Below are 87323 nucleotides of genomic sequence, written 5' to 3' on the forward strand. Positions count from 1 at the left end.
ACCCGCGGCACGACGCGCGCACGTTCAAAAGCAGCATTGAGCGTCGCGCGCAACCCGTGGCCGGCACTGGGCATGATCAATGGAAGATCGGCGAGTTGCGCCAGTCGCACCCGGGTACCCGATGGCCGCTGCGTGAGTTGGTCGGCGGCCAGGACGAACAGGCTTTCATCGAGCAAGGGTTCGATGCTCCAGCGACGTGTTGTGCTGGTCTCGAATAGCACGGCCAGATCCAGTTGGCGCGCCTGCAGCATGGCGGCCAGGTTGCCAGACAGCGACTCCACCAGATGCAGTCGTACGTCAGGATAGCGTGCGCGCATTGCCTGCATCAGCGGCAAGCCAAGCACGGAAGCGGTTGTTGGCGCCAGACCCACGCTCACATGGCCGGACAGGCGCGCCTGCTGCGCCGCCCTGACGGCCTCGTCGGCGTGGCGCAGCGTGAGTTGGGCCTGCTGCAAGAAGGCCACACCGGCGTCTGTAGGAACGACACCGGTGCTGCTGCGCCGAAGTAGTCTCGTACTGAGTTCGCTCTCGAGCTTGCTTATCTGTTGACTCAGAGCCGACGTCACCAAGCCGAGCTCGATCGCGGCGCGGCCCATGCTGCGAACTTCACAGACGCGCACGAAGTAGCGGAGTTGACGGAGTTCCATCGGTAGTACCGCAGTTCGCGGCGGGGCGTGGCATTATGCTGCCCGAGCAGGTCCTGCGCCGCGCTCGATCGAGCTTGATACCGGGGGCGCGGATGACGCCCCCCCCCCCAGCTTCACGGCGTCATCCTTGATCGTGTGGCCGAATTGCTCGGGGGTGCTGGCGATGTCCTCCATTCCCATCGAGCCCAGCGTTGGGCGTGCTGGCGCATACCACGAGGGCGGTCAGGCGCTTGACGTCGTCTTCCAGGCCGATGCGCACCCGGTGTGCCTCGAGGGCGTGTTCCTTGAGTTGTTGATCCAGGGTCTCTCGGGCTTGCTGTGACGACGCCAGCGCCGAGTCCAGGCTCACCCGCGCATCGGCAAAGGCTTCCTCCGCTGCGCGAGCGCTGACTGCGCCTCGACCAGCGCGTTCCCGCGCTCTTGGAGCTCCGAGCGCACCGACTCCAGCTCGCCGCGCTGAACCTCCTCGGCCTCACGGCGCGCCGTCTCCCACAGCAGCCGTGTGGCGTTGCGAACGCTCACCGGCACACCATCGGCATCATTGCCCGCCGCGAGATTTGGCGATGGATTCGCGCCGCCGCCAGCCGTTGTCCGAGCGACGCGAACCAGCGCTCGAGCATCGGGCTGACGGTATTGGGCGAGCCGCGGCCGATCTTCTGGCGCACGCGCTCGATCGTCGGGCGCGGGCCCTCGTGAAGCAGCACATCGGCGGCAGGTGCTTGATGAGCCGCTAGACCCGACCGCCGTGCGCAAGATCGTAAAGAGCCGATGCCTGCAGGCAGGCCTTCCCGGCGACTTCTCGGCCCAGTCGCTGCGATCGGGCTTCGTGACCGAAGCGGGCCGGCGCAAGATGGATCCGGCAGACGCCATGGCAATGACTGGGCATCGACACTACGAAACCTTCATGGGTTACTACCGCGCGGAAGATCCTCTCGACCGCAAGGCAAGCCGCATGCTCGACGGGGACGACGCAGCCGTTGAGTGATGGCGGGCTGCAGCGAACCTGCCGGACAACTCGAACGCTAGGTTTGTCTGCTAACCCGCGGCTAGGTTTTGCTGCGAGCAGCGGACCTTTGAACGCTTGTAGTCCGCCGTCAACATTCCACCAAAGCCCCCAACTCCGCGACAACTTTTGCGCATCGCCGCGACTTCCTGAAATGTCTCAACGAACGAACGAAGATGTCCTTCTGGACGGCAGCAAGGGCTGGCGCGAGCGGGTATTGCAGGGCCATTTGCTGAAACGCTTGCGCCTCGAGCATTCTTGCCGATGGATAACAGCTAGGACATGTATGGCAAACCTTGCCATACGGGGTACACTGAACCAAATGACGACGATGAATATTTCCCTTCCAGCCGAGATGAAGGCGTTTGTCGATGCGCAGGTCGCAGATCATCGCTATGGCAATGCCAGCGAATACATGCGTGACCTCATCCGCCGTGAACTGGCGCGTGAGCGATTTCGTGCCGCCATCCTTGCTGGTCTTGAATCTGGCCCGGCTGTGGAATGGACGTCCGCGCAATTCGATGACTTGCGCGCTGAGATCGCCCGAGCCGAGGTGGCGAACGCGAACCCGGAGGACAACCTGGCTGCTGATCGCAAAACGCGGCGTGCACCCGTCAAGGCCACCAGGAAAAGAGCGGCCTAGGCGTGAAGGGCGTCAAGCGGTTTCTTGTCCGCCCCCGGGCTAGTGCGCAGATCAACGCCGCGATCCAATACTACGCCGTAACCATGCAAGCTCCAAGCGCGGCCAAGGGTCTTGTGGATGAACTGCAGCGAGCTTACCAACTCATCAAACGAAACCCCGATGCGGGCTCGCCGCGCCTTGAGGCTGAACTGGGCATGCCTAGCCTGCGCTCGTGGGCGCTGTCGAAGTATCCTTACTTGATCATCTACTTCCGACACCCGGATTGCGTGGATGTGGTGGATGTGCCGCACACGCGTACCAACTACGTCGCAGAGCTGACCAACTATCTTTGAGTAGAGTCTACGCGGTACTCGAACACGAAGAGTGCGCACGCCTGCTCGTCATTGAAGGCTTGCCGCTGCGATCGGGCGTGCCAACATGGTGGAAGGCGGAAAGAGCCCGATCCAGAGCGCCGGCGAGCTGGGGCACCGCGTTTTCGGATCGTCATCTTTCCGGGTGGCACGGTGCGTTTTCTGGCCGCGCAGCTGCAACGCTATTTCGGCAGCCTGCAGGCCCACGGCAGCACGCTGCCGCTGCGCGACGAGGTGCTGGATTTCGACCAGCTCAATGGCGTGATCGGCCCCCCCGAGCTGATGGCCCTGGGCGCACGTAGGAGCCTGACGGCCGGCGTCCCGGAATGTGGCGACCATCCAATTCTTGGGGGGTGTGCAGTGCAGCATCCTTCCTCCGTGGCCACGCTGCGAGCGGCGCCTGAGCCTGAGCGCCGAAGCGCGGATGCCACTCTCGAAGGACGCACGTCGCTCGTCATCCAGGACCTGGGTGCGGACCTGAAGTAGCAGGTGGGCTCCGCGCGTCGTTGCGATGCTGCGCCATGAGCGAGGCGCTACACGGAGGCTGTACTCGTTTTCATCGAACCTGATTGGTTTGACCCTAGCATTGCATCGAGAACACGCGCCCTGGAGCGCTCGATGTGCTCGCTGATGGATTGGATTGCCTTGTCTTCATCGCGCGCCCTCAGCGCGGCGATGAAAGCCAGGTGTTCCTCCATGGCGGGAACGATGCGCATCGGGCGAACCAGGCCGGCGTCGAGGCGTATGAGCCTCACATGCAAACTGTTCACCCGGTAGATCTCGGACAGGATCTCGTTGCCGATACTGTCGACCATCGTGTCGTGCAGGCCCCAATCCACCGTCTGCGCATCTGCGTCAAGCGTCGGGTCGGGCTGGGCCGAACGGGCGCGCTCGAGGATCGCCAGGTGTTGCTCTTCGATGCGAGCCAGCTCCTCGTCCGATGCCGAACGCAGGAAGTGGCGTACTGCCTCCCGCTCCACCATGCTGCGCACCTGAAATGCGTTGCGGATCAGCTTCAGGTCCACCGGCGCGATCTGCAAGCCCCGCTTTGGCACGGTCACGATCAGCCGGGCGGCCTCCAGCCGGGGAATCATCTCGCGGATGGCGCCCAGAGGCAGGTCGAGCAGGCGGGTGAGTTCGCGCTGCGACACGAACTGCCCCGGGCGAATATTTGCGCTCAGGATCTGCCGCCGGAAGCTCTCGTAGGCCAGGGTGCGCTGCGACACGGCAGGTGGCGCAGGCGCGGGCTTTTTCTTTGTCGCATTCATCAAGATCCTTCCCGGCGAATGGGTCGCTCGGATGAGGCACGACTTTACGCCAGGACGAACGGTGTGGCAGCTGACAGATCAGAAGAACCACGCTGAACGCTTCCGAATAGTCACACTGCTTGCACTGACATGTCAGTCGGAATATAGTGTGCTCCACGGCGCGATTGTTGGTTGCGCTCTTCCCCCCACAAGCTGCAAAACGGAGCACTTTCATGAGTCTTGAACTGACCGGCGTCATCCCTCCCCTTGTCACTCCTTTCACCGCTAACGGCGACATCGACGAAGCGGCCTATCGCAGGGTCATCCGATTCAACCTGGACAAGAAGGTGCATGGCGTCTGCCCCGGCGGCAGCAGCGGCGAGGGCCACACGCTGACTATCGATGAATTCAAGCGCCTGCTGGAGATCACCGCGGAAGAGGTGGCGGGCGCCGTCCCGATCGTTGCCGGCATCATTTCGAACAGCACGCGCGATGCCATCAACCGTGCCAAGGCGATCTCCCACCTTCCCATTGCCGGGCTGCAGGTCACCCCGGTTCACTACCTCTTCAGGCCCGATGAAGACGCCACCTACCGCCACTTCAAGGCGCTGACCGAGGCGGTCGACATCCCCGTCATCATCTACAACGTCGTGCCGTGGAACTACCTGAACCCGGCGCAGATGATCCGCCTCATGCAGGATCTGCCCGGCGTGCAGGGCATCAAGCAGAGCCAGGGCGACCTCAAGCTGATGGCCGATCTGCTGCTCGGCGTGCCCGCAGGCTGCAAGGTCTATTCGGCCGTGGATGCGTTGCTGTATTCGTCGTTCGCCCTGGGCGCGCACGGCACGATCGCCGCAACACCGGCGGCACTGCCGGGTGTGTGCGTGAACCTATGGAACACGGTGCAGGCCAGCGACCATGTGAAGGCGCTGGAAATGCACAAGTCCATGCTGGCCTTCTGGAACGCCATCGTCGCGGACAACCTGCCTGCGAACCTGAAGACCTCCATCACGCTGCAAGGCTGCAACGCCGGGCTGCCCCGCGCACCCATGCCGCCCACCAGCGACGCCCAGCTAGCCAGGATCAAGGCCGCGCTCGACGACGTGCTGCGCTTTGACATCTGACACCTTGCTTCACACGGAGACATACGAACCATGAATATCCGACGTCGCGAGCTGCTGAAGCTCGGAACGCTTGCCGCTGCGGGCAGCGCATTGACAGCCCCCGCATGGGCCCAGGAGTTTCCCAGCAAGCCGGTGACGATCGTCGTCCCCTTCGCGCCGGGCGGCAACACCGACATCGTGGCGCGAACCGTGGCGGTTGCCCTGGGCAAGGTGCTGGGGCAGTCGGTGATCGTCGACAACCGAGCGGGCGCCGGCGGCTCGATCGGCGCCATGCAGGTCGCTCGCGCCGCCCCGGACGGATACACCCTGCTGCTTTGCGGAGCCGGCGTGGTGGTCACGGTTCCGGAAATGGTCAAGACAAGCTACAGCCGGTCGAACTTTGCGCCACTCGGCCTGGTGAACAAGGGCTCGATGGTGTTGCTCGCGCGCAAGAACGAAACCAGGTTCAAGAACTTCAAGGAACTCGCCGCCTACGCGCGTTCCGGCGAGGGCAAGCTGATCGCTGCGCACTCCGGGCCGGGTACGCCCAACCACCTCGCATTGCTGCAACTCGAGACCCTGCTCAAGACCAAGTTCACGATCGTCAGCTACAAGGGCTCGGGTCCGGCACTGATCGACCTGATCGGCGGGCAGGTCGATGTCCACTTCGACCAGGTCAGCAGTTCGCTGCAGCACATCAAGGGCGGCGCGCTTCAGCCGCTCGCGGTGCTGGGGCCGACGCAAGATCCATCGCTGCCCAGCGTCCAGACCGTCGCGGAGCTCGGCTTCGGCGAAATCGATGGCACAACCTACGTCGGGGTGCTTGCGCCCAGCGGGACGCCCAAGGCGGTGCAGGACAAGCTCGCCGCCGCGCTTGCGCAAGCCGTCAAGGACCCACAGACGGTGAACAGCGCCCGAGAACTCGGCAGCGTCGCCTACTCCAGCACGCCGCAGGAGTTCGCACGCTTGCTCGACGCCGAGTACGCACTGGCCTCGCAAGCCACCAAGGATGGCCGCCTGAAGGCCGACTGATCCGGCCCAAGCGCACGGGCGCCGAGCACAAGCCGGCGCTGGCACGGCCGTCGCCGGCCGGCGCGCGATCTCAAACGCAATGGACAAAGCATCGTGAATAAGATCCTGAACGACCCGAACGCCTACGTCGACGAAATGCTCGACGGCCTGTGCCTGGCCCACCCCGAGTTGCAGCGCCGCGGAGAAGGCGGCCGCGTGGTGGCGCGCAGCAGCGGCGCCGTGCCCGGCAAAGTGGGCATCGTCACCGGCGGCGGCTCGGGCCATCTGCCGGTCTTCCTCGGCTACATCGGCGACGGCCTGCTCGACAGCTGCGCCGTGGGCAACGTCTTCGCCGGCCCGCGCATGGACGACTGCATCGAGGCGATGCGCGCGGCCGACGGCGGCGCCGGCGTGCTGCAACTCTACGGCAACTACGGCGGCGACCGCATGAACTTCGACATGGCAGCCGAGATGCTCGAACTCGACGGCATGTCGGTCGCATCGGTCCGTGTCGCCGACGACGTGGCGAGTGCACCCGCCGCACAGCGCGAGAATCGCCGCGGGGTGGCCGGGCTCGTGCTCGTCTACAAGGTCGTGGGCGCCAAGGCAGCGGGTGGCGCGAACCTGGAGGCGGTGGCGGCGCTGGCGCGCAAGGCCAACGACGCGTGCCGTTCCATCGGCGTGGCGCTCTCGCCCTGCGTGGTGCCGGAATCCGGCAAGCCTTCCTTTGCCATCGGCGAAGGGGAAGTCGAATTCGGCATGGGCATCCATGGCGAGCCGGGCATCTGGCGCGGGGCTCTCAAATCGGCCGATGCGCTGGCCGACGAGATGCTTGCGCACGTGCTGCCGGAACTTGGTCTGGCGCGCGGCGATCGTGTTGCGGTGCTGGTTAACAGTCTCGGGGCGACACCCGCGGAAGAGCTCTACATCCTTTTCCGCCGCGTGGCGGCCGCTCTCGCGGGCCACGGCGTGACAATTGTGCGCCCCCTGGTCGGCCGCTACGCCACCTCGATGGAGATGGCCGGCGCGTCGCTCAGCGTGATGAAGCTCGACGCCGAACTGGAGGCTCTGCTGGCGGCCCCGGCGGACTGCCCCTTCTGGAGCGTGCGCTGATGCTGGACGCTGCCACCCTCTCGGCCGCGCTGCCCCGCTGGTGCGCGGGCGTACACGCCGCAGCGCCTGAGCTCAACGAGCTCGACGGCCGCCTTGGCGACGCCGACCTCGGCGCCACGCTCGACAAGTGCGCCACGCTGGTCGAACAGGCCCTGCCCGAGCTGCCCGACACCCTGGAAGGCATCTTCAAGCGCTGCGCGCAGGCTTCGGCCAAAGCGTCGGGATCAAGCTTCGGCACGTTGCTGACCGTGGCCCTCATGACCAGCGCAAAGCGCTGCGCCGGCGTGACATTGCTCGACCATCGGCAGCTCGCGGCGCTGCTGGCCGAAGTGGTGACGACGCTCTCGGCGCGCGGCGGCGCAAACCTGGGAGACAAGACGGTGCTCGACGGCCTGCATGCCATCCACACGGCGCTCGCCGCATCGCCGCAAGGCGCCGAAGCCCGCCGCGTGGCCAGCGACGCGGCGCGTAGCGCGCTCGACGCCTTCCGCGACAAGCCCAACCGCATCGGCCGCGCCCGCATGTTTGCGGACAAGACGATCGGCATGGACGACCCCGGCATGGTGGCGCTGCTGCGCATGGTTGACGCACTCTAGTTCCGCGTTCCCAGCCACGACGACCACCTGCGACAGATCCAACCGGCCTAAGCAATGAATTTCCCGAAGTCACGCGATGAGGTCGCCCGCGATGTGCTGGCCTTGTTGCCGCGATTGCGCGAGCGCTTTGGCGATCGCCTCAGCACGTCCGGCGCGGTGCGCGAGCAGCATGGCCACGGCGAAGGGGTGCCAGACTCTGCGCCGCCCGATGCGGTGGTCTTTGCGCTCAGCAACGAGGACGTCGCTTTCGTGGCGCGCGCCTGCTTCGACGCGCAGGTACCGATGATTCCGTTCGGCACCGGTACCTCGCTTGAGGGCCACGTTGTCGCCGTGCACGGGGGAGTCTGCGTGGATCTGTCCAGAATGAACGCGATCCTCGAGGTCGACGCGGATGCGCTTGATTGCCGGGTGCAGGCCGGCGTGACGCGCGAAGAGCTCAATGCGTACGTGCGCGCACAAGGGCTGTTCTTCCCCATCGACCCTGGCGCGAATGCGTCCCTCGGCGGCATGGCATCGACACGCGCATCGGGCACGGCAGCGGTGCGCTACGGCACGATGGGCGACGCCGTGCTAGGCCTGACGGTCGTCACGGCCGACGGCCGTACCGTGCGCACCGGTACCCGCGCCCGCAAGAGCGCTGCCGGTCTGGACCTGACACGCCTGTTCGTCGGAAGCGAAGGCATCTTGGGCTTCATCACCGAAGTGCAGTTGCGCCTGTGGGGCCTGCCGGAAATGGTGCAGGCAGCGGTGTGCCAGTTCCCGGACCTGGAATCTGCCATCTCAGTGGTCATCGGCGCACTTCAGTTCGGCGTGCCGGTGGCGCGCATCGAACTGCTCGACGAAGTGCAGATGGACGCCTGCAAGCGCTACTCCAAGCTCGACGAGTTCGAGGCTTTGCCGACCCTGTTCATCGAGTTTCATGGATCGCCAGCGGCCGTTCGCGAGCAGGTCGCCACGATGCAATCGCTCGCCGAGGAGACCGGCGGCAACGGCTTCGCGTGGGCCGAGCGTCCGGAAGATCGCACGCGACTTTGGAAGGCACGCCATGAGTGTTACCACGCCAATCTGGCGCTGAGGCCCGGTTCCGCCCTGATTGGCACGGATGCTTGCGTTCCGATCTCGAACTTCGTCGCTTGTGTGATGGAAACGCGCGAGGATGTGCGTGCCAGCGGCCTGACGGCGCCATTGGTCGGACACGCCGGCGACGGCAATTTCCATCTCGGCATCGTGTTCGATCCCGCCAACCCCGATGAGCGCGCGCGTGCCGACGGCCTGGCTGAGCGGGTGTCGATGCGGGCGATTCGGTATGGCGGCACATGCACCGGCGAACATGGCATTGGCTTGCACCGCATTCATCAGCTCGCGGCCGAGCACGCCGAAGGCGTGGCGCTCATGCGCGCGCTGAAGAATGCGCTCGACCCGCGCGGAATCATGAACCCGGGAAAGATGCTGCCGGAAGTGCACTGATGGACCGCATGCTGATCTCAACTGACCGAAGCCGACGACGGTCTTCTAGCGGACGAGTCGTGCGCCACCTGCGCACGGCAAGTCTGCGTCTCAACGCAAACCGGTTGGTCGTCCAAGCTGCTCAATGAACGCTGACGGGTAGCAAATGCTGATGGAGGAAATTCGGCGAACTAGACACATACACACACACCGCATGGGACTCGCGGTACTGCACGAGCCCTGCTACATCCGACGCGTTGAGCTTCAGGGCTTGTTGCTGCTCGCTAGCCCGAAGAGACAGTCACGGAGTTGGTGGGCTCCATGCAATTGCTGCCTGGAGCCCCTTGGCTGCCAAGACATTGAATATTCAAAGGAGATACAAAATGCTGATGAAAAGATACCGGTGTCAACTGGCCCTCATGGTTGGCCTAGCTGCTGCACAGCTCACGTTCGGCTTGGGTGGCGCTGTCGCCCAGAGCTTCCCGAGTCGTCCGATCGAAATCGTGGTTCCCTACGCAGCCGGCGGCTCGACCGACGCTCTGGGAAGGGCTTTCGCGGATGCCAGTCGCAACCACTCGTCGCAACCACTCGTCGTCGTAAACAAACCGGGCGCCGGGGGGTCGATCGCTGCCAACGATATCATCAACTCCAAGCCGGACGGACACAAGCTAGGTCTCTTCACCAACGACATCTTGACAACGCCATTGCTTGGTCTTGCCAAGCTTTCGTACCTGGATATCGAACCGATTGCACAGCTGAACTTCGATCCTGTTTCAATTATTGTTAGAGCGGACGCGACGTGGAAAACAGTTGGCGAGTTTCTCGCCGCGGCGAAAAGCGCGCCCGATGGGCTACGCATCGGCACTACCGGGAACGGAACGCTGAGCCATTTGGCCGCTGCGGCGCTCGTCGACAAGACTGGTGCGAAACTTGCGCCGATTCCGTATCAGGGCGCTTCCCCGGCAATTCAGTCGTTGCTCGGAGGCCACATCGAGGCAGTCACGGCAACTCCCCCGGAAGTAATCTCGCATGTTCGGGCTGGGACGCTTCGCATCATCCTCGTTCTGGCCGACCAACGAAGCAAGGCTGCTCTGGACGCGCCTACGGGCAAAGAGTCGGGGATCGACTTGTCCGTCGTCAGTTGGCGTTACCTGGGAGTGTCAAAAAAGACTCCTCTGGACGTCGTCGCCAAACTGCGCCAGATCGCCGCAAACACAGCCAAGGACCCTGCCATGATTGCTGCATTGGAGAAGCAAAACATTGGCTATAAGTTCACCGACGGACGAGAGTTCCAGGCGGTGCTTGACAAAGAGCACGACGTCATGAAAGACCTCATTGCCAAGGTCAACATGCAACAGCAGAGCCGCTAGACATCATGGTCGCGCGATAGGCGAAGGAAGGCTCGTCTCCGGTATCGTGGGTTGCGCACCTGAGTGTGCCGAGCCACATGCGGCAGGTTTCCCCAGCCGCAATCCGTATGGAGACGAGCCATGGACGAGAGTATCAAGTTCTTCGTGGGTTTGGAAGCGCACAAGGAGAGCATTGCTGTTGCCGTTTGTGAAGCTGGGCGCGAGCCGAGCCGGTTCGTGGGCATCCTCGCGCCTGAAGTGCAGGGGGTGCTCAAGACGCTGCGCAAGTACGGCCCCGCGCTGCTGGTAAGCGTGGTCTATGAAGTCGGGGCCGACCGGCTACGGACTGCATCGGGGAGCTGACCCGGCGCGGCTATCGCTGCGAGATCATTGCACCGTCGTTGATACCACGGCGCTAGCGCCACGTTCCGGGCCGCGCGCGCGATGGGCCAGAAGGAGGCGGCGATGCGCATGGCGCACAACCTGAAGAGCGTCAGCGGTGCCCTCGCCGTACGCGCCGTTCATCCCGCGGCGGCGGAGCTCGAACGGGCCTGCAGCGACGGCACCGACGATGCGAATGTCGAGACCCTGGTTCGAAGAGTGGCCCAGCTGCTCGGTCCGGTGATTTCCGAACTGCAGGCGCTCGGGCGACCCACACATCCTTTTCGAGCAGGCCTGCCCGTCTTCTCGCGAGCCTGTTCGAGGACTTCGCCCTGGTCTTCCTTGCTGAGGGCGAAGTAGTGCTCAGCCACGAATCGCTTCTTCGCCGATGGCCCGCGCCATCCAGGAGGGTAGGGCCGCGCGTGCAGAGGCCAACGCTCGCCACTCGGAAGGAGGAAGCGTGCGCCGCAGGGTAGCCAAAGACTCGCGGACGTGGCTGGGCCCCATCCATGCCAAAGCCCGCACCGCCGCCCCGGCTTGGCCAGAACCCAGGCCGAGCATCCAGCGCGGGGCATGCTTGACCATCACCTCGGAGCGCCCCAGCTTGAGCTTTCGGGTGCGACCCGAGGTCAGGTAGACCTCGCGGATGGGTACCTGCTGGGTCAGGCCCAGCGCGTTGGCGGCGTTGGCGCCGTGAGGAGTTACCACCTCGCCGTTCTGCGCGGCCAGGGCATGCACGACCTTTTCGGGGGCGGGAGCGCGCGTCCCGAAGCGGCTCGAGACCGGCCCTGGAGAAAACGCAGGAGGCAGGCATTGACCGCTATCAGCTGGTCCTGCTCGACGACATTGCCCGCATCCACCTGGAAGCCGGCCACGCGCACGAGGCCTCCGAGCGCTATCGAACACTGGTCGAGCGCGCTCGAAGTTCGCAGGCAGGGTTGACTCTGTCGAACGCCCTTTCCGGCCTCATCGCCGCACTGACGGCGGAGGAGCAACTGGAAGAGGCGGAACTGGTCGCCAGCAGCGCCTTGCCAGTGCTCGCCGGCAGCGCGATCCTGATCGCGCGGGCTGACATCCTGGCGTGGCTGATGGCGCGGCTCGGCCGCTTCGAAGTAGCGGCGCGCCTCATCGGCGCTTCGGACAACTTCAGGGCGGGCTGCGAAACCGCGCGCGACCTGGTGGAACAGCGCTGCCGCCAGGAAGCACTCGCCATCTTGTCGGCCTCGGTGCGCGAGCCGACGCAGCTCGCCTGGGTCCATGCCGGCGCCTGCGCCAGCGAAGAAGAGCTCGTGGCATCGCCATCGGCAAGCCTGCGGCCCGGCGCCGCCAAGGAAGCCAGAGGTGTGGCCCGATTGAGCGCGGTGGCCGACGCATCCGTGAAGAAGAGTTCCTGAGCCACCTCACCGACGGCTTACGCTCAAGTCAAAGGACGCAGCGGATCCATGCCGGTCGCCGCCGGCGGCACGACCGCGACCGGCTCTCCGAGTCCCAGCATGGTGTTGGGACGCGCGTCCGACTTCGCGACCTTCCAATGCGTCAGGGTTCTGATCGCGACCGCGCGTCGAATATACCGATGCCAGACGAAAGTCAGGTCGAAGAGCAGGATGCCCAGCCACCAGGCATAGAGGAATACGCCTCCGGCCAGCAGAACGGGCCACACGTCGGCGTCCGACGTTCCATCCCGCAAGCGCCACACGACGATGAAGGCGACCACCACCGTTCCGATGCTGATCAGCACGCGGCGGCCGAGCTTCGGGCGTCGCGGCAGGAACCAGCCGCTGCCCGCAATAACGAATGCCGCCATGATCAAGGCCAGCCTTTCGGCCGTGTCCGGATGGAGATCCAGCCAGTTCGCAAAACCCGCCAGCGGTCCGCCCAGATAGCCCGAGACGGAATGCGGCAGCAGCCAGACGCACGGCACCACGCCCACCAGCAACACCAGCAGCGACGCCAGCTGCCATCGGAATCCGCTGGCCTTGACCAAACGGGGCAGGCGCGCCGCCACCGTGATGCAGGTCAGTAGCACGCTCAGCAGGGCCACGTCCATCGGCAGGTCCCGCATCTGGGTTTGCGCGACGGTCTTGTAGAGGACGAATACCGCCACCAGGTGCAGCAGGAACACGAGGGCGTACGGAATCGCCAGGCTGACCTTGTCGACCAGGCGGTAGCTCGCGGGGCGCTTCGCCGGCTCTTTCGTTGGCGACACCACATCGTCGATGAAGTGCCCGAACACCTGCGCGTCCTGCCAGTAGTCGTTGTGAGCCTTGCCCGGCAGCCAATAGCGGCTGAACCCGATGTCGTGCCTCTTGGTGTCGAACTCGAAGGCCTTGCAACCTTGGAAGATCGTGGCGGCGGTGTCGAGTTGGAATCCGATCGGATCGCCATGGTCGTAGTAGTTGCGCCACTTGATCGGCTGATTCAGCGTGAGGCCCTGCGGATGATGGTCGAAGACGACGGCGCCATTCGCGTCCAGGTGGCTGGTGAGCTCGAGCCCACGCCATAGCTGCGGCCACAACACCAGGTGCTTGTCGATCGGCGAGCCGATCGTCATGAAGCCGCGCACATACCGGATCCAGCGGCTGTCGACCGGAACAGGCGCTGCCGCGGTACTGTCCGGGTCCACCACCTCGAGTCCGGACAGCGCCTGCAGCAAGCCAAGAAAGCTGATGACCGAGCCTTCGCTGTGGGCCACGATGTAGATCTCTGGAGCGCCTTGCGGATAGAGCTGGAAGTAGGCCGAGAGGATGTCCGACAGCGCCTTGTGGAACCGGTAGGTGATCCTCTCGCGGTAGTAGGGAAAGTCAGTCACCAGCTGAACGTCGCCGACGTAGTCGCGCAGCAAGGACTGCAGCTCGAACTTGAATAGGCCCGCGCTGGCGGTGACGTAGAACAGCTTTTCAAGCACGTCAATGGTCTCGACAATTTCTTCGACCACGCCAATGCCCAGTTGGAAGTCTTCGGGGGTCAGCACCCCGTTGTCAACGTTGTCGCGGTACTCGGCCTCGGCGCGGCTCACCACGGTACGTCCCCACGCCTTGGTTTCTTCCAGCGTGTCGTTCGCCTTGACAACCTGCGCCGGAATGTCGGCCCAGAAGACTTCCGCAAAACCGATGCGGGCCAGCGAATTCTTTGGATCGACGTTCAGCCGGCTGACCCGCACATTGGCATCGTTGCCGAGGTTGAAGTAGCCGATCGGCATGACGGGCAAAGGGGGAGAGTTTCGATCGCCAAAGCGCTGGGCGACCGAGCGGATGGTGTCGCTGCGCACCTGGCTGCCGATGCCGTGGATTGCGACGATGATCTTTTCGATCGGCGTGTTCGCCAGGGGATCGTTCCTGCGCTGCGCTCGGATGGCGCCCACGGAACTCGAAACGGCTGCGGCGTCTGACATATTCATATTCGGCCTCCGGTTCGTGATGAACGGTAACCCGTGCCGACCTCAGTGCGGGGGGGCGAGATCGATCCCGTCCAGCGCGGGCAGGAACTTCTGCTCGACCAAGCGCTTGAATCCCCTGGACGTCGGATGAAGTTCGTTGGCCCAGCCTTTTCCGTCCAGGGTGCCGGCCGTCTTGACCGCCAGGACGCGGCCCAGCGCGGGGTCACCGGCCATGCGCTCCTGCAAAAGGCCGAGCCGGTCGACCAGATCAGCGAACAGGTCGGCTCGCAGCTCCTGTGGAACCTGGCATCCATCCATGGGCACCTTGAGCCAATCAGCGGGCCCGAAGACGCCGTCGCCGGTGGGCCAGGCCTTGTCATAGTTGTGGAGCACGACGACTGAGCCTGGGTTGTAGCCGCGAAAGCGCGCAATCAAGGTGCGATAGTGGCCCTCGATGCCGGCCAGCGCGGCATCGGGCTGTCCGGCGGCGTAGCAATCGGCCAGCTGGTTGCAGGCCGAACAGTTGGCTTTCAGCAGCCTGGGAAAGTTCTGTGTGCCCACGATGTCGTTGCCACCGCCGCTCAGCAGCAGAGCTCTGACGAGGGGACCGCGCGCAAAGAAATCGAAGGTGACCTTGATGGACTGCGCGAACTTCGTGCTCCATTCGCCGGCCTCGGCGCCGTTGTATCCGGCCACCACGATGCTCTGCTGAGGCCGCCGCCGGGCAATCTCGCCCAATAGATTATTGAACGGGTACCAGAACCACGAATCGCCGACCGCCAGCATGGTTGGCGAGGCGCCGCGCGTCAACCCGTCCTGAGAACCATAGAAGAGATTGCTCATGGCCATGCACGCCTCCAGTCGCTCAAAGGCCACCATGGTGCGCCGAAGGGCGAACGCCTTCATCGCCAGATGAGAGGATGACTGACGGTGCGCATCCGACATGGCGGCCTGACGTACGGCCGGCTCCAACTCCAAGCGTCTTCTCGATCAGCGCCCCTTGGCGTGACAGCTCGGCAGGAGCTCCTGCCGGCTCACGCCAGCTCGATGATCTGTTCTGAAAATGCCGCCGGGTACGGCGGCCTAGTCTCGGCCCATTTCGGACTCCTTCTTCCGCAACGGTACGGCGTCCGTGAAGGAGGAAACTTCAGTCCCACTTCCATGTGGGCACAGTCGCTAGCTACGAGGACAGGATGCTCCGCGTGATCGACTTAGAGATCGAGGATGATGCGCAGGAGCAAAACTTCCGCGCTATTCAGGTTCGGCCTCGCAAACCAGGAAAGCGCATTCGAAATCGAGCCGATCGAGAGCGGGCTATGTCTATTTTTTCTCTGTAGGTGTCTGCTCTCTCTGCAACTCGGCATGAACTGCGCTGGCCACCACCTCGACAGCTTTCGCTCCAAGTGACGTAAGTTCCCAGGTAAAGCTTGGAATATCGGTCTTTGTAGGGACACGCTTGTGGAACACCCACCGAACCCGATTCTTCGTCTTTGTTTGGTATTCATCGGCGGGATGTGATTTGCGGAACTCTGTGAACGCTTTCGCAGCTTGATCGAGAGTCACCTCTTTGTCATCGACAAATCCACCTAGATCGATCAACTTGTTCCGCTGCAATTCCTCTAGCGCGGCGAAGCCGGCAAGGCTTGGGAGTTCGATGGAGTAGTAGCCCTCGCCCTTCTCGCGCTCGTACATGCCAATAAGCCCTGATGAATCTGCCCGAGCGTGCAAGAGCATGACGGTAGCGTCAGCTGACAAGCGCGGCACTGTATCGGCTAGGTTGGGGGTGCCGAGCTTAACCGCCTCATCCCTTATCGTGGACTTGAGTGAAATGGTCGCGACGCTGATGTCCTTAGCCTTCCGCACTTTGTCCGGAATCTCATTCAACGCATCTCGAAGTGGGACGTAGAAAAGTACGAGAAGGATCAAAGCGAAGGCAGGCCAACCGCCAAACAACACCTTCAGCACTTCGAGAAGTGCAGAGTTGGTTTTTGAAGCGGCTGACTGTTTGGTCGCCAGGGATTCTTCAATCGCCGCGAGGCGTCGACCGACTTCATTCATCGCGATCACAACGCCGACCGTGTTGGAAGGTGAATCTTGATCAGTCGCCATGTCACGCCCCTCGGAGTTTGTTTCCTATTCTCGTGGACAAACGGCATTTGAGGGGTGGTTCCTGGTGTGCGTTATGCCCTCTCTGTGGGGTGGACTCTCTGGTGTAGCTCAGCGCTCGGCGCAAGGACTGTACGTCCGAGCATCGCTGGTTAGATGCCCCCATCCTTCGGACGGAGGATTGCCGTTCTGGAGAGGGGTGGTACATAGCGCCTTAGAAAAACAAGGAGCCGAGGATGGAAAACATTTTTCGGACGCGAGTGCGCGCATGCGTGCTGACTTGTGTTGCGCTGTGGGCGGCCGCCTGTTCACCACTTTCGCCGCAGATTTTCTCAGATGACATGCTCTCGGCACCGAATCTGGGCGGCGGCGAGCATTCAGCGACGAAGACGAACGACGAGCCGCCGACAATGCAGCAGGCCAAGGCGAGCGCGCTCCAAGTCATGCGCCGCTACAACGACGCCGTGAAGGAGCATTCGGCGCTCACCCCGGGCATCGGTGCGGCATTGATCGGCCTATCGGCCCTGGCGCTGGTCAAGAGCATCAATCATCCCAATCGTTCCGACATAGTGGGTCTGGGCGTGGCCGGCTCGGCGGCTTATCTGTACGGCAGCACTTTCGCCTCGCGACCGCGGCAGACGGTCTACTTGGCGGGCGCCAAGGCGCTGTCCTGCGCCATTGCTGCGAGCGAGCCTTACGACGTACGCAAAGAGGAGCAGAACGATTGGCAAAAGCGGCAGGACGCAATGGAAGCGGACGCAGCCGCCTTGTCACTAACACTCGCCAAGCATGCCGGCCTGGCACGCGAGCGCAGTATCACCACGGGAGCGAACGTGCCGCCCGCTGGCTGCTCAATGGAGAACCGGCCTCAATGCACGCTGCGCGACGCCACCGCCGAAGAGCGCGCGACGCACGAGGCCATCTGCGCACGGGCGCGCGTCGAATGGGATCGGCGCTGCGTCGCACCAGTGGCGCGAACGCGCATCGAAGCGCCAAACCCCGCAGTCGCGGGTGCGGCAGCGCTAGCCAAGCAGGAGCTCACGGCGGCGGAAGGATTAAGCAAGCAGGTACCGCTTCTGCTCGCCAAACTGCGTTCGGCTCCGCGCGAGCTCAACGAAACCTCGCGGCGCATCCAGCTCAGCGTGAGCATGGAGGTGCTGAAGACCGAGCCCAGTTTGCAGACCATCCTCGCGTCGACGCGCGACCTGCGGGCGACAGGACTGACGCTGAGCGGTTCCGATGCCTTTAAGCCGGCGCTGGGTCAAGCCCAGGGTGCACCCATCAACGGCAAGGACGGCTCGGTCCGTTCACTCGACGCGGCGACGCAGACGGCCATCCAGGAGATCGAGCGCGACACGGCCGTGCTGCGAGCAAGCCGACGGGCGCTCGCCTCCCGCATCGACCCGGTTCTGGAAGACGTCCGCAACGTGCGTACGAGCCTGAAGGCCTGTGAATCCATCGCACCGCCCGCGGGGATAGCGCCCGCTCCGGGTTCAGACGAAGCCGGTACTGCGGAGCTCACGGCGGACGACTTGCGCCGGCTCGGGCTGGGCACCGATGCGACGCAGGACCAAGCGCGCAAGGCGATCGCCGCATGCCAGGCCCTGCTAGGTCGGCCGAAGCCGCCCACCGGCGACTTCGACGCGAGCACGCGTGACGCAGTACGCGATGGCACAGCGTGCGCCAACGTCGCCAGGCCCCGGCAGGGATGACGAAGCCATGGTCTCAGCACACACCCACTACCTGGCCTTGCACCGCGCGCTCAATCTCGTGCTGGCCGAGCGCGGTGCGCGGCTCGCATCTAGCGCCCGATTGGGCCTGTCGGGCGCTGCCGCGGCCAGCCTACGCTTGGTGAGGCGCAGGACCGACGGCCTCACGCTAGGCTTCGACGACCATTGCGGCGGCACCCTGCTACCGCGAAAGCTACGGTCGCCGATCGATGGGGCACCAATCCCAGTGCACGCGGTGCGCTGTGCTCGCCATGGCATCGCACATTCACCGCCCGAAGTGGTCAACCGGTCTTCTGGCATCTCGGCCGGCACACTCGGCGCGGTCCTGCGGGACCGGCGCTACTCGGAACAGCTTTTCGCGCTCACTTCCGGCCATGTGGTCGCAGCCCAGCCAGATGTGGCAGGCGGAGACGAGATCGCGTTTTCAGCACACGGCGGCGCGACGCTTTTTTCCGGCTCACTGCTCGACTGGTATCCGGACTTCGCGGCGCCCGGCGAAGGGACAAGCATCGATGCGGCCATCGCCTTTGTCGAGACCGAAGCGCTCGCAGACTTCGCATCGCGCAACACAGAATGGCCGGCTGGGGTGAACTTCTCGGTGCGCGAGTCCGACGCACTGCGCCTGCTGACTCGCGATCGCGGGGACGTGCGCGGCCAGGCGGCGGCGCGCGTGTCCTGCCACATGGGCATCGAAGGGACGGACATCGAGTATCAGCTCGTCGACGTACTGTCCTGGGATGCACCACAGGGCACGCTGCCTGGCGACAGCGGCGCGCCGGTTTGGGACGAGCGCGATTGGCTGGTTGGCATCCATGCCGGCACCGAACCGAACTCACCGGAGCGCCCCTTGTGCGTACCGATCTTTCGCATCCTCGAGTACTTCCGCGCCGACCTGGTCCTGCGCGACGAGTCGCTGCGCGTCGCGCCCCCGCCGCCCGCGCGCGAGGTGTTCGCCGGCTCCCTTCCTACGCCTGCCAGACCGTCCGTGGGTGCGGCCCCCTTGCCGGGCGATGCCGATGTGCTTGCGCGCACCATGTGGGGCGAGGCGCGAGGCGAAGGCACGGAAGGCATGCGCGCCGTGGCCCATGTCATCCTCAATCGCACGGCTCGCCAGACCTATTTCGGCAAGACTGTCGCCGAGGTCTGCCGCAAGCCCTGGCACTTCAGTTGCTGGAATCTCAACGATCCAAACTTGCGCAGGCTGGTCGCAGCCGACGTAAGCGACCCGCAGTTCCGTGAGGCACTGGACATCGCTGCTGCGCTCCTCTCCGACTCGCGCGGTCTCGTCCGACTCGATGAAGACCCAACCGAAGGCGCCACGCACTATCACGCGCGCTCGCTGTTCCCCCGGCCCGGCTGGGCGGTCGGCCACACACCGTGCGCAAGCGTCGGGAACCACGTCTTCTACAACGATATCCGCTGAGGAGCCGGCCATGGATACACGAATGATCGAAGTGGCACTCGGCCTGGCACTGGTGTTTGCACTCACGAGTCTGTTCGTCACCGCGGTGCGTGAGCTCTGGGCCTCGGCATGGGGCTCGCGGGCGAAGGTGCTGAATACAGCCCTAGTATCCTTCCTCGGCGACGACAAGGCCTTCGCCGAGAAAGTCATGAAGTTTCCCCTGCTCGTTTCGCTGTCGCAGGAAACGAGGGAAGGCGTACCGCGCCCGTCGTACATGGGGGCCGACATCGTGGTCACCTCGCTTGTCGCCTCGCTGATCAAGGATTCCACCGGCGGCATCAGGCCATCGACACCGCTGCAGTTCGTCGAAGCGCTCCGCCGCAAGGGACAGGTGGAAGGCGGCCCGAACGAGCAGTTCCTCGCCGGCCTGGGCAGCTTGATCCACGGCGTGGAGAACGACTGGCCCGGCTACGAGGCGCGGCTTTGCGCATGGTACGACTCCGTCACTGAGCGCTCCATCGGCTGGTTCAAGCGCAGCAACCAGAGGAGCCTGCTGATGTTCGGCTTCATGGTGGCCGCGGCGGCCAACATCAATCCGATTATTGTCGCCACCCACCTTTGGCAAGACGCTCCCATGCGCCAAGCGCTTGCAAGCGCGGCCGAAAAGGCGGGCAACGCGTACGGCGCGTCGATCGGAAAAGAAAATGCAAACGGCGACGCGCAAGCAGCCGCAACCACTGCAGCCGTGCGCGCTGCCACTGCTGCTGCGCGCGCCGAGCTCCGCGAGCGCCGCAGCAAGGAACAGGTCACCACCGAACGCGCACTGGACGAAGTCAAGGGTGCGCTCGAAGGCGCGAAGGAGCAGCTCGTCTCGCATCCGGCCAGCGGCGCGTGGCAAAGCGTGTCGCAGGCCTACGAGCAGGTCCTGTACCTGCGCTCGCGCCTCGACGCCGCGCGCAAGGCTGATGACGGTAGTCCCGAGTCCATGCGGCAGAAGCTTGGCTCGATGCGGGAGATGGACAGGGCAATGATGAAGCTCACGCAGCTCACGAACGGGACGGCGCCGGCACACCCGCTGCTGAACGAGCGCCTCGCGAGACTAAACCATGCGGTGAGCGATGAACGCACGCGCATCGCGGCCGGACTCGAGGGCGTAGGCCGGCATCTCGATTGCGCCAACTCAAAAACCGATCCCCAGGCGCGCGAGCTCTGCGAGCGCCTGGGCGATCTCAACACTCTCAAGAGCATGGGCCTGCCGGTGGGCTGGGCGCCGTTCCTCGCACCTGAAGTTTTCAGCTCGACATGCGTCGACGCCGCGGCGGCCAAGGTAGGCGATGCATGCTGGGACATCCATCGCGTCGGTAACCTGGTGCTGGTTGTCGTCGGCTGGTTGCTTACCGCCATCGCCACAAGCCTGGGCGCGCCCTTCTGGTTCGACACGCTCAGCAAGCTTGCGAAACTGCGCGCAGCTGGCGGCAAGCCGTCGGCGGTCGACAAGAGTGGCGCGATCACCACACCGCCCGGGGGTACGACTCTGTCGATGCCGGCGAGGAGCGGAAACGGAGGAGGGGGGGTGGTCGGCAGCATGCCCGGCGGCGTCCCGCCGGGCTCGCCGCCGCCAACGAGCGAAGCCCTGAGCACGCCAGAGAAGAGCTTGACGGAAAGCGAAATCCGGCGCCTGCAGCGTGAGCTGATGCATCGACTGAAAAGAACCGACCTGGTCGCAAACGGCGTGCTAGATGGCACCACGCGCGACGCAATCCGGCAGTGGCAGAGTGTGAGGCAGTACACGGCCGATGGAGTATTGACCGAGCGCCAGTTGTTCGAGCTGCTGAATCAAAGCGGTATGGGTATCGTGCCGCCAGGTACACCTACAGCGCCCCCTACCGCACCTGCGCCGCAACCGCCAACAGCACCACCGGCAGCCGCGCCGCCGCCGGGTCCTAGCCGCAGTGGCGCCCAGTGGGTCCAAGCATTTCTCGGCAGCAACGAAATCGCCGCATGCCAGCCCAGGTTTGCGCGCGCGCTGGAAGGCTTCGTCGGAGCGCTTCGCAATGCAGGTGCGAACATCAGAATTTCGGCCACATTCCGCCCGCCGGAGCGCGCCTACCTGATGCACTGGTGCTGGAGGATCGCGCACGAACAGTTCGATCCGCAGGATGTCCCGCCAAGGCCCGGCGTCAACATCGATTGGGTCCACACGGACCCGACGGGCGCGCCCGACTTGGCGCGAGCTCGAAGTGGAGCGCGCGAAATGGTCATCGGCTACAAGCTCGTCACCAAGCCAGCATTGGCGAGCCGTCATACCGATGGGCGCGCCGTCGACATGACCATCAGCTGGATTGGAGAACTGCAGATCCTCGATGCCGACGGAGCGGTGAGAACCATCCTCGATGGTCCGCGCAATGGTACCCATCCGCAGCTCAGGGCATGCGGCGCGACCTACGGCGTGATCAAGGACGTGTTCGGCAACGACCCGCCACATTGGTCTGACGACGGGCATTAAGGCGCATGCTCGAGCTGGCGATGACAAGGTGCTTCGCAGCGCGAGCCGCAGGATGCCGAGCTTCGTCGCACATCGACCCAAGACCAGACACAGGCGGGCGCTGGTCGCGGCCGTCGATCTGGAACAACTCGCCGATGCACGCCCGGCGGTTGTTGGATCTTTGTCGGGCGCTCTTTGCAAGGCGTCCACAGGCCCGTCACCATCACCAGCACCCGCACGGTCTCCTTCGCCCGGACTAATGCATGGCACTCACGAAGCTCCTCGCGCGCCAGCGTCGGACTCAAGTTGGTGCAACGTTGACAGATCAGCGCTGTGGCTCGTTCGGCAACACCTAAGCCCAATTGATGATTGCTCTGCCACTCGCGCGAGACCAGACCAGCAGCGCCTTCGTCCGTTTACCTTGACGAGCCGCTCAACCCGGGCCGATCCCCAGGATCTGGGACGGCAGACTTTGCAAAATTTCTACTTGGCGCCTACAAAACTTGTCGACTGCATGGCCTTGTTATGTTTATTTCATTCTCTCCCGCCCTGAAAGGCCGCCTGCGCAGGGGGAGAAGAGGGGAGAAGAGGGCGCCACCGCATCGCGACAAACTGACAGGGCGGCAGAGCCGGCACACCGCCGTCTCGCCGCTCGCAGGAGGTCCTCCATGCCATTCCTCGCGCCTTCGTTCGCCCGACTGCCGCGGCTGTCTTTCCTGCTTGCCGACCAGATCGAATCGCGCAAAAACATCGCCCGGCACCTGGGGGTGAGCCTGCGCACCCTGCAGCGCTACCAGGCCAGCGGCAACGCACCCCGCGCAGTCTACCTGGCCCTCTGGTTCGAAAGCAGATGGGGCATGGCCGCGCTGCATGCGCAGGCCTTCAACGAAGCGCAGCACGCCCGCGCCTGGGTCGCCTCGCTCGAGCGCGAGTGCGAGCGCCTGCGCGGCGTGATCCGGGCGCTCGAAAACGCTCAGGGGCAGCCGGCGGCCAACTCGGCGTTGTTCAATGCGGTCTAGGCCGGACGGGGCATCGAGCATCGGGCGACGCGGCAGCGGGCGCTCGGCTGGAAAGTGCGGGTGCAGGGGTCCAGGCGCCGCTGCCACGGCCACTACCGCCCGCACACATTGTGAGCATGCCCGGCGATTACGAAATGACCGGTGGTGCGGCTCTGCGGGTCGAGTTCAAAGCTGTAGTGCTCTGGCGCGTAGTGTGAACCGATACGCCGCAAGCAAGCGGCTGCTTCCTGCCCCCAGCATAGTCAAAACCCCCTGAGAGACGCTTGCGAGCGAGATCGGTGGATTCATGGTCCGGAGCCGAAGCCTGCGTCATTCACGACACCAAAAAAAAGAGCGGTCACTCCTTCCTTTTTCTACTGCACTCGAAGGCGCACCTTCTTAGCGGCACTTTTCCCACCTCCTAGCACCGATTCGATCCCTACGCGATATCGACCGCAACGTCAATTGTCAAGTTGGATGATCTCCGGCCCCTGCCGCGTGCGTTACATTTGGTTAACAAGTAAAAATGTTTGCGTTTCACAACTAACAAATGATTTCATCTGTACCGATGTACGGGGAACCTTCGGGAGGACCCAAGTTGCGCGTTCAAGCCTCACTTGCGCTGGCGGCTTCGCTGCTCGCTGCTCATTCGACCTGGGCAGCGACTGTCTTGGAACCCCCTACGCCGACAAGATTGGCTCAACTTCCGATTGAGTTCGAAGTCAATGAAGGCCAGCACCATGAAGCGATACGGTTCCTAGCGCGGGCCCAGGGATACCAGATGTATCTGACCGACGAAGGGGCGGTCATCAGCGTCGAGGGAAAGACCGACAAAGAGTTTGCGCAGTCACACATCCTTCTTCGCTTCGGTGGATCTGCTCGGGCTCCTGAGTTAGTCGCGCAGGGTAAATCCGGCCACCGAACCAACTACTTCACAGGCGACCCATCTAGTTTTCGGACCGACGTCCCCAACTACGAGAGGGTGCTGTATCGCCAGATCTATCCTGGCGTCGACGTCGTCTTCTATGGCAAGAATGGTGCGATCGAGTACGACCTCCTCTTGCAACCGGGCGCTAACCCGGACCCAATCGAGTTCGACTTTTCAGGTGCACGGGGCCTCGAAGTCAACGGGCAAGGCGATCTACTGATTCGCTCCGAAGCGGGCGTGCTGACCCAGCATCGCCCAATAGTCTTTCAAGACAAAGATGGCAAGCGTCAGTCAGTGTCAGCCGACTACACGATCGTCGACGGGACGAAGGTCCGTCTGCGCTTGGGGGCCTTTGATCCGTCAGAGACGCTCGTAATTGATCCGGTCTTGAGCTATTCGACCTTTGTCGGCAGCACCAGTGGTGCTGACAATGCTATTGGTCTCGCCGTCGATGCTTCAGGTAGCGCCTATATCGCTGGCTATTCGACGGCTACCAACTGGCCGACTGTTGGAGCCTATCAAACGACACGTCTTGGCAGTTCTTACGACGCCGTTATTGCTAAGCTTAATCCTCAGGGTACTGGCCTTGTCTATTCGACCTACCTGGGGGTTAGAAGAACCGACACCTTGGCCATGGGGATAGCGGTCGATGCCTCCGGAAATGCATATGTGCTGGGCTTTACGGGGGCGAGCGGCTTTCCAACCACAAGCGGCGCCTACCGTGCCACGGGTACGGGCGGACTCTTCGTCACCAAACTCAACCCTGCCGGCAATGCGCTGGTCTATTCGACGTACCTACAGGCGAGTTGGATCACAACTGACGCCGGATTTATTCGTGTGGACGGCGCTGGCAATGCGATCGTTGCGGGTGGACTGACCTCAGGAGGAGTGATTCCCACCACTACGGGAGTCGTCCAAGCCACGCCACCCGCCGACATCAACTCGACCAATGCATACATCCTGAAGCTCAACAGTGCTGGAAGCAATCTTGTTTTCGGAACGTACCTGGGGGGCTCGTCAGACAATGAGATTCACGATCTCACAACGGATTCTGCCGGGAACATCTACGTTACTGGCCGCACCTTATCGACCAACTTTCCCGTCACGCCCGGTGCCTACCAGACAATGTCCAACGGATCCTATGACGCATTCGTCTCCAAAATAAATCCCACTGGGACGACGTTACTGCTGTCGAGCTATATAGGGGGCAGCAGGAATGACTCCGGCAACGGCATCGCGGTGGATTCGAATGGACGCATGTATCTCACAGGGGAAACGGCATCCGCCAACTTTCCCATCGTGAATGCGTCCAGATGGGCATCTGGGAACTACGGCGTCGGCTTCATCACCGTCATGAACCCAGACGGAGCGAGTCTTCGTTGGTCATCGTATTTTGGCGGACGCGCATGTTTGAGCGACACCGTGTTCTCCTGCGTTCCAAGTGACCCCGTGGATGGCGGGACGGCGATCGCAGTGGATCCCACCGGCACGAATATGTTTGTGGCGGGCTACGTCTCGTCGATTCAGGTATACGACCTAGTCGACCCGATCCAGACGAGTCTCGGAGGCCGTATGGATGCCTATGTCGCGCAACTGGTGTCGAACCCGTTCACAGGCATCTTCAGCATTCGCTATGCGACGCGACTGGGAGGTGCGAGCCGAGGCTACGTTTCCAATGTGCTCGCTCCCAATCAATGGAACGAGCAAGTCAACAGACTCGCTATCGATCCGCAAGGTAATGCCTATGTTTCCGGTACGACAACGTCCGCTGACTTTCCGACGACAAAGGGTTCATTCAAGCTCACGACTGCCAGTACGCAGAGTGGTTTCGTGTCGAAGCTGAGTACTCTCAACGTTCCAGTCACACTGCAAGTTTTTCAATGCGGGGACCAGCTGTCCAATACGCAGCTAGTTGCCTTCACCGCGCTGAATGCAGCCGGCAACATGGTATTCATGGATGGGGCCACGACGCTTGCCACTGCACCTATTGTGGGCGGCATGGCGTCATGGTCGGGACAGCTCGCCGTGGGCGTTCACAAGTTCACCGCGACGCGGTCTAGCGATGGAGCCCTCTCGACTCCCATGTATTGCGCAGTTGACCAATGATCCAGCACTCGCGTATCCACAAGGACTTCAAATTATCACAATGGATTCAGACGATGCGGGACTTCCTCGTTTTGAGACTGGGCCTCGCGCTTTGCGTGCTCCTGGCATTCGTGCATGTGCCAGTTCATGCCGCCAACAAGGCTCCGACAGTGAGCTTGAATTCGCCTATTGCCGGAGCCAGCTACACAACTCAACAGACGATCCCTCTTTCGGCAACTGCAGCGGATTCAGATGGCGCGATCGCCAGTGTCGCGTTCTATGCGGGCGGACAGATCCTCGCTAGTGTTACTTCGGCCCCTTACACATACAGCTGGACTGGTGCGCTGGCCGGCAGCTACAGCATCACGGCCAAGGCTACGGACAATCTCGGCGCGGCAACAACGTCGTCGGCGGCTACCGTAACCGTGACAAAGGCACCAAGCGCGGCGGCGACCACCAGCCCAGCCGCTGGCTCGGATGTCTCCGGCAGCGCTGTGGACGTCATTGGCACATTCGGTGGTGATAGCCAATCGGTCATTTCGGTCTTCAACGGTGTCAATAGCACCGTGCTAGCCACGCAGACCAGCCCGACAACCTACAAGGCAGCCAACGTCCCCCTCGCTCCCGGTAGCAATACTCTGACCACGACTGTCCTGCAGCGCGACGGCACATTCTCGACCTCGTCGGTGACTGTGACGAATCCGGTTTTGCAGGTAGTAGTGACCTCGCCGCTCAAAACAGCCACGTACAACGGCGCTCCGACGAGCCTCACGCTGCAGTCCTCAGCTCAGACCGTCCCTGGTACCGTGCAGCGGGTTGAGTATCGGCTGCTCTCCACGGGCGCCCTGATCGGCACTGCGACATCGCCGCCGTACAGCTATGTATGGAACAACCCGCCGACCCAAACCTTCGGCGTGTTTGCGCGAGTGATCGACAACGCTGGTCGGCAAGCAGATTCCCGTTCAATCCCCGTAACCATCTTGCCACCCAATCAGCCTCCCGTTGTGAGTCTTACAGCTCCAACGAATGGGGCGGTCTTCCAAGCTCCTGCAAATCTGTCCTTGCAGGCCACAGCATCGGACCCTGATGGCTCGATCTCGTTGGTGGAGTTCCTAAGTAACGGAAATCTGCTCGGAGCTAGCAACACACCACCCTATGCCTTGGCGCTGTCAGCCCAACCAGCCGGCAGTTACTCTTTTTCCGCCAGAGCGACGGACGACAAAGGTGCGAAGACGACGTCGGCTCCGGTAGCTGTCACGGTCGATTCAAATGCTCCGCCTAGCGTGAGTCTGACGGGTCCAGCGGCCGGGACCTCGTACTTGGCGCCTGCGAATGTTCAGGTGAGCGCCAATGCCGCGGCTGCCGTGGGGTCGATCGCCAAAGTTGATTTCACTGCGACTCGTACCGGCGGTTCGACGGAAATGGCCACCGCCACGAGCGCGCCTTTCGGAGCGACGTTGGCACTCACGCAAAGCGGGACCTACACACTCACCGCCACCGCCTACGACAGCAATGGCGTGAGCGCGACCTCGAACCCGATCACGGTGTCCGTCTCCGACGGCGTTACGTACCTGCACAACGACTTCGCGGGCAGTCCGATCGCAGCGACGGATAGCACGGGAGCGGTGGTTTGGAAGGAGAACTACCAGCCCTATGGCAGCCGAAACGTCAACGCGGCCCCCGAAGCTGACAACAGGCTCTCATTCCACGGGAAGCCGCTGGACCAGGAGACGGGGCTGTCGTATTTCGGCGCTCGGTACTACGACTCGGCTATAGGCAGGTTCATGGGCGTGGACGCTGTGCGATACCAAGAGAGCAACATTCAAACGTTCAACCGGTATTCATACGCCAACAACAACCCATACAGGTATGTTGATCCCGATGGTCATCAGGCCATCGAGAATTTGTTAGGGAAAGAAGCCCCTATTGTGGTGATGGGGAATGCTTGGGGGGCCTTGGCTGCATATGTGGTCGGTGCGGCAAGCGGCAATGAGAGTTTAAAAAGCGTAGCCCTTCAGGGAATGGCCGAGAGTCGCGAAGCCAATATCCAGGCGGTCGGATTGTTGGCAACGATGGGAAGGGGAAGCACAAAACAGGGTGCAGATCTGGCAAAGCACCTCGAGTACAGTCAGAAGTACGGAAAAGGCGGGGTCAAAGAACTTGAGAATGGCCGGATTCGCTACTCCGGCGAGGTTCAGCCCGCCACCAAAGCCGGTGAAATGGCCGGGCGCAGATATGTGCATGAGTTCGATCCAGCGACAGGTCGATCGAGGGGCTGGCACGAGACTGTTGACCATACTGGTAACGTTCGTCAGGTGAGGCCGGAGTTGAACAATGGGATCAAGACCCACTACCAGTTCGACAGCAACGGCAAGTACACAGGGAGTTGGTAAGTGGAAATCAATCTTCAATCTGTTCGCCGCATATTCGAGGATATGTTGGCCGGCCGCATGACCCGCGAGCAAGCCGATCGCTGGGCCTACTCGATAGTGCAGCATGAAGAGGCGGGCAGCCTAGTGTATTTGCCATCTTCAGACAAGGAGCGCATTTGGGCTGGCGTGATGTACCTCTATGGGGTAGACATGATTAAAGCTCCGGGTGAGTATCTCCATACCGACGAAGACGTCAGGGTCGCAATGAAGGAAAAAGTCGGCGAGGCTTAGTGCTTTTCCAGTTCGTGGCCACCGGTCTCGTAATGAGTGGCGCAGAGGGCAATCCGCGGGGGAAGGTTGCCCGAAGAAGAGTGAGTAATCAGCTTGCTGACATCACACTCGCGAATATGAAGAAATACACTGATAGGCAATTGGTGCATCTCGCGCCGTGAGAAATTCGGAGAGAGGGAAAACAAGTTGAAATCAAAGCTCAATCTTGGGTTGGTTGCGCTGTGCATGCCTTGGGCCCAAGCGGTCGCCGATGGCACGAGTGACCCCATTCCCAGCTTCTATCAGGAGCCGGGAATCTCGCGCACCCGCGAGTACACCGATCATCACGCCCGTGAGCACATCGATCCTTTCACGGGCAAACTGCAGTGGCATGTCGTGGACCTGCTCATCCCCGGCAACGGCGGGATGGACCTCAAGGTCCAGCGCTCCTACAGCAGCCTGAACTACACCGCCACCGGCTCGCCCCCTGAACCCAGCCCCGTGGGGGTGGGTTGGACCATGCACTTCGGCCGCATCTTGCGCAACGCGACGGCAGGTCTTTGCGATCTGAACCAGTCCGAGTCGAAGAACCCGGTGCTCGAATTGCCCGATGGCAGTCGCCAGATGTTCCATCCCGCGTTGGACGGTCTTTCGTTCGTGTCCCGGGACCTTTGGAAGGCAGAGTGCAATCTCGCGACTAATGATCCGGGGCTCATCGTGCACTCCCCGGACGGTACGCAGTACGACATGCTCTTTGCTGGCGTCTCCTACGGTAATTACAACCCCTGGTACACCAGCCGCATTACCGACCGCAACGGCAACTGGATGTCGATCGGCTATTCGATGGTGGCCACCGGTGGCGCAGCAGTGACATCGGTGACCACCAGCGATGGTCGTAGCGCGACGTTCAACTACACCTCGGTCGGAGGAATCCCCGCGTTGAGCAGCGTCCAAAGTGCTGGTGTGACGTGGAACTACGAGATCACCGCCACGTCGGTGGCGTCGTTGAATGCACTCACCAAAGTCACCCGGCCGGATAGTACGACGTGGGAGTATGAATACCTCAACAACTTGGGCGTGGCTGGTGCCTTGTCCATGACGAAAGTGACCTACCCCTCGAAAGGCACTATCGACTACACGTATGGCACGGTGAACTTTGCGGGCGCGCTGTGGGCTAGCAGCACGGTCGTTACCCAAAAGCTCGCGAACCCCTGGGCGAATGGCGCGGCGACGACGCAAGTCGCTCCCTCGGGCGGTGGATATACCTGGACGTACGCCTACACACCAGCCACCGAGGCGATCCCCCTGTCGACGAATCCGGATGGATCGAAATACTTCAATTTCAATGTTCCGCCTTCGTCAGCGGAGGCTGCGCGTGTGGACCAGACGACGGTGACCGGGCCCGACGACAGCAAGACCTACTACCATTTCGGCTATGTCAGCGCGACACCTGGCGTCGTGTTTTACATCGGCAGTTTGCTCGGGATCGCAAGTCCTGTGCAGAACGAAAGCTGGGCCTACACGCCCATCCAGATCTCGGCGCAAGACAACAAGCGTCCTTACGGCGCGATCTCGGACGGCGCGACCTATGCGCTGCTGAAAAGTTACTACGGTATCGGCCGTGTCGGAGGTTCCTTCCAGACCTCGTTTGGCGCCTTCGATTCCTTCGGCAATCCTGGACAGATCACTGAAATCGGCAGCAACGGCGCAAGCAGCCCGCGCACCACAAACGTCACCTATTTCACCAATCCGGCCAAGTGGATCATTCGCGTGAAGGCGAACGAGACGACGAGCGATGACTCGGGCACCATCGCCACCACCCGTACGTTCGACAACAACGCCAACCTGCTCACCGAGTCCCGCGCAGGTGTGACGACGACCTACACCTACACCGCCACGGGTGACGTCGCCTCGCGCCAGGATGCCAAGGGCAACCTGACCAGCTATTCCAATCACAAACGCGGCATTGCCCAGACCGAGAATCAGCCGGAGGGCGTCAGCATAACTCGCGTGGTGAGCGACCAGGGTGACGTAAGCTCGCAGACAGACGGCGAGAACGCCACGACCGGCTTCAGCTTCGATGGCCTCCATCGCGTCACCGGCATCACGCACCCCGTGGGCAATCCAGTGAACGTCACCTGGGGCGCCTTCACGCGTACCGTCCAGCGCGGGGGTCTCCAGGAACTGACCACCTATGACGGCTTTGGCGTGCCTTGGGGCGTCAAGCATACAGGGGGGGCTGAGGCCATCACACGAAACTTCCAGAACGACTCTCTGGGACGGCGAATCTTCGCCTCGTATCCGAACACCACGATCGGCACGCGGTCCACGTTCGACATGCTGGGACGGCCGATCTATGTCTTCAATGCCTACGACCCGATGGGGGGTGCGTGGAGCAGTTACCGCACGCACGTGCACTACGCATACCAGACAGGCATGACCGACGAACGCAATTTCGAGACCATGTGGCGCTACCGCGTCTTCGGCGACCCCGGCAATCGGGAGCTCGTTGCGATCAAGGATCCGCTGTCCAACAGCGAAAACACGACCATCGTACGAAACGTCGCGGGCCAGTTGGCCTCGGTCACGCAGGACGGGGTCACACGCACCTATGGCTATGACAGCCATTTCTTCCTGACCTCTGTGATCGACCCCGAGACTGGCACCACGACCCTGGGGCGTGACGCTGTCGGCAACTTGACCTCGCGCCAGGTCGGCAGCTCCGCTCAGACCACCTACGGCTACGACGGCCGCAACCGGATGACGGCGATCACCTACCCGAGCGGCACGCCGAGCGTCATCAAGACCTACTTCAAGGATGACAAGGTCAAGACACTCGACAACGCAGTCGCGCAGCGGGCCTACACCTACGACGCAAACAAGAACATGTTGTCCGAGGCGCTCACGGTGTCGGTTTCTGGTCAGGGCACCAAGACCTTCCCGGTGCAGTACACCTACGACACCAATGACGCGCTCACCAATGTCACCTACGGGTCGGGGCTGTCGGTGAACTATTCACCGGATGCCTTCGGCCGGGCAACGCAGGCGGGTTCCTTTGTCACCGCTGTCAGCTACCACCCGACTGGCCAGCCAGCCAGCTACACCTATGGCAACGGCGTCCAGACCGCCGTCACACTGTCGCCGAGGACGTGGCCAGCCACCTTGAAGGCGAACAATGGAACGATGTTGAACTCCACCTTCGGGTACGACGAAACCGGCAATCTGACCTCGATCAGCGACACGGTCGACACGGCCTTCAATCGCACCATGTTCTACGACCCGTTGCAGCGCTTGACCGGCGTCAACGGCGGAAGCATCGGTTACGACCTTCGCGGCAACATCCTGTCGCAGAGCCTGGGTCCGGTCAACCTGACCTATGCCTATGACGCCAGCACGCAGAGGCTCACGGGGGTGAGCGGAAGCAGCAGCTACACACTGCAGTACGACGTCTACGGTAACGTCTCTTCAAATGGCACCACGGCGTTCAGTTACGACGACGCCTCCAATATGCGTTGTGCCAAGTGTGGGGAGGCTGACCAGATGCAGTACGACTACGACGGAGCCGGCCAGCGAGTGCGGGTGAAGAAGGCCTCCGGGGCCGAGACCTACTTCGTTCACGGCCACGATGGTCAGCTCCTGTGGGAAGAGTCGCCGGGCAGCTCCCTCAAAGAGTACGTTTACTTCCACGGCAAGGCCGTGGCCACCAAAGAGCAGGCGTTACATTGAACGGATTGAACGCTGAGAGGAGACCCCATATGAAACGACTGCTCGTCTTGCTGGCCTTCGCGCTCACCATGGGCTTCGCGTCTGCGAAACCGGATGAGCCGCCTGGCGCGAAAGGCATTCCACCAGCCAACGTGAAGGGCCCGCTGCCGAAGGTTCCCGGCGTGGACAAGGTGCCAGCCAGCGTGAAGGGTGGCGTTCACTCACGCGTGCACGGCCAGGCCAAATCGGGCGGCAGCGCCCCGGCGGAGGAGCTGAAATTCAATCCACCGAAGCGGTAGCGTCCCGGTTGGATGGCGCTGATTCTCGAAAAGGCATGGATGGACCTTCAGCCATCGCGAGCCTTCGCGGCGTGAGGCGCTGCCGGCTGGGAAGCCTCTGCGTAGCGTGGCTCGCCTGCAGTTGTGCGATGGCGGCGGACATCTACCAATCCGTGTCCCCCGACGGCGTGTTGCGCTTCGCAAGCCAGCCTCTGGACCGCAGCTACACCCTCGTCTTCAGTGAGACGCCGGCGGCATCGGGGACCGGCGCTCGATCGGTGGCCTCAAAGCAAGGCCTTCGTCCGGCGCAGATGCGCCCAATCCTCGAGCGCATCGCTGCCCGACACGGGGTTTCCGTCGCGCTCGTCGAAGCGGTCGCGGCCGTCGAGTCCGCACAAAACCCGCAGGCCGTCTCCCCACGCGGCGCGCGCGGTGTCATGCAGCTGATGCCGGGCACGGCGCGCGCCTACGGATTGACGGATCCTCAGGAGCTCAACGATCCCGAGCGCAACATCGACGCGGGGGTGCGTCACCTGAAGGACCTGCTGGCCCAACACCAGAACAACGTCGCGCTCGCGCTCGCCGCTTACAACGCGGGATCTGGGGCGATCGCCCGGCATGGCAAGCGCATCCCGCCCTACCGCGAAACCATGTTGTACGTCCCAGCGGTTCTCGGCCGGATGGGCGCTGCCGATTCCGCCATAACAACAGCCATTACCCCATAACCATGGTCCACGCCCGTCGACGTCGTTCGAATCTCGGATTCACGCTGCTGGAATTGCTTGTGGTGGTGGCCATCATTGGCCTGCTGGCCGCGTATGTTGGTCCCAAGTACTTCGGCCAGATCGGAAAATCAGAGCAGGCCCTCGCCAAGGCCCAGATAGAGAGTTTTCACAAGGCACTGGCGGCGTACCGTTTGGACGTAGGCGCCTTCCCCAGCACCGAAGAAGGGCTGGGCGGGCTCATGCAGAAGTCGGCTGGCGCGGCCGCGCCCAAATGGCAAGGCCCATATTTGACCAAAGCAGTTCCGGCGGATCCTTGGGGGCGTCCGTACATCTACAAGGCGCCTGGCGCCAAGAATGACTACGACCTGTTGTCCTACGGCAAGGATGGCCAGCCTGGTGGGACGGGCGACGCCGCCGACATCACTAGCGACTGAACACTCATCTTCCCATGCAGTTTCTCGTGCGCGCACTGGACGCCTCGCAGCAAATCCAGTCGCTACTGCTGGAGGCGGCCGATGAAGCCGACGCACGCTCACAAGCGCTGACGCAGCGGCTCGCGCCTCTGTCGATCCGACCCCGCAAGGGTATTCGCCGCGAGGCGACCTTCCCATTGTTGCTATTTGCCCAGGAGCTGAACGGGCTGCTGGCAGCGGGCCTGAGCATCGTCGAAGCGCTGGACGTACTGTGCGAGAAAGACGCGCAGCCGGGGCGCCGGGCGGTGATTGCGCGCTTGGCGCAGCAGTTGCGTGCGGGCGAGCGCCTGTCGACAGCCTTGCAGCAGCAATCCAGCGTGTTCCCCCCGCTCTTTGTGGGCCTTGTGCAGGCGGCCGAGGGAACGAGCGACCTGCCGCGCGCGCTGACGCGCTTTGCCGACTACCAGACCAGGATGCAGGCGGTGCGGCACAAGGTGATGAGCGCGGCGATCTATCCCACCATCTTGCTAGTGGTAGGCACGATCGTGAGCTTGTTCCTGCTGGGTTATGTGGTCCCCAAGTTCGCCGCCGTTTACCACGACAGTGGCCGGCCTCTGCCCTGGGCGTCTGCGCTGCTGATGCGCTGGGGCACATTGGCGAGCCAGCATGCGGCCCCACTACTCTGTGCTTTCGCGGGTGCACTGATCGCTGTCGCCTGGGCGTTCACGAGAAAGGGCGCCGCAGCGTTGGGCTGGCGCTTGATGCGGCTGCTGCCCGGCGCCGCGACGAAACTGGATCTGATGGAGCTCTCCCGTCTTTATATGACCCTGGGAATGCTCGTAGAAGGTGGAATCCCTCTGACCCAGGCGTTGCGCCTGTCCACAGCCGCGCTCCAGCCCGAAGGCGCCTTGGCGCTCGAGCGCGTGCGCGAGGCCGTGCAGGGTGGCGATTCGCTGTCCGACGCGCTGCAGCGCCAGAACCTGAGCACCCCCGTGGCCCTGCGACTGCTGCGTGTGGGTGAGCAATCAGGGCAACTGGGCGTCATGCTCGCGCGCGCCGCAGCCTTCCACGACGAGGAGACGACTCGCTGGATCGAGCGCTTCAGCAAGGCGTTCGAGCCGGTGCTGATGGCGCTCATTGGTCTGGTCATCGGCCTAATCGTCATCCTTCTGTACATGCCCATTTTCGATCTCGCCGGGAGCTTGCAATGAGTAGGAATGAGGCGGCGGCGAGCAACGCAGAGACCATCGACTGGGCCGATCTGCGGGCCGCTCGTGGTCGAGGCCAAGCGCCAGTCGAGCGACTCTCGCAGCAGCGAGCCTGCGCGCCGCGCGAGGCGGTGCGTGCGCTTGCTGCTGCCCTGGGTCTTCCTGCTTGGGAAATGGCCGAGATGGCGCATTGCACAGCAGCTTTCGATCGCCTGCCGCTGGCTCGGGCGCAGTCGCTACGTGCGGTGCTCATGCGCGATGCGGTGCAACAGGGTGACCGGCCGCTGGGCTTCATCGCGGTGGTGCCCGATCCGCTGGATGGTGACCTATGGACGCAGCTCGCGCATTTGGCCCAGGGACCACTGCGCTTCGTGCTGGCGATTCCCGACGACATCCACGCGTACTTGAACCAGCAGGAGGCACAGTCTCGTGCTATGGATACGCTTTCGACCGCGGGCACGGGTGATATGGCCACCAACGACGAATCCATTGTGGAGCTGTCGCTGGCCAGCGTCTCGGACGCGGCGAGCCCCGCGATTAAGCTCGTGAGCTCCACCCTGTATGACGCCTTGCGCGCAGGCGCCAGCGACGTGCACCTGGAAAGCACTCCAGGAGGGCTCGCGGTCAAGTATCGCGTGGACGGCGTCCTCGACGCGGTGACCGAGGTGCCCGGTGTGGCCTTGGCCGAGCAGACGATTTCGCGCCTGAAGGTGCTTGCGGACCTGGACATCGCCGAGCGCCGCATCCCGCAGGACGGCAGTTTCCGCGTGCGCGCCCAGCGCCGCGAGATTGACCTGCGCGTGTCCATCATTCCCGGCATCCACGGTGAGGACGCCGTGATCCGTATCCTGGACAAGCAGGCCATGGTCGCGGCGCATGGTTCGCTGCGACTGGACAGCCTCGGCTTCGATGTCACTTCCATTGCGACGCTGCGCGAACTGATGGGCTCCGCTTACGGCATGCTGCTGGTCACCGGTCCCACGGGCTCGGGCAAGACCACCACGCTCTATGCGGCGCTGTCGGAGACCCACACGGGACGCGACAAGATCATCACCATCGAGGACCCGGTGGAGTACCAGCTGCCCGGCGTGCTTCAAATCCCCGTGAACGAGAAGAAGGGACTGACCTTCGCGCGCGGCCTCCGCTCCATCTTGCGTCACGACCCGGACACCATCATGGTGGGCGAGATTCGCGACCGCGAAACGGCCGAGATAGCGGTGCAGTCCGCGCTGACCGGCCACCTGGTCTTGACCACCGTGCATGCGAACAACGTCTTCGACGTGTTCGGCCGCTTCACGCACATGGGACTGGACCCCTATGCGCTGGTGTCAGCCCTCAACGGGATCTGGGCGCAGCGCCTGCTGCGGCTGAACTGCCCGCACTGCAGCGCGGCCTACATGCCCTCGGCACAGGAATTGACGCGGTTGGGCCTGGGGACTGACGAACTGGCCGCGTTCGAGCTGCGTAAAGGTCTGGGTTGCGGCGATTGCCGCGGCACCGGCTACAAGGGCCGCTGGGCGGTGGCCGAGATCCTGCGGCTGGACGACGAGCTGCGCGAGTTGATCGTGGCCAAGCAGCCTGTGCGCGTGGTCAAGGAAGCGGCTTACCGAAAAGGCACACGCAGCCTGACCCAGGCCGCGCTCGATCTGGCACGCGCGGGACGCACAACGCTCGAGGAGGTGCGACGTGTCACTGTTGCGGCGTAGGTCCGACCAGCCTACGGGAGGCCGTCAAACCCTGGGGCTGGCGCGTGACGCGATCGCCTGGCGCGCACCGGACGGAACGATGGAAACGCAGACACCGGAACGCTTCCGTGCGGGTTGGGCGACCAGGATGCAATCTCCACCCCGAGCGATCGACATGGTGGTGGCCAGCGATCTTGCAGTGCACTGGCTGCAAGTCCCTCCTGTCGATGTGGCGTCGTTCCGGGAATTGAAGCTGGTGGCCGCGGCCCGCTGCGCCCATCTGCACGGTGGCTCGGCACAAGACTGGTGGGTGACGGGTGACTGGAGGGCAGGGCGGCCTTTCGTGTGCGCAGGACTGCCGCGCGATGCAGCCGAATCGATCGAGCTGCTGGCACGCGACGCCCGCATACCGGTGCGCTGGCAGACGGCCTGGAGCGCGGCGACGCGCGCCGCGTGGTGGCCTGCTGATGCTTGGAGAGCGCTGCGCACGCCGGGCTGCATGACACTCTGGCATTGCCGCGCAGGTTGGGTCGATTGCCTAGCCACCTGGGCGGTGCATCCGCAGGCTCCGGCGGCAGAACTTGCGGCCCAGTGTCTGGCTCAGCTGCAGATCGAGATGCTGCGCGACGCTCAGCTGCAGTTTGGGACGCTGCACTGGTGCGATGCAGGCGCGGCCGATTCGCTGACGGACCTGCCGACTGGGGTCGTGCGCGTTGACATCGACCCGATCGTTGCCGTGGACGAGGCGCAGGCGGCGCTCGCGCTATACACACAGACGGAGCGCGCCGCATGAGGCGGTCGATTCACCTGGAATTCGCGCAAGGGTCGACGCCCCTGCGCCGAAAGCTGCTCGGGCATGACGGGGGCCGCCTTTCATGGCTGGCTCTGCCAATTCTTGTCATGGCGCTCGCTGCGGGCGGTTCCGCATGGTGGCGGATTTGGACCCTCGACCGGGAGCTCGATGCCCTGATGGGTCAAATGCCCACCCCGAGCAGATCGACCCCGGCGGCCGCGGGCGTCGGAAGCCTTAGTGCGCAGCAGCGTGCTGAATGGGTTCAGCTCACGCGTCAGCTCAACACACCATGGTCCGCGCTGCTCGATGCCCTCGAGGCCGCGACACCGCAGGACGTGGCCCTGGTTTCCATCGAGCCGGACGCGCGCCAAGGGATCGTCCGTCTGCAGGCCGAGGCCAAGACCCTGCAGACCTTGCTGGACTATGGCCAGGTGTTGCGCACTTCCGGGCCTTTCGAGGACTTGATTCTCCGCAAGCACGACACGAACGATCAGGACGGCACGCGTCCGATTCGCTTGACGCTGGAACTGCGGTTCAAGCGCCCCGGAACTGTGAGTCTTGGTGCACCCAAGGAGCGCACATCATCATGATGCCCGCCGTTTACTGGCGCCAGCGGCGTGTGAGCGCGCAGATTGCGCTGTGGCGTCACGGGTGGGCATGGCCACTGGCCGCCGCGGCGGTGGCAAGCGCGGTGCTGCTGCATCTGGCGGTGCTCCTCCCGTTGCAACAGGCGCGTGCCTCGGTCGAGCTGGAGCTTGCGCGCGCACTCGCGGTTCCTCCTCGCCCCCTCCCCACACCGGAAAGCACCAATGCTGAACGGGTGGCCGCCTTGCGCGCCATGCTGCAAGAGGCCCCGGCTGGGACCGAGCTGTTGCAGCAGATGTCAGCCCTGGCCGCGGCCCAGCAGATTCAGCTGCCGCAGGGGGACTATCAGCAGCGCCTCCATTCTGCCAACGGCATCCTGCAATTGCAGGTCAGCCAGCCTGTGCGGGCCAGCTATCCGCGTCTGCGCCAATACATCGAATCGGTGCTGCGTGCCATGCCCAACGTATCGCTGGACCAAGTGGCCGCCCATCGCGAGAGCATCAGCCAGACTGAACTCGAAGTGCGTCTGCGCTGGTCGCTGTGGCTCACTCCTTCAATCTCTTCGGGCTCTTCACCGCAGCCTGCGTCCGCTGGCACCCGAGCCGAATGAGTGAGCGACCGATGGCCCTCCGAACTTCCTTTTCTCCCACAGGTACATCGCGCAATCGGCGCTGGTGGCTGTGGCTTCCGACGTTGGGCGCTGCGACCTGGCTGGCCGTCTTCGGGGACAAGACGCCAGCTAATGCCACGGCACCCAGCGAGCCGACCCGCTCGGCTCCGAGCATGCCAAGCTCCGCAACATCGCGACCATCCGCCACCGATGGCTTGCGGCCACCGAACATTTCGGCGTCCGTGGAAGCGCTGGACGCATTGGTGCCGCGCGATCAGTTGGTCCGCGCACACGACGAGGCCACACCACCCGAATCGCGCGACCTGTTTGGCATTCGCAACTGGAACCCACCACCCCCGCCGCCTCCATCCGTGCCGCCGGCGCCCCCTGCGGCACCTCCTCTGCCTTATGTCTACGTTGGCAAGAAACAGGAGGGACAGAGTTGGGAGGTGTACTTGGTGCGCGGCGACCAGACCTTTATCGCGCGCGACGGGCAGATTCTTGAAGGTCAGTACAAGGTCGAGCACATTGCCCCGCCCGTGCTGACCCTGAGCTACCTGCCTCTGCGCCAGCCGCAGAGCTTGGCGATCGGGGAGGGGCCTTGAGCGGAAACATGGAACGGAGAGAGGAACGTCGATTGACCTGGAGACGTCTTGGTTTGATTCTGGGCGCGGCCGCGTGCCTGGCCGGCTGCGCGGCGCAGCGTGCTTTTCAGGAGGGAGAGGAACTGGCAATCCAAGGTCAGCTCGCAGAGAGCCTGCCGAAGTTCGAAGAGGCCAATCGGCTCGAACCCGGCGCGATCCGGTACCGCTTGGCGTTGCTGCAGGTCCGTGAACGCTATTTCCGAAGGTTGATCGATCAGGCCGAAGCCCTGCGCCGACAAGGGAGGCTTGATGCGGCCGAGCAGGCCTACCGCCGCGTACTGGCCATGCAAGACACCAACGAGCGGGCGCTCAGCGGGCTGCACGTCCTCGAGCAACAGCGCCGCCTCGACCAGTGGATGCAGGAAGCCTTGGCGGCCTCGGAAAAGAAGGATCTCGATACCGCGCGCACGAAGCTCAAAGCAATCCTTCAAGAAGACCCCTACCGCGAGGACGCGCGCTCCGCCCTACGACAGCTCGAAGAAGCCACGGCCCGTCCGGCTACGAACGCGGCTCTGGCCGCCGCTTTCCGAAAGCCCATCACTATCGAATTCAAAGATGTGGCGCTCAAGACTTTGTTTGAAGTCCTGTCGCGCACGGCAGGCCTCAACTTCGTCTTCGACAAGGACGTCAACATCGACCAGAAGACCTCGATCTTCCTCAAGAATTCCACGGTCGAAAATGCCGTGAACCTGACGCTGCTGACGAACCAATTGGATCAACGCGTGATCGACGGCAACTCCGTGCTGATCTATCCCAACACGCAGGCCAAGCAGAAGGACTATCAGCCCATGGTGGTCAAGAGCTTCTATCTGGCCAACGCGGAAGCGAAGACGGTTGGCGCCACCCTGAAGGCAATGCTCAAGACCCGGGATGTGGTAGTTGACGACAAGCTCAACCTGGTCATCATGCGCGACAGTCCCGACGCAATTCGCCTGGCGGAGAAGCTCGTTGCGGTGCATGACGTGCCGGAGTCGGAAGTGATGCTGGAGGTCGAGATCCTTGAAGTCAAGCGCACGCGTTTGCTGGACCTTGGCGTCCGCTGGCCCGGACAACTCGCGCTCACGCCGTTGCCTGCCAACGGCGGCGCGACCCTCACGCTGGAGGATCTGCGTGGACTGAACAGTTCGACGATCGGCGCGGCGCTGGCCCCCGTCACGATCAATGCGCAAAAGACCGATGGCGATGCAAACATCCTGGCCAACCCGCGCATCCGCACGCGCAACCGCGAGAAGGCGAAGGTCCTCATTGGCGCGCGCGTCCCCAACATCACATCCACATCGACCTCCACTGGCTTTGTGGCCGAATCGATCAGCTACGTGGATGTCGGCCTGAAGCTGGAAGTGGAGCCGACGATCTTCCTGGACGGCGAGGTGGCAATCAGGGTGGCGCTGGAAGTCAGCAACATCATTGACAGGGTGCAGACGAAGTCCGGCTCGCTCGCCTACGAGATCGGCACGCGCACGGCGCAGACGGTGCTGCGTCTGCGCGATGGAGAAAACCAGGTGCTCGCCGGACTCATCAACGACGAGGATCGTCGCAATGGCACAAAGGTGCCTGCGCTGGGCGATGTGCCAGTCATGGGGCGCCTTTTTGGCCAACAGACAGACGAAGGAAGCAAGACCGAGATCGTGCTGTCCATCACGCCGCGTATCGTGCGCAACGTCCGGCGACCCGACGCGACGTTCATGGAGTTCGAAGCTGGGACGGAGAACAGCCTGGGCGGTCGCCTCGTGGGTGGCGCCGGGCCTGCCGGCAACGCGCCGGAGGGAGGCGTTCGACGGGAGACCGGCACGATTTCTGCCACGAACCAGTCGGTGATTGCCGCACCTGCCGGCGCCCAGCCTGTGCCAGGCAAAACTACGGAAACGAGCAACAAGCCCACGGGCAGCATCTCCGCGGCACCGCAAGTTGCCGTCCTGCAATTTCAGGGCCCCGCCGCGGTCAAGGCTGGCGAGAGTTTCACGGTACAGATCATGATGCAGTCAGAGCAGCCATTGGTCAGTGTTCCTCTGGCCGTCAGCTATGACCCCCGGGTGCTCCGGGTAACGTCGGTCATGGAGGGCGCCTTCCTGCGCTCGGATAGCGGTCAGACCAACTTTGCCAACCGGATCGACCCGAACGGCCAAATCTTAATGACAGCGACGCGCACCGGAAACAGTGGAGCCAATGGCTCCGGGGTGCTCGCGACCGTTGGGTTTGAAGCGATCGGAGGCGGCGGGGCCGACGCCCGAGTTCAGGTTTTGAATGTAGCTGCTGTCGCCCTGGGTGGTAGCGCCGCCACGGTCGCGCCCTCCGTTCCCCTGACGGTCCGAGTGACCCCCCGCGCGTTGGCCGCCGGCCCAGACGGACGACGTTGATGCAGCGTGGATTCACGTTGATCGAGCTGTTGGTCACGCTGGGGATCTTGGCTGTGCTGGCCACGATGGTGGTACCGGTGGCCCAAGTGCAAGTGCACCGCGTGAAGGAACATGAGCTTCGTCTCGCCCTACGCGAGATCCGTGCCGCCATCGACGCCTACAAGCGGGCTTCGGACGAAGGACGTATCGCCAAAACGGCTGGAGCCAGCGGCTATCCGTCGACCCTCCAGGCTCTGGTAGACGGCGCGAAGGATCAGCGTGACCCTAAGCAGATCAAGATCTTCTTCCTGCGTCGTATTCCGCGCGACCCCTTTCACGAGGGTGAGAGCGTGGACGGAGCTGCAACCTGGGGCAAGCGTTCATATGCAAGCGAGGCGACTGACCCACAAGAGGGTGATGACGTGTACGACGTCTATAGCCGCTCGACGCTGATCGGTCTCAACCGCGTGCCTCTCACACAGTGGTGAATGCGATGATTGGAGTGACTATCTGCCGGCGCAGGTCCGTGGCCGGCTTCACCTTGATCGAGCTGCTGGTTGTGCTTGCAATCGTCTCGACTCTGCTGCTGCTGGTAGCGCCGAAGTACTTCAACCGGCTCGAGGCTTCCAGGGAGGTCGTGCTTCGCGACAACCTCCGCACCATACGCGAAGTGCTGGACAAGTTCTATGCGGACACTGGACGCTATCCTGACTCGCTGCAGGAGCTCGTGGAGAAGCACTATCTCCGCTCGCTGCCGGTGGACCCGCTTACCGAGACGGCGACGGGTTGGCAGCTAGTACCTGCGCCGGAGGGTTACAAGGGCGCTGTCTATGACATCCACAGCGGTGCGCAGGGTCGGGCGCGCGATGGAACGAGCTATGCGGAATGGTAAAGCCAAGCCTCGGACGCAGGCCGGCTTTGCATACCTGATGCTACTAGTGACCATTGCCCTGATTGGTCTTGCTGCGAGCGCCGCAGTGAGCATTGGAGCCTCCGTTGCGCGGCGAGATGCCGAGCAACAGCTGCTGGCCATCGGTCTGGAATATCAACAGGCACTACGAAGCTACGCAATTGCTTCAATCGCGGGGGGAAATGCCGCCATGGGACGCGGACCACAGACCTTGGAGGAACTCCTCAAGGATCAGCGCCAACTGAACACGCACAGACACTTGCGGCGGCTGTATGCGGATCCTCTGACCGGTCGTCAGGAATGGGGACTGGTACGAGATCCGCAAGGAACCATAGTTGGCATTTACAGCCGGGCCGACGGACGACCAATCCAGAGGAGCGGGTTCGCCCCGGCCTTGGTGGGATTCGACGACGCTGGCAGCTACGCTGACTGGGTATTCGGGCTACCGGTTATCCGCTCAGGGACTAGAAAAACGTTGTGATCTGGCAAAAGATTGATCGGCCAATCAATCGAAGGCAAAGGCGGTTACTGCGTTCGCAAAACTCCATCAAGAAAGAAATTCGACTTTCTACTTTGCTGGGAATGCGACATCTGAACTTGGCGTTGAGCATGACATGACATGACACGGGGCCTAGCCTTGTTATGTTAACCGCCCACCTGCCGTCAGTCGCCTGCGGAAGTCTATTTGGGTCCAGGTACTGTCAGGAGATAGCCTTCACCGGTAACACGGACTTGCGTCGCAACGCAGGCCTCCCACCATTTGGTCTTCTGATCGGTATAGCAGCCCACTAGATTCACCGTGCGTGTGTCCTGCGCACGGGCGTCAGGGATCATGTCGTTCAATGCGATCAAGCCCAGGAAGATCGCAATCGCGGCCAGAAGGAAATTCGTCGTGCGCAGAGAACTCATGGTGTTGATCTCCATATTGAATGCCGCGCCGCAGGGCTCGTGTTGAATCTGTCGTTCGGCCACGTCATTCTGGATGGCTTTGCCAAAGTCTCCAAGTTCGAAGCATCGTGCGCCACGGGGGAGTATTGACAGCGACTTTCGCAGGCTGAGGTCTCATGTCGCTGAATCCAGGCCCCGCGCCAGACCATCCTTAAGCTGACGCATCGCTGATCGGCCGGGCCTTTGCTGAGCCGGTGGGTTGCATCCTCGATCGATCAATGCCATGCACCTCTTGGGCTCCTCGCAGGGCCGAACTCCCAGTCTCGCGCATCATCACTGTGTCCGGCGCGCAGGCGGGACCGAACGCTGCTGGCTGAAGTCGCCCATTAGGGGTGCAGATCGCGCACCGAGGCTTGCGCGTCCGCGCGCGCACGGCAGCCGCGGGGCTCGAGCAGAGGCGGTCGCGCGACCTGCAGAGCGCACCTTGACCGCACGTCATCGCGTCCTCACACTTGTGTCATTTCAACGAGCAGGAGGATTCGATGGCTGCATTCTCACTTCAAGATGCGATAAGCACTTTCCGGTGGTCGACGGATGCAAACCACAAGCTCTGGACCTATTTTCAGGCCCTCAACGCTGCGGCTGTAGTGTTCGCCTTTGGCGGCGCCATTCGCTCCATCGGTACGTTGATCTTGCTGTCGTTGGGACTTCTCGTCTTTTCTCACGAGAATCGGCGTTTGATCATCGACTTTCAGAATGCTGCCGTCACAGCCGCGAACGCAGTCAAGAAGAAGTGGGATCAAAGGGAATCTGAATTCGTGTCCGAAATTGAGACGGGGTATGCCGAGCTACGAAATGCGTTCAATCCAGACGACCCACAGAAGGTTCGTCGTGGCCATCTGTGGATCACTGGAGTAATTCTCGCGCTCATCTGGGCCCGTACTGCAATCGCTTACCTGCAAGCGCAGTTTCCGGGGTGGGCGGTTCTCGAGTTCCTCAGCTTCACATGTCCAGCGCGCGTCCCAGCCGCATGCTGAGATTCAGGGCTGGGCTACGTCGTAGCGCTGGCGAGTTTGATGCCGACCGCCACGCCAGGAGGTTAGGTGGGGTCAAGGCTGCCGGATGCCTCTTAGCTGCGACGCGAGCTGGGAGGGTGGATCAAGAACGGGCACGCATGCACGCATGCCAGAGTTTGAGCAGGCTCCTAGCATTCGATCTGTCGTTCCACCTGGCACCAACGCCGGGCAGATCTCCATTGCATCGCCGGCCACGCTCTCACACAATCCACGGCGGTGAACTTGGCAGCCTCCGTTCCGGGGGACTCTGCGCAACCACCGCAGGAGGACGGCCATGGACTATGACAACGGCCCGGACAAGGGCTGCCAATGGGAGGAGCTCCGCTTGGGGCTGGTCATGAACGGCGGCGTCAGCCTGGCCGTCTGGATGGGAGGCGTGACCAACGAGATCTTTCGGCTGATCACGCACCAGCATCCAGTCTACCGAGGCCTGATGGAGCTCACCAGGACAACCGCACGCGTCGACGTGATCAGCGGCACCAGTGCAGGCGGCGTGAATGGCGCGGCGCTCGCGATCGCGTTGTTGTACGGCGGGAACTTCTCTCAATTGCGCGAGGTCTGGATGCACACAGGCGCCTTCAGCGATCTCTTGCGTCCACCGACGGGCGAGAACCCCGGCTCCCTCCTTCAGGGCGAAGAGCACTTCCTGCCGGCGATTGAGGAGGCCTTCAGAAAACTCTCGGCGAGCGCACCTGAGCCCGAGTTTGCGCCGGGCGTGATGCCGATCGATCTGCGACTCACGACAACCCTGCTATCGGGCTACCAGGGCAGAAACGTCGACGACCTGGGCTCGCCAGTGAACGACGTCGACTATCGGGCGCACTTTCGCTTCGAGCGCAGGCATGACGTGCGCCCGGCGTCGGCTGGGAAGGACGTCTTTGCAAAGAAAGACGAAATGATCAAGGCACTCGCTCGCGCGGCCCGAAGCACTTCATCGTTTCCTTTTGCGTTCGAGCCGTCCCTTGTATCCACAGCGGACGCTTTGCCGTGGCTCTCCAACAATCAAAAAGCGGACTTCTCGAAGAAGCCACGGTACGTGGTCGACGGTGGCGTCATGGACAACAAGCCGTTTCGTGGGGCGAGAGAGAGCATTTTCGAGATGCCGCGGCGCGTGAGCGTACGACGAGTTCTCGCCTACATCAATCCTGACCCGGGCGACGGCAAGCCCTTCGAGCGTCCCGACAAGCCTGACATGCCCGGGCTGGCGCCGGTGCTGGCTGCCGGGATTGTCGGCATCCCCCAGTCGCAGTCCATTTCGGACGAGCTCCAGGAGATCGAAGCGCACAACATGGACGTTCGAATGCGCCGTGAAAGTGTAGTGAGCTTGGCGATGGCTTTCAAGAATCAGGACCAAACCCTCCGGGCGATGGCGGACCAACTGTTCGGCATCTACCGGTCACGGCGGCTTTCGACGACTTTCGAACTCTTCATCTTTCAGCCCCTCTCGAACGCAGCCTCCCGCACCGGGCTCTACAAAGCGTTGACCGCGATCGGCAAGCACGGGAAGGAAACTCTCAAGCAGAAGTTCGTTGCCGATGCCGGTGACGGGTGGCTCCCATCGGCTTGGCCTGCCACGGCCGACGACCCGTGCAACAGCAACGCCGCGCAATGGGGCTGGGGTCTTTTTCCGGTCGAGTTTGCCTCGAAGCTCATGATGAACATGTTGCGGATGATGCAGTCCCTTGCCGAGTACAAGACGCCCACCCAGAGCGCGCGCTACAGACGCAGAGGGGGAGCAGCAGTGGCCGGCGCATCCGGGATTGGGTTGGACTGGTCCGACGACGGAGACGCCTCTTGGAGTCCCAGGGATCTTGCCGCCCATCTCGATGCCGTACAGAAGCCAACATCCGAACATTGCAGGCAACTTGCCGATTGGTGGGCAGAAGCCCACAGGATTGTTGATGCGATCCTTCTCATGCGCGAGGAAGAGCGCGCCCACTGGCGAAAGCAGATGGATCTTGCGCTAAAGGATCTTGACACTTACGCGCCGCCGGTCACCACAGTCAATCTCAGGGCTTGGCATGACAAGACCGTGCAGGCGCTGTTTTCGGAGTTCTCCCAAGGAGACCGCAGGGGCAAGTGCGCCGGTCTTGCCTATCGGATCGCGACAATCGTCCACCAGGCTGCGAACAAAGTTCCGGAACTGACGAGAAAGCAGCCAGCCAACGCGCCCCCATACCTTGTCGCCGATGAAACTACGGCCAGCGCACTAGAGGGACTCGCGTCCATCTTCAACAAGTCCACGATCGAAGAGGCGCTTTACAAGATCCTCCAGATGGAGGTGGTTGAGTTCGCATTCAATGATCACGAAACGCTTGCGTCCGACTCCCTGATAGAGCTGGTTCAGATCAGCGGCAACAACGAAAGCCCCCTTGGCGGCGTTTCCGATGCGGAAGACAAACTGCTGGGCTTGCAGCTCGCACACTTTGGCGCCTTCTACAAGGAATCCTGGCGAGCCAACGACTGGACCTTCGGCAGGCTTGACGGGGCGAGCCGCCTCGTCGCCATCCTGTTGAGCCCGAAACGGCTGCACCTGATCTACGCGCCACGAGGCCGGGCCCGCGCAGTCGCCGCCATCATGGACATCGCCAAGGACTCCCTACCCGAAGGACCTTTGAGGTCCTATCTGGAGGGGCAATGGGCAAGCCGCCGTCTGCAATCGCGCATCACCGAAGAGTTGGCGTTTCTGGATGTTCCCGAGCTCAACGTTCCAGATCGTCTTCCGCATTGCGAAGCCGCGATTTGCCTGCGGCTGCATCTGGGAATCCTGCGCCACGAGCTTCCGGCGCTGTGCGACTCCGTCGAGCGGGACCACAGCAATGGGGCTGACGCCATGTGGGCCGGCAATGCGCTGAGAGAGAATCTGAGGGGCTCAGGGTCCGACTTGACGAGCTCCGAACGGCCAAAGCGATCAGATGCTCCCTTCAGTCCGGAGCAAGCGGTCGCGCAATTGAAGGGCGGCCTCCTGGCCGGCCCAAGGACGCGACGGGAGAATTTCACTAAGGAGGCTGGTTCGGACCTTTTCACGCGTACGCTGGCTCAGACCATCGCGACGCTGCAGAACACGCTTTCCGCGACGAATGCCAAGCTCGGCCCTCTGGCTGTTCTGCTTGCCGGACTGCGACTTCCAGCGCTCGGCTTTCACTATGTCGCGCAGGGGCTGACTCGCCAGAGTCGGACGGCCGCCGCTTTGCACGCGGCGATGCTAATGGTCGGCCTATGCCTGGTCTTGCTGAGCATCTGGCCAAGCGGCAAATCCTCCTTGGACGGGCCTCTCGTTCAATTTGGATGGCTCCTCCTTGGATTTGGCTTTGCGATCTCAGTCATTCGTGCCCCAATCGTCTTCGCCATTTCCGCAGCCATTCTTTGCGTGTTGCTCAGTGTCGCGATGTTGTTCGGTGCCCCCTGGGAGTTCCTTGCCGTTGTCGCCTTGCTGGCGCTACTTGCGTTCAGCATAAATATTCGGTTTCTGCAGGTGCCCATCGCGATGGCCACGATCGGCCTTGCAGCTGTTTTTTCTGCGCGCGTCGCAGATCGAGCCGGCCAGTTCGAGCTCACCATCTGGTCTATTGCGGGCTTGGCAGCTTTCGTCCTGGGTCTTGTCGCGCTCGATGCGGCCGACATGGTCGGGCGATGGGATAAACGACTGCGGGCCTGGATCATCAACAAGGCCTGACCATACGCGCTCATCCACACCAGGCCCTTTGTGCTCGTGAACGACCTCGCAGAGGTTCTCAAAAAACTTCGGTCCTAACCGAAGGTCCAATCGCAGTTAGGCTGTGTCTCGACGTCGTCTCGCTGTCCCTCTTGTGCGCACCATCGCCGAGTTGTAGACGTTCAAGGTCGTCTTCAGACCTGCAGTGGTGATCGAACGCGCCGGCAGAGGGCTTCGACTGATGCAGACCTGGTACCGCACGCCGTGATCGTCGCTGCAGGTGTCGCCATGGCCGTACCCCAAGCCCAGAACCTGGGTCGGGCGACTTTGCGACATTTGAAATTGGCTAGAACACGACATTACTAAATCGCTCCTACACACGGCCGCCACGGGAAGCCTTGTTATGTTCAATCCACGAAAAAGCGCTCCGATGACTGAGTGATCCGGGCCGACGAGTGATTGATCGCTCGATACGAGGAACTTCTGCAGCACGTAGTGGTTATTCCTGGTAATCTGACCTTTCCTGGGCTAGGACTTAAGTACATCATCGGTGCCTCCTGTTGACTTAGCGTTGGACGACCTACTCGGGTGTGGGACACGCGTGACGGTCCAACTTGCCGGGATCGGTCGGGTCGGCCTTGATGGTAGCGACAAGCGTTCAAGGCTGGCTCCCCGCTCGATGCGACATTGAAGGTTCTGCTCCTCAGTCAAGAGGTCTTCCCTGCGATTGTGGCCCGCTAGCGGCCCTTCTCATACTGACGTTCCTCGCCGAAGCCATCAGCTTCCTGACTTTGTTGTCACAGACTGCCGAAAGGCAGTACTCGAGCAGGTCATCATGAGGCGAACGTGTTCATTGACCGACTGGTCCCCGTCGTGCTTCCCCTGCGTTGCCGGCCATCTTCGCGCGTTGTCAACAAAGTCCGTCTAGGGCATTGCGTACTTGGGAGGAAGCGATTGCGCTGATGCAACAATATTGAGAACTTCCCGATGATCTTTTGGGCATAGCCCCCGTCCCGTGCCGCCGCGGCAGCTCTGCCGCTTCGTTCGAAGCTGCTGCATGACTGGCTATAGCCGTCTCCTCATTACGCATAGGCGCCAGGACGCGTGTTCGGCGCGGTTCTGTTCCTTAACCGGTCAACATTCACGCCGTCAAGTGGCAGCAAGAACCAGTTGAACGGGCGTGAACTTGTTGGCACATCGTCGCCCGAAAGGCGCAGTCAGATTGCCAGTGACCAGTTGGTTTGACGATGCTCGGCGATTATCTTGAGTACAAGCTGATAATCGGAAGCACGAGGAGAAGCCTTGATGAGTACTACAAGTTCGACGGCATTGAACGCCAACCTGGGCGAGCTGAAGGTCCAGCTCGAGACACACAATGATTCGGTATTCGAGCAACTCGTTGCGGATCTCACGAGCCGACTGATTGGCGATGTAGGCGTCTCGGTTTCTAAGACCGGTTCGCAGTTTGGGGGCGATGCGGGAACAGCGGGCCTTCGCGGTCGCCGCCTTCGCGTGGAGTGCAAACGCTACCGTGAAACCACACGGCTAGACCCGCGTGGGCTGGCCGGCGAGGTAATGGAAGCGGTGATCAAAGACAGGTTCATGGAGGCCTGGGTTCTTGCTGCCACAAAAGTGGTCAGCGAGACGGAGCAAAACCTCGCCCGAGATGCAGGCACAGAGCTGGGTGTCCCCATCGTCGTGGTTGATTGGACGCCTCCTCCCAGCGGCGTCGGAATCAATCGGCTCGCTTCGCTATGTGCGACTTGGCCGGATTTGGTCGAACAACATCTGGGTATGGCTGCGGCCAACGCTGCTCGAGCGCTCCAGCCACACGTGGGCGCCACTGTCGACAACCTGCGACTCGACCTGGCGTACTGGAACATTGGGTTCGACAACCTGCGGGCGTCGTCCCTCAACTACTTGAGTCAAGTCTGGAAAGACAGCGCGGAGTCAAAGGCGGCCCTCAACCAAGATGCCGCCGGAGGACGCAGTGGTGTTCACCTTATTGAACGTGTGGTGCCGCTTTATCAGCTGAGCGGCTGGTGGGTCAGTCCGCCTGACGTGAGGACGCCTGCTGTCGTCACAGGCGTTGAAGGTGTTGGCAAGACGTGGGTCGTCCTGGACTGGGTAAACCGGACCGCCACGTCGCTTCCCATCGTCGTCCTTTTGGGGGCCAATGAATTCGTCAACGGCTACTACCTCTCCGAGACCGGAACCAAGGACCTACTCGCGCGTAGCCTACGCGCAATGACGAAGTCCTCGTTAGGGGACCAGTATTGGCGAGCACGTGTTGAGCGTCTGATCGGCCGGCCAGCCGATGAGGGCGCCGCGTTCCTATTCGTTGTAGATGGCTTGAATCAGCAACCACACGTGGACTGGAGCGCGTTCGCCCAAGCGCTTCAGGGGCAAGCATTGACGGGGAAGGCAAGGTTGCTAGTCACTGCGCGCCGGCACTACTTCGAGACAGACATTCGTCGATTCGACAAGCTGCATACCAGACCAACGCAGATTCCAGTGGGGCCGTACGACAAAAAAGAATTCGATGAGCTTCTTGGGCAGCACGGGATGAGCCGGACTGATCTACATCCGTCCCTCGTAAATCTTGCTTCAATGCCTAGGCTGTTTCCGCTGGTGCTGCGCCTGAAAGACAGCTTTGCTCTGCAATCCGAGGCGAGCGTTCCACGGCTTCTTTTTGAGTATGGGCGTGACGTTCTTCAACTGCGTCAGCATAGCACTCTGACGGACGACGCCTGGGTCAGCTGGTTGATAGAGCGCGCCAAGGAACACCGTGCAAAGATGCAGGCCACAGGGAAAGGCGGCCAACACGTGTCGGTCAATGAGATTGCAGCAACGGTATCGGCCCCGCACCTGTCCAAGGAGGAAGTTGCCCGCCGCCTGAGCGACATCATTGACGGCGGCGTCTTCCGCGCCGTCAAAACTCCAACCGGCACAAAGCATGTCCTGGAACAGCAGTCCGCCACCCTGGGCTTGGGTCTAGCACTGCTGGACACACTGTCGCAAGTGGAAACTGCATCGTTCGAGACGTTGTTGTCGGAGCTGAGCAAATGGCTGGAGCCCATTGCGGCGATCGATGAAGTCGCCGACATCCTATGCGCTGCCCTCGCAGTTCTTTCTTCCACAACTGGGCATGACGGCATTCCCATCACCGACGCCCTGCTAAGCACGTGGATGAATGGGCAGAATCCAACTGAGGGATACGTGCAAGATGTGAATGTATTCGGAGATGCGTTTCCGCGCTCGATGCTTTCCGTCATCGAACAATCGACACTGCAGTCCAGAGCCGCGGCGTTTCTCCTTGCGGTACAGCACCTGCGTCGCCTGCCCCTGGCTCGCAACGAAGACTGGGACGCGATCACGGCACGAATGCTCGACTGGTGCAGTTGGATAAACCTGCCGCGGCCGGAGCAAGTTGCTGATCCCAATCACTACGCCAAGCACCATCAGCAGAGGCTATTGCTGCGAATCGGAACAGTCTCTCCCGGGACGCTACTCGTGCTGGGCGAGCCGCTTGAACTTAACCACATCCACCAAGGCGACCCTGCCAAGGCCATACCAGGCATCCTTGAAGGGCACGAAGTATCGCGGTTTCTGCCGGTATTTCGGAGGGCTGCGGTCAGGGAGGCCGTGCAAGTCGACTCGCGGGGCGAATGCTGGCCAGGACTGAAGTGGCTCGTCTTGGTCGCAAGTCGAGACGACGTCAAGGCGCGTGCAGCACTGGTCGAGTTGGCTGAAGAAGTGCTTGCGACCGCGCACGAGCCGGGTGTGCACGCGAGACTGCGGAACCGAGCCGCAGCTCTACTGCTGCGCGCGACGGGCGAGGAAACTCATGAGCTTAAGGCTCGGGCTGTGGACGAGCGCTTCGGCGAAGGGTGGTTCTACGACAAGGACTACTTGAAGGATCCAGCAAGTTCGCTGTTCCGGCTTGAGTACCGGCACATCCAGCAGGTACTGGAGGATGCTGCGATTCCGGCGAGCCGACGCCTGGACAGGTTGGGCATCTTCGTTCCACATCCGCAACTATCCTTGCCGGGTGAACTCTCACATGCAATCGAAAGGGACCTGCAGCAGCAAAGTTTCGAGAATATCGACGCCGTTGGACGGCTTACGTCCGAGCAGCACAAGTTCGAAGGACTCGAACTGCTAGGGGCTAGGTTTGCTCCGAAGGAGTTCGCAAAGACGACGCGCAGGCGGTTGGGGGTGCTTGCGTCCAGACAAGGGGAGGAAAAATACTGGGCTTCTCATGCGGCTCCTGAGCTCGCCCTCGCGGCAACCTGCAGGGGCAGCGAAGAGTTCACCGGTCTTCGTACTCGCTCAAAGCTTGCGAGCAACGAGCGGTATGCAAACACGTGGTGTTTAGAGATGGAGTTGCTGCACAAGCCTCTGGCGGAGCAGTTGTTGGTGCTTCTGAATGCGCAGGACTTCTCGTTCTGGGATGACCTGATGGCGATCGTGCGAACCGCGACCGCTTCGCAACTGCTTGAGTTTCTTCGTACGAATGGCGCAACTGGTGACAAGGCCGCGAGAGTGGTAATGCAAGTCATGGCGTATCAGGTGCCGCCCGATGCCGATGAACTGGCAGAGGCGCTCGTCGATCACCTTTGGGACAATGACGAACAGATGAGAGCGATTGCATTTGTGTCGCTGGCTTCAAGTGCGCCCCGGGTTTGCGGGCGAGCACTGATGGCGAGGAACTGGAAGGCAAACGACGAGCATCAGTTCTTTGCGCACTACGGTAGTCACGCGATCGCTGAAGCTTCGTCGCATTTGAGTTTTGCAGACGTACTCGCTCAGATAGCACCGTGGCGCTGGTTGGATGCGGCGGTCATTCGCGGAGGCAAACCAGAAGAACTGGAAGAGGCGAGTCGACGTCTGTTGGCCGTTGTTAACTCCCCGTCGGGCACACTGCCGGAGTTCGATGGCATCCTGTCGATTCGCGTTCCGACAAGCCGGGAACTGCCAAATGTCAGCGTTCAGGAACGTCCCGCCCAGCACAATGAGGACTTTTCGGCCTCTCTGGAGCGCCTGAACGAAAGCGCAGAAGAGGCCAGCAAGCGTATGCAGGCACTAGCCGGACGGGCGTCAGCAAGCATCGATAAGCTTCGCAACGGCGGCTACGCCCTTTATTTGCACTCCTTTTCTTATGAGAGCGTTGAAGCTGCCTTCAAGGCGGCGCCGGCACCGTGGATGCAGACATTGGAGGGCTTAAGCGAGGTCGCAGCTGAGTTCTCCAACAAAGTACGGTCCGCGGAGGGACTCTATATTACGCTGTGCGAGGTACTTCTCGAGCATGCGCCAGCCGAGGGCGTTGCGTTGTGGCGCGCCCTTTGCAACAGCTTGCGCACTCAATTCAAGGGTGCGGCGGACATCGCAGAGCTGATTCACATCGCATTTCGCGTCAAGGAAAGTCAAGAGGTCCTCGCCCTACGATCCGATCACACATCATTGGAGCGCTGCAACACCGACAAAGACCTCTTCGAGCTGGTCATCGCAGCGCAGTTGAACGATCAGGACGCATGGCTCGACCGCTTTGTGGAGGAAGATGCCACGTCCGATGTGCTGTGGCGCCGCAAACGTGCCATCGTGGTGGACGGATTGCGGCGGGTTCCCAATGTTCAAGAACTCGACTGGCCCGAAGGAGAGAGGTTCGGCTCCTGGGAGGCTCTGAAGGACCATATGAAGCGCTGGTCGAACGAGGCAGCGTTCGCCAAGTACTGGTGGCGCAAGTTCGTGACTGCGAGTGATGCCGACGACGCGTTTGCAGCTTGGCGCGTTTTTCTCAGCTGCGCAGACCGGCGAGCGCACGTTTGGATGAAGAAGCTAGGCGCAACCGCGACAGAAGGCTCAGAGTTGAACCGCTTGCGCGCGATCCACATGGAGCTCAACGATTACGCGATGAACCGCAGGTTCAAGAAGCGCGAGGAAAGCACTCCGGGGTTGGCCAGCCATTTTTTTGGCCAAGACGCGCCGGCCAAGTGGCTAACCCTGGACGGCGTGAAGCACTAAAAGGAGTACCTAGGCCGATCGCCAAGGTACTTCTGCCCCTTGACGCCGCGACTAACTTGATGGGCTTCCAGCGCGACGGGCGCTCGCCGAGCTCTGGACGGATCGCTGAATTCGGGACAACGTCAATCGTTCGCGAACGCCCGCCACGCAACATGCTGTAACCTCTTGGTATGCTTTCGAGCGCGCCATGAGGGAACGTTGCTTCGCCTAGATGATGGGTATATCAGGATCGACTTCGCGGCTTCTGGCGCTGGCATCAAAGCAACTTCCTGAGGCATACAGCGACATGAACATCAAGCCGATAAGCGACTTGCTGCAGGCTAACAACCTGAAGTATCCAAAGCTCGCGATGCTTCAGCCATCGGAGGCCCCATATACGGCCTTGCTAGTGCAGCCTAAGGCGCATATTCAGGTGCGTGACGACTTTATACGCAATGCCGATCGAGTAGGTGCGCGCAAGTTGTTCGCAGCTATCGCGCGAGAAGCACATGCAAGGTCGGTAGAACTATTGGTCACACCAGAGTACAGCTTCCCATGGGAATCCATTGAGGACCTGCTTGACTCGGAGGTTAGCCCGGCGGCGGGACAGCTTTGGGTCTTAGGCTGTGAAAGCCTGTCGCTTGCCGATCTGAATGGCCTGAAGGACCGGTTTTTCAAATGGGCGGACGTGTTGTACGACCCGGTTCCTCCTGCTCAGCCAGCTACTGCTCGGTATCTTGATCCACTCGTCTACATTTTTCATACTGAGACGCTTGACGCGAACGCGCCGAGAATCGCGATGGTTCTCCAGTTCAAAACGGTGCCATCTGGCGACCCTCAGAACATAGAGGCAACGCGCATGGCTCGGGGAGAGACCGTGTATCTCTTCGAACGTGGCAACGAGGTTCGATTAATTTCCATCATTTGCTCTGATGCCTTCGACCTTTCTGATGATCTGGTGGATGCAAACTACGAGAATTTATTGTTGTTGCACTTGCAGCTCAACGATAAGCCTAGGCAAGAGGCTTATATGCGCTATCGAAGGCGACTGTATGAGTTTGACTGCGACCGAACCGAAGTGGTCTGCCTAAACTGGGCTGAGAACATCGTCTTTGATCTACAGGAGGGAGCAAAGCCCATAGCGAAAACCAACATTAGCGCCTCGGCATGGCACTCTAAGTCCAACAAGCTTGCAACCGACGACGAGCACGTTGAGAAGAACCATCGTCATGGGCTGTATTACACGCGCGACAGCGATCAGCATCGCCACATGCTCCATTTCACCTACAAGCCAGGCGCGTTTCTGCTGCAGACGACGAAGGTCCGACATCACGCGGTCCCGGCGCCATTGTCACGACGTCGCGGCCCAGAATTGACAAACGTCCTCCAGTGGGATGCAAACAAGGAGATGTGGGCCGAGTCAGAGCAGCCGTCCGATGACGGATTCGAAGCGATGACAGACGACTATGGGGCGCCAGCAACCCTCATGAACGAGTGTCACGCAGCGAGCCCGTTGGCCGTCGAGCGGCTCTCATGCATCACGAGTGGCGATTTTGGACCGATGCAAGGTTGGTTTGCGGCAATGACGCTCCCGTCCCTTTGTCTAGACAGAACTGAGGTCATGCGACGCGTCTCGGTTGCTCTGGACCCTGACGGGCGGGCATTCAGAGACCAGCGCGTACGAACTATCAGCGCTCTCGCAAGCATTCCTGCGGTCGCCTTGCCGTTGCCGAATCGCATGACGGATCTCCAAGGTGGATACCGTTTCGGTTGGACCAGCGCTGCCCCCCACTGCAACGTGATATCCACTGGCGGCAACAACCCGGCGACGCTCATCTATGCCGGAGAAAGTCCGCTGAAGAGTGAGCTCGCGGGACTTTATGCTAAGGCTAGGGCGACTACTTCAGGTAGTCCGCTAGCGGATCGGTTCTGTGTGCTCTACCGCGATGGGCAAGATGTAAAGCGTTTTGATCCCCCAATGGCCCGGTCGATCACAGGAACCGACGCGCAGCCCGGCAAGAATTTCATGGAGCCCGAGAAATGATTACTACGGATATCCTCGGTAACCAGGTGGGAGCACGACTTTCCAATGTGACGCGCCTCTCTACGGGAGTGGTTCGAGGCGAGCGGACCGATCAAGCCGGCAACCCGTACGCAATCTACTATTTTGCGTTGTCGAATGACCTCAAGGACTGGGCGGAGCACCTAGAACAACGGCAGGATGAGCTGATCGGCCCGAGCTATTTCGAGACGCCTGGTGATCTGCGCTGGAATCACTACCTGTACCTGCTCGTTGGTCCCGATGGAGCGGCGAGCGCCTCCTTCGCCGATGACAAACGACAGATCGAGAAGGACCGCAGCTATGCGCGGAAGTTTGTCCTGAAGCAGGATGAACTGCCGGCAGCGCTCAAAGAGCTGGAACCCTCGCTGGCGCAGCAGGCCGAGATTGTCGGGCCAGATGTAGTCGGAAGATGGACGGACCGGCTTCTTAGGGCGCAGCTTGGCGTTGTGCTGGATCAATTGCCTGTTACCGAGACGATTCGGGCTATCGCGAAGGGGCTAACTGGGAAGCAGCCGCTCAAGGCTGATCGCGATCGCAAGCCGAGGAGCGTGCAGCCCCTTGCGACAAAATTCATCGATGCAATTGATCTGGTTCAGTTTCGCAATTGGCCGAACAGGCGATCGTTCGAATCTCTCGGCACCGTCAACCTTGTTGTCGGGAGCAACGGTGTCGGTAAGACCACTCTACTCGAGGCCATTGAGTATGCGTACTGCCAAGAGAACGCCCGGACCATGTCACCAAAGGGTGCGCATGTCAGAGTCAGACTCAAAGACTCAGCAGCCTGGCTGGATACAAAAGCGCCGAGCAAGACTGCAGATGCCAAACAGCGAAATCTTGAGTGGTACGGACAGCGGGACTTGAAGGGGAGCACTCTATCAAACAGTTTTTCACGCTTCAACTTCTTGGCTACCGACGAAGCAGCAATGCTCGGGCAGAGGAACGCGAAGCTCACCTTCGAAGACATGCTGTCTAGGCTTGTAGCGGGCCCTCAGGCTGCAGAGCTATGGGATCATATATCGCGTCTCGAACAGCCTCTTGCTGCCGAGTTGTCACGCGCTCAGACTGCCCTCTATGAGGCAACCCGAAGAAAGGTGGCTATAGAGGCACTGATCGAGTCGGCAGCGGCATCGCCACGCGCCTCGGACTCCGACCTTTCTGCTCTTGCTGAGGATCTTTCGCGACTTCGCTGGGTGAAGGAGATATCGAGGGAGACCGTCGCGTCGACTTCTGTGCCTGCTTTGGCACGAGCATCTTCAATCGTGAGGGAGCTGAGGGCCGCGCACCTCGGGTTGGAGACCGTTTCACCCGCGACGGTCTCCAGAGCGCTCGAAGCAGCGAACTCCACTCTCACCCTCGCTGACGGGCTACATGCGCAGATCGCCGAGGTGGATGCGAAGGTTCGCTTCACGAGTGTTGCTAGAGACAAGATGCAACAGAAGTTGGAGGACATCAAGGCGATTCAACACGCTCAGCAACTGGGCGCTTTCGGTGTGGTCGACGGATTCGAACGCTTGGAGCAACAGCTCGGGGCGCTTCGCAGTACGATTGGTGGAGATCCGATCCCCGTCGATATGCCGTCATGGATGGATAGTGCCGAGGGTCCACTCAGTGATGAGTTTTTCTCTGCGCTGAAGCAAAGCAATGAACTTGAGAAGCAGATTTCGAAGTTCAACGGTGAGCTCGCAGCGGCGCGCGCGACTCAGGAATCGACAGCATCATTGATCGCGGAGCTGCGGACATTGACCAGCCATCTGTTGGAAATCGACCCTAGTCACAAGGATTGCCCAGTTTGCGCAACACCCTTCGACTCGGGTCAGCTTAACCAGCGACTGGAAGCGATGGCGTCGGAGATATCGACGGATAGAACTGTGCCGATTCTCAACGCACTCGAAACTGCCAAACAAAGCCATGCTCAGATGGAATCGAGACGGCTTACGTTGAGCTCTCTCCGGGCCTATGCAGCACGCCGAGGTCTCGCGGAGGCGAGCACTTCTGCTCGCGAGGCCTTCTCGGACTATCAGTCGCAGCGCGAAGTACTCGAAGATTCACAAGGATCGTTCGCCGATGTCTCGCAGCAGTTGTCGGCGCTGACTCTGGCGGGCCTTGACCGGAAGAGAACCACGGCACTTCGGCAACTGGCGAGTGGATTGGGCATTGATGTGCTGCGCGCTGGTAGCGCAGACGAAGAACTTGTGAAAAGGGCGGAGGAAATCAAGGACCTTGACACAGAACTTCATCGCCATTCAGTCGAGCGAGCAAGGGTGACGTCCGAGTTGTACTCGACTCTCCTCGGTGTTCTTGAATCCACTGCGACGATCGACCGCGTCCTAAGGGATTCACGTGATCGCCTGACGCTACTGCGGAATGCGAGCGCTTTGATCGATGAGTTGCGGGGTTCCCTCGTCTTGGAGGAGCATGACGATATCACTGTGATCGGGCCACGAATCGAAAGCGCAAAGGAAGCTGCGGAGCGGTTTGCAGCAGCCATCGCCACTGAAAGCTCTTCCCGCGCGAGTGAGGTTGCAGCAAGAGCGCAGCTTGCTCAAGTCGAGGGTCACATCAAAGAGTATGAGGCGATCGAGAAGCGTGTCAGGTCCGCTTCGGACGAACTCTTGGAACTCAAACAAGGCGAGGCGCTCGCTGATGCCACCGATGCAGAGCTCCTCGGAGTTCAAGAAGCAACCGACTCGGTGTTTCGGAAGATTCATTCTCCTCACGAGTATGGTGTACGTCGAGACGCACAGGCGCCGCTGTTCCGCCTTGATGATCCAAGCAAAGCGATAACCCTTCGCGACATCAGCACAGGGCAGCGCGCGGCGTTTGTGCTATCTGTCTTTCTGGCCATGAATGCGAAGCTTCAGACCGCGCCACCTGTGCTGTTGTTCGACGATCCAGTTGCCCATGTCGACGATTTCAACTCGCTGTCCTTTCTTGATCACCTCCGAGATCTCGCGCTCGCGGGGAAGCGACAGATCTTCTATGCAACAGCAGATGCAAGGCTTGCTGGTCTTGTTGAGCATAAATTCTCATTTCTCGGGGACAAATTCAAACGAATTGATCTAGATAGATAGGTATCCCGGCAGCCGTTGCGCTTGTGTACAGTCGCTTTGGGTCGATGCCGCCCCAGGCCACTTGCATTCATGCGCCCCAGCGCCCGATTCGGGTCCTGGGCGTTTCTATAATCACGGCTTCATTTCTACAAAAAGGGGCTTACATGACCCTGAAACTGATCATTCGTCTGTGCGCCGCGGTTGGGTTGGTTGCATCCGGAGTCTGGGCCTTTCATGATCTCAAACCTGAATCAACAGGAGCTGCCGCTGCCGCCGCTGTGACGCTCCTAGGCACTTTCGTCCGTTCCAAGGAAGAGGTTGCTGCGAGCCAAGAGCAAGTGGTTAGCAGTGGCTCTGTGGGTGTCCAAGCTGGGCGGGACGCTAAAGTGGGAAGCGTCAAACAATGAGTTTTTGGAAACAGAAGCAGATCGCATCGGGAGGCAGCACCGCAATCCAAGCGAAAGGCGACGTCATTATTAATGGCGTCTCGGCTTCCGAGGCCCGGCAAATAGCCATAGACGTCTTAAAGGCTAATTTGCTTGAATATCGCGGCATGGCGGAGCAAACCGCCGATGCACGCGGTGAAGAGATCACTGATAAATTAATCCAGAAAATGGAGAAAGAGCATCCGGAAGGTCTCCGAGAAACTCAGACGCCTGGGTTTCAAGATGACGTATTTACGGTGCAAAAAGAATACGCAAAAACAGGTGAAGTGGACCTTGGAGATCTCCTTGTTGATCTGCTTGTGGACAGATCAAAAGAGACGTCACGCACGACTCTTCAAATTGTCCTCAGCGAATCGCTAAGAGTTGCGCCCAAGCTTACAACTGCCCAGATCAATACGCTATCACTGATTTTCTTCGTCATGCATGTTCGTGTTCAGGCGCAGAGCTTGGCCTCTTTGGCGGAAGGTCTCAAAAAGCATCTAGGTCCTGTGGCGAGTCAATTGGCAATTTCATCTTCGTCAATTGATCATATTGCGTTCACCGGATGCGGCATCACTAATCAGTTTGCCATGAATGACATCGTGAATGTTTTCACCATGCAGTATCGAGGACTATTTCAAAAAGGAGTAGATGCTTCCCAAGTCGAATCGGTACAGCTGTCGCCCGGTGCCAGTCAGGAATTCATCGGCCCGTGCGTGACAGACTCGAGCAAACTTCAAGTGCGTGTGCTCGGTGACATACTGATGGATGAAAAGATTGAATCCAAAAAGATAGAGCCTGAGGACGGCGTCAAGCTGAAAAACTTGCTCAATTTGGGAAGCTTTTCTCCAGACGAGATACGGGCGAAAGTGCGCGGATTAACGCCGTTCATGCCCGCGATGGTTGATTTGTGGACGAGCACACGAATCGGCCAACTGACGCTTACGAGTGTCGGCATGGCAATAGCGCACGCCAACATAAAACGTTTCACTGGTGAATTCGCGCCCTTATCTATCTGGATCAAAGATGCGTAGTAGTTAACGCAGCGGTTTAACGCACTCGCCAATTCGACTTCGAGCATAATGTTCCGTTATTTCGCGATTTTTGTGCGCCAACAGTTTTTGCGAATGTACTACCTCGCGGGTGTCGGTTGCCGCTTTGGCTCGAATATCGCGAAACCGAAAGCTAACATTCGCCAACCCGCGCGCCTTGTCGAAGCGCGACCGCGAAGCGAATTGACTAAAAGCGGCTGGCCGTTTGATGCCTTCCGTTCGCGTGGGTGCAATCCGCCCGATCACCATCACGGCATCTGCCGTTGGTTACTGAGAGGTGTCACTTGGAACGTGTCTTGCGCCTTTTTTGGCGCCAGTTCACCTTGGAGTACCTGCCCGATGTCGGCATCGAGTTTTTGGAGTTGGGCCTGATACCCCTCCATCAAACTCAAATATGACCCGATTCCGTCCGCGTCGGGCCTCTGTCTTAAATCAATGATGATGTCGTTGAGCAAGTGTGCATAATTTTTGATCTGCTCCGCGAAACCGGCATCCATGGAGCGGATTCCGACGAGCTGTTGCCTTGCTAGGCGAAACTGCTCGCGCGCCGCAAGTGCAACTGTCAACCCACCCACCAATGGCTCCACAGATGCGTTCTCTTCGGCACTCGGGCGAAATTTTGTTAGCACTCTGAATGCGCGGGTGGAAGACATGAGTGCCATCGACAATTGCAACATTGCCTCATCGTGACGCTCTCGCTTCCGCTGCTCGTCCAAGTATTCGAGATCCATTATTTTGACCGCAGCCTGATTACCAAGCTCCAATAATTTAGAATGTCTTTCCCATTGGGCCTTGTAATAGTGATCCGCATAACGACCTAACACCGTGTTGAGAAAGTTGAAACCCTCCGACCTTCCTTTATCACGCTGTTGAGAGATATACATCACTATCCCAGAGAAAGATGCGATTAATGCCGCTGCGATTGCACCATAGAGGCCCGCAAATTCTTTGGTTCCCGGTTCTGGCTTCAGATCAAGAGCTAATTTGACAAGGGAAAACATTGCCAAGAGCAAAAGGATGGCGACGAAAAGTGGCACGCGTGACGGCTTGGCTACTGCCCGCTCAAGACTCGCAAAATCACCAAGTTCTGTTGCCATAGGACAGGCTCCCGACAAAGTGCGAAGCGTGCCCCGATGTGCAAGTGGGTGCAACCTCAAAAAGGAGGACGACTGACCGGATTAGCCCGAGCTCTTGTCTTTCGCATCCATCACCGATGACCCGGCGCCCGAAGGTGCGGCTGCAGGCCACGACCGCTGCATCATCCTCAAGCTGGAGAACATGGACGCTTGGCTGCGGCCTGATCGCAGCAACCTGGCGGCGCAGTACGCCATCCTCGACGTTCGAGAACGGCCATATTACGAGCATCGTCTGGCAGCTTGATGCGAAGCTACCGATAGAGGGGGGCCGCATTCGGTGGGCGCCTGGAGATTCCGACTTCGTCTTCGTCCAGCGCCACGTACTTGACCTCAGTGAACTCACCCGTCTTGCGGTCGAACGCCAGCTTCGCTGTACCAGACACCGTCGATGACTCGGTTACCCAGCCATGCGATATCTCATATTCGCGATCGTGATAGGGGCCTGGTCCTCCGAGATCTTCATACCATTTAAGCCGATGCTCGCCTTCGAATGACGAGACGAACGTGATGGTGCATTTGCTGTCGCCCACCGCGACGATATTGACCTCATCAGCGGACGGTTCGGAGATGCTGGATTCAGTGGCCTCGAATCGGTCATCCTCATGATAGAAGCTGAGATCGGCGACCTGATCGCGAATAGCCGAGACCAGCTCAGATGAATTCGCGTCGATTGCGGCGTGGAGCTTTGGTATGTTGTCCTCGCGCGCCAGCAAGAGCTCCGTCAGGCGAGGAACGGTCTGGAAGTGAAGAAGATTCGCAAACCGGTCGCAAGCTAGCTTGAAGTCGGGATCCTCGGAAACGACCGCAATGAAGCACCCATGCTTTTCTGCGTAGGCCTGGAGAATTGCGACCGCGAACGCGTCAGGGAACTCTTTCCGCTTTTTCCCCTGACCGAAGGGCGCCGCAATCCTGTCATACCAGTCCATGACTGTTTTCAAAGCGATGGCCTCGTAGCCAAGCTTGACGACGTCGAATTCCCGGAGGAACGCGTTCCATTCGTCCGTCGCAACTACTGTTACTTCCCAGTTATCGGCGGATGGGCGGGCTGCCTTCGGGAAACTCGACCACTTCTGCAGAAATGGCGCGCGGCGGCGAGCAGTGTCCAGTGCTTCTAGCGCTTCTCGGGCGCGCGTGTGGATGTGCCGCCGAATCTCGCGCTCGGTCGGGTCGGGCAGTAAGAGCTTTAGGCCCGCTTTCTTTGCGGCCGGGATGAACGTCTTGAGAGCAGTCGATGCGAAGTTGTACTGCTGACCATCGAACACGCTGGTGTCGAGGAATGCTGCGGACGGCGCGGACATGGGTGATTTTTCTCGTTGGCTTCGGTTCTCAACACATTTTTGCAGGCGGCGCCGTCTATCTGAAATCCCGACTCGACACGCGCAGGCCTGCGAGCAGCTCCGTGTGGTCTGTCAGCCGCTCGGCCACGAGCGACGGCACGCCTTTCTCGCTCTGCCATCGGCCCTGCACCGTGAGCAGCCCGGATCGTCGCAGCGCCGCGCGCTGAGCCTCCGCCACGCTGGCCAGACGATGATTAACACCACACCAGTCTCATCCTCAAGTGTCGCAAAGATCACCCTGTTCGCTGTGCTCGGCTGTTGCCGGTGCGTGACGATGCCGCTGGCCATCACCTTTTGCCGATCGCGCGCATGGACGCGCAGATTCTCGGCCGTGCTCACGCCAAGCACGTCCAGCTGCGGCCGGACCCGCGCCACCGGATGCCGGCGCAGCGTCAGGCCCATGGTCGCGTAGTCGCCCGCGATCTCCGAGCCTTCCTCGTGGCTCGGCGAATCCCACGGGCGCTTCCTGGGGTGATCTCGGTTTCGGTGCATTTTGTGGCGCGTGACTCGATTAATTTCAATCAAATCAATGAGTTGCGCAATGCTCCCATTTGGCGACACGATGGTTTTCGTGCATTTTGTGGCGATGCCGACTTGGTGGCTCCGACGCACGTCGCTGTCACGTGAGACGGCGCGCTACGCGCGCGCTGCTTGCCGAGCAGCGGGGCCTTGCATGATCAAGGTCTTCGCGTACCGCTGCACCTCGAAGCTGAACGTGCCGCGGAAATTGATGTGCTCGAAATGCACCGGTCCAAGTCGACGCAGCCAGGCATCCTCGACGTCCATGCCTTCCTTTCGCCAACGGTCGACCACCGCCTGCATGCGCGCCGTGTTCCAGGCGATCACGGTGTTGGTGAGGAGGGTGTGCGATCCGGAGATTGCGTTGAGTTCGTCACGACGCCTAGCGGTTCTTGTTCGGCGCCAATGTGGTCAGCAGCGCCGGGCCGGAATTCTCCGCCTGCCGAGGTTGCCTTGGCAGCAAAGCGCCACAAAATGCATGAAAACCGAGATCACCCCAATTTGAACTACACGAGACTAGGCCCGATCATCCAGGCGGATAAGCTGATTCGCTCGCCACGAAGCACTTTGGTCACCCGATGCGGAGCAAAGCTCGGAAAAATAACCGCATCACCCGCTCGTAGCTTGGGGTAATCGTATTTTTTTGACAGATTGACACGGTCGCCCCCAGAAACGTCAATCACGACAAGCACTTGCAAAAGTGCCAGTGGGGGCAGGGCAGTGCGGCGGAGTGCAGATTGACACGGTCGCCGACCCGGCGTCCGCGGAAGGCCCATGGCTTGCGCGGTAAGGCAGTTCTGCGCCGGCGCCGGACCAGGTGATGGCTCAGAGCGCCGCCGTGCCCGAGCGGCGCTCGACCAGCAACGGCCCGTACTTCTCGAGGTTGAACCGGTACGTTCCGCGGAAGTTGATGTGCGAGAAGTGTGCGGGTCCGATCCGGCGAAGCCAGTCGTCCTCCATCGGCAAGCCGGAGGCTCTGAGACGGGAAACGACGCTGTCCATGCGGCTGGTGTTCCAGGCAAGCACGATGTTCGTGAGCAGGGCGTGTGCCCCGGAGATGGCCACCATCTCTTGTCTGCGCCGTCCCCCGTCCTGCGCTATCTGCCCGCCGTGGATTGCACGTTGGAGTTGATGCACCGATTCGCCGCGGCTGAGTAGCGCGAGGAGTTCACGTCGAAAGTCGGTGATCGTCATGTAGTCGCACAGGAACAGCGTTCGCAGCAACCCTCCCAGGTGATCAGCCGCACGGTGCAATGGATCGCCGATGGCGGCCGATCCAAGGCGATGGATGGCTTGCACCGCGGACACCTTGCCAGCGCGAATGGAGGCCACCAGTCGCACAAGATCATCCCAGCCGCGCTCGATGGACTTGAGGGACACTCGGTGGACGGTGGCCCTCTCCAAGCTTTCCGGCACCGACCATCCCCTGGGAACGAACAGCTTGCGCTCTTTCAGGGCCTTCAGTCTCGGACACAGGTCAAACCCCAGGAGCTTTGCAAGGGCCAGGGCCACGCTGGTCATGCCATGGGTGTCGACGGCCAGGAGGGAGACGCGAATGCGATCCTCGCTGCGATTGTGTTGCTCGACGCCTTCGACGGCGGCACCCGCCTGTCGTTCGTTCAGCACGATTGGCTGGTCGTAGAAGAGCCCCCAGCGGTCCCGGACGTGGGTGTACAGGCCGGCGGCATAGGTGCGTCGCCTCGGATCCACCCTGGCCGTCCACAAGTGCCGGCTGGCATCCATGGCCATCATGTCTGCCGACCCTTTGGTGCCGTCTCCCCACAAGGCGGCGATCGGCAGCGAGTTCTGGTATTCCGAGACCCGTTCGTTGGCCCGCCGCAGGCGGCCACTGAATTCGATGGTGCGCATGGCCGCGGCAATATGCGCTGGATCCAGTCCAGGAATCATCGATCCCACCCCGGTGGCGTCGTTGTCGCTCCCATGGGCAAGCAGCGCACCATAGACTGCCATCAGTTCGTGGCCAGACTCGGGGCGACGGGCCAGCAGCGCCTCGCTGAAGTGCGTCGCCGCGTCGACCTCCATCAGCAGGTCGGGCAATTGCACATGTCCAATGTGCTTGAAGACGGCCTCTCTGGTCTTGCGAGGCTCGATCTCCTCGTCCAGCGCATTGATCGCCTGCAAATGCACCAGACCCTTGGCGTCGATGTTCACCTTCCCGCGCTCGACCGCTTCGGCAAGCGCGTACACCCCGACCGACATCGTGGCCAGAATCGGCGCCAGGAACTCGCTGGCCTGCGTCGGCAGCGCAAGGATTTGATAGTGCTGTTCCTTGAACCTTATCCATTCCGCGTCGGCGAGGAGCATGGATTGGCTGGAGCGGTGACCGATCGAATGATTTACCCATACGCTGCCGCGCCGCAAGCTCTTGCGCAGGGCCATCATCGTGCTGGCCTCGAACGCGCGATAGCGGGACCGAGGATCCAAATCGGTGACGGTCGCGCTCCATGCAAGCCCTACCGATGGAAGCTTGAAGTCCAACGGTACCTCCCGGCCGCCGGTCGCCTGAAGCTTCATCCACGCCTGCCATTGCTCGTATGCCAGGTCACCTGGTCTTCCGGCGAGGTCGATGGCTTGAAGTCCTGCCAGGTGCGCGTGAACGCGGCGGCTGTCCTCAGCAAGAGCTCGACGAACCTGCGAGGCGAATGAGGTGGCCCCTGCGTCGCCGATGCCGTCGAGGAGGCTTCGAGCTTCGAGCACACGTTCGCGCCACGACTTCGTCTCGTCACGAAGCACGGCCCTTGCTCTGACGGCCTGCTCCAGCGTGGCGCTGTTGTTTCGGGCGCGACTCCTGAAGACACGCTCCGCAGCATGCCGGAACAGTTCCTGGCTGCGGCGCGAAGCTTGCAGCAGCGAGATGTCAGTCAACTCCATCAACGTGGTGTGCAGAAAGCAGACAACCTCGACGATCTGGCGTCGCTGTCCGATGCGAGCGGTCATCGATGGCCGGCGCATCTGGACGTGCGCCGCATACGCCTGCTGCTTGCTCAGAGCGATGGAATCCAACGCCCAGTTGTGCACGCCCAAGGCCTTGAGAGCGCGGATCTTCTCCAGGGTCTGCTCGGTCGTGCTCGGGGCTTGGCGCTGGGGCGGTGTCTTCAGCCACTCCAGATGACTGCCTGAGGCCGCAGGGGAGGGTGCATAGGCCCAGTTGATGGCTTGGCGCAGCGCCGCCCTCCCAATTGCCGCCTCGATCGTTGCGGCCATTGCTGCCTCCGTGGCGTCGAATGCCTTTCGGGCCCAGTCGGCAATTCGGCGAGAGCCCGGAATGATGATTCGCCTGCCGTACAGCCAGATGCGTGCGGTTCGTATTAGGTCGTCAGGGTGGGCGGCCTCGAGGGCAGCGACCGCGAGAACCTGGTCGATCTTCTGCCGCCGGACTTCGTCAAGGTCGCTCAGGCCAAGAAATGTGCGGGCCCAGGCCTGGTGCTCGTACAACGTCTGGCGACGTTCATAGAGTGATCGCAGGCTGGCGATGCTCACGCTGGGCGACCCCAATGCTTCGCATACTGAACGCAGCAGGACTTTCGGTACCGTGGCAAATCGGTCCATCGGGCGGCCGCTCGCCCTCAGAAAGAGTAACTGGATGGCTGCAGCGACTCGGCGGTCGTCGCGGAACCGATCGCAGACCGCGAAAATGTCGTCCTTGCTCAGGCTGAAGAACTGTTCGACATCGAGATCCGACATCCTGGAGGGAAGGCTCTCCGCGCCAATGAAACGCTGGACGAACGACACGGCAGGATCCTCCACAGAGATGGGGCCGCCAATCTACTCCTTCGGCGCGCGTTGTGGCTCCGGGTTCCGGGTCCGCCATCCACGCATGTTGGCGCGCTCGGCAACAACCAAGACCGTGTCAATTTGTCGAAAAAATACGATTACCCCGGAAAGCACCAGTTCGCACGTCAGCACCTTCCCGCCCCGCGGCGGCCGCGGGATTCAGGAGTCGCAGGTCTGGGAGGCCGCCGACGCGCTCGTGCACGAGGGTCTGCGCCCGACCATCGAGCGCGTGCGCCAGAAGATCGGCAGCGGCTCGCCCAATACCGTGAGCCCCATGCTCGAGCGCTGGTTCGCCACCCTCGGCAAGCGCCTCGATGGCCGTGGCGCCAACCTGGCCGACGGCGAGGCGCACCAGCTCCCCCTGGCCGTCGTTCAGGCCGCCAAGCTGTTCTGGGATGCCGCGCGCCGCGAGGCCGACCAGGTGCAGGTCCAGAAGTCGGAAGCGGCCCGGCGCGAGCTCGAGCTGCAGCGCGAAGCACTTGCTCAGAAGGCAGCGGAGCTCACCCAGCGCGAAGCCTCGTCCGAGCAAGCCCGCGTCGCGCTCGATGAGGCCCTGGCCTCCTCGCGCCAGGCGGTCGCAGCGATCGAGGCCCAGATGCACACGCAGCAGCAGGAGTCCGCTCGCTTGCTCAGTGACTCCGAGGCCGAGGTGCGCCGGCTGCGCAAGGCCTTCGACGAGGCCGTGGCCAGCAAGGAAGCCCTGCGCGAGAAGGCGGCGATGGAACTGGGCGCGGCGCAGCGCGACGCCAAGGAGGCCGAGCAGCGCCACGTGGCGCACGAACGGCGCATGCTGGCTGATGTAGACCGTGAGCGGGCGGCCGCGCGCCAGGCCGCCGCAGATCTCGCCAAGGAGCAAAAGGCGCGAGCGGCGGAGCAGGACGCAGCCCGTGCCGCCCGGGCGGCAGCAGAGCAAGCCTTCCAGGCCGAAATGGCCGCGCACCGCGAGGCGGCGGCCACCTGGTCGAAAGAGCAGCAGGAGATGCGAGTCGAGCTCGCGACCCTGCGCGAGCGCGCTGCCGCGGCAGAGCAGCGCGCAGCGGATCTGGGCGAACGGCTGCGGCGCCAGGAAGAGCAGGCTGAGCGCGAGATCGCCCGTTTGCGCGAAGAGCAGGCGACGATGGCGGCAACGCTGCTCCAGCGCGAGGCCCGACCGGCCGAGAAATCAGGTGCGACGGCTAAAGCATCCCGGGCATCGGGCGCGAAGCCATCCGAGTGACTATGTCGTGCCGACGTCAGTGTTGGAACCCGCCAGTGCGGGAGCCTTCCAAGGCGCTCGCCGGGTTATTCCCTAGAACGTCACAGTGTTGAGACGGCCGTTCGACTTAGCGCCTAGGCTCTATCGCTGCTGTGTCGCGCGACGTGTCTCGCCTATAAGGCCTCTCGCGCAAAACCATGGTATCTCGCGGACGGCTGGTGACTCTCCTGGGCGCCACAGGCAAGCCCTTTTTTATCAAAGCGAGAGTAGATCGCACGCCGGGCGCGCGCACCGGATCCGGCGGCGACGAGCCGGCCGGGGGCGAGAGTAGATCGCACACCCCTCGCCCCCCAGTCGCCGCAGCGGTAGTCGACGGTCACCGCCTTCGGTGCAGGATCAGCTGCAGGCGTCGCGGCGGGGGTGGTGTTCCAGGGTTTCGCAGTAGCCATATCGTTCTGCAGTGCGATGCTGGCGCATAGCGCCGGAGATCACACCGACTTCTAGTTCCAAGGGTTGATGATTGGCAGGTTGGTGGGCGCGAAGTGCTTGACGTTGCGCGTGACAATCGTGAGCTGACGCGTGATGGCGGAAGCAGCGATGTACGCGTCGGCCGCAGAGATCTGGTGGGCGACAGTCAGCGTCGCCGCCATGGTTGCGGCACCGCCGTCAAGCTCGATGATGCGCTCCGCAAACTCGGCGAGTACCTGACCGGTGAGCCAGGCGCGGAGGGTGGCGCCTTGCGCGGTGTCTGCGCGCTCCTTCTGCTGCACCCCCACCTCGAGCTCGTAGACCGTGATTGCCGAGAGAAAGGTTTCGTCCTGGGCGACGGAGCCTGCCCATGCGACTACGGCCGGAGAGGCTTTCTCCGGCCGCCGAAGCTCAGAAATGACGTTCGTGTCGAGCAGGTACATCAGCCGAGATCCACGCCGCGCGAGTCGATGCTGACCCGCGGTGGATCAAAGGCGATGTCATCGGCCGGCCCGCGCTGGGCAACAGCCTGGAGCAGTGACTTGGCACGACTGCCCTTGAGCGCTTCGTAGTCCCGAAGGGACAGGAGAACGTGCGAGCGAACCCCGCGAGAGGTGATGAACACCGGGCCGTTGTCGGCCTGGTTCTTCAGGCGACTGGAGTCGCGATTGAACTCGCGACTGGAAACTTCGATGACTTCCACGAGACATCCCCTGAGTTGCATTGCTGCCACATGATACTACATTTGCATGTACAATACAACTCCTCCCCCGAGGAACCTCTCTATTTACAGTGTGCTTGGGCGTCCTTCCAAGCTCCCCAGCCAAAAAGGGCCGTTCCTTCAGCATACGCTATGCCCCAACTCATAGCATCTCGAACGCCAGAACCAGCCGCCAACGCGGCGAGAAACACATTAGCTCCAATTTGCAAATCACACGCAAGTTTGCCTACATAATTTGAATTATTGCAATTGCTATAGCAATCGTCGTGGAGGCCACATGCTGGTATGAATTCCCTAGTCACGCCCGGCATGAGGCCGTCGGGAATAAAACGGTCATTAGGTGCGCTACCACATCCGGCTCCTTGCGGCAGGCCGTCAGAGCGAGTGTCAGTGAAACCCGCCCGTGCAGAAGCAGTCAATCTGTCGAAGGCTCCGATGCTTGGTGACATCTCCGCACTACCAACAGTACTCCTCGTCGCCGACAGAGACTGAGATACCTCTCCGCGAAAGTAATCACTAGAGGAAGACTGCAAAGAGCTCTTATCCCTTTCTCTCTCATTCAACGCTTGCGAGATTGCAAAAAAATCAGCGGATCGAGATTCGCACCGGTAGCCCCCTTCCGAGAGCTCCGCAGCGTCCTGCTTGCTGCTCAGATCAGTCCCATTTTGGCCTGCAGATCCATTGAATTCTGAAAGATCGTCCATAGCCTTAGAGCTTTCGTTAGTTTAGCTCTTGTTTGAAAACACAGTTCAAATCCAAAACAATATCGTTGAGTACTGCGTTCTGAGGCACGCCAGTAACTTGCCTGACGTCGCTAATGCACCATTCGCCCAGCGGGCTCACGTTATGCAAGGTAGCAGCCCCATATATATCGGGATCGCGCACAAACCGGCGAGATGTCGCTCGGGAAACGACAACTCTGGGCGTCTGTGATTGATCAATCGCTATGGGCGCCCTAAACACACGACTGAAGGTGGAATTCGTCGGAGCTTGAACGTGCATGGCCCACAGGGGTCCCACATCGTCTGTTTCTGCAAATACAGAAATCCCTCTGAGACGAAGGGACTTCACTTTCTCTCCAAATATACTTTGATCTACAGGGAACAATAATATATTTTCCGCAACTCCCTTCTTCCATTTCTCCTCTCCAATGATTGCACGAACCGACAGAGGCATGAAAAGCGATTGATCTCGCTGGGAGGCTCTGACGACCCATGAGATTGCTTGCCGAGTCCAATTCAAACAATCTTCAAAATATCCAACTTCCTGACTCTTGGTTGGGATGGGGACATCGAAATCATAGAGATGTCGCAAAGCATCGCGGCAGGCGTCCAGTCTTGCTTTGGCGTCGCGGAAGTCGCGTTCGAACAGCCTCATCAATGCAGGAAGACGCTTCGCAAAATTCAATGCTCCGTCTGGGCTAAAAGCTGCGCCACCTTTAACGTCATGAACACGCCTAATTTCAATGCTGCGCCGCCGCTGGAAATCAATATTGGCTTTGTCCCATGCTGTTTTCGCTTCCAACCCACTTATTCTTGTTTGAGACAGCTGAAGGGCAACCTCATTCAATAGTTTTTTTAACTGGGCTTCCATTCGAGCGAGGTTCATGGAGTAACTCGCCTGAATTGCAGAGGTGTTGCCAAGCCGGTCAGCGGAATTCGCAGACACCCCATCCGACCAAGTCCATTTCCTGATTTCAAACTCCACCTCATCCTTCCTCTCTATCTGCGTCAGAACTGGCAGGGCGCCTGCCCAACCAGCTTCGCTTGCCGTATTGATTATTGAGCTTGAATTAGCAGCGATAAAATCCAGCACCGCTTGAAGTTGTTCGCCCACTGTTTTCAAGAGAGCGCCCTCAAGAAGGGCCGCGCTATGTTGGGCGTTGCTCTGCTTCCATTCGACTTCGTAGATATGAGCAGCTTCCTCTTCCAATCGAATGGTATCGGCAGCGTTGAATTCTGCAATTTCTACAAATAAGCTCATCGCTTTTGCAGCGAGGTCATCGTAAATAAGCCGGGTTTGGACCGCTCGCATCAGCATGGCTTCTGCCTGATCAAGGAGCGATTCAACGTGAAATCCGTTGAATTGCTTGTCTTCCGGCTCCGCTTCAATTTTTACGCCCAGGTCGATTCGCTTCGCAAACTCCGCGGGCAATGGGTCAGATCCTGCCAACTCTAGAATTTTCTCTATTTCTGACTGGATTGCCTTCCAGTAGATTTGTTCTTTTCCAATGCGCGTGATGCTGCGCAATGCGGGAGCTTCTGAAAGCTGTTCTGCCGCATTTTTAAGGGCGGCAGGATCGATTTGGGGCGCTACTGTTGACAGAGCTTTGAGCAGAGCGTTAATGACCCTCGCATCTGCATCCTTGCTTTTATCCTGCGCCTCCGCTGACTCCTTCGTGAGCGCCATCGTTGCTGCTGTCAACACGACCGCACAAGGAAATTGGAGTTCTATTTCGTTCATCGTTCCTCCTTGGCTGGGCGGGGCCGAATGCGAGAGAGCGGAGTACGGCGCAAGCCATTTGCGTGAACGACAAATGACTCACAGCGCGCGTCGGAGCCTCCCATAGTGGGCAAAGGGGAAGGTTTCCGCCATCTTCCAAAAGAACTACAGCCTTGATTAGGCAGACCAGTCGGCCGACAGCATTCCCGCACTCGACACCGGCGTGGGGCCTCGAGAAATCAAGCACTTACAGCTTGGCGCATCGGATTTATGTCGCCAGCCGGGCGACACAAAGTTGGTACTTCCCGAGCACCGACAAAATCTTGGCACTTCCCGGCCCCACATGCCTCATCGTCTTGGGGACGTCGAGCTGGCAGCTGCGCGGCTGCTAGCTTCGCGCGTGCCTCGTGTGCGCGCGGCACCGGGCCGCCGAGCGGGTCAGGGAACGACTCTCGGTCGCGTCAAGCTTTCAAATCTTGTCGTTCTTCGCTGGCGCGAGCCACTCTCGAGTCGCCTCCGGCTTGCAGGCGATCGAGCAGGCTCATTGCCTTGCACCTGAGCTTTTTCGAGCGGCGTTGCCCTCCTCCTTTCCCCCTCTCAAACCGAGCTCACTGAGACGGCGACCAAATCTCGCTTGGCGCCGACGTGCACACGGACGGCAAACTGGCGGGCGGCGCTGAGCGACGAGACGACGACGCGAGCGCGTTAGGCGAAATTAGTTCTCAGGGCCACCCCGCGGGACGACAGGCCCATCAACCTGGATCGTCTTCAATGTCTCGAATGTCGCCGTCCGTCAGTTCGATATCCCAGCTGTCGAGTCCCGGCAACACTTCGACGTTAGACCAGCTGGTAGCCGCGTAGATGTCCGGGACGAGCGAGGACCGAGACTCGAAGTCGATGAGCCGGTCGGAGAAGCCGCCGGGGCCGGACACGTACGCGGCGAGCGCCGCGGCGATCACCGCTGCGCCCAGCGGGCACCCTAGCGAGCCAGTTTGCTCTGGCGAGCCGCGGGGGAAGTCTGCCCAGCCGCGTTCATTTGATTCGCTTCATGAAATAGATCCACCGCACAGTCAAAACAAGGAAAAGGCCCGCTCTCAGGCAGTCGACGAATTCGGCCTGTTCGAACCAGGCGACCAGGAGCGCGCAGCAAATGTATTGGGTCACGACGCCGGCAATCCGACCGCCAGCGGAGCCTGGATAGCTCGACCTCACCGCATCGCCGCCCCTGACTGAAGATGAGACCAAGAAACAGGACGAAGATCTTGAGCATGGCCGCATGGTGGCGGCGGCTACTGACAGCGTGGTGTCAGGAAGAGTTGCGCGACCGGCGGGTTGGGCACGTCCCCTGGCCGGCCAGCCAAGACGACTCGCAAAATCGTATACCGGCGGATTCGACGTCCGGTACCTCCGCGATTCGACACCTTTCGCCGACGAAACCTTCGCACGAAACTCTGGGGTCGCAACGCACCCGTCCCCGCCTGTGTTCCGTTCGAACAGCCCCCGAGGGAAGTTGCTACAAAAGGGCGGCTCCGCTAATCTCCTCCGCTTTTCGGGCTCAGTCCCACCATTCAACATGTTGCCGAAAGATCTAGAGCTCCAAGCCTTCGAACACCTCCAGGTCTACCTCCAGGAGCGCCTTCCTGGGTGCAGCCTGCGCTCGACCATGAACAAGGGCCGCGGAACAGGCAACCCCGACCTCGCTGATGCCGTCCTAGCGCACGAGGGCCGCACGTATCACATCGAAATCAAGGCCAGTTCCAACAAGGTCGACCACAACATTCGCTTCGCTCATCAAACTGTGACGAAGGCGATCGGCAAAGATCTGATCATCGCCCTCATCTCCGATCTCGGAACAGGCAGTCCTAGCTTCGAATTCTTCAGGCTGTCGGACGTGGCGCAGAGCTTGCGCATAGAGCCGCGCTTCCTGATAGCAGCAAAGGAGACCAGGAGCAAGAGGCAGCCCCTAGAGTTGCTACTGACGACGCCAGATGCAGCGCTGGACGTATCGAACTTGTTGAACAGTCCAGTACGAATGTATGTAAACGATCCGACGCCGCTCAGCATCGATGCAACCGAAGGCGCCGACAGCGCTCCCGACCAGGTGGACGCACCCGATCGGACCCATCATGATCACCCGCTGTGGTCGCCCTATGCCAGCGGTACCGACACAGACGGCGACCCATACCCGCCTTGGCTCAGGTATCCCAACCTGCCCAGAACGTCAATGGGATGGCGAATGGGGGAGGGCGAAACGTATGCAGAGGAGTTTGATGGCTGGCTAACGCGGCAGCCAACGGGTGTGCTTCAGGTCTATCAAGCCAAGTACCCCGCCCCTCTTGATTGGGCAGAAATCTGGCCGAGGAACGAGGCGTAAGCGGGCAGCTGGCCGAGAGCAAGGTAGGGGACGCAAGACCGCAGGCCGTACAGCCAAAGCCTGGGCTGCTGCTCGACGAAATGGCGCACACCGTGTGCCTGGCGAGCGCCGACTTGCCGCCGATGTGCAGGCCGGGAATGGATCGCCGAGAATCCGACCGGCCGCACCCGCGGACGCTCATCGGGCCGAGGCGCGACCGCCTGGCGGTGCACTACGCGCCAGACGCCGCGCACTTGCCCACAAGTTCAAACGAAAATCATTGCGGAGATTGTCAATGGCAGAGTCCCCGAAAAGAATCACTAGCTCTCAAGACCTACAGGGCATAGAGCCGCGGCAATATATTTTAGATCTGCTCCTCCGAATAAGTCTTGAGCGACCTTTCTGGAATGGAGTGATGAATGAAGAGATTAAGAAAGAAATTGAGAAATGGATTGAACCGGGGCTTTGCTCAGGCAATTTTCTAGGTTGGCAACAGACTCTAGACAGTCTTGCCGAGCAGGTGAGGAAAATCAGAAACCTGCCTACACCCTCAGCAGTGACCGTCCTAGAAAAAATCAACTTGATCCGTTCGAGAGGCTTGGAAATTCCGAAGTTTCCTTATTCTTATATGCCCCCCGGGCTAGGCGTCGAAGATGCCAATATTCCGAGAGAAGAGCGAGCGGGAATCCCTGCTCCCACAGAAGTCACGGGATGGCTTCGGCTGGTAGATTCTAGATACCTGGAAGCCGCATCCCAGCCAAATTGGTTGAAATAGCAACTCTCAACTAGCTATCCGAGGAGAATTGAGTCATATGCGTATCCAAAATTATATCGAGCCAAGTTGTTCAACGTTAGTTTGGCATTTTCATCAAGATTTGGAAATTCACCTCTGATCTTTGCAAATGCCGCTTTCGTCGCATCCATGAAATGCTTGGGCAGACGCTCGTCGGCAAGATTGTCGAAGATATCCTCGTGCCCGAAATGCCTTTTTAGGTAATCACGCGCGCGCTGAAGTTTTCTCTGCCAAGAGTACGCGTAGGCGTCTTCCAAGTCATCTTCCATAGGAACGGACGGCTGTATTATCGCCGTCCCATGCGCGAGTACGTTCCGCAGAAGAACCAAAACCTCCAGGGACTCGATCAACTCGCCGCCGACGACATCTTTCAGACTTTTCCTGACGTAAAAACCGAAGTTTTCTCGGAGTTTTTCCCACCCCCCTTGGAACTCCATATCCAAGGAGAATTTTTCCAGAAGACTTTCCGCCCTTGTGGCTGTTCTGCCTTCAAGTTTTCTGCGTTCAATGTTCCCGCGGATCTCCTTCCGGAGCTGACTTGTAATGCAACTCCGAAGCGCACCCTCAGCGATGGATGCATTGAGTACCAGCAATGCGAAACTAGTCTTGTATGAGGAATACGAGTCAGCACTCGAAACTTTTCTGAGCTCAAGGTGTTGTATTGCAAGCACTTCATACGAGACCAGCAATGACGTTGCGACTTCGAGCCCTTTGTATGTCGTTCCTGTCACCTTGAGTTCCTTTCGCCAACAGAGGAAGATTGGTCATCCGAAAAACGTACTCGTCCTATGACTAGTGTTGTTTCCTGGAGGGTACAGGATCCATCATCCGCGCCACAGCGCTCACCTGCGCTGCGCCGGCGCGGAAGTAGCCTGTCACGACGTCCATGCTGCGGTGGCCGGTCATGGCCATGGTTTCCTGCAGCGGCATGTTCTGCCGCCCGGCCTCGGTGACGAAGCCCGACCGCAGCGAGTGGGCCGAGAAGTCGTCGCCCACGCCGGCGAGCGAGCAGCGCGCCTTAACGATGTCCCGAATGGCAGTGCCGGTGAGGGCGTCTTCGCCCAGGCTCCCGGCCTTGTTGATCCGGCGGAAGAGGGGGCCTGAGGTGATCCCGCTGGCCTTCAGCCAGGCTTCCATCGCTTCCGCGGCCATGCCCACCACCGGCTTCACATCCTCGGGCTTCACTTTGCCGGTGTGGTTCGTCTTGGAGTTGGCCAGCGTGTAGAGGTAGCCGCCTTCATCGATGCGGCGCAGGTTCTCGAACACGGCCTCCGAGACCTCTGATCGCCGGCGGCCGCCAGATGACCAGGCGAACAGGAGGAGGGCGCGATCACGCTTGCCCTTGAGCGAGTCGTCACAGGTGTCCAGCACAGCCTCGAGCGGCTCCTTGGTCAGCGCGCGCTGCTTGTGGGGAGTGGCGTTGCGCTTGGCGTAGGCCTTGCGGGTCTTGCTCAGGAGCGCCTTCACCGCGGAGTCGGTACAGGGATTGGGCTGCTTGGCGAGGTGGTGGGCCATCGACAGGACCGAGATCCGGTGCATCAGCGTGTTCAGCGCCGGCGCGCCGGGCTTGCCCTTGAAGCCTCCCTCGACCAGCGCTGCATCGATCTCTGGCGGCAGCTGGGACACCAGGCCGATCCTGGACGGCCAGGATGTGGTCGAAGAGTGCCGGCAAATCCAGCCACTTGAAGACCGTCCCCCTCAGGCGGCCGTAGTACAAGTTGTAGCCGTCGATGTAGACAGCGGTTTTCTTCTTTTCCACGGCAGCTCTCACGATTCGTCCGGGCATGAAAAAACCGCCCTAGGGCGGTTTTTTCTTCCTAAGCTGACGTCAACTTAACGACGCCCTCAAAGGAGGAGTGGTGTCGATATTGTAAGCGCAACCAATGCACTCGGCAACACGGCCCCAGGCCACGGCCCCAACGCCGAGCGTTCCCTGGTTTTTCTGACCTGGGATTACGCCCCTCCCGGTGCTCGAGTTCGGCCGCCAACGTCGTCGACCAGGCTGACAGGGGCAGGACCCCCGGTGCACCTTGCCGATACGGCTCTACACTGCACGTCACCGAGCCCTCATCAATCTGGCGAGGGCGATGGTCTCTTGCCTCATCGAACCGCCGTCTTTCGTGGCGGCTTGTCCGGACTGCGCACGGCCAAGGCGCCGGCGAGCAGCCCCCGTGTATCCTCGTGCGATTGCTTTTCTTCACCGAGCTGCCGCTCGAGATCTTCCAGGCGCTGCTGCAGCGCTGAGGCTTGCGCCTGGGCCTGCGCCAGCAGGCTGGCCTGATCGGCGAGGCGATCTCGAAGCTCGCGTTCGAGTTGCTGCGCGGCCTGCTGCGTTTCGCGCAGCATCCGACGTCCGGCCTCCAGCGTCTGGGCTGCGGCTTCCTCGCTCTGGATGCGCTGTTGCTGCTCCCTCGCAAACCCGCTCTCGGCTTGCTTGGCCGACTGGCGCGCGCGGTCGACGTCTTCGAGCATGCGCTTTTCCTGCCCCGCATGCCGCTCCTCGGCGCGGCGCAGGTCCTGATCGCGCGCGGCCATCGCCCCGGCGTGCTCCCGACGCATCCGCTCCTGGGTGTCGCCGGCCTGAGAGAGTAGGGCGGTCAGCCGCTTGATTTCTTCGTCCAGGCCGATGCGCACCCTGTGTGCCTCGAGGGCGTGCTCCTTGAGTTGTTGCTCCAGCGTCTCACGAGCGTGCTGTGAGGAGGCCAGCGCCGCATCCAGGCTCACCCGCGCGTGCGCGAAGGCCTCTTCGCGCTGCGCGTGCGCTGCCTGGGCCTCGGCCAGCGCGTCCTCGCGGGCCTGCAGCTCCGCGCGCACCGACTCCAGCTCGCCGCGCTGAACTTCCTCGGCCTCGCGCCGCGCCGTCTCCCAGAGAAGCCGCGCGGCATTGCGCACGCCCGCCGGCATACTGTCCGGATCGTTGCCGGCTGGACGGCCAGGGGTCGAACCTGCCGTGGATCCGACCAGCCGTTCTCCAAGCGTTGCAAACCATCGCTCGAGCATGGGGCTCACGGTATTGGGTGAGCCGCGCCCGATCTTCAGCCGCACCCGCTCGATAGTGGGCCGCTTTCCTTCGGCCAGCAGCCCATCCGCGGCCTCGAACACGTCGGTTTCCTGGATGCCACGACTCCTAACTTCGGCGATCTGGTTCATATCGATCCTTTCCGACTTTAAATGGCGGCGAACTTTGGCCAGCTTGGCCGCCCTCTTCCCTGCTATATTTAGTCTCGATAAGGGATAGTTTTCGGGACCTATCGCGCAGTGGAGGAGGGCAGGGGGAGCGGCGTGACGTAGTCAGGCGCGTGTATATACTCCTTGTATATACAAAAGGAAGTTCGATGACCTACGCCCGAGTTTTCCAGTCCGGCAACAGCCAGGCTGTGCGCTTGCCGAAAGAGTTTCGATTGACATCCGAGCAGGTGGAGATCTTTCGCCAAGGCAACGACATCGTTCTGCGTGAGCGGCCCGCGAGCGCAACCGCCATCTTTGACGCCCTCGTCGGAATGCCTGCCGACTTCATGGCTGAGGGCCGCGGCGATAGCGCTCCCCAAGAGCGGGAGTCGTTCTGAATGGCCGTTCGCTACCTTCTCGACACCAACATCTGCATCTACATCGCCAAGCACAATCCGGCCACCGTTCGAGCGCGCTTTGAGCATCTGAGCGCCGACGTCCTCGCCATGTCAGTCATTACGTTGGCCGAACTGCAGCACGACGCCGAAAAGAGCCAAGCTCGTTCCAAGGCGCTGGCTGCGCTGCAGCAACTGCAAAGCGTCATTCAGGTCGAACCACTCACAGAGGCCGTAGGCCAGCACTACGGCCAGATCCGCAGCACCCTCGAGCGCAAAGGCCAGCCCATGGGCAACAACGATCTCTGGATCGCCGCTCACGCCCGTGCCGAAGGCTGGGTGCTGGTCACCAACAATGCGCGTGAGTTCAGCCGCGTCGAGGATCTGGCGGTCGAGAACTGGGTCTGATGCGCCTCCGAAATCAGCCGAAGATTTCGGACATACAATCTATCTAATGTCCAATATTTTGGACATGGTGCGCTACGCTCTGTCGGGGCCGCGAGCTGGGGGTATTCAGGGGTGTGCGCCCGACCAGCAGATCTATTAAAATGTCAAAAATATCCGACACCTTCGCGCTTATGAATCTCACCCAAATAGGCCAGGCAGTGCGAGCCCGCAGGGAGACGTTGGGGCTCACGCAGGCGCAGCTTGCGCAACTGAGTGGTTTGTCGCGCCAGACGCTGGTCGGGCTGGAGAATGGCGCGCTGAGCGACCTGGGCTTCCAGCGAGTCGCCCAAGTGCTTTCGGTATTGGGCTTGGACGTATCCGAGCCAACAACAGCGGCGCGGGAGAAGAAACGCGGCCTTTGGATGGCGGCCAAAACGGCCAGTGTCAGCTACTCCAGCGAGCTGGCGCCTGAAATCCTAGGCCACGCACTTGCGAGCGGCGATGTTCCCGAACCCTTCGTGGCCCACCTGACTCACCTGTTGGATGAAGCGCCATTGCCGATCATCGTGATGGCAGTCGAAGAAGCAGCTTCTCGTGAACACGTCCTGCCTCGACAGGTCTGGCGCAACGTGGCGAAGCTCGCGAAGTCGCTGGCGGTGTACCGCCAAGGCCTGCCGGTGTGATGACGAAGAGACTTCCTTCAGGTGCGTGGGAGATACTGTTCCCGCGGGCGTTGGCGCTCATCGACGACATTCAAAAGCATGGGGGGCTCACCGACCCGTTCTGGACACTCGGCGGTGGCACGGTCCTGATGTTCCGATACGAGCATCGTCTCAGCAAGGACATCGACATTTTTGTTCCCGACCCGCAGTACCTCGGTTTCGTGACTCCTCGTCTAAGCGATACGGCCGCTGAACTAACGAACGACTATACGGAGCTGCCAGGCTCGTTTGTGAAGCTTCAGTTCGAGGAGGGCGAGATCGACTTCGTCGCCGCACCGAATCTTCTCGCCCAGGCCTGGGAAACCTGGGAGATTGCAGGACGCAACATCAGGGTTGAAACGGCGGCCGAAATCATCGCAAAGAAGATGTATCACCGGGGTGATCGTGCCACTGCGCGTGACCTTTTCGATCTCTCGCTGGTGATCGAACGAGAGCCGCAACAGTTGAGGAGAGCGGCCCCATTCCTTCTGCGCCACAGGAAGACTTTCCTTGACCAACTTGCGCAGCCTAGGCCCGGTTTGACTGCGGGTTTCGAGGCAATGGCCAAGCTCTCATACCGTCCGACATTTGGCCACTGCGTTTCGGTGGCGCGTGAATTTTTGACGAGCCTCCAAGATTGAGACTCTTCCCACCGGCGGGGGCACGAAAAGCTCAAAGAGCACCCGACCAAACTGCGTGGGTGCCGCGGCCGTCGTCAATCGAATCGCGGGTCGACCGAAAGATGCTGGCCTTGTCGCTGTAAACGCCGCAGGGTTGCCGTGCTGCTTAAGGCAGGCCCACGTGGCTTCGAAGTACGCAACGGCCGATTCAGTTGCCCTCGCTTGCGCAAAACCAAGCTGGCAACCCCTTCGTCCTGTACCGCTGGACCAGACGCTCGAGCGAGCCATCGACTGAGCCCCAGCCGCTGCGCGCGCCCTGACCGACGCGCGTCATCCGATCCACCACGGCCTGGATGGTCTTGAGGCGATCGGCTTCGCGCATCGACATGGTGATAGTTGCCGCTGGAGTTGCCATCGCTGTGCCTCGAATCCAGGAGCTGGACCGGGCAACGATGCGACATTTCTATTTCGGCCAAATGCGACATTACTAAATCGCTCCTACATTGCAAAGATATACAATATACCTTATGTTAAATTAGCAATCAAAATACCCACCGACTCACTGCTCGCCGAACTCACCGCGAAGAATGGCAGCAATGTCTTGACGCTCACCCAGCAGACGGACGACGTCGAGATGATCATCCGCTTCAAAGTAGAACCACTGCACGGGAAAGCCCGTGACGTGCCATGCGCGGAGCCGCGGTATGTCACATAATTTCCCGAGCCGCGGCGGTCCCATAGCCGGCATGCGCTGAATCGGCTCCAGTGCAGCCAGGGCTGCGTCGAAGAATCGCTCGCCAAGTGCACGATCGCCCTCCCGTACGTAGTACTGAGCGATTTCGACAAGATCTTGCTCCGCCAGCGGCCTTAGCTTCGCGCGCTTCAACGCGAGCTTCCCAACGCTCGTTCTTTCAACTCAGCAGCGACCTTTCGAGTGACCAAGCGCCCCTTTCCCGACTCGAGCCCCTCTTTGATCAGTTCACGCAGCTGCTTCTTGGCCTGATCCTCCTGATCCTTGCGAATCAATTCCCGAAGGTATTCGCTCGTGTTCCCATAAGCACCAGAGCGCACCCGCTGATCAACGTAACTGCGCAAGGCCTCAGGAAGCGCGAAGCTCATAGTGTTGGTGCTCATGGGGCAGATCTTGGCCTCACTATCAATAGTTGTCAAACCATCAGCCAGGCGGGAGCATCTATCAGACAAGTAGCCGTGTGAATTGGCGAGCCTCAGCGGGAGCACAAACGCGCGTCTCTGTCGGCGGCGTCCAACATGGCCTTGTTGCTCAAGCCGTCAAGTCCCGAGTTCAGGCCGCCCTTGCCTCTATAGACGGGAAGGCGTACGGGTTTCCATTGCGTCGGGCGTGAGTGCAGACGCAGTTGTAGCCCCTCTTCAATCAATCGCGCCAGACTCGTGCGCTGTTGCGCAGCCAACGTCTTGGCTTCGGCCAGCAATGTGTCGTCGAGGTTCAGCGTGATCTTCATGGCCGGTCAGACGATAGGAAGTGAGTACGGATTTCTGTATCGTAGGGGCTCGAGTTGGACCACGCCATCCACTGTTTGGCTGAGTCTTGCAAGATTGATTATGTTAAATATGTCTACCGGCATCGCCGCGCTGCCCACGTCGGCCGTAGCGATGCGTCCATTCGACCTAGCCGTTCTTCGCGACGAAGGTCGATACTGCAGTCGACTTGGGCTGCCGCCGCTCGCGGGTTTGGAAGGCGCCCTCTTCCGCCGCATTCGCAAGGGGGGCATCTCGGGGAGCCACTGGCGCCAGCGGCCGTGCGCGACATCGTGAAGGAGCGATGCGCGTTGGCGGGGGTGGAGGGAAAGTTTTCTGCGCACTCGCTCAGGGCCGGGTTCGTGACGGAGGCGAGCCGACAGAACATGTCGCTGCCCGAGACGATGGCCATGACCGGGCATCACAGCGTCGCGACCGTGATGGGCTACTTCCGCGCCGAGAGCGCGCTGGGCAGCAAAGTCAGCCGGATGCTCGATGAGGATTGAGCGGTAACCCAGCGTCTAAGTCCTGCCCGCCCCGTAAGCCCTGCTGACACGCCGTCGCGCACCAGAAACTTGTACATGATGGTAATATACAATCCATGATTGACCTGAGCGGCATTGCCGGGTTCGACTGGGATGAGGGCAACGCCCGCAAGAACGAAAAGCATGGTGTTTCCATGGCCGAAGCCGAGCAAGTCTTCTTCAACGCACCCTTGCTGCTTTTGGAAGATTCCGCCCACAGCCGTCAGGAACCCCGACTCCACGCCTTGGGCAAGACCGACGACGCACGCACACTGCACATCACGTTCACGCTGCGCCGATCGGGCCGATTAATCCGCGTCATTTCAGCCCGGGACATGCATCGTAAGGAGCGCGCCATCTATGAACAAGCCGACTAAAGCCATCCCGAAGTTCGCCACCGAAGCGCAAGAGCGAGCGTACTGGGAAAAGCATGACTCCACGGACTACCTTGACTGGTCGAAAGCCCAGAAGGTCACACTGCCCAACTTGAAGCCCACCACCAAGACGATCTCGCTGCGCTTGCCGCAGCACCTGCTGGACTCGATCAAGGTCGCGGCGCACGCCCGCGATGTGCCTTACCAGTCGCTGATCAAGGTCTGGTTGCAAGAAAAACTGCACACTCACTGAGCAGCCTACGCTCCAGGATCCGAAGCAGTTCCTGTTCTTCACCAGGACACCCGCCGGCATCCGCGCGGGCAAGGAGTTCCTGCAGCGATTGAAGGAACGCTCCGAAAACAGGGATCAGGAAATCACGATTGCTGGGGCGCTAAGAAGCCCGCGGACCTATCAAAGGTCCATCTCCCTGTCCTCGTCGCGAACGGCGACAGCGATCGCATGGTCCCGAGCCAGAACACGCACGACCTGGCGCAGCGCCTTCCGAACAGTGAACTTATTATTTATCCCGATTCTGGACACGGCGCGGTGTTTCAGTTCCACGCCGACTTTGTGCCAAAGGCGCTCGAATTCCTTGCTCGTTAAAGATAGCTCGCAACAAATCAGCCTCATTCGCTCCTCCGAGCGGCCATGTCGCCCCTCATCGAGCCGGCGTTTCGAGCGGAACCAGAATGGCGCTGCCTGATGCAACAAGCTGCTCCTCACCGTCTTCAGCTGCGCGAAGAGTTCTGCTGTAGCGAATGCTTGTCTGCGCCCTGCCTTCACGACGCGCCCCCCGAACCGAGAAATGCCGCCCAACAGGGGGAGCAAGGCAGTTGACCGAGAGATGCGATGCCAGTACAGGGCCAACCACGCTAACCGCGGCAAAGCCGCATGCGGTATCTAGAAGGCCCGCGATCAGTCCGGCGTGAAGAAACCCCGAGTACTGACCCATGTCTTCACTTCGCCATGCCAAGCGCAGCTCCGCCTCACCCTCGGCAGCGGTTGCCACCTCGAGCTGCGAGCGCGGCAAAAACCGCCGCACGCGCCTTCCTACCCAAAGGAGTGCACTTAGTTTCCACCCCCCGCCTACCGCGCGACCCTATCTTCGTACCGCTGGACGCGTTTGAGGCTCGAGCCATAGGTACTCGGGTGAACTCCGTTTGATCACGTATAGATTGAGCAGGTACTTGCAGAGAAGTAGCGCGAACTCAGGGCATTGATTGCTACGAGGAGCTGCCGACTTTGTTGCGCTAGCGCGCAAGCGCCCGCATTTCGGAGATGAGATCGGCCTTGGAATGCCCAGTGGCAGCGGGCTTTCGGGACGGCGGCGGAGTACGTTGCGCTGCCCTCCACGCAAGCAGTGCCGCTCCCGGTGCATCTGGGCTTTGCCGAGGGCGCATGCCTCGGCATCCCGGCCTCTACCGCCATGCAGGCCGTGCGGCTGGCACAGTGCGGGGACGGAATGCGCGTCCTGATTCCTGGCGGAGCTGGTTCCGTCGGCCACTATGCAATCCAGCTGGCCAAGCTCCGCGGCGCCGAGGTCATCACCACCGTCAGCTCCGCTCGGAAGGCGGAGCATGCGGCAAATGGCGGCGCGGACCACGTCATCAACTACCGCGAAAACGATGTTGGCGAGTGCGTGCAGGCAATCACCGGAGGCGCGGGCGTCGACGTAGTGCTCGAGGTCGATCTCACCAACAACGCGATCGCCTATCCCCGGATCCTGCGGCCGGGCGCCCGCGTCGTCGTCTACGGCACCTCGGTGTTGGAGGCGCTCCTGCCCAGCGTCGCCCTCATGCAGAAGAGCATAGGCCTGCAGTTCTTCATGATTTACAACATCCCCGCGCGCGACCGGCAGGAGTGTCTGTCCGAACTTGGGCGACTGCTCGAGCAAAACCGACTGCGGCACACCATCGCACTAAGCCTGCCCCTGGAGCAAACCGCGCAAGCCCATGACTTGCTAGAACAAGGCGAGGTGATCGGCAACGTCGTCTTGGCCATTGCCTGAGATTTGCCGATCGCTTCTTGCGTTCCCCAAGGCCCGGAAGGCGCGACGTGCAGCCGCTTCATCCGCCGAACCACTTGGCCGGCACGGTGACAAGCTGCGGGAACAGCACCATCAGGAACAGGATCGCGAACTCGGCCGCCATGAAGGGCAGCACGCCCCGGGTCACCTCGTCCATCTTCATGCGCCCGACACCGGCCACGACGTTGAGCACGGTTCCGACAGGCGGCGTGACCAGGCCGATCGAGTTGTTGATGATGAAGAGCACGCCGAAGTACACCGGGTCGATGCCGGCTTGCTTGATTACGGGCATCAGCACCGGCGTCAAGATCAGGATGGTCGGCGTCATGTCCATCGCCGTGCCGACGATCATGCACAGCACCATGATCGCGATCAACAGCATCGTCTTGTTGCCCATGAAGGGCTCGAGCAGGCCGATCACCTTGCCCGGCAGATCCGCCACCGTGATCAGCCATGCCGACACCAGCGCGGCGGCCACCAGGAACATGATGACGGCCGTGGTCTTGGCGGCACTCACGAACACGGCGTAGAGCTGGCTGAGCTTGAGCTCGCGGTACACCACCGTGGCGACGAAGAAGGCGTAGACCGCCGCCACCACGGCCGCCTCGGTCGGCGTGAATACGCCGAAGCGCAGTCCCACCAGGATGATCACCGGCAGCATCAGGGCCCAGGTCGCCTGGCGCAGCGCCGTCCAGATCTCGCGTGCCGATTTGCGCGGCGGCGGCACGATCTTTTCCTTGCGCACCAGGAACATCCAGGTCAGCCAGAGCGAGGCGCCGATCAGGATGCCTGGGAAGATGCCGGCCAGGAACAGCTTGGAGATCGACACGTTGGCCGCGACGCCGAAGATCACGAAGGCGATCGATGGCGGGATCACCGGCCCGATGACGCCCGAGGCCGCGATGAGTCCACCGCATCGCGCCTTGTCGTGGCCGGCCGCCACCATCATCGGCAGCAGCAGCGCCGTGAGCGCGGCCGCATCCGCCACCGCCGACCCCGACAGGGCCGACAGCAGGATGGCCGCGAGGATCGCCACGTAGCCCAGCCCGCCCCTGATGTGGCCCACGAGGGCCAGCGCGACATCGATGATGCGCTTGGACAGGCCGCCCACGTTCATGATCTCGCCGGCCAGCATGAAGAAAGGCACGGCCAGCAGCGGGAAGCTGTCAGCGCCGTTGACCACGTTCTGCGCCAGGATCTGGGCGTCGAACAGGTCTAGGTGCCACATCAGCGCCACGCCGGTGGCCAGGAGGGCGAAGGCGATCGGGATGCCCAGCGCCATGGTGCCGATCAGCGCGCCGAGGAAGATGGCGACGGTCATGGCCTGCTCCTGACCTGCTCGCTGGCGGCAGGCGCCGACTCCGCGTTCTGTCGCGCCAGCTGCGCCTGGAGTTCTTCGAGCTCGGCGGCCTCTTCCGATTCCTTGACCATCACGAGCTCGTCGTCGCGCAATTGCCCGCTCAAGGTGCGCCACAGCTCGCGCAGCAGCAGCACGCCTGCCGACACCGCGAAGACGATGCCCGCCATATAGAAGATGCCGACGGAGGTGCCGGTCACCGGCGCCTCGACCTCCCAGTTGATCCTGACCTGCGCCAGGCTGCCGGAGAAGAGCAGCCAGGTGATGTACAGCATCAGCAGCTGGCCCAGGACCAGGCAGACTTTCTTCCCGGCCACCGGCAGACGTGATACGAGCATGTCGCTGCCGAGGTGCGCGTGCTCCTTCAGCGCGACGATGGCGCCCAGGAACACCAGCCAGACGAACAGCCAGCGCGACACCTCTTCCGACACGGTGATGCCCGTGTTGAACGCATAGCGCAGCACCACGTTGCCGAACACCAGCACCACCATGATCGCGAGCGCCAGCGCGACCAGCGCATCGAGCAGCTTGCAATAGCCATTGATCAGTCGGTTCATCGACGTCCCCTCATGGCGCGCCGTGCGCGCCCGGTTTCACTCAAAATTGAGCAGCACCTTCATCGCCTGCGAGCGATCGGCCGCCAGCGCAAAGGCGCGCGCCGAGTCGCGGTAGGACAAGGTCGCCGAGATCAGCGGCTTCACGTCGACCAGCCCCTTGTTGAGCAGCTCCACCGCCACCGCGAACTCCTCGTGGAAGCGGAAGGCCCCGCG

74 protein-coding genes and 9 pseudogenes (1 of these 83 running past the window's edge) are annotated in these 87323 nt (G+C 61.2%); 56 read left to right on the forward strand and 27 right to left on the reverse strand.

Annotated elements, in window-relative coordinates; translation table 11 throughout:
- Nucleotides 1-647, reverse strand: partial view of a LysR family transcriptional regulator gene (locus AC3A6B_RS10390; protein ID WP_487836631.1) — the 5' portion only. Its footprint begins 280 nt before the window's first position; 647 of the gene's 927 nt are visible here — the first part of the coding sequence; the start codon lies at nucleotides 645-647; the stop codon falls past the left edge of the window.
- A 127-nt stretch (nucleotides 648-774) separates the two neighbouring features.
- On the opposite strand from AC3A6B_RS10390, the gene AC3A6B_RS10395 reads away from it, so the two are divergent.
- Nucleotides 775-969, forward strand: a complete 195-nt coding sequence (locus AC3A6B_RS10395) for a hypothetical protein (protein ID WP_487836632.1) — start codon at nucleotides 775-777, stop codon at nucleotides 967-969.
- Between the two features lie 23 nt (nucleotides 970-992).
- Here the strand turns inward: AC3A6B_RS10395 and AC3A6B_RS10400 are convergent, their stop codons facing one another.
- Both AC3A6B_RS10400 and AC3A6B_RS10405 read right to left on the reverse strand, forming a co-directional pair.
- Entirely contained in the window at nucleotides 993-1169 is a 177-nt protein-coding gene (locus AC3A6B_RS10400) for a hypothetical protein (RefSeq protein WP_487836633.1), read from the reverse strand.
- Nucleotides 1166-1351 carry a DNA-binding protein gene (locus AC3A6B_RS10405; protein ID WP_487836634.1) on the reverse strand — a complete coding sequence of 62 codons (186 nt, stop codon included), beginning with the start codon at nucleotides 1349-1351 and terminating at the stop codon, nucleotides 1166-1168. The genes AC3A6B_RS10400 and AC3A6B_RS10405 overlap by 4 nt, the downstream gene beginning before the upstream one ends.
- A gap of 41 nt (nucleotides 1352-1392) precedes the next feature.
- On the opposite strand from AC3A6B_RS10405, the gene AC3A6B_RS10410 reads away from it, so the two are divergent.
- The 4 genes and pseudogenes from AC3A6B_RS10410 to AC3A6B_RS10425 form a co-directional block, all read left to right on the forward strand.
- Nucleotides 1393-1632, forward strand: coding sequence for a site-specific integrase (locus AC3A6B_RS10410; RefSeq protein ID WP_487836635.1), 240 nt, complete (start codon nucleotides 1393-1395; stop codon nucleotides 1630-1632).
- Between the two features lie 340 nt (nucleotides 1633-1972).
- Entirely contained in the window at nucleotides 1973-2293 is a 321-nt protein-coding gene (locus AC3A6B_RS10415; RefSeq protein WP_487836636.1) for a type II toxin-antitoxin system ParD family antitoxin, read from the forward strand.
- A gap of 2 nt (nucleotides 2294-2295) precedes the next feature.
- Nucleotides 2296-2625, forward strand: a complete 330-nt coding sequence (locus AC3A6B_RS10420; protein WP_487836637.1) for a type II toxin-antitoxin system RelE/ParE family toxin — start codon at nucleotides 2296-2298, stop codon at nucleotides 2623-2625.
- Between the two features lie 79 nt (nucleotides 2626-2704).
- Nucleotides 2705-2943 (forward strand): annotated as a pseudogene (locus AC3A6B_RS10425) (carboxyvinyl-carboxyphosphonate phosphorylmutase); the annotation flags it as partial.
- 233 nt (nucleotides 2944-3176) lie between these two features.
- On the opposite strand, the gene AC3A6B_RS10430 reads toward AC3A6B_RS10425, so the two are convergent.
- Complete coding sequence (locus AC3A6B_RS10430) at nucleotides 3177-3911, reverse strand: GntR family transcriptional regulator (protein ID WP_487836638.1); 735 nt, start codon at nucleotides 3909-3911, stop codon at nucleotides 3177-3179.
- A 167-nt stretch (nucleotides 3912-4078) separates the two neighbouring features.
- Here AC3A6B_RS10430 and AC3A6B_RS10435 point away from each other — a divergent pair, with 167 nt between their 5' ends.
- The 8 genes and pseudogenes from AC3A6B_RS10435 to AC3A6B_RS10470 all read left to right on the forward strand — a co-directional run.
- On the forward strand, nucleotides 4079-5014 hold the full coding sequence (locus AC3A6B_RS10435) for a dihydrodipicolinate synthase family protein (protein WP_487836639.1): 936 nt from the start codon (nucleotides 4079-4081) through the stop codon (nucleotides 5012-5014).
- 30 nt (nucleotides 5015-5044) lie between these two features.
- Nucleotides 5045-6025 (forward strand): Bug family tripartite tricarboxylate transporter substrate binding protein, encoded by a 981-nt coding sequence (locus AC3A6B_RS10440; RefSeq protein WP_487836640.1) that lies wholly within the window; start codon nucleotides 5045-5047, stop codon nucleotides 6023-6025.
- A 93-nt stretch (nucleotides 6026-6118) separates the two neighbouring features.
- Nucleotides 6119-7117, forward strand: a complete 999-nt coding sequence (locus AC3A6B_RS10445; RefSeq protein ID WP_487836641.1) for a dihydroxyacetone kinase subunit DhaK — start codon at nucleotides 6119-6121, stop codon at nucleotides 7115-7117.
- Nucleotides 7117-7713 (forward strand): DAK2 domain-containing protein, encoded by a 597-nt coding sequence (locus AC3A6B_RS10450; RefSeq protein WP_487836642.1) that lies wholly within the window; start codon nucleotides 7117-7119, stop codon nucleotides 7711-7713. The genes AC3A6B_RS10445 and AC3A6B_RS10450 overlap by 1 nt, the downstream gene beginning before the upstream one ends.
- Before the next feature lie 54 nt (nucleotides 7714-7767).
- Nucleotides 7768-9180 (forward strand): FAD-binding oxidoreductase, encoded by a 1413-nt coding sequence (locus AC3A6B_RS10455; RefSeq protein WP_487836643.1) that lies wholly within the window; start codon nucleotides 7768-7770, stop codon nucleotides 9178-9180.
- A gap of 323 nt (nucleotides 9181-9503) precedes the next feature.
- Nucleotides 9504-10529 (forward strand): Bug family tripartite tricarboxylate transporter substrate binding protein, encoded by a 1026-nt coding sequence (locus AC3A6B_RS10460; protein WP_487836644.1) that lies wholly within the window; start codon nucleotides 9504-9506, stop codon nucleotides 10527-10529.
- Between the two features lie 120 nt (nucleotides 10530-10649).
- A pseudogene (locus AC3A6B_RS10465) lies at nucleotides 10650-10924 on the forward strand (IS110-like element ISCARN28 family transposase); the annotation flags it as partial.
- 22 nt (nucleotides 10925-10946) lie between these two features.
- Nucleotides 10947-11249, forward strand: a pseudogene (locus tag AC3A6B_RS10470) (Hpt domain-containing protein); the annotation flags it as partial.
- Between the two features lie 3 nt (nucleotides 11250-11252).
- Here AC3A6B_RS10470 and AC3A6B_RS10475 read toward each other — a convergent pair.
- Entirely contained in the window at nucleotides 11253-11795 is a 543-nt protein-coding gene (locus tag AC3A6B_RS10475) for a DUF6088 family protein (protein ID WP_487836645.1), read from the reverse strand.
- A gap of 32 nt (nucleotides 11796-11827) precedes the next feature.
- Between AC3A6B_RS10475 and AC3A6B_RS10480 the strand changes: the two genes are divergently transcribed.
- The gene (locus AC3A6B_RS10480; protein ID WP_487836646.1) at nucleotides 11828-12283 is read left to right on the forward strand and encodes a hypothetical protein; all 456 of its coding nucleotides are present in this window, start codon (nucleotides 11828-11830) and stop codon (nucleotides 12281-12283) included.
- Between the two features lie 23 nt (nucleotides 12284-12306).
- Here the strand turns inward: AC3A6B_RS10480 and AC3A6B_RS10485 are convergent, their stop codons facing one another.
- From AC3A6B_RS10485 to AC3A6B_RS10495, 3 genes are all read right to left on the reverse strand, one after another.
- The gene (locus AC3A6B_RS10485) at nucleotides 12307-14157 is read right to left on the reverse strand and encodes an MFS transporter (protein WP_487836647.1); all 1851 of its coding nucleotides are present in this window, start codon (nucleotides 14155-14157) and stop codon (nucleotides 12307-12309) included.
- 171 nt (nucleotides 14158-14328) lie between these two features.
- On the reverse strand, nucleotides 14329-15171 hold the full coding sequence (locus tag AC3A6B_RS10490; protein ID WP_487836648.1) for a hypothetical protein: 843 nt from the start codon (nucleotides 15169-15171) through the stop codon (nucleotides 14329-14331).
- 414 nt (nucleotides 15172-15585) lie between these two features.
- Nucleotides 15586-16374, reverse strand: a complete 789-nt coding sequence (locus AC3A6B_RS10495; protein WP_487836649.1) for a hypothetical protein — start codon at nucleotides 16372-16374, stop codon at nucleotides 15586-15588.
- A gap of 233 nt (nucleotides 16375-16607) precedes the next feature.
- Between AC3A6B_RS10495 and AC3A6B_RS10500 the strand changes: the two genes are divergently transcribed.
- The 21 genes from AC3A6B_RS10500 to AC3A6B_RS10600 all read left to right on the forward strand — a co-directional run bounded on the left by AC3A6B_RS10500 (nucleotide 16608) and on the right by AC3A6B_RS10600 (nucleotide 43014).
- Complete coding sequence (locus AC3A6B_RS10500; RefSeq protein ID WP_487836650.1) at nucleotides 16608-18083, forward strand: hypothetical protein; 1476 nt, start codon at nucleotides 16608-16610, stop codon at nucleotides 18081-18083.
- 7 nt (nucleotides 18084-18090) lie between these two features.
- A complete protein-coding gene (locus tag AC3A6B_RS10505) occupies nucleotides 18091-19524 on the forward strand; it encodes a cell wall hydrolase (RefSeq protein WP_487836651.1) in 1434 nt (477 codons plus the stop codon).
- Between the two features lie 10 nt (nucleotides 19525-19534).
- Complete coding sequence (locus tag AC3A6B_RS10510) at nucleotides 19535-22009, forward strand: peptidoglycan-binding domain-containing protein (RefSeq protein WP_487836652.1); 2475 nt, start codon at nucleotides 19535-19537, stop codon at nucleotides 22007-22009.
- A gap of 647 nt (nucleotides 22010-22656) precedes the next feature.
- Complete coding sequence (locus tag AC3A6B_RS10515) at nucleotides 22657-23007, forward strand: hypothetical protein (RefSeq protein WP_487836653.1); 351 nt, start codon at nucleotides 22657-22659, stop codon at nucleotides 23005-23007.
- A 577-nt stretch (nucleotides 23008-23584) separates the two neighbouring features.
- Nucleotides 23585-26020 carry a DUF7948 domain-containing protein gene (locus AC3A6B_RS10520; protein WP_487836654.1) on the forward strand — a complete coding sequence of 812 codons (2436 nt, stop codon included), beginning with the start codon at nucleotides 23585-23587 and terminating at the stop codon, nucleotides 26018-26020.
- Nucleotides 26017-28392 carry an Ig-like domain-containing protein gene (locus tag AC3A6B_RS10525; RefSeq protein ID WP_487836655.1) on the forward strand — a complete coding sequence of 792 codons (2376 nt, stop codon included), beginning with the start codon at nucleotides 26017-26019 and terminating at the stop codon, nucleotides 28390-28392. The genes AC3A6B_RS10520 and AC3A6B_RS10525 overlap by 4 nt, the downstream gene beginning before the upstream one ends.
- Complete coding sequence (locus tag AC3A6B_RS10530) at nucleotides 28393-28662, forward strand: hypothetical protein (protein WP_487836656.1); 270 nt, start codon at nucleotides 28393-28395, stop codon at nucleotides 28660-28662.
- A gap of 186 nt (nucleotides 28663-28848) precedes the next feature.
- Entirely contained in the window at nucleotides 28849-32367 is a 3519-nt protein-coding gene (locus tag AC3A6B_RS10535) for an RHS repeat domain-containing protein (RefSeq protein ID WP_487836657.1), read from the forward strand.
- Between the two features lie 29 nt (nucleotides 32368-32396).
- Nucleotides 32397-32645, forward strand: coding sequence for a hypothetical protein (locus AC3A6B_RS10540; protein WP_487836658.1), 249 nt, complete (start codon nucleotides 32397-32399; stop codon nucleotides 32643-32645).
- A gap of 128 nt (nucleotides 32646-32773) precedes the next feature.
- Nucleotides 32774-33349 (forward strand): lytic transglycosylase domain-containing protein, encoded by a 576-nt coding sequence (locus AC3A6B_RS10545; protein ID WP_487836659.1) that lies wholly within the window; start codon nucleotides 32774-32776, stop codon nucleotides 33347-33349.
- Between the two features lie 2 nt (nucleotides 33350-33351).
- Nucleotides 33352-33783: a type II secretion system major pseudopilin GspG gene (gene gspG, locus AC3A6B_RS10550; protein ID WP_487836660.1), complete on the forward strand. Its 432-nt coding sequence runs from the start codon at nucleotides 33352-33354 to the stop codon at nucleotides 33781-33783.
- 14 nt (nucleotides 33784-33797) lie between these two features.
- Nucleotides 33798-34973: a type II secretion system F family protein gene (locus tag AC3A6B_RS10555; RefSeq protein ID WP_487836661.1), complete on the forward strand. Its 1176-nt coding sequence runs from the start codon at nucleotides 33798-33800 to the stop codon at nucleotides 34971-34973.
- A complete protein-coding gene (locus AC3A6B_RS10560) occupies nucleotides 34970-36676 on the forward strand; it encodes a GspE/PulE family protein (protein ID WP_487836662.1) in 1707 nt (568 codons plus the stop codon). The genes AC3A6B_RS10555 and AC3A6B_RS10560 overlap by 4 nt, the downstream gene beginning before the upstream one ends.
- Before the next feature lie 79 nt (nucleotides 36677-36755).
- Nucleotides 36756-37448, forward strand: coding sequence for a hypothetical protein (locus AC3A6B_RS10565; protein WP_487836663.1), 693 nt, complete (start codon nucleotides 36756-36758; stop codon nucleotides 37446-37448).
- On the forward strand, nucleotides 37445-38038 hold the full coding sequence (locus tag AC3A6B_RS10570) for a hypothetical protein (protein ID WP_487836664.1): 594 nt from the start codon (nucleotides 37445-37447) through the stop codon (nucleotides 38036-38038). The genes AC3A6B_RS10565 and AC3A6B_RS10570 overlap by 4 nt, the downstream gene beginning before the upstream one ends.
- Nucleotides 38035-38643 (forward strand): hypothetical protein, encoded by a 609-nt coding sequence (locus AC3A6B_RS10575; RefSeq protein ID WP_487836665.1) that lies wholly within the window; start codon nucleotides 38035-38037, stop codon nucleotides 38641-38643. Before AC3A6B_RS10570 ends, AC3A6B_RS10575 begins: the two co-directional genes overlap by 4 nt.
- 242 nt (nucleotides 38644-38885) lie before the next feature.
- Nucleotides 38886-39248, forward strand: a complete 363-nt coding sequence (locus AC3A6B_RS10580; RefSeq protein WP_487836666.1) for a hypothetical protein — start codon at nucleotides 38886-38888, stop codon at nucleotides 39246-39248.
- Nucleotides 39249-39280: 32 nt separating this feature from the next.
- Complete coding sequence (locus AC3A6B_RS10585) at nucleotides 39281-41644, forward strand: secretin N-terminal domain-containing protein (RefSeq protein WP_487836667.1); 2364 nt, start codon at nucleotides 39281-39283, stop codon at nucleotides 41642-41644.
- A complete protein-coding gene (locus AC3A6B_RS10590) occupies nucleotides 41644-42111 on the forward strand; it encodes a type II secretion system protein (RefSeq protein WP_487836668.1) in 468 nt (155 codons plus the stop codon). Before AC3A6B_RS10585 ends, AC3A6B_RS10590 begins: the two co-directional genes overlap by 1 nt.
- 5 nt (nucleotides 42112-42116) lie before the next feature.
- Nucleotides 42117-42515 carry a type II secretion system protein gene (locus AC3A6B_RS10595; RefSeq protein ID WP_487836707.1) on the forward strand — a complete coding sequence of 133 codons (399 nt, stop codon included), beginning with the start codon at nucleotides 42117-42119 and terminating at the stop codon, nucleotides 42513-42515.
- Nucleotides 42516-42552: 37 nt separating this feature from the next.
- Nucleotides 42553-43014, forward strand: coding sequence for a type II secretion system protein (locus tag AC3A6B_RS10600; RefSeq protein WP_487836708.1), 462 nt, complete (start codon nucleotides 42553-42555; stop codon nucleotides 43012-43014).
- Nucleotides 43015-43214: 200 nt separating this feature from the next.
- Here the strand turns inward: AC3A6B_RS10600 and AC3A6B_RS10605 are convergent, their stop codons facing one another.
- Nucleotides 43215-43505, reverse strand: coding sequence for a hypothetical protein (locus tag AC3A6B_RS10605; RefSeq protein WP_487836669.1), 291 nt, complete (start codon nucleotides 43503-43505; stop codon nucleotides 43215-43217).
- A gap of 458 nt (nucleotides 43506-43963) precedes the next feature.
- On the opposite strand from AC3A6B_RS10605, the gene AC3A6B_RS10610 reads away from it, so the two are divergent.
- From AC3A6B_RS10610 to AC3A6B_RS10640, 7 genes and pseudogenes are all read left to right on the forward strand, one after another.
- Nucleotides 43964-44458, forward strand: a complete 495-nt coding sequence (locus tag AC3A6B_RS10610) for a hypothetical protein (protein ID WP_487836670.1) — start codon at nucleotides 43964-43966, stop codon at nucleotides 44456-44458.
- Nucleotides 44459-44771: 313 nt separating this feature from the next.
- The gene (locus AC3A6B_RS10615) at nucleotides 44772-48173 is read left to right on the forward strand and encodes a patatin-like protein (RefSeq protein WP_487836671.1); all 3402 of its coding nucleotides are present in this window, start codon (nucleotides 44772-44774) and stop codon (nucleotides 48171-48173) included.
- Nucleotides 48174-49481: 1308 nt separating this feature from the next.
- Nucleotides 49482-54176: a hypothetical protein gene (locus tag AC3A6B_RS10620; protein ID WP_487836672.1), complete on the forward strand. Its 4695-nt coding sequence runs from the start codon at nucleotides 49482-49484 to the stop codon at nucleotides 54174-54176.
- A 286-nt stretch (nucleotides 54177-54462) separates the two neighbouring features.
- Entirely contained in the window at nucleotides 54463-56199 is a 1737-nt protein-coding gene (locus AC3A6B_RS10625) for a hypothetical protein (protein WP_487836673.1), read from the forward strand.
- Between the two features lie 668 nt (nucleotides 56200-56867).
- Nucleotides 56868-56960 (forward strand): annotated as a pseudogene (locus AC3A6B_RS10630) (AAA family ATPase); the annotation flags it as partial.
- A gap of 2471 nt (nucleotides 56961-59431) precedes the next feature.
- Nucleotides 59432-59674: a hypothetical protein gene (locus tag AC3A6B_RS10635; protein ID WP_487836674.1), complete on the forward strand. Its 243-nt coding sequence runs from the start codon at nucleotides 59432-59434 to the stop codon at nucleotides 59672-59674.
- The gene (locus tag AC3A6B_RS10640) at nucleotides 59671-60726 is read left to right on the forward strand and encodes an LPO_1073/Vpar_1526 family protein (RefSeq protein WP_487836675.1); all 1056 of its coding nucleotides are present in this window, start codon (nucleotides 59671-59673) and stop codon (nucleotides 60724-60726) included. The genes AC3A6B_RS10635 and AC3A6B_RS10640 overlap by 4 nt, the downstream gene beginning before the upstream one ends.
- 266 nt (nucleotides 60727-60992) lie before the next feature.
- Here AC3A6B_RS10640 and AC3A6B_RS10645 read toward each other — a convergent pair whose 3' ends face one another.
- Nucleotides 60993-61841, reverse strand: a complete 849-nt coding sequence (locus tag AC3A6B_RS10645) for a hypothetical protein (protein WP_487836676.1) — start codon at nucleotides 61839-61841, stop codon at nucleotides 60993-60995.
- Between the two features lie 85 nt (nucleotides 61842-61926).
- Between AC3A6B_RS10645 and AC3A6B_RS10650 the strand changes: the two are divergent.
- Nucleotides 61927-62124: pseudogene (locus AC3A6B_RS10650) on the forward strand (SOS response-associated peptidase family protein); the annotation flags it as partial.
- A 7-nt stretch (nucleotides 62125-62131) separates the two neighbouring features.
- Here AC3A6B_RS10650 and AC3A6B_RS10655 read toward each other — a convergent pair.
- Nucleotides 62132-63178, reverse strand: a complete 1047-nt coding sequence (locus AC3A6B_RS10655) for a PIN domain-containing protein (protein ID WP_487836677.1) — start codon at nucleotides 63176-63178, stop codon at nucleotides 62132-62134.
- Nucleotides 63179-63481: 303 nt separating this feature from the next.
- Between AC3A6B_RS10655 and AC3A6B_RS10660 the strand changes: the two genes are divergently transcribed.
- Entirely contained in the window at nucleotides 63482-63844 is a 363-nt protein-coding gene (locus tag AC3A6B_RS10660) for a hypothetical protein (protein WP_487836678.1), read from the forward strand.
- Between the two features lie 9 nt (nucleotides 63845-63853).
- Here the strand turns inward: AC3A6B_RS10660 and AC3A6B_RS10665 are convergent.
- A pseudogene (locus tag AC3A6B_RS10665) lies at nucleotides 63854-64114 on the reverse strand (Tn3 family transposase); the annotation flags it as partial.
- Between the two features lie 447 nt (nucleotides 64115-64561).
- The gene (locus tag AC3A6B_RS10670) at nucleotides 64562-67441 is read right to left on the reverse strand and encodes a Tn3 family transposase (RefSeq protein WP_487836709.1); all 2880 of its coding nucleotides are present in this window, start codon (nucleotides 67439-67441) and stop codon (nucleotides 64562-64564) included.
- A 25-nt stretch (nucleotides 67442-67466) separates the two neighbouring features.
- Here AC3A6B_RS10670 and AC3A6B_RS10675 point away from each other — a divergent pair, with 25 nt between their 5' ends.
- Complete coding sequence (locus AC3A6B_RS10675) at nucleotides 67467-68747, forward strand: DNA-binding protein (RefSeq protein ID WP_487836679.1); 1281 nt, start codon at nucleotides 67467-67469, stop codon at nucleotides 68745-68747.
- 479 nt (nucleotides 68748-69226) lie between these two features.
- Here the strand turns inward: AC3A6B_RS10675 and AC3A6B_RS10680 are convergent, their stop codons facing one another.
- The 4 genes from AC3A6B_RS10680 to AC3A6B_RS10695 form a co-directional block, all read right to left on the reverse strand.
- Entirely contained in the window at nucleotides 69227-69637 is a 411-nt protein-coding gene (locus AC3A6B_RS10680) for a PIN domain-containing protein (protein ID WP_487836680.1), read from the reverse strand.
- Nucleotides 69637-69897, reverse strand: coding sequence for a type II toxin-antitoxin system Phd/YefM family antitoxin (locus AC3A6B_RS10685; protein ID WP_487836681.1), 261 nt, complete (start codon nucleotides 69895-69897; stop codon nucleotides 69637-69639). The genes AC3A6B_RS10680 and AC3A6B_RS10685 overlap by 1 nt, the downstream gene beginning before the upstream one ends.
- 738 nt (nucleotides 69898-70635) lie before the next feature.
- The gene (locus AC3A6B_RS10690) at nucleotides 70636-72378 is read right to left on the reverse strand and encodes a hypothetical protein (protein WP_487836682.1); all 1743 of its coding nucleotides are present in this window, start codon (nucleotides 72376-72378) and stop codon (nucleotides 70636-70638) included.
- Nucleotides 72379-73109: 731 nt separating this feature from the next.
- Nucleotides 73110-73316: a hypothetical protein gene (locus tag AC3A6B_RS10695; protein WP_487836683.1), complete on the reverse strand. Its 207-nt coding sequence runs from the start codon at nucleotides 73314-73316 to the stop codon at nucleotides 73110-73112.
- A 704-nt stretch (nucleotides 73317-74020) separates the two neighbouring features.
- On the opposite strand from AC3A6B_RS10695, the gene AC3A6B_RS10700 reads away from it, so the two are divergent.
- Entirely contained in the window at nucleotides 74021-74731 is a 711-nt protein-coding gene (locus tag AC3A6B_RS10700; RefSeq protein WP_487836684.1) for a hypothetical protein, read from the forward strand.
- Between the two features lie 394 nt (nucleotides 74732-75125).
- On the forward strand, nucleotides 75126-75485 hold the full coding sequence (locus tag AC3A6B_RS10705) for a hypothetical protein (RefSeq protein WP_487836685.1): 360 nt from the start codon (nucleotides 75126-75128) through the stop codon (nucleotides 75483-75485).
- A 14-nt stretch (nucleotides 75486-75499) separates the two neighbouring features.
- Here the strand turns inward: AC3A6B_RS10705 and AC3A6B_RS10710 are convergent, their stop codons facing one another.
- From AC3A6B_RS10710 to AC3A6B_RS10720, 3 genes are all read right to left on the reverse strand, one after another.
- Nucleotides 75500-76234 carry a hypothetical protein gene (locus AC3A6B_RS10710; RefSeq protein ID WP_487836686.1) on the reverse strand — a complete coding sequence of 245 codons (735 nt, stop codon included), beginning with the start codon at nucleotides 76232-76234 and terminating at the stop codon, nucleotides 75500-75502.
- A 61-nt stretch (nucleotides 76235-76295) separates the two neighbouring features.
- Nucleotides 76296-77129 (reverse strand): site-specific integrase, encoded by an 834-nt coding sequence (locus AC3A6B_RS10715; protein ID WP_487836687.1) that lies wholly within the window; start codon nucleotides 77127-77129, stop codon nucleotides 76296-76298.
- Between the two features lie 474 nt (nucleotides 77130-77603).
- Nucleotides 77604-78653 carry a DNA-binding protein gene (locus AC3A6B_RS10720; RefSeq protein WP_487836688.1) on the reverse strand — a complete coding sequence of 350 codons (1050 nt, stop codon included), beginning with the start codon at nucleotides 78651-78653 and terminating at the stop codon, nucleotides 77604-77606.
- 185 nt (nucleotides 78654-78838) lie between these two features.
- Between AC3A6B_RS10720 and AC3A6B_RS10725 the strand changes: the two genes are divergently transcribed.
- The 4 genes from AC3A6B_RS10725 (at nucleotide 78839) to AC3A6B_RS10740 (ending at nucleotide 80795) form a co-directional block, all read left to right on the forward strand.
- On the forward strand, nucleotides 78839-79069 hold the full coding sequence (locus tag AC3A6B_RS10725; RefSeq protein WP_487836689.1) for an antitoxin: 231 nt from the start codon (nucleotides 78839-78841) through the stop codon (nucleotides 79067-79069).
- Nucleotides 79070-79474, forward strand: coding sequence for a type II toxin-antitoxin system tRNA(fMet)-specific endonuclease VapC (gene vapC / locus AC3A6B_RS10730; protein WP_487836690.1), 405 nt, complete (start codon nucleotides 79070-79072; stop codon nucleotides 79472-79474). It begins immediately after the preceding gene.
- 170 nt (nucleotides 79475-79644) lie between these two features.
- A complete protein-coding gene (locus AC3A6B_RS10735) occupies nucleotides 79645-80136 on the forward strand; it encodes a helix-turn-helix domain-containing protein (RefSeq protein WP_487836691.1) in 492 nt (163 codons plus the stop codon).
- A complete protein-coding gene (locus AC3A6B_RS10740; RefSeq protein WP_487836692.1) occupies nucleotides 80136-80795 on the forward strand; it encodes a nucleotidyl transferase AbiEii/AbiGii toxin family protein in 660 nt (219 codons plus the stop codon). The genes AC3A6B_RS10735 and AC3A6B_RS10740 overlap by 1 nt, the downstream gene beginning before the upstream one ends.
- 187 nt (nucleotides 80796-80982) lie before the next feature.
- Here AC3A6B_RS10740 and AC3A6B_RS10745 read toward each other — a convergent pair whose 3' ends face one another.
- The 4 genes from AC3A6B_RS10745 to AC3A6B_RS10760 all read right to left on the reverse strand — a co-directional run bounded on the left by AC3A6B_RS10745 (nucleotide 80983) and on the right by AC3A6B_RS10760 (nucleotide 82255).
- Nucleotides 80983-81162, reverse strand: a complete 180-nt coding sequence (locus tag AC3A6B_RS10745) for a hypothetical protein (RefSeq protein ID WP_487836693.1) — start codon at nucleotides 81160-81162, stop codon at nucleotides 80983-80985.
- Between the two features lie 171 nt (nucleotides 81163-81333).
- The gene (locus tag AC3A6B_RS10750) at nucleotides 81334-81660 is read right to left on the reverse strand and encodes a type II toxin-antitoxin system RelE/ParE family toxin (protein WP_487836694.1); all 327 of its coding nucleotides are present in this window, start codon (nucleotides 81658-81660) and stop codon (nucleotides 81334-81336) included.
- Nucleotides 81657-81908, reverse strand: a complete 252-nt coding sequence (locus AC3A6B_RS10755; RefSeq protein ID WP_487836695.1) for a type II toxin-antitoxin system ParD family antitoxin — start codon at nucleotides 81906-81908, stop codon at nucleotides 81657-81659. The genes AC3A6B_RS10750 and AC3A6B_RS10755 overlap by 4 nt, the downstream gene beginning before the upstream one ends.
- Before the next feature lie 92 nt (nucleotides 81909-82000).
- Entirely contained in the window at nucleotides 82001-82255 is a 255-nt protein-coding gene (locus AC3A6B_RS10760) for a DUF6364 family protein (protein WP_487836696.1), read from the reverse strand.
- 232 nt (nucleotides 82256-82487) lie between these two features.
- Between AC3A6B_RS10760 and AC3A6B_RS10765 the strand changes: the two are divergent.
- The 5 genes and pseudogenes from AC3A6B_RS10765 to AC3A6B_RS10785 form a co-directional block, all read left to right on the forward strand.
- Nucleotides 82488-82777, forward strand: a pseudogene (locus AC3A6B_RS10765) (tyrosine-type recombinase/integrase); the annotation flags it as partial.
- 95 nt (nucleotides 82778-82872) lie between these two features.
- Complete coding sequence (locus AC3A6B_RS10770) at nucleotides 82873-83172, forward strand: BrnT family toxin (protein WP_487836697.1); 300 nt, start codon at nucleotides 82873-82875, stop codon at nucleotides 83170-83172.
- Complete coding sequence (locus AC3A6B_RS10775; RefSeq protein ID WP_487836698.1) at nucleotides 83156-83422, forward strand: BrnA antitoxin family protein; 267 nt, start codon at nucleotides 83156-83158, stop codon at nucleotides 83420-83422. Before AC3A6B_RS10770 ends, AC3A6B_RS10775 begins: the two co-directional genes overlap by 17 nt.
- Before the next feature lie 7 nt (nucleotides 83423-83429).
- Nucleotides 83430-83773 (forward strand): annotated as a pseudogene (locus AC3A6B_RS10780) (alpha/beta fold hydrolase); the annotation flags it as partial.
- 769 nt (nucleotides 83774-84542) lie between these two features.
- Entirely contained in the window at nucleotides 84543-85178 is a 636-nt protein-coding gene (locus AC3A6B_RS10785) for a zinc-binding dehydrogenase (protein WP_487836699.1), read from the forward strand.
- A 58-nt stretch (nucleotides 85179-85236) separates the two neighbouring features.
- On the opposite strand, the gene AC3A6B_RS10790 is transcribed toward AC3A6B_RS10785, so the two are convergent.
- From AC3A6B_RS10790 to AC3A6B_RS10800, 3 genes and pseudogenes are all read right to left on the reverse strand, one after another.
- Nucleotides 85237-86517: a TRAP transporter large permease subunit gene (locus AC3A6B_RS10790; RefSeq protein ID WP_487836700.1), complete on the reverse strand. Its 1281-nt coding sequence runs from the start codon at nucleotides 86515-86517 to the stop codon at nucleotides 85237-85239.
- Nucleotides 86514-87110: a TRAP transporter small permease gene (locus AC3A6B_RS10795; protein WP_487836701.1), complete on the reverse strand. Its 597-nt coding sequence runs from the start codon at nucleotides 87108-87110 to the stop codon at nucleotides 86514-86516. The genes AC3A6B_RS10790 and AC3A6B_RS10795 overlap by 4 nt, the downstream gene beginning before the upstream one ends.
- 36 nt (nucleotides 87111-87146) lie before the next feature.
- Nucleotides 87147-87323 (reverse strand): annotated as a pseudogene (locus AC3A6B_RS10800) (L-idonate 5-dehydrogenase); the annotation flags it as partial.

The sequence above is a fragment of the Variovorax sp. Soil_C_33 genome, from assembly GCF_057656935.1.

Excerpts from the sequence above, each read along its gene's own strand:
- AC3A6B_RS10625 (WP_487836673.1), top strand. The coding sequence starts at position 54,463 with ATGAACATCAAGCCGATAAGCGACTTGCTGCAGGCTAACAACCTGAAG.
- AC3A6B_RS10490 (WP_487836648.1), bottom strand. The coding sequence starts at position 15,171 with ATGAAGGCGTTCGCCCTTCGGCGCACCATGGTGGCCTTTGAGCGACTG.
- gspG (WP_487836660.1), top strand. The coding sequence starts at position 33,352 with ATGGTCCACGCCCGTCGACGTCGTTCGAATCTCGGATTCACGCTGCTG.
- AC3A6B_RS10560 (WP_487836662.1), top strand. The coding sequence starts at position 34,970 with ATGAGTAGGAATGAGGCGGCGGCGAGCAACGCAGAGACCATCGACTGG.
- AC3A6B_RS10555 (WP_487836661.1), top strand. The coding sequence starts at position 33,798 with ATGCAGTTTCTCGTGCGCGCACTGGACGCCTCGCAGCAAATCCAGTCG.
- AC3A6B_RS10705 (WP_487836685.1), top strand. The coding sequence starts at position 75,126 with ATGAATGAAGAGATTAAGAAAGAAATTGAGAAATGGATTGAACCGGGG.
- AC3A6B_RS10600 (WP_487836708.1), top strand. The coding sequence starts at position 42,553 with ATGCTACTAGTGACCATTGCCCTGATTGGTCTTGCTGCGAGCGCCGCA.
- AC3A6B_RS10575 (WP_487836665.1), top strand. The coding sequence starts at position 38,035 with ATGATGCCCGCCGTTTACTGGCGCCAGCGGCGTGTGAGCGCGCAGATT.
- AC3A6B_RS10515 (WP_487836653.1), top strand. The coding sequence starts at position 22,657 with ATGCCATTCCTCGCGCCTTCGTTCGCCCGACTGCCGCGGCTGTCTTTC.
- vapC (WP_487836690.1), top strand. The coding sequence starts at position 79,070 with ATGGCCGTTCGCTACCTTCTCGACACCAACATCTGCATCTACATCGCC.
- AC3A6B_RS10670 (WP_487836709.1), bottom strand. The coding sequence starts at position 67,441 with ATGTCGGATCTCGATGTCGAACAGTTCTTCAGCCTGAGCAAGGACGAC.
- AC3A6B_RS10415 (WP_487836636.1), top strand. The coding sequence starts at position 1,973 with ATGACGACGATGAATATTTCCCTTCCAGCCGAGATGAAGGCGTTTGTC.
- AC3A6B_RS10505 (WP_487836651.1), top strand. The coding sequence starts at position 18,091 with ATGGTCTCAGCACACACCCACTACCTGGCCTTGCACCGCGCGCTCAAT.
- AC3A6B_RS10565 (WP_487836663.1), top strand. The coding sequence starts at position 36,756 with ATGGAAACGCAGACACCGGAACGCTTCCGTGCGGGTTGGGCGACCAGG.
- AC3A6B_RS10655 (WP_487836677.1), bottom strand. The coding sequence starts at position 63,178 with ATGTCCGCGCCGTCCGCAGCATTCCTCGACACCAGCGTGTTCGATGGT.
- AC3A6B_RS10790 (WP_487836700.1), bottom strand. The coding sequence starts at position 86,517 with ATGACCGTCGCCATCTTCCTCGGCGCGCTGATCGGCACCATGGCGCTG.
- AC3A6B_RS10610 (WP_487836670.1), top strand. The coding sequence starts at position 43,964 with ATGGCTGCATTCTCACTTCAAGATGCGATAAGCACTTTCCGGTGGTCG.
- AC3A6B_RS10745 (WP_487836693.1), bottom strand. The coding sequence starts at position 81,162 with ATGTCGATGCGCGAAGCCGATCGCCTCAAGACCATCCAGGCCGTGGTG.
- AC3A6B_RS10700 (WP_487836684.1), top strand. The coding sequence starts at position 74,021 with ATGAACAAGGGCCGCGGAACAGGCAACCCCGACCTCGCTGATGCCGTC.
- AC3A6B_RS10680 (WP_487836680.1), bottom strand. The coding sequence starts at position 69,637 with ATGTACCTGCTCGACACGAACGTCATTTCTGAGCTTCGGCGGCCGGAG.
- AC3A6B_RS10725 (WP_487836689.1), top strand. The coding sequence starts at position 78,839 with ATGACCTACGCCCGAGTTTTCCAGTCCGGCAACAGCCAGGCTGTGCGC.
- AC3A6B_RS10645 (WP_487836676.1), bottom strand. The coding sequence starts at position 61,841 with ATGGCAACAGAACTTGGTGATTTTGCGAGTCTTGAGCGGGCAGTAGCC.
- AC3A6B_RS10640 (WP_487836675.1), top strand. The coding sequence starts at position 59,671 with ATGAGTTTTTGGAAACAGAAGCAGATCGCATCGGGAGGCAGCACCGCA.
- AC3A6B_RS10590 (WP_487836668.1), top strand. The coding sequence starts at position 41,644 with ATGCAGCGTGGATTCACGTTGATCGAGCTGTTGGTCACGCTGGGGATC.
- AC3A6B_RS10690 (WP_487836682.1), bottom strand. The coding sequence starts at position 72,378 with ATGAACGAAATAGAACTCCAATTTCCTTGTGCGGTCGTGTTGACAGCA.
- AC3A6B_RS10735 (WP_487836691.1), top strand. The coding sequence starts at position 79,645 with ATGAATCTCACCCAAATAGGCCAGGCAGTGCGAGCCCGCAGGGAGACG.
- AC3A6B_RS10430 (WP_487836638.1), bottom strand. The coding sequence starts at position 3,911 with ATGAATGCGACAAAGAAAAAGCCCGCGCCTGCGCCACCTGCCGTGTCG.
- AC3A6B_RS10760 (WP_487836696.1), bottom strand. The coding sequence starts at position 82,255 with ATGAAGATCACGCTGAACCTCGACGACACATTGCTGGCCGAAGCCAAG.
- AC3A6B_RS10740 (WP_487836692.1), top strand. The coding sequence starts at position 80,136 with ATGACGAAGAGACTTCCTTCAGGTGCGTGGGAGATACTGTTCCCGCGG.
- AC3A6B_RS10615 (WP_487836671.1), top strand. The coding sequence starts at position 44,772 with ATGGACTATGACAACGGCCCGGACAAGGGCTGCCAATGGGAGGAGCTC.
- AC3A6B_RS10500 (WP_487836650.1), top strand. The coding sequence starts at position 16,608 with ATGGAAAACATTTTTCGGACGCGAGTGCGCGCATGCGTGCTGACTTGT.
- AC3A6B_RS10510 (WP_487836652.1), top strand. The coding sequence starts at position 19,535 with ATGGATACACGAATGATCGAAGTGGCACTCGGCCTGGCACTGGTGTTT.
- AC3A6B_RS10545 (WP_487836659.1), top strand. The coding sequence starts at position 32,774 with ATGGCGGCGGACATCTACCAATCCGTGTCCCCCGACGGCGTGTTGCGC.
- AC3A6B_RS10595 (WP_487836707.1), top strand. The coding sequence starts at position 42,117 with ATGATTGGAGTGACTATCTGCCGGCGCAGGTCCGTGGCCGGCTTCACC.
- AC3A6B_RS10635 (WP_487836674.1), top strand. The coding sequence starts at position 59,432 with ATGACCCTGAAACTGATCATTCGTCTGTGCGCCGCGGTTGGGTTGGTT.
- AC3A6B_RS10525 (WP_487836655.1), top strand. The coding sequence starts at position 26,017 with ATGATCCAGCACTCGCGTATCCACAAGGACTTCAAATTATCACAATGG.
- AC3A6B_RS10570 (WP_487836664.1), top strand. The coding sequence starts at position 37,445 with ATGAGGCGGTCGATTCACCTGGAATTCGCGCAAGGGTCGACGCCCCTG.
- AC3A6B_RS10450 (WP_487836642.1), top strand. The coding sequence starts at position 7,117 with ATGCTGGACGCTGCCACCCTCTCGGCCGCGCTGCCCCGCTGGTGCGCG.
- AC3A6B_RS10540 (WP_487836658.1), top strand. The coding sequence starts at position 32,397 with ATGAAACGACTGCTCGTCTTGCTGGCCTTCGCGCTCACCATGGGCTTC.
- AC3A6B_RS10675 (WP_487836679.1), top strand. The coding sequence starts at position 67,467 with ATGAAACGCTGGACGAACGACACGGCAGGATCCTCCACAGAGATGGGG.
- AC3A6B_RS10795 (WP_487836701.1), bottom strand. The coding sequence starts at position 87,110 with ATGAACCGACTGATCAATGGCTATTGCAAGCTGCTCGATGCGCTGGTC.
- AC3A6B_RS10440 (WP_487836640.1), top strand. The coding sequence starts at position 5,045 with ATGAATATCCGACGTCGCGAGCTGCTGAAGCTCGGAACGCTTGCCGCT.
- AC3A6B_RS10770 (WP_487836697.1), top strand. The coding sequence starts at position 82,873 with ATGATTGACCTGAGCGGCATTGCCGGGTTCGACTGGGATGAGGGCAAC.
- AC3A6B_RS10495 (WP_487836649.1), bottom strand. The coding sequence starts at position 16,374 with ATGGCGACTGATCAAGATTCACCTTCCAACACGGTCGGCGTTGTGATC.
- AC3A6B_RS10755 (WP_487836695.1), bottom strand. The coding sequence starts at position 81,908 with ATGAGCACCAACACTATGAGCTTCGCGCTTCCTGAGGCCTTGCGCAGT.
- AC3A6B_RS10775 (WP_487836698.1), top strand. The coding sequence starts at position 83,156 with ATGAACAAGCCGACTAAAGCCATCCCGAAGTTCGCCACCGAAGCGCAA.
- AC3A6B_RS10720 (WP_487836688.1), bottom strand. The coding sequence starts at position 78,653 with ATGAACCAGATCGCCGAAGTTAGGAGTCGTGGCATCCAGGAAACCGAC.
- AC3A6B_RS10455 (WP_487836643.1), top strand. The coding sequence starts at position 7,768 with ATGAATTTCCCGAAGTCACGCGATGAGGTCGCCCGCGATGTGCTGGCC.